This is a genomic window from Ruegeria sp. BHSA191 (genome assembly GCF_059613325.1).
On sequence record NZ_JBXWSH010000001.1, the window covers coordinates 55467 to 168255 of the forward strand.

General features: G+C 63.2%; 104 protein-coding genes and 6 tRNA genes (2 of these 110 only partly in view). 59 read left to right on the plus strand and 51 right to left on the minus strand.

Going from position 1 to position 112789, the window contains the following annotated elements:
* Together AC2FNS_RS00275 and AC2FNS_RS00280 are read right to left on the minus strand one after the other, a co-directional pair.
* Nucleotides 1-149 carry the 5' portion of a c-type cytochrome gene (locus AC2FNS_RS00275; protein ID WP_496712042.1) on the minus strand. Its footprint begins 745 nt before the window's first position, so the window shows 149 of its 894 coding nt (coding positions 1-149); it begins with the start codon at nucleotides 147-149; its stop codon lies beyond the left edge, outside the window.
* 7 nt (nucleotides 150-156) lie between these two features.
* Nucleotides 157-624, minus strand: coding sequence for a c-type cytochrome (locus AC2FNS_RS00280; RefSeq protein WP_496712040.1), 468 nt, complete (start codon nucleotides 622-624; stop codon nucleotides 157-159).
* 86 nt (nucleotides 625-710) lie between these two features.
* Between AC2FNS_RS00280 and AC2FNS_RS00285 the strand changes: the two genes are divergently transcribed.
* Nucleotides 711-1565 carry a LysR family transcriptional regulator gene (locus AC2FNS_RS00285; RefSeq protein WP_496712039.1) on the plus strand — a complete coding sequence of 285 codons (855 nt, stop codon included), beginning with the start codon at nucleotides 711-713 and terminating at the stop codon, nucleotides 1563-1565.
* A gap of 41 nt (nucleotides 1566-1606) precedes the next feature.
* On the opposite strand, the gene AC2FNS_RS00290 is transcribed toward AC2FNS_RS00285, so the two are convergent.
* The 4 genes from AC2FNS_RS00290 to AC2FNS_RS00305 all read right to left on the minus strand — a co-directional run bounded on the left by AC2FNS_RS00290 (nucleotide 1607) and on the right by AC2FNS_RS00305 (nucleotide 4128).
* Nucleotides 1607-1680: transfer RNA gene (locus AC2FNS_RS00290), tRNA-Gly, on the minus strand.
* A 124-nt stretch (nucleotides 1681-1804) separates the two neighbouring features.
* On the minus strand, nucleotides 1805-2869 hold the full coding sequence (locus tag AC2FNS_RS00295) for a methyltetrahydrofolate cobalamin methyltransferase (protein ID WP_496712037.1): 1065 nt from the start codon (nucleotides 2867-2869) through the stop codon (nucleotides 1805-1807).
* A gap of 9 nt (nucleotides 2870-2878) precedes the next feature.
* Nucleotides 2879-3805: a methylenetetrahydrofolate reductase gene (locus tag AC2FNS_RS00300; RefSeq protein ID WP_496712035.1), complete on the minus strand. Its 927-nt coding sequence runs from the start codon at nucleotides 3803-3805 to the stop codon at nucleotides 2879-2881.
* A 26-nt stretch (nucleotides 3806-3831) separates the two neighbouring features.
* Complete coding sequence (locus tag AC2FNS_RS00305; protein ID WP_490360414.1) at nucleotides 3832-4128, minus strand: virulence factor; 297 nt, start codon at nucleotides 4126-4128, stop codon at nucleotides 3832-3834.
* Between the two features lie 239 nt (nucleotides 4129-4367).
* Here AC2FNS_RS00305 and AC2FNS_RS00310 point away from each other — a divergent pair, with 239 nt between their 5' ends.
* Complete coding sequence (locus tag AC2FNS_RS00310; RefSeq protein WP_149774380.1) at nucleotides 4368-5480, plus strand: Ppx/GppA phosphatase family protein; 1113 nt, start codon at nucleotides 4368-4370, stop codon at nucleotides 5478-5480.
* Nucleotides 5480-6196 (plus strand): RlmE family RNA methyltransferase, encoded by a 717-nt coding sequence (locus AC2FNS_RS00315; protein ID WP_149774381.1) that lies wholly within the window; start codon nucleotides 5480-5482, stop codon nucleotides 6194-6196. Before AC2FNS_RS00310 ends, AC2FNS_RS00315 begins: the two co-directional genes overlap by 1 nt.
* A 2-nt stretch (nucleotides 6197-6198) precedes the next feature.
* Here the strand turns inward: AC2FNS_RS00315 and AC2FNS_RS00320 are convergent, their stop codons facing one another.
* From AC2FNS_RS00320 to AC2FNS_RS00330, 3 genes are all read right to left on the minus strand, one after another.
* Nucleotides 6199-6402 (minus strand): hypothetical protein, encoded by a 204-nt coding sequence (locus tag AC2FNS_RS00320; protein ID WP_496678283.1) that lies wholly within the window; start codon nucleotides 6400-6402, stop codon nucleotides 6199-6201.
* 97 nt (nucleotides 6403-6499) lie between these two features.
* On the minus strand, nucleotides 6500-8419 hold the full coding sequence (locus AC2FNS_RS00325; RefSeq protein WP_496797476.1) for a multiheme c-type cytochrome: 1920 nt from the start codon (nucleotides 8417-8419) through the stop codon (nucleotides 6500-6502).
* Nucleotides 8416-9282 carry a YihY/virulence factor BrkB family protein gene (locus AC2FNS_RS00330; protein ID WP_496712031.1) on the minus strand — a complete coding sequence of 289 codons (867 nt, stop codon included), beginning with the start codon at nucleotides 9280-9282 and terminating at the stop codon, nucleotides 8416-8418. Before AC2FNS_RS00330 ends, AC2FNS_RS00325 begins: the two co-directional genes overlap by 4 nt.
* 170 nt (nucleotides 9283-9452) lie before the next feature.
* Between AC2FNS_RS00330 and AC2FNS_RS00335 the strand changes: the two genes are divergently transcribed.
* From AC2FNS_RS00335 to cls, 12 genes are all read left to right on the plus strand, one after another.
* A complete protein-coding gene (locus tag AC2FNS_RS00335) occupies nucleotides 9453-10526 on the plus strand; it encodes an AI-2E family transporter (RefSeq protein ID WP_496712029.1) in 1074 nt (357 codons plus the stop codon).
* 130 nt (nucleotides 10527-10656) lie between these two features.
* Nucleotides 10657-11634: an AAA family ATPase gene (locus AC2FNS_RS00340; RefSeq protein WP_496712028.1), complete on the plus strand. Its 978-nt coding sequence runs from the start codon at nucleotides 10657-10659 to the stop codon at nucleotides 11632-11634.
* Between the two features lie 20 nt (nucleotides 11635-11654).
* Nucleotides 11655-12602, plus strand: coding sequence for a DUF58 domain-containing protein (locus tag AC2FNS_RS00345; protein WP_496712027.1), 948 nt, complete (start codon nucleotides 11655-11657; stop codon nucleotides 12600-12602).
* On the plus strand, nucleotides 12599-13072 hold the full coding sequence (locus tag AC2FNS_RS00350) for a DUF4381 domain-containing protein (RefSeq protein WP_496712025.1): 474 nt from the start codon (nucleotides 12599-12601) through the stop codon (nucleotides 13070-13072). Before AC2FNS_RS00345 ends, AC2FNS_RS00350 begins: the two co-directional genes overlap by 4 nt.
* A complete protein-coding gene (locus AC2FNS_RS00355; RefSeq protein ID WP_496712024.1) occupies nucleotides 13072-14055 on the plus strand; it encodes a vWA domain-containing protein in 984 nt (327 codons plus the stop codon). Before AC2FNS_RS00350 ends, AC2FNS_RS00355 begins: the two co-directional genes overlap by 1 nt.
* Entirely contained in the window at nucleotides 14052-15554 is a 1503-nt protein-coding gene (locus tag AC2FNS_RS00360) for a vWA domain-containing protein (RefSeq protein ID WP_496712022.1), read from the plus strand. Before AC2FNS_RS00355 ends, AC2FNS_RS00360 begins: the two co-directional genes overlap by 4 nt.
* Nucleotides 15551-16777 (plus strand): hypothetical protein, encoded by a 1227-nt coding sequence (locus AC2FNS_RS00365; protein WP_496797477.1) that lies wholly within the window; start codon nucleotides 15551-15553, stop codon nucleotides 16775-16777. The genes AC2FNS_RS00360 and AC2FNS_RS00365 overlap by 4 nt, the downstream gene beginning before the upstream one ends.
* A 257-nt stretch (nucleotides 16778-17034) precedes the next feature.
* The gene (locus AC2FNS_RS00370) at nucleotides 17035-18645 is read left to right on the plus strand and encodes an arylsulfatase (RefSeq protein WP_496712020.1); all 1611 of its coding nucleotides are present in this window, start codon (nucleotides 17035-17037) and stop codon (nucleotides 18643-18645) included.
* 75 nt (nucleotides 18646-18720) lie between these two features.
* Entirely contained in the window at nucleotides 18721-18864 is a 144-nt protein-coding gene (locus AC2FNS_RS00375; protein ID WP_496712018.1) for a hypothetical protein, read from the plus strand.
* Nucleotides 18865-18891: 27 nt separating this feature from the next.
* The gene (locus tag AC2FNS_RS00380) at nucleotides 18892-19341 is read left to right on the plus strand and encodes a haloacid dehalogenase-like hydrolase (protein WP_496712016.1); all 450 of its coding nucleotides are present in this window, start codon (nucleotides 18892-18894) and stop codon (nucleotides 19339-19341) included.
* Nucleotides 19342-19494: 153 nt separating this feature from the next.
* Nucleotides 19495-19641, plus strand: coding sequence for a hypothetical protein (locus tag AC2FNS_RS00385; RefSeq protein WP_496689024.1), 147 nt, complete (start codon nucleotides 19495-19497; stop codon nucleotides 19639-19641).
* 75 nt (nucleotides 19642-19716) lie between these two features.
* Complete coding sequence (cls, locus tag AC2FNS_RS00390) at nucleotides 19717-21129, plus strand: cardiolipin synthase (protein ID WP_496712014.1); 1413 nt, start codon at nucleotides 19717-19719, stop codon at nucleotides 21127-21129.
* Here cls and AC2FNS_RS00395 read toward each other — a convergent pair.
* Nucleotides 21126-21560 carry a potassium channel family protein gene (locus AC2FNS_RS00395; RefSeq protein ID WP_496712013.1) on the minus strand — a complete coding sequence of 145 codons (435 nt, stop codon included), beginning with the start codon at nucleotides 21558-21560 and terminating at the stop codon, nucleotides 21126-21128. The two genes, cls and AC2FNS_RS00395, sit on opposite strands and share 4 nt — an antisense overlap.
* A 163-nt stretch (nucleotides 21561-21723) precedes the next feature.
* On the opposite strand from AC2FNS_RS00395, the gene AC2FNS_RS00400 reads away from it, so the two are divergent.
* From AC2FNS_RS00400 to AC2FNS_RS00410, 3 genes are read left to right on the plus strand one after another with little or no spacing between them, the layout of a single operon-like run.
* Entirely contained in the window at nucleotides 21724-22371 is a 648-nt protein-coding gene (locus AC2FNS_RS00400; protein ID WP_496712065.1) for an ABC transporter ATP-binding protein, read from the plus strand.
* On the plus strand, nucleotides 22368-24773 hold the full coding sequence (locus tag AC2FNS_RS00405) for an ABC transporter permease (protein ID WP_496803742.1): 2406 nt from the start codon (nucleotides 22368-22370) through the stop codon (nucleotides 24771-24773). The genes AC2FNS_RS00400 and AC2FNS_RS00405 overlap by 4 nt, the downstream gene beginning before the upstream one ends.
* Entirely contained in the window at nucleotides 24763-25809 is a 1047-nt protein-coding gene (locus tag AC2FNS_RS00410; RefSeq protein WP_496712010.1) for a lipocalin-like domain-containing protein, read from the plus strand. The genes AC2FNS_RS00405 and AC2FNS_RS00410 overlap by 11 nt, the downstream gene beginning before the upstream one ends.
* Here AC2FNS_RS00410 and AC2FNS_RS00415 read toward each other — a convergent pair.
* The 4 genes from AC2FNS_RS00415 to AC2FNS_RS00430 form a co-directional block, all read right to left on the minus strand.
* The gene (locus AC2FNS_RS00415) at nucleotides 25806-26237 is read right to left on the minus strand and encodes a universal stress protein (protein ID WP_496678252.1); all 432 of its coding nucleotides are present in this window, start codon (nucleotides 26235-26237) and stop codon (nucleotides 25806-25808) included. The two genes, AC2FNS_RS00410 and AC2FNS_RS00415, sit on opposite strands and share 4 nt — an antisense overlap.
* A complete protein-coding gene (locus tag AC2FNS_RS00420) occupies nucleotides 26234-28843 on the minus strand; it encodes a TRAP transporter permease (RefSeq protein WP_496712009.1) in 2610 nt (869 codons plus the stop codon). The genes AC2FNS_RS00415 and AC2FNS_RS00420 overlap by 4 nt, the downstream gene beginning before the upstream one ends.
* Nucleotides 28844-28956: 113 nt before the next feature.
* On the minus strand, nucleotides 28957-29925 hold the full coding sequence (locus tag AC2FNS_RS00425) for a TAXI family TRAP transporter solute-binding subunit (RefSeq protein WP_496678249.1): 969 nt from the start codon (nucleotides 29923-29925) through the stop codon (nucleotides 28957-28959).
* Between the two features lie 425 nt (nucleotides 29926-30350).
* Nucleotides 30351-30436, minus strand: a tRNA-Leu gene (locus AC2FNS_RS00430).
* 145 nt (nucleotides 30437-30581) lie between these two features.
* On the opposite strand from AC2FNS_RS00430, the gene AC2FNS_RS00435 reads away from it, so the two are divergent.
* Together AC2FNS_RS00435 and AC2FNS_RS00440 are read left to right on the plus strand one after the other, a co-directional pair.
* Nucleotides 30582-31160, plus strand: a complete 579-nt coding sequence (locus tag AC2FNS_RS00435; RefSeq protein WP_496689143.1) for a YqaA family protein — start codon at nucleotides 30582-30584, stop codon at nucleotides 31158-31160.
* Nucleotides 31157-31621 (plus strand): disulfide bond formation protein B, encoded by a 465-nt coding sequence (locus AC2FNS_RS00440; protein WP_496727627.1) that lies wholly within the window; start codon nucleotides 31157-31159, stop codon nucleotides 31619-31621. The genes AC2FNS_RS00435 and AC2FNS_RS00440 overlap by 4 nt, the downstream gene beginning before the upstream one ends.
* A 2-nt stretch (nucleotides 31622-31623) precedes the next feature.
* Here AC2FNS_RS00440 and AC2FNS_RS00445 read toward each other — a convergent pair whose 3' ends face one another.
* A complete protein-coding gene (locus AC2FNS_RS00445; protein ID WP_496678242.1) occupies nucleotides 31624-32211 on the minus strand; it encodes an HNH endonuclease in 588 nt (195 codons plus the stop codon).
* A gap of 212 nt (nucleotides 32212-32423) precedes the next feature.
* On the opposite strand from AC2FNS_RS00445, the gene AC2FNS_RS00450 reads away from it, so the two are divergent.
* Together AC2FNS_RS00450 and AC2FNS_RS00455 are read left to right on the plus strand one after the other, a co-directional pair.
* A complete protein-coding gene (locus AC2FNS_RS00450; RefSeq protein WP_496711369.1) occupies nucleotides 32424-33029 on the plus strand; it encodes a pseudouridine synthase in 606 nt (201 codons plus the stop codon).
* A 31-nt stretch (nucleotides 33030-33060) separates the two neighbouring features.
* Nucleotides 33061-33486: a VOC family protein gene (locus AC2FNS_RS00455; RefSeq protein WP_496689035.1), complete on the plus strand. Its 426-nt coding sequence runs from the start codon at nucleotides 33061-33063 to the stop codon at nucleotides 33484-33486.
* A 10-nt stretch (nucleotides 33487-33496) separates the two neighbouring features.
* On the opposite strand, the gene AC2FNS_RS00460 is transcribed toward AC2FNS_RS00455, so the two are convergent.
* Together AC2FNS_RS00460 and AC2FNS_RS00465 are read right to left on the minus strand one after the other, a co-directional pair.
* Nucleotides 33497-34162 (minus strand): alpha/beta hydrolase, encoded by a 666-nt coding sequence (locus tag AC2FNS_RS00460; protein ID WP_496711370.1) that lies wholly within the window; start codon nucleotides 34160-34162, stop codon nucleotides 33497-33499.
* Entirely contained in the window at nucleotides 34159-34791 is a 633-nt protein-coding gene (locus AC2FNS_RS00465) for a DNA-3-methyladenine glycosylase family protein (protein WP_496711371.1), read from the minus strand. Before AC2FNS_RS00465 ends, AC2FNS_RS00460 begins: the two co-directional genes overlap by 4 nt.
* A 97-nt stretch (nucleotides 34792-34888) precedes the next feature.
* Here AC2FNS_RS00465 and AC2FNS_RS00470 point away from each other — a divergent pair, with 97 nt between their 5' ends.
* Nucleotides 34889-36115, plus strand: coding sequence for an MFS transporter (locus AC2FNS_RS00470; RefSeq protein ID WP_496711372.1), 1227 nt, complete (start codon nucleotides 34889-34891; stop codon nucleotides 36113-36115).
* Here the strand turns inward: AC2FNS_RS00470 and AC2FNS_RS00475 are convergent, their stop codons facing one another.
* From AC2FNS_RS00475 to cysS, 3 genes are read right to left on the minus strand one after another with little or no spacing between them, the layout of a single operon-like run.
* A complete protein-coding gene (locus AC2FNS_RS00475) occupies nucleotides 36116-36892 on the minus strand; it encodes a squalene/phytoene synthase family protein (RefSeq protein WP_496711426.1) in 777 nt (258 codons plus the stop codon).
* 2 nt (nucleotides 36893-36894) lie between these two features.
* A complete protein-coding gene (gene cimA / locus AC2FNS_RS00480) occupies nucleotides 36895-38529 on the minus strand; it encodes a citramalate synthase (RefSeq protein WP_496711373.1) in 1635 nt (544 codons plus the stop codon).
* Nucleotides 38526-39926, minus strand: a complete 1401-nt coding sequence (gene cysS, locus AC2FNS_RS00485) for a cysteine--tRNA ligase (protein WP_496711374.1) — start codon at nucleotides 39924-39926, stop codon at nucleotides 38526-38528. Before cysS ends, cimA begins: the two co-directional genes overlap by 4 nt.
* 265 nt (nucleotides 39927-40191) lie before the next feature.
* Here cysS and AC2FNS_RS00490 point away from each other — a divergent pair, with 265 nt between their 5' ends.
* A complete protein-coding gene (locus AC2FNS_RS00490) occupies nucleotides 40192-41379 on the plus strand; it encodes a pyridoxal phosphate-dependent aminotransferase (protein WP_496803743.1) in 1188 nt (395 codons plus the stop codon).
* A 16-nt stretch (nucleotides 41380-41395) separates the two neighbouring features.
* On the opposite strand, the gene AC2FNS_RS00495 is transcribed toward AC2FNS_RS00490, so the two are convergent.
* Entirely contained in the window at nucleotides 41396-41914 is a 519-nt protein-coding gene (locus tag AC2FNS_RS00495; protein ID WP_496689047.1) for an outer membrane protein, read from the minus strand.
* 415 nt (nucleotides 41915-42329) lie between these two features.
* On the opposite strand from AC2FNS_RS00495, the gene AC2FNS_RS00500 reads away from it, so the two are divergent.
* Nucleotides 42330-43874 (plus strand): trimethylamine methyltransferase family protein, encoded by a 1545-nt coding sequence (locus AC2FNS_RS00500; protein ID WP_496711376.1) that lies wholly within the window; start codon nucleotides 42330-42332, stop codon nucleotides 43872-43874.
* A gap of 52 nt (nucleotides 43875-43926) precedes the next feature.
* On the opposite strand, the gene AC2FNS_RS00505 is transcribed toward AC2FNS_RS00500, so the two are convergent.
* The 3 genes from AC2FNS_RS00505 to AC2FNS_RS00515 all read right to left on the minus strand — a co-directional run bounded on the left by AC2FNS_RS00505 (nucleotide 43927) and on the right by AC2FNS_RS00515 (nucleotide 48776).
* Nucleotides 43927-44172 (minus strand): EF-hand domain-containing protein, encoded by a 246-nt coding sequence (locus tag AC2FNS_RS00505; RefSeq protein ID WP_496689051.1) that lies wholly within the window; start codon nucleotides 44170-44172, stop codon nucleotides 43927-43929.
* A gap of 520 nt (nucleotides 44173-44692) precedes the next feature.
* On the minus strand, nucleotides 44693-48322 hold the full coding sequence (locus tag AC2FNS_RS00510) for a vitamin B12-dependent ribonucleotide reductase (RefSeq protein ID WP_496711377.1): 3630 nt from the start codon (nucleotides 48320-48322) through the stop codon (nucleotides 44693-44695).
* Between the two features lie 265 nt (nucleotides 48323-48587).
* A complete protein-coding gene (locus tag AC2FNS_RS00515; protein ID WP_496711378.1) occupies nucleotides 48588-48776 on the minus strand; it encodes a hypothetical protein in 189 nt (62 codons plus the stop codon).
* A 74-nt stretch (nucleotides 48777-48850) separates the two neighbouring features.
* Between AC2FNS_RS00515 and AC2FNS_RS00520 the strand changes: the two genes are divergently transcribed.
* The gene (locus AC2FNS_RS00520; RefSeq protein ID WP_496797478.1) at nucleotides 48851-49291 is read left to right on the plus strand and encodes a hypothetical protein; all 441 of its coding nucleotides are present in this window, start codon (nucleotides 48851-48853) and stop codon (nucleotides 49289-49291) included.
* 8 nt (nucleotides 49292-49299) lie between these two features.
* Here the strand turns inward: AC2FNS_RS00520 and AC2FNS_RS00525 are convergent.
* The 4 genes from AC2FNS_RS00525 to pdxH form a co-directional block, all read right to left on the minus strand.
* A tRNA-Pro gene (locus tag AC2FNS_RS00525) sits at nucleotides 49300-49376 on the minus strand.
* A gap of 43 nt (nucleotides 49377-49419) precedes the next feature.
* On the minus strand, nucleotides 49420-49884 hold the full coding sequence (locus tag AC2FNS_RS00530; RefSeq protein WP_496711379.1) for a DUF192 domain-containing protein: 465 nt from the start codon (nucleotides 49882-49884) through the stop codon (nucleotides 49420-49422).
* Nucleotides 49885-49891: 7 nt separating this feature from the next.
* On the minus strand, nucleotides 49892-50398 hold the full coding sequence (locus AC2FNS_RS00535) for a cold-shock protein (protein ID WP_496678206.1): 507 nt from the start codon (nucleotides 50396-50398) through the stop codon (nucleotides 49892-49894).
* A gap of 142 nt (nucleotides 50399-50540) precedes the next feature.
* Nucleotides 50541-51146 (minus strand): pyridoxamine 5'-phosphate oxidase, encoded by a 606-nt coding sequence (gene pdxH, locus AC2FNS_RS00540; RefSeq protein WP_496711380.1) that lies wholly within the window; start codon nucleotides 51144-51146, stop codon nucleotides 50541-50543.
* A 135-nt stretch (nucleotides 51147-51281) separates the two neighbouring features.
* Here pdxH and fabI point away from each other — a divergent pair, with 135 nt between their 5' ends.
* From fabI to trpE, 5 genes are all read left to right on the plus strand, one after another.
* Nucleotides 51282-52088 carry an enoyl-ACP reductase FabI gene (fabI, locus tag AC2FNS_RS00545; RefSeq protein WP_496689059.1) on the plus strand — a complete coding sequence of 269 codons (807 nt, stop codon included), beginning with the start codon at nucleotides 51282-51284 and terminating at the stop codon, nucleotides 52086-52088.
* A 4-nt stretch (nucleotides 52089-52092) separates the two neighbouring features.
* Nucleotides 52093-52602, plus strand: coding sequence for a xanthine phosphoribosyltransferase (gene gpt / locus AC2FNS_RS00550; RefSeq protein ID WP_093962173.1), 510 nt, complete (start codon nucleotides 52093-52095; stop codon nucleotides 52600-52602).
* Nucleotides 52603-52642: 40 nt separating this feature from the next.
* Nucleotides 52643-53818 (plus strand): aminotransferase, encoded by a 1176-nt coding sequence (locus tag AC2FNS_RS00555; protein ID WP_496711381.1) that lies wholly within the window; start codon nucleotides 52643-52645, stop codon nucleotides 53816-53818.
* Between the two features lie 81 nt (nucleotides 53819-53899).
* Complete coding sequence (locus AC2FNS_RS00560) at nucleotides 53900-55741, plus strand: peptidyl-prolyl cis-trans isomerase (RefSeq protein ID WP_496711382.1); 1842 nt, start codon at nucleotides 53900-53902, stop codon at nucleotides 55739-55741.
* A 12-nt stretch (nucleotides 55742-55753) separates the two neighbouring features.
* Entirely contained in the window at nucleotides 55754-57265 is a 1512-nt protein-coding gene (trpE, locus tag AC2FNS_RS00565; protein WP_496711383.1) for an anthranilate synthase component I, read from the plus strand.
* Between the two features lie 53 nt (nucleotides 57266-57318).
* Here trpE and AC2FNS_RS00570 read toward each other — a convergent pair whose 3' ends face one another.
* Nucleotides 57319-58794: a divergent polysaccharide deacetylase family protein gene (locus tag AC2FNS_RS00570; RefSeq protein ID WP_496711384.1), complete on the minus strand. Its 1476-nt coding sequence runs from the start codon at nucleotides 58792-58794 to the stop codon at nucleotides 57319-57321.
* Between the two features lie 194 nt (nucleotides 58795-58988).
* Between AC2FNS_RS00570 and AC2FNS_RS00575 the strand changes: the two genes are divergently transcribed.
* From AC2FNS_RS00575 to lexA, 6 genes are all read left to right on the plus strand, one after another.
* Nucleotides 58989-59570, plus strand: a complete 582-nt coding sequence (locus AC2FNS_RS00575) for an anthranilate synthase component II (protein WP_496711385.1) — start codon at nucleotides 58989-58991, stop codon at nucleotides 59568-59570.
* Nucleotides 59567-60586, plus strand: coding sequence for an anthranilate phosphoribosyltransferase (gene trpD / locus AC2FNS_RS00580; protein WP_496711386.1), 1020 nt, complete (start codon nucleotides 59567-59569; stop codon nucleotides 60584-60586). The genes AC2FNS_RS00575 and trpD overlap by 4 nt, the downstream gene beginning before the upstream one ends.
* A complete protein-coding gene (gene trpC, locus AC2FNS_RS00585) occupies nucleotides 60583-61395 on the plus strand; it encodes an indole-3-glycerol phosphate synthase TrpC (RefSeq protein WP_496797480.1) in 813 nt (270 codons plus the stop codon). Before trpD ends, trpC begins: the two co-directional genes overlap by 4 nt.
* On the plus strand, nucleotides 61395-61868 hold the full coding sequence (gene moaC / locus AC2FNS_RS00590; RefSeq protein WP_496796658.1) for a cyclic pyranopterin monophosphate synthase MoaC: 474 nt from the start codon (nucleotides 61395-61397) through the stop codon (nucleotides 61866-61868). The genes trpC and moaC overlap by 1 nt, the downstream gene beginning before the upstream one ends.
* On the plus strand, nucleotides 61865-63037 hold the full coding sequence (locus tag AC2FNS_RS00595) for a molybdopterin molybdotransferase MoeA (RefSeq protein ID WP_496711389.1): 1173 nt from the start codon (nucleotides 61865-61867) through the stop codon (nucleotides 63035-63037). Before moaC ends, AC2FNS_RS00595 begins: the two co-directional genes overlap by 4 nt.
* 80 nt (nucleotides 63038-63117) lie before the next feature.
* Nucleotides 63118-63816, plus strand: coding sequence for a transcriptional repressor LexA (gene lexA, locus AC2FNS_RS00600; protein ID WP_490361103.1), 699 nt, complete (start codon nucleotides 63118-63120; stop codon nucleotides 63814-63816).
* On the opposite strand, the gene AC2FNS_RS00605 is transcribed toward lexA, so the two are convergent.
* Nucleotides 63810-65846 (minus strand): ComEC/Rec2 family competence protein, encoded by a 2037-nt coding sequence (locus AC2FNS_RS00605; protein ID WP_496803744.1) that lies wholly within the window; start codon nucleotides 65844-65846, stop codon nucleotides 63810-63812. The genes lexA and AC2FNS_RS00605 overlap by 7 nt on opposite strands.
* Before the next feature lie 78 nt (nucleotides 65847-65924).
* On the opposite strand from AC2FNS_RS00605, the gene gltX reads away from it, so the two are divergent.
* Together gltX and gltA are read left to right on the plus strand one after the other, a co-directional pair.
* Nucleotides 65925-67331, plus strand: a complete 1407-nt coding sequence (gene gltX / locus AC2FNS_RS00610) for a glutamate--tRNA ligase (protein WP_496711391.1) — start codon at nucleotides 65925-65927, stop codon at nucleotides 67329-67331.
* A gap of 101 nt (nucleotides 67332-67432) precedes the next feature.
* A complete protein-coding gene (gene gltA, locus AC2FNS_RS00615; protein ID WP_496678179.1) occupies nucleotides 67433-68728 on the plus strand; it encodes a citrate synthase in 1296 nt (431 codons plus the stop codon).
* Nucleotides 68729-68762: 34 nt separating this feature from the next.
* Here the strand turns inward: gltA and AC2FNS_RS00620 are convergent, their stop codons facing one another.
* The gene (locus AC2FNS_RS00620; protein WP_496711392.1) at nucleotides 68763-69833 is read right to left on the minus strand and encodes a PA0069 family radical SAM protein; all 1071 of its coding nucleotides are present in this window, start codon (nucleotides 69831-69833) and stop codon (nucleotides 68763-68765) included.
* 290 nt (nucleotides 69834-70123) lie between these two features.
* Between AC2FNS_RS00620 and AC2FNS_RS00625 the strand changes: the two genes are divergently transcribed.
* The 3 genes from AC2FNS_RS00625 to AC2FNS_RS00635 all read left to right on the plus strand — a co-directional run bounded on the left by AC2FNS_RS00625 (nucleotide 70124) and on the right by AC2FNS_RS00635 (nucleotide 72749).
* Complete coding sequence (locus AC2FNS_RS00625; RefSeq protein ID WP_149774433.1) at nucleotides 70124-70822, plus strand: corrinoid protein; 699 nt, start codon at nucleotides 70124-70126, stop codon at nucleotides 70820-70822.
* 146 nt (nucleotides 70823-70968) lie between these two features.
* Nucleotides 70969-72003 (plus strand): Hint domain-containing protein, encoded by a 1035-nt coding sequence (locus tag AC2FNS_RS00630; protein ID WP_496711393.1) that lies wholly within the window; start codon nucleotides 70969-70971, stop codon nucleotides 72001-72003.
* Between the two features lie 77 nt (nucleotides 72004-72080).
* On the plus strand, nucleotides 72081-72749 hold the full coding sequence (locus AC2FNS_RS00635) for a DUF1638 domain-containing protein (RefSeq protein ID WP_496689085.1): 669 nt from the start codon (nucleotides 72081-72083) through the stop codon (nucleotides 72747-72749).
* A 9-nt stretch (nucleotides 72750-72758) separates the two neighbouring features.
* Here the strand turns inward: AC2FNS_RS00635 and AC2FNS_RS00640 are convergent, their stop codons facing one another.
* Nucleotides 72759-73169 (minus strand): SufE family protein, encoded by a 411-nt coding sequence (locus AC2FNS_RS00640; RefSeq protein WP_496711394.1) that lies wholly within the window; start codon nucleotides 73167-73169, stop codon nucleotides 72759-72761.
* Between the two features lie 212 nt (nucleotides 73170-73381).
* Between AC2FNS_RS00640 and AC2FNS_RS00645 the strand changes: the two genes are divergently transcribed.
* Nucleotides 73382-73834 (plus strand): hypothetical protein, encoded by a 453-nt coding sequence (locus tag AC2FNS_RS00645; protein ID WP_496678171.1) that lies wholly within the window; start codon nucleotides 73382-73384, stop codon nucleotides 73832-73834.
* Between the two features lie 6 nt (nucleotides 73835-73840).
* On the opposite strand, the gene rnd is transcribed toward AC2FNS_RS00645, so the two are convergent.
* The 3 genes from rnd to purM form a co-directional block, all read right to left on the minus strand.
* A complete protein-coding gene (rnd, locus tag AC2FNS_RS00650; protein WP_496678169.1) occupies nucleotides 73841-74998 on the minus strand; it encodes a ribonuclease D in 1158 nt (385 codons plus the stop codon).
* Nucleotides 74999-75112: 114 nt separating this feature from the next.
* Complete coding sequence (purN, locus tag AC2FNS_RS00655) at nucleotides 75113-75709, minus strand: phosphoribosylglycinamide formyltransferase (protein ID WP_496678167.1); 597 nt, start codon at nucleotides 75707-75709, stop codon at nucleotides 75113-75115.
* Nucleotides 75706-76752: a phosphoribosylformylglycinamidine cyclo-ligase gene (gene purM / locus AC2FNS_RS00660; protein WP_496689089.1), complete on the minus strand. Its 1047-nt coding sequence runs from the start codon at nucleotides 76750-76752 to the stop codon at nucleotides 75706-75708. Before purM ends, purN begins: the two co-directional genes overlap by 4 nt.
* Nucleotides 76753-76858: 106 nt before the next feature.
* On the opposite strand from purM, the gene AC2FNS_RS00665 reads away from it, so the two are divergent.
* A tRNA-Ile gene (locus AC2FNS_RS00665) sits at nucleotides 76859-76935 on the plus strand.
* 9 nt (nucleotides 76936-76944) lie between these two features.
* Here AC2FNS_RS00665 and AC2FNS_RS00670 read toward each other — a convergent pair.
* Nucleotides 76945-78264, minus strand: coding sequence for an ATP-binding protein (locus tag AC2FNS_RS00670; RefSeq protein ID WP_496711396.1), 1320 nt, complete (start codon nucleotides 78262-78264; stop codon nucleotides 76945-76947).
* Nucleotides 78265-78312: 48 nt separating this feature from the next.
* Here AC2FNS_RS00670 and AC2FNS_RS00675 point away from each other — a divergent pair, with 48 nt between their 5' ends.
* The 3 genes from AC2FNS_RS00675 (at nucleotide 78313) to AC2FNS_RS00685 (ending at nucleotide 79586) form a co-directional block, all read left to right on the plus strand.
* Nucleotides 78313-79224 (plus strand): MBL fold metallo-hydrolase, encoded by a 912-nt coding sequence (locus tag AC2FNS_RS00675; protein ID WP_496711397.1) that lies wholly within the window; start codon nucleotides 78313-78315, stop codon nucleotides 79222-79224.
* 73 nt (nucleotides 79225-79297) lie between these two features.
* Nucleotides 79298-79372 (plus strand) — tRNA-Asn (locus tag AC2FNS_RS00680).
* Nucleotides 79373-79511: 139 nt separating this feature from the next.
* A tRNA-Asn gene (locus AC2FNS_RS00685) sits at nucleotides 79512-79586 on the plus strand.
* A 21-nt stretch (nucleotides 79587-79607) separates the two neighbouring features.
* Here AC2FNS_RS00685 and AC2FNS_RS00690 read toward each other — a convergent pair.
* From AC2FNS_RS00690 to AC2FNS_RS00710, 5 genes are all read right to left on the minus strand, one after another.
* The gene (locus AC2FNS_RS00690) at nucleotides 79608-81227 is read right to left on the minus strand and encodes a long-chain-fatty-acid--CoA ligase (RefSeq protein ID WP_496711398.1); all 1620 of its coding nucleotides are present in this window, start codon (nucleotides 81225-81227) and stop codon (nucleotides 79608-79610) included.
* 175 nt (nucleotides 81228-81402) lie between these two features.
* Nucleotides 81403-83013: a glucose-6-phosphate isomerase gene (pgi, locus tag AC2FNS_RS00695; protein ID WP_496711399.1), complete on the minus strand. Its 1611-nt coding sequence runs from the start codon at nucleotides 83011-83013 to the stop codon at nucleotides 81403-81405.
* A 3-nt stretch (nucleotides 83014-83016) separates the two neighbouring features.
* Nucleotides 83017-83688: a 6-phosphogluconolactonase gene (gene pgl, locus AC2FNS_RS00700; protein ID WP_496711400.1), complete on the minus strand. Its 672-nt coding sequence runs from the start codon at nucleotides 83686-83688 to the stop codon at nucleotides 83017-83019.
* Nucleotides 83685-85139, minus strand: a complete 1455-nt coding sequence (gene zwf, locus AC2FNS_RS00705) for a glucose-6-phosphate dehydrogenase (protein WP_496711401.1) — start codon at nucleotides 85137-85139, stop codon at nucleotides 83685-83687. The genes pgl and zwf overlap by 4 nt, the downstream gene beginning before the upstream one ends.
* Nucleotides 85140-85457: 318 nt before the next feature.
* A complete protein-coding gene (locus AC2FNS_RS00710) occupies nucleotides 85458-85727 on the minus strand; it encodes an usg protein (RefSeq protein ID WP_149774447.1) in 270 nt (89 codons plus the stop codon).
* Nucleotides 85728-85950: 223 nt separating this feature from the next.
* Between AC2FNS_RS00710 and gyrA the strand changes: the two genes are divergently transcribed.
* Nucleotides 85951-88650, plus strand: a complete 2700-nt coding sequence (gene gyrA / locus AC2FNS_RS00715; RefSeq protein WP_496711427.1) for a DNA gyrase subunit A — start codon at nucleotides 85951-85953, stop codon at nucleotides 88648-88650.
* Between the two features lie 39 nt (nucleotides 88651-88689).
* On the opposite strand, the gene yghX is transcribed toward gyrA, so the two are convergent.
* The 4 genes from yghX to AC2FNS_RS00735 form a co-directional block, all read right to left on the minus strand.
* Entirely contained in the window at nucleotides 88690-89586 is an 897-nt protein-coding gene (gene yghX / locus AC2FNS_RS00720) for a YghX family hydrolase (RefSeq protein ID WP_496711402.1), read from the minus strand.
* A gap of 63 nt (nucleotides 89587-89649) precedes the next feature.
* A complete protein-coding gene (locus AC2FNS_RS00725) occupies nucleotides 89650-91119 on the minus strand; it encodes a carboxypeptidase M32 (RefSeq protein ID WP_496740595.1) in 1470 nt (489 codons plus the stop codon).
* A gap of 4 nt (nucleotides 91120-91123) precedes the next feature.
* Nucleotides 91124-92269: a heme A synthase gene (gene ctaA, locus AC2FNS_RS00730; RefSeq protein ID WP_496711404.1), complete on the minus strand. Its 1146-nt coding sequence runs from the start codon at nucleotides 92267-92269 to the stop codon at nucleotides 91124-91126.
* A 60-nt stretch (nucleotides 92270-92329) separates the two neighbouring features.
* Nucleotides 92330-93073 carry an RNA methyltransferase gene (locus AC2FNS_RS00735; RefSeq protein ID WP_496678147.1) on the minus strand — a complete coding sequence of 248 codons (744 nt, stop codon included), beginning with the start codon at nucleotides 93071-93073 and terminating at the stop codon, nucleotides 92330-92332.
* Between the two features lie 162 nt (nucleotides 93074-93235).
* Here AC2FNS_RS00735 and AC2FNS_RS00740 point away from each other — a divergent pair, with 162 nt between their 5' ends.
* The gene (locus AC2FNS_RS00740) at nucleotides 93236-93856 is read left to right on the plus strand and encodes a thiamine phosphate synthase (protein ID WP_496711405.1); all 621 of its coding nucleotides are present in this window, start codon (nucleotides 93236-93238) and stop codon (nucleotides 93854-93856) included.
* Here AC2FNS_RS00740 and AC2FNS_RS00745 read toward each other — a convergent pair.
* Nucleotides 93853-94875 carry a HupE/UreJ family protein gene (locus tag AC2FNS_RS00745; RefSeq protein ID WP_496803745.1) on the minus strand — a complete coding sequence of 341 codons (1023 nt, stop codon included), beginning with the start codon at nucleotides 94873-94875 and terminating at the stop codon, nucleotides 93853-93855. The two genes, AC2FNS_RS00740 and AC2FNS_RS00745, sit on opposite strands and share 4 nt — an antisense overlap.
* A gap of 263 nt (nucleotides 94876-95138) precedes the next feature.
* Here AC2FNS_RS00745 and AC2FNS_RS00750 point away from each other — a divergent pair, with 263 nt between their 5' ends.
* The 3 genes from AC2FNS_RS00750 to AC2FNS_RS00760 all read left to right on the plus strand — a co-directional run bounded on the left by AC2FNS_RS00750 (nucleotide 95139) and on the right by AC2FNS_RS00760 (nucleotide 97691).
* Nucleotides 95139-96032, plus strand: a complete 894-nt coding sequence (locus AC2FNS_RS00750) for a PfkB family carbohydrate kinase (RefSeq protein WP_496711407.1) — start codon at nucleotides 95139-95141, stop codon at nucleotides 96030-96032.
* Nucleotides 96029-96943 (plus strand): pseudouridine-5'-phosphate glycosidase, encoded by a 915-nt coding sequence (locus tag AC2FNS_RS00755; protein ID WP_496689111.1) that lies wholly within the window; start codon nucleotides 96029-96031, stop codon nucleotides 96941-96943. Before AC2FNS_RS00750 ends, AC2FNS_RS00755 begins: the two co-directional genes overlap by 4 nt.
* A 70-nt stretch (nucleotides 96944-97013) precedes the next feature.
* Complete coding sequence (locus AC2FNS_RS00760) at nucleotides 97014-97691, plus strand: DUF502 domain-containing protein (protein ID WP_496711408.1); 678 nt, start codon at nucleotides 97014-97016, stop codon at nucleotides 97689-97691.
* Here the strand turns inward: AC2FNS_RS00760 and AC2FNS_RS00765 are convergent, their stop codons facing one another.
* Nucleotides 97692-98720, minus strand: a complete 1029-nt coding sequence (locus AC2FNS_RS00765) for a patatin-like phospholipase family protein (protein WP_496711409.1) — start codon at nucleotides 98718-98720, stop codon at nucleotides 97692-97694.
* 28 nt (nucleotides 98721-98748) lie between these two features.
* A complete protein-coding gene (locus AC2FNS_RS00770) occupies nucleotides 98749-99522 on the minus strand; it encodes a 3-hydroxybutyrate dehydrogenase (RefSeq protein ID WP_496678138.1) in 774 nt (257 codons plus the stop codon).
* 314 nt (nucleotides 99523-99836) lie between these two features.
* On the opposite strand from AC2FNS_RS00770, the gene AC2FNS_RS00775 reads away from it, so the two are divergent.
* Nucleotides 99837-101663: an extracellular solute-binding protein gene (locus AC2FNS_RS00775; protein ID WP_496711410.1), complete on the plus strand. Its 1827-nt coding sequence runs from the start codon at nucleotides 99837-99839 to the stop codon at nucleotides 101661-101663.
* Between the two features lie 457 nt (nucleotides 101664-102120).
* On the plus strand, nucleotides 102121-102348 hold the full coding sequence (locus AC2FNS_RS00780) for a hypothetical protein (protein WP_496678133.1): 228 nt from the start codon (nucleotides 102121-102123) through the stop codon (nucleotides 102346-102348).
* On the opposite strand, the gene AC2FNS_RS00785 is transcribed toward AC2FNS_RS00780, so the two are convergent.
* On the minus strand, nucleotides 102345-102968 hold the full coding sequence (locus AC2FNS_RS00785) for a helix-turn-helix domain-containing protein (RefSeq protein ID WP_496678132.1): 624 nt from the start codon (nucleotides 102966-102968) through the stop codon (nucleotides 102345-102347). The genes AC2FNS_RS00780 and AC2FNS_RS00785 overlap by 4 nt on opposite strands.
* A 65-nt stretch (nucleotides 102969-103033) precedes the next feature.
* Here AC2FNS_RS00785 and AC2FNS_RS00790 point away from each other — a divergent pair, with 65 nt between their 5' ends.
* The 5 genes from AC2FNS_RS00790 to AC2FNS_RS00810 all read left to right on the plus strand — a co-directional run bounded on the left by AC2FNS_RS00790 (nucleotide 103034) and on the right by AC2FNS_RS00810 (nucleotide 108886).
* Nucleotides 103034-104551, plus strand: coding sequence for a class I adenylate-forming enzyme family protein (locus AC2FNS_RS00790; RefSeq protein WP_496803746.1), 1518 nt, complete (start codon nucleotides 103034-103036; stop codon nucleotides 104549-104551).
* Nucleotides 104548-105207 carry a DsbA family oxidoreductase gene (locus AC2FNS_RS00795; protein WP_496803747.1) on the plus strand — a complete coding sequence of 220 codons (660 nt, stop codon included), beginning with the start codon at nucleotides 104548-104550 and terminating at the stop codon, nucleotides 105205-105207. Before AC2FNS_RS00790 ends, AC2FNS_RS00795 begins: the two co-directional genes overlap by 4 nt.
* 76 nt (nucleotides 105208-105283) lie before the next feature.
* Nucleotides 105284-106492 carry a multidrug effflux MFS transporter gene (locus tag AC2FNS_RS00800; RefSeq protein ID WP_496678126.1) on the plus strand — a complete coding sequence of 403 codons (1209 nt, stop codon included), beginning with the start codon at nucleotides 105284-105286 and terminating at the stop codon, nucleotides 106490-106492.
* Between the two features lie 55 nt (nucleotides 106493-106547).
* Nucleotides 106548-108212 carry a tetratricopeptide repeat protein gene (locus AC2FNS_RS00805; protein WP_496803748.1) on the plus strand — a complete coding sequence of 555 codons (1665 nt, stop codon included), beginning with the start codon at nucleotides 106548-106550 and terminating at the stop codon, nucleotides 108210-108212.
* Nucleotides 108209-108886 carry an SH3 domain-containing protein gene (locus AC2FNS_RS00810; RefSeq protein ID WP_496711414.1) on the plus strand — a complete coding sequence of 226 codons (678 nt, stop codon included), beginning with the start codon at nucleotides 108209-108211 and terminating at the stop codon, nucleotides 108884-108886. Before AC2FNS_RS00805 ends, AC2FNS_RS00810 begins: the two co-directional genes overlap by 4 nt.
* Nucleotides 108887-108895: 9 nt before the next feature.
* Here AC2FNS_RS00810 and mfd read toward each other — a convergent pair whose 3' ends face one another.
* The gene (gene mfd / locus AC2FNS_RS00815) at nucleotides 108896-112354 is read right to left on the minus strand and encodes a transcription-repair coupling factor (protein WP_496803749.1); all 3459 of its coding nucleotides are present in this window, start codon (nucleotides 112352-112354) and stop codon (nucleotides 108896-108898) included.
* A gap of 21 nt (nucleotides 112355-112375) precedes the next feature.
* A protein-coding gene (locus tag AC2FNS_RS00820; protein WP_496711416.1) for a component of SufBCD complex crosses the window boundary here: on the minus strand, nucleotides 112376-112789 show its 3' portion. The gene runs 111 nt beyond the window's last position; 414 of the gene's 525 nt are visible here — the last part of the coding sequence; its start codon lies off the right edge, out of view — the gene reads right to left on this strand; its stop codon occupies nucleotides 112376-112378.

The window sequence follows — 112789 nt, forward strand, 5'->3', positions numbered from 1 at the left end:
GCGGCATGAAACGCCTGTTCACCCTGCGAAATGTCGGGAGCCAGACCGCTCAACCTCGCCGGATCAGCCAAACGCGGGCGGGTCACGAATAGTCCCGCGCCCACGATCACGGCCGCGCAGGCGGCGGCCGTGAATCCCCATTTTCGCATTCCACCGTTACTCCTTGGGGGCGCGATAGGCCTTGTGGCACGCCGAACACGCCCCGCCCAGAGGCCCCATCGCGGCCTTCAGGGCATCAAGATCCTGCCCGGCGGCCGACTGCATGGCAACAGCGGCTTCGGCCAGGGCCTGCCCCTTGGCGCTGACATCAGGAAAATTCTGCCAGATCGCCGGCAAAGCACGCGAAGACGGATCGCCCGCATTGTCGGTTCCGGCCGGCCACATCGCCGACTGATCGACTTGGGTCAGCGTGGCCAGATTGTTCGCCGCAGCCGCCGCGAGCTTGGCATCGTATTCCGCCTCACCCTTGGCCATGGCGCCCAACTGACCGATGTTGAACGCATAAAGCGACATCAGAGACTGCCGCGCCTTAACTGCGGGGTTCTTCGCCTCTTGCGCCATGCTGGTACCTACGATCGCAACCGACAGAAGACCGGCCGCCGCAAAAGAAAGATATTTGGTCATAATTCTGCTCCCTTGTTGAACACACAAAGACTAGCTTGAATAATTTTTCTTGTAATTGTTTGATATTTTGCTGAGCCTGTTCATTTATGAACAAGACAAATTGGGATGACATCCGCTTCGTGCTGGCCGTCCGTCGCCATGGTTCATTGAACGCTGCCGCGACGGCCCTGAACGTTACGCATGCCACGGTCCTGCGCCGGGTCGCTGCGTTCGAGCAGCGCCACGGTTGCCATCTGTTCGGCAAAGCCACGTCCGGCTATGTACCCCGCCCCGAGGCACAGCAGATCTTCGCCGCAATGGAGGATGTCGAAAACGCGGTTCTGGCGCTGGATCGTACAATTGCAGGGGCCGACCGGTCCCCGGTCGGAAAAGTGCGGATCGCTTCGACGGACAGCCTGTGCCAGATCGTGCTGCCATGTATCTTGCGCCGAATCTCGGAACGGTTTCCGGGGCTTGAATTCACTTTGCTCAGCAACAATACGCATCACGACCTGACCCGCCTGACGGCGGACATTGTGGTGCGCCCGTCCCCCGGATTGGATGGCGGCCTGACCGGCCAGATGGCCGGTACACTGCGCTTTGCCGTCTATCACGATGGCACGCCCAGCCAGAAATGGCTGGCCCTGCAAGGCGCGCTGGGCAAGTCGATGCCCGCGCAGTGGATGGCGGACAACATCGCGCCCGCGGCCATCATCAGCGGTGCCGACAGCTTCTTGGTCCTGCGGCAGATGGCTGCCGAAGGAGCGGGCAGGACGTTCCTGCCGACCTTCGTCGGAGACGCTGACCCCAGACTAAAGCGCGACCCCGAAGTGCCCCCCGGGATGGCCGTGCCCCTTTGGGTCGCCATGCTGGAAGAGATTGCCCACACTCCCCGGTTCGCGCTGGTGCGTGACCAACTGCTGGCACGGCTTAGACCGCTGTTTGCAGCAGAGGACGCCTGACGCTCAAACGAGCGCAACACATTGCCAAAGCGGGAAAAATCTGGAGCGGGTAGCGGGAATCGAACCCGCGCGTTCAGCTTGGGAAGCTGACAGGCTACCATTACATCATACCCGCCGCAGGAGCTGAAATAGCACCGGATGCGCACCGGGATCAAGCGGCGATCTGCTGGAAAGACGCGTTATTGCCACAGAAAAAGGCCGGGCTGAACACCCGGCCCCGGAACAGCGTCAAACCCACATCAGGCCCGGCGGCGGCGGCCGCCACCCCGACGGCCACGCGCGCCCTCGCTTTCGGCGCCTGCGGCATCGGCCGGCTTGTTGAACTTGATCCATTCGCCGCCATGCGGGTCGTTGTTGGTCAGCAGGTTGGCGGCGCGGATGGCCTCCATTTCCTTGCCGGCGCGCGGCTTGGTCGAGCCCAGACCGAACATCTGAACGAAGGTTTCGTCGTCCATGCCCTCGGGCAGGATGATGCCCGCCGCCGCAACCTCGGCCCTTTTCTCAGCAATCTTCTTCTGCGTCACCGGCAGCGCCACCGGGTTCATGATGGCCGAGGTCATGCCCGCGCCCATCGCCATCGGCAGGAAGGCGTTGTTGATGCCGTGACGGTTCGGCAGACCGAACGAGATGTTGGACGCACCGCAGGTGGTGTTCACGCCCAGCTCTTCGCGCAGGCGGCGCACCAGGGCAAAGACCTGAAGCCCCGCAGTTGCCATCGCACCGATCGGCATCACCAGCGGGTCCACAACGATGTCGTGGGCCGGAATGCCATAGTCGGCGGCGCGCTGGACGATCTTCTTGGCAACCTCAAAGCGCACGTCGGGGTCTTCGGAAATGCCCGTATCGTCGTTCGAGATCGCAACGACCGGCACGTTGTATTTCTTGACCAGCGGCAGCACCAGTTCCAGGCGATCCTCTTCACCGGTGACCGAGTTCAGCAACGGGCGGCCTTCGGCAGCCTCGAGCCCGGCCTCCAACGCGCCCGGAACCGAACTGTCGATGCACAGCGGCACATCGACCAGACCCTGCACCAGTTCGACGATCTGTCTCATCAGCGGCGGTTCGGTCTCGTTCGGGTTGGGGTTCGAGTTGTAGACCACACCCGCGTTGATATCGAGCACGGTCGCCCCGGCCGCCACCTGCGCCAGCGCGTCCTGCTCGACGGTCGAGAAATCGCCCGCTTCCAGCTCGGCCGCCAGCTTCTTGCGGCCGGTGGGGTTGATCCGCTCGCCGATCACGCAGAACGGCTGATCGAAGCCGATGATCGCGGTTTTGGTCTTTGATTCTACGACTGTACGGGTCATGTCCGGTCCTTAAGCGTTTGCAGGCTTCGTCGAGGCGCCGCCGTTTTCGATGGCCCAGTTGGCATTGGTCTTGATGCCGCCAAGCGGGAAGAAGTGCACGTTGGTGATGTTGAAGTCGGGGTTGGCCGCCTTGTGTTCGGCCAGCGCGGTGATCACGTCGGTCGGCTCGTAGGGCAGCAGCAGCTTGGACACGTCCATGGCGCGCTTCTGCAGCACCTTCAGCGACGGGCCCACGCCGCAGGCGATCGCGAACTTGATCAGGGTCTGCAGCTTGGCCGGACCGGCGATGCCGATGTGGATCGGCAGGTCGATCCCGGCCGCCTTCAGGCCGTCGGCCCATGCGATGATCGGCTTGGCGTCAAAGGCAAACTGGGTGGCCAGCGCCATTTCGGCGTCGGTGGTTTCGCTGAATTTCTGCTTCCAGCGCAACGCCTCGTCCACGTTTTTGGTCGAGCCGTCCGGGTCGATATCCTTGTTGCCCTCGGGGTGACCTGCGACGTGCAGACGCTTGAAGCCCGCCTTGTCGAACAGTCCCGTCTCAAGCAACTGCATCGAGCTGTCGAACTCGCCATGCGGCTTGTCCACGCCCCCGGCCAGCAGCAGCGCCTGATCGACGCCGGCCTCGCCCTGATACATGGCGATCCAGTTCTCCAGCGTCGCCGCGTCCTTGATAATGCGGGCCGGGAAATGCGGCATGACCGGATAGCCCTCGGCCGAGATCCGCTTGGCGGTCTTGACCATGTCCTCGATCGGCGTGCCCTCGATATGGGCGATGTAGACGCGCGTGCCTTCGGGCAACAGATCGCGAAAATCTTCGACCTTCTCGGCGGTGCGCGGCATCACCTCGATCGAATACCCTTTCAGAAAGGCTTCGACGGCAGGGTTCACCGGGGCCTTTTCGGCCGCATCACGTTTTTTGAAGTTCAGCAAAGCCATCGCGGCCTCCCATAAAGATCTGGGGCTCATGCCCAACCGTCATTTCCGATCAGGGCCTTGAGGCGATCCTGATCGTATTCCGTTTCCAGGCGCAGCGCCTGGGCCTCGGCGATCTCGGCCGGGTCGCCCTCAACCTCGAACGGCTCGGCCTTGCGCCACTCGGCCAGGTAGGCGTCGCTGTCCTTGGCGTTCACCTTCATGGCGGCGCGGTCGATGGCCTGTTCGAACCGTTCCGACAATTGCCGCTTGGCCCCGCGCCGGCCCTTGCCGACGATGACCTGAGCGGGAATGTCGCGCCAGTATACGATGGTGACGTCAGGCATTGATCGTGATTCCTCCTAACCAGATGGTCCGGTTCTAAACGGCAATGTGGGGCCGGGTCGGTCGGATTTCGACACCCGGCGCTGTTCCAGCGACCTTTTCGCCCCCTTGGGATACAGCGCCTCGGGTCGTCTCTCCAGTGCCGAGGGGCATCAAAATCCTCATGACCTTAATGAGCATCTTGCACGTCGGACGCCCGCAACCTAATGTCGGGGTAACTCGTAAATCGGAGGGCGTGACGATGGCGCCCAAGCGTCCCAAAGGTGCGGGCGCGTTCCCGAAAGTGGTCGAAAGCCCCGCGCCGGCAAGACCCGATCCAGATGCGCTGTATGCGGCGCTGGATCTGGGAACAAATAGCTGCCGCATGTTGATCGCCCAGCCCAAGGGCAGCGGGTTCCATGTGGTGGACAGCTTCTCGAAGTCCGTGCAACTGGGCTCGGGGCTTGAACGGACCGGACGTCTGTCGCGGTCCTCTATGGCGCGCACCATTCAAGCCTTGCGCATCTGCCAGCAGAAGCTGAAGCGCAACAAGGTCAAGCGCATGCGGCTGGTGGCGACCGAAGCCTGCCGTCGCGCCCGAAACGCGCGCGACTTCATCCGGCAGGTGAAACGCGAAACCGGCCTGACCTTGGAGATCATCCAACCCGAGGAAGAGGCGCGCCTGGCCGTGATTTCATGCGCGCCGCTGGTCAGCACCAAGACCGAGCAGCTGCTGGTGGTCGATATCGGCGGCGGCTCGACCGAGCTGGTCTGGATCGACCTGTCCTCGGTGCCGCGGCGCGACCGGCCATCGGCGATCATGCGGTTGCACAACGGGTTCCACACCGCCGACAGCCCCTTTCCTGCGGCCAAGGTGGTGGACTGGATCAGCGTGCCGCTGGGCGTGGCCACCCTGCGCGACCAATTCCACGATGTCGAGGACGACGCCGCCCGGTTCGCGCTGATGAGCTGGTTCTTCGAAGAAAACCTGGCCGATTTCGCCCCCTACAAGGATGAACAGGCCCGCGAGGGGTTCCAGATCGTCGGCACCAGCGGCACAGTCACGACTGTAGCGGCCTCGCATCTGGGGTTGAAGCGTTATGACCGCACCAAGGTGGACGGGCTGCGCATGACCAGTGATCAGATTGACAAGGTGATACGCGGCTATCTAGAACTCGGCCCTCAGGGTCGGCGCCGCGATCCGCGCATCGGCGAGGACCGGCAGGCCCTGATCATGTCCGGCTCGGCCATTTTGCAGGCGCTGCTGCGCTGCTGGCCCACCGACCGCCTTTCGGTTGCGGATCGGGGGCTGCGCGAGGGTCTGCTCTATGCCCAGATGAGCGCGGACGGGGTATTGGAAGACGGACCGTTCTGATGGCGAAGACACCAACCGGCAAAAACACCTCGGGGCGCGGGCAGCGTGACCTGAAGGTCAAGGTCAAGACCGCACGCGGGCGCAAGCTCAGCTCGACCCGTTGGTTGCAGCGGCAGCTGAACGACCCCTATGTGAAACGGGCGCAGGCCGAGGGGTATCGCGGGCGCGCGGCCTACAAGATCATGGAGCTAGACGACAAATACCGGTTCCTGGTGCCGGGCGCGCGGGTCGTCGATCTGGGCTGTGCGCCGGGGGGCTGGTGCCAGGTCGCGGTCAAACGCGTGAACGCGCTGGGCGAGAAATCGGGCAAGCGGATCGGCACCGTTCTGGGCATCGACCTGCAAGAGGTCGAACCCATCGCCGGTGCCGAGATCCATCAGTTGGACTTCATGGAAGACGACGCTGACGAGAAGGTCAAAGCCTGGCTGGGCGGCAAGGCCGACGTGGTCATGTCGGACATGGCCGCTGCGTCGTCGGGGCACAAGCAAACCGACCACCTGCGCATTATCGCCCTGTGTGAAACCGCCGCCTATTTCGCCTTCGACGTTCTGGAACAGGGCGGCACCTTTGTCGCCAAGGTTCTGGCAGGCGGGGCCGAGGGCGACCTGCAGAAACTGCTGAAACAGAAGTTCGAGAAGGTCGCGAACGTCAAGCCGCCGGCGTCTCGGTCGGACAGTTCCGAGAAATTCGTGGTCGCCACCGGGTTCCGGGGCTGAGCTTAAATGTCTTCCGCGGTTTTTGCGCCCGCGAACTGCTGTTCCCGCAGGGATGCGGTAGCCAACCCCAGCAGCATCAACGCGTCGCCATGTCCGAGATAGACGACGGGACGGCTGCGCAGGGATTCGATCCGTTGAACCAGCGCCGGGTCGCGTGGCATCGCGGCTTTCTCGGACCTCGTGGGCGGGAATGTCGAATGCAGCATGGTACACCCATCACCAAACGGGCCTTTTGCCCTCGGCGAAGGGATAGGTCGGAAATCTGCCGTCAAGATGGCAGGATCGGGGAAGTTCGGTGCCGGGTCAGCGGCCCAGTTGATCGGCCAGCGCCCCAAGCGCCGCGCTGTCGGGCAGAACCTTCAGCCCCTCGCGCAGAACGGCGCGCGCGGCCTCGACGCCGCGATTGATCTGCGCCAGTTGGACCAGCATCGGCCAGGCCTCTTCGCGCTGGGGATCCAGGGTCACCACCTGACGAAAGGCCTGTTCGGCCGCCGGCGCGTTGCGCAGCGTCAGCGCCATGCCACCCAGGACCAGATGCGTTTCGGGGAAGTCCAGCCGGTTCGACAAAGTGCGCCGCCAATCAGCCATGGATTCGCGCGCGTTGGTGCGCTGCAACGGGGTCAGCGCCTGCCCGGGTACGGTCAGGAATTCCTTGGCGGCCGACAGCCGGACGGACCGGACCGAGTCGGACAGCAACGGGGACAGCCGGTCGATCCGGTCTGGCAGGTCGGCGGACCGTTGCAGCGGAACCGCATTGGCCCGCACCAGCGGGTCGGCATCCGCCAGCAGACCGGCAGTGGTCGCCGCCAGATCCGCAGACCCATGCTGTTGCAGCAGATAGGCCGCGGTGGCCCGCACGATGCCCGGCTGATCCACGTCCAGCGCGATCGCCATCAGAGCTTTGGGGTCGGCGCCCTGACCGGAAAAGGCCGGCGCGAAGACCGTGCCGAAATGCGGCCGGCGGTGGGCCGGGTCCGGGTACCACGCGTCGATCGTGGCCGCGGCCCAAGGTTGATCCCGATCGCTGTGGCAATCGGTACAGGCGTCCGCGCCCAGGCCCAGATCGGGGCGCGGCACACGGAAACTGTGGTCGCGCCTGCCATCGACACCCATGTAGACCCGCTCGATCATGTGGCAGCTTTTGCATTGCGCCCCCTCGCCCCCAGGCGTGTGGCGATGGTGCGCGGGATCGTCGTACAGCGCCTTGCGCAGGGTCGGAAAATCGGGATTGCCCACCGGGGAATGGCACTGCGTGCAGACGGCGTTGCCCTCGGCCTTCAAGGTTGCGCCGTGCGCCTCGTGGCAATTCAGACAGCCAACGCCCTTCGCGTACATCTTTGATTGCAGAAACGAGCCGTAGACATAGACCTCGTCCATGATCTGGCCATCGGGCTGGTAAAGACCGGGACGCAGAAGGGCCAGATTGTAGGCATCGTGGAACGGTATGCCCGGCAGCGGATTTCCATCCGCGAACGCCTCGCGGCGGGAATGGCAGGAGGCGCATTGCTGAATCTCGGCCTCGGTGTCCCCCCTGCCCCAGCGCATCGAAAACCCGAACGCGTCCAGCCCAGCAGGCATGGTCTGGCCACGGGCCCACTCCAGATGGGCCGAGCCCGGACCGTGGCAGGCCTCGCACCCCACGCCGATCTCGGACTGAGTCGAGGCATAGCTCTGCGTCTGCACGTCAAAGTTCTTCTTGAACTCGGTCGCGTGACATTCAGCGCAGCGGGCGTTCCAGGTCTTGTAGGAGCCCGTCCAGTGCAACCCGTCGTCCGGGGGCAGATCCTGATCCGGGTAGAGGTGGTACCAGCGTTTTTCCACCGTGTCCCAGACCACGTCGAAGCTCTGCAAACGGCCGGGTTCGGTTTCGAACAGATATTGCTGCAACGGCTCGATGCCCACGACGGAGTGGACCCTGTATGTCCGCGTTTGGCCGTCCTGCTCGGTCACGTCTGCGATGTAGACGCCATCTTCCTGTCGGAACTCGACTGCCATGCCGTTGTCCGCGAATGTCGTGCCGTCGAAATCGGCCACCACGTTTTCAGGCGTGGGCGCGGTCCAGGCCTTGGCGTGATGGGACCCGATCCACGCTCGCACTTGTTCGTCATGGCAATCCCGGCAGGCTTCCGAGCCGACATAGTCCTGCGCCACCGTTGGCCCGGCAAGCAGGATGCTTGCCAAGGAGATTGCGGATGCCCATGCGGCGTGCGGCCAAATCGTCATACGTTTCCGACCTCGTCCTGATTGTCGATATCCATCAGCGCACCGTTGAATTCGGCGCCAAAGATCATGATGGCCGCGCTCAGATACAGAAAGATCAATGCGGCCATGGCGCCGGCCAGCCCCGCATAGGTGGCGCTGTAGCTTGCGAACTGACCGATATAGAGCGAGAACGCCAGCCCGCCGGCCAGCCACAAACCCAGCGTCAACAGCACGCCAGGAAGGATCTGGCGCAGCGAATGCCGGCCGACCGGCAGAACCAGATGGGCCAGCAGCACCGTCAGTGCCGGGACCGCCACGGCGAAGGTCCACCGCAGGCGTTCGACCGACAACCAGTCAGCGACATTCACTGACGTCTTCTCGGACATCAGGCGGGAATAGATCGGCAACAGCAGTTCAACCGCCGCAACGATCAAAATCGCGGCGCCACCGAGAATGACCAGCCCCAGACAGAACAGGCGCGTTTTCCAGAACGGCCAGCTGTCGGTGTCGTGATAGGCCTGATTGATGGCCGCCCGAACGGCTACTACTCCGTTCGACGCGAAATAGACGGCAAGCACTGCACCCAAGGTGATCGTTCCCGACCCTGCCCCGTTCAAAACCGCGCGAAGTTCGGCCACGATCGGCTCGGCCACGTCCTTGGGCCAGACGCCGAAAATCAGGCCGATCATCTCGTCGGTGACATAGTCCTGCGACAGCAGGCCGGCCAGAGACACGGTGAACAGGGCAAAGGGAAACAGCGCCAGCATCAGAGACATGGCGACATGGCTGCTCATGACGAACCCGTTCTTGTCGTCGAAGCGCCGGACGGCCAGCCAAAGCGCCCGAACGAAACGGCCCAAAACGGGAATCAGGACATGTGTCATTTGGAAACCCTAGCCTGCAACTCACGACGAAAGAACCGGCCAATGCGTCAATTGCACGAGAATTTTCCGAATAACTGTCTGGCCCGATTGCACAAAGCCTGCCGTCCGTGCAGGATCGCCATTGGACAATACCGTTGCACCCAGCTCGCGCTGGAACAGCCGAGGCCCGAATGACGAAATCCGCTCCGCCGACCCGCACACCGCTGAGGTTGAGTGTCGTTCGCGACGTCACCATCGTGCTGACCCTAGTGGTGCTGGGGCTTTACGCAGGTGCAAGTTTTCTGGTTCCGCTGACCATGGCACTGTTGATCAACGTGCTGATCATAGCGCTCAGCGACCGTGTGATCGCTCTGACCCGCGCGCCGGTGTGGCTGGCAAATCTGGCTGCCGTCACGGTGGTTCTGGCCGGCCTGTTCATGATCACCTACATCCTGGGCAGTCAGGCCACGCAGTTCGCACGGACCGCGGGCGACTACGAAAACCAGCTCGACGGCGTTATCAACCGCGTGACCGGCCTGGTCGGGAACGATGTGACCGCCTTTGTGCGCGACAATCTGATCAGCATGGACATGGCCTCGGTCGCGCGGGTTCTGCTGGGCAGCGCCACCTCGATGCTGAACCAGTTTTTCCTGATCAGCCTGTATGTCGCCTTCCTGATGGCCGAGCGGCTGGCCTTCCGCAAAAAGCTGAAGATCGCGGCCGGAAATCCCGTCACCGGGGGCGACCTTTCCACGGTTCTGGATGCGATAACCTTCAGTCTGCAGCGCTATGTCGGGGTCAAGACCTTCATCAGCCTTGTCACGGCCGGGATCAGCTATGCCATCTTTCGGGCTCTGGGGCTGGAATACGCGGAAACCTGGGCCGTTCTGACCTTTGCGCTGAACTTCATCCCGTCGATCGGCTCGATCATCGCGGTTGTCTTTCCGGCGATGATCGCCCTGGTTCAGTTCGAAACGCTCGGCCCCTTCCTGGTGATCGTGTTCGGGTGCGGCACGATCCAATTCCTGATCGGCAACTTCCTGGATCCGGCCCTGCTGGGCCGTTCGCTGAACATGTCAACCTTTTTGGTGATTCTGGCGCTGACCTTCTGGACCACGGTCTGGGGGCTGATCGGCGCGTTTCTCAGCGTTCCGTTGACTGTGTGCATTCTGATCATCTTCAGCCACATACCGGCCCTGCGCCCCGTAGCCGTTTTGATGTCGCTGGATGGACGTCTGGCCGACGACGTCAATGATCACGGCTGAACGCCCTGAAATCGGGGGTGGATCGGCCATCAATGCGCTGTTAGCGTTCAAATATTGCAATGGCTTGGCCGAATGATCCACCGGGTCCGGCGCAAACGCATGATTGACCGTTTCTGACGATTGGACCGCCATGACACCGCTTGACCAAATCAACGATCTGAAAGCCCGGATGGCCCGATCGATCATCGGACAGACACAGGTCATCGACCGCCTTCTGATCGGCCTGCTGGCCAACGGGAACCTGCTGATCGAAGGTTTGCCCGGCCTCGCTAAAACTCGTGCAGTAAAGGCGATGGCCCGCAATCTTGATGCCGAATTCAGCCGCATCCAGTTCACGCCCGACCTGTTGCCGTCCGACGTCACAGGGACCGAGGTCTATACCCAGACCGAAGCAGGCGGCACCTTCCGGTTCGAGCCCGGCCCGATCTTCGCCAATATCGTCCTGGCGGACGAGATCAACCGCGCTCCGGCCAAGGTTCAGGCCGCGCTGCTTGAGGCGATGGAGGAACGGCAGGTCACCGTGTCCGGCACCACCCACAAGATGGAGCCGCTGTTCATCGTGATGGCCACCCAGAACCCGATCGAACAGGAAGGAACCTATCCGCTGCCCGAGGCGCAGATGGACCGGTTCCTGATGCATGTAAAGATCACCTACCCCCCGGTCGAGGACGAGGTGCTGGTGATCCGTCTGGTCCGCGGCGAGGACACCGCCGCCAATTCCGGGACCACTGCCGAGAAACCGTCACCAATCCCGCAAGATGCCGTTTTTGCCGCCCGGCAGCAGATCGGGCAAATCCATGTCTCGGATGCGATGGATCGGTACATGGCCGATCTTGTTCAGGCGACCCGGACGCCGTCCGCGCTCAGCGATGACTTCGCCGCGTGGATCGAGATCGGCGCCAGTCCGCGGGCATCGCTGGCGCTGGACAAGTGCGGCCGGGCCCATGCCTGGATGAACGGGCGCGATTATGTCGACCCGGCCGACATCCGTGCCATTGCCCATGACGTGTTCCGCCACCGTATCACGCTGAGTTTCGAAGCGCAGGGCGACGCCAAGACCGCCGATGACGTGATCGACGAGATCCTGAAGCTCGTCGCCCTGCCCTGATCGTAACAAAGGAGAGCCGCGTGTCCCCGACCGCAGCGACATCCCGCGACCCACGCATCCACGTCGATGCCCGCCACCTGCTGAGCCTCGGCGGGCGCACCGGCGCGCTCAGCCTTCTGCCCCGGCAGCCGGCCCGTTCGGTGCTGAACGGCCGCCATGCCTCACGCCTGCGCGGGCGCGGCCTGAATTTCGAGGAACTGCGCACCTATCTGCCCGGAGACGACATCCGCACGATCGACTGGAAAGTGACGGCCCGAACGGGCGAGCCACATGTGCGCGTCTACACCGAAGAGCGTGACCGCCCGGCGCTGCTGCTAGTGGATCAGCGGGTTTCGATGTTCTTCGGCGCAAAAGTCTACATGAAATCGGTGGTGGCGGCCGAGGCCGCGGCCATCGCCGCCCATCGGGTTTTGGCACAGGGCGATCGCGTCGGCGGTATCGTGTTCGGTGATACCGACCTGGCCGAACATCGACCGCAGCGCCGCCCGGCGGCTTTGCGGCGGTTTCTGTCCTCGCTCGGCGCACTCAATTGCAGCCTGAATGCCGGGCTGCGCCCACAGACCACGGTCTCGCTGAACCAGGTGCTGCAACAGGCTGCGCGCATCGCACAAACCAATGCCTTGGTCTGTGTGTTCTCGGACTTTGACGGCCTGACCGATGGGTCCGAACGGCTGCTGCGCCGCCTGGCCCATTCCAATGATCTGATCCTGTTCGACATTTCCGACCCGATCTCGCGCCACATGCCGCCCGAGCTGCGGCTGACGGTCTCGGACGGCGACCAGCAGATCGAACTGGACGCGTCTGACAGACAAATGTCGGACCGCGTGACAAGGGCGATGGAGCAGAGGTTGGCACAGCTGCAATCCTGGTCGCGCCGATACGGGTTTCCGATCGTCCCGCTGACCACGGCCGAGCCCGCATTGGCCCAGATACTCCGGCTGTTCGGCCACCAAGGGGGGCGGTCATGACCCCGGACACCGAAGGCAAATCGCTGGTCGAACTGCTGGACATGCTGAAACCGGCGCCCGAGCCGGCTCCGATTTCTATGGTGCCGCAGACCTGGGGCTGGGTTGTTCTGGCGGTGGCGCTGTTGCTCGTGGTTGGTCTGATCCTCGTGACGATCTGGCGGCACCGGCGGGCAAATGCCTATCGGCGGCTTGCGCTAAAGGAATTGGACCGGTGTCAGAATGACCCGGCCAAAGCCGCCGAGATCGTTCGCCGTGCCGCCCTTGCCGCCTTTCCCCGGTCTCAGGTCGCCGGTTTGACCGGTGAAAACTGGATGAATTTTCTGGGCCAAACCGCTGACCTGTCGGGGTTTTCAGCCTCTGCCCTCGGCAACCTGGCAGCCGCCCCCTACCGCAAGGGGATCTCAGAGCCGGATGCCGCTGAACTGGCGCGGCACTGGATCAAGTCGCATCGGTCCAAGGGGGCGGCGTGATGTTCAGTTTCGCCGCGCCTTGGGTGTTTCTTCTGCTGCCACTGCCGGCACTGGTCTATTTCCTTGCTCCGCCGCACCGGCAACGGGTCGATGCCATTCGCATCCCGTTCTTTCGCCACGTCGCCCAGGCTGCCGGGGCCGAGCCGCAGTCTGGCTCGGTAACCCTGAGACGCACGCGGATGCAATCCGGGCTGGTGATCCTGATATGGGTGCTGCTGGTTCTGGCAATGGCCCGGCCCGAACGGTTGGGCGACCCGATCGTCGTCGAGAAATCCGCCCGTGACGTGGTGCTGGCGGTGGACATCTCGGGTTCGATGGACCAGCGCGATTTCAAGGCAGAAGACGGCACGCCCAAGCAGCGGCTGGAGGCCGTAAAGGACGTTCTGCGTGCCTTCATCGCCGGGCGCAACGGCGACCGGATGGCGCTGATTATCTTCGGCACCCGCGCTTTCGTTCAGGCTCCGTTCACCGAGGATTTGCAAAGCCTCAACGGTTTTCTGGACCAGACCGCCGTCGGCATGGCGGGTCCGAACACGGCGCTGGGCGATGCGATCGGGCTGGGCATCCGCACCTTCGAGTCGAGCGAGGTGGACCAACGCCTGATGATCGTGCTGTCGGACGGTGCCGACACCTCAAGCCGCATGACGCCGGTCAATGCCTCGTCGATTGCGGCGGACAAGGGTGTCGTGATCTATACGATCGGCGTCGGCGACCCGGCTGCCACGGGCGAAGACCGGGTCGATCTGGACGCGCTGAAGGACATCGCCAACAAAACCCAAGGCCAGTATTTCTTTGCTGATGATGAGGCCGCCCTGACAGAGGTCTACCAGCAGATCGACGCCCAGAACCCCCGCGTGGTGGAAACCCAAAGCTACCGCCCGAGGATCAGCCTTGCACATTATCCGCTGGCGGCAGCGCTCCTCCTCATCCTCGCCAGCACCCTGGGCTTTCGCCTTTCACAGGGTCGGAGGCGCGCGGCATGATCGACGCTCTGGCCCAGTTTCATTTCCTGCGCCCCTACTGGCTGTTGCTGTTGCTGCCTATTGCCGCTGTCTGGTGGCTGACCCGGCCGCGCAGATCCGGCAGTTCGGAACTGCCTGCGGGCATCGCGCCCCACTTGGCGAAGGCACTACGTCTGGGGGCCGAGGATCAACGTCGGGTCGGTCCGCTGGACCTCGCAATGCTCGCCGCCAGTCTTCTGACCCTTGCCGTAGCAGGGCCGACATGGTCACGGGCGCCGAACCCTCTGATTGCGGACACCGCGCCGCTGGTGATCGCGCTCAAAGTCACCGACAGCATGGAGTCGGCCGACCTCGCGCCGTCAAGGCTGGACCGTGCCAAGTTGAAGATTACCGATCTGATCAACACCCGCGCAGGTGCGCCCACCGCCCTGATCGCCTATGCCGGATCCGCACACCGGGTCGCGCCGCTGACCGAAGACGCCAACATCCTGCGCCCCTTGCTCGAAGGGTTAACCCCGGCGGTCATGCCGGTCGCGGGCGATGCCGCCGGTGACGCGCTGACGCTGGCGCAGGACATTCTGGGCGATCAGATGGGCACAAGTGCGGTTCTCTTTGTACTCGACGATGTCGATCCGCAGCAGGTTTCCGCATTGGGACAATCTGATATCCCATTGTTTTTCCTGACGATGCTTCCGAATGGTCGCCAGATTCCGCAACTGGACGGCCTGCGCAATGCCACGATCGTTCCGTTCTCGGGAGATGACCGCGACATCACCCGGCTGAACCGCGGTATCACCCGCAGTTTTTCCGCGGCCCTGGGCGAGGACGATCGCGTTGACTGGCAGGACCGTGCTTGGATTTTAGCCTGGCCCGTCGCCTTGATCACACTGCTGTGGTTCAGACGTGGCTGGGTCATTCGCTGGGGATTTGTGGCATTGCTGTTTCTGCCGCCGACCGGCGCGCGCGCAGACGGTTGGCGGGACTGGTTCCTGACCCCGGACCAGCAGGGCCAGATCGCCATGAACCGGAAGAACTACGCCACCGCCAGCATGCTGTTTCAGGGTCCGTATCACCGAGGCTACGCCCAGTTGAAAGCCGGGCAATATGCGGAAGCGTCTGAGACCTTTACCCAGCTTTCCACGCCCGAAGCGGCGTTTGCCGAAGGCATGGCCCGCATCCGAAATCGACAGTATCGTCCGGCCATCGCGGCCTTTGAAACCACGCTGGAGCGCCGCCCGGATTGGCCAGAGGCCGCGTACAACCTGGCCGTCGCCAAAGCCATTCTGGCCGAGGTCGAATCCACCCGTGAGCAATCCGACACCGGCGAAGCGTCGGGCATCGGGGCTGACGACATAGTGTTCGACAACGAAGCCGGTCTGGGCGCAGACACCACGCAACCGGCCGAGACCGGGGACGCCGCGACCCTGTCGGCCGACCAGTGGATCAGTGCCATCGACACCGACATGCAGGACTTCCTGCGCAGCCGGTTTGTTCTAGAAATTCAGGAGCGTTCCCAATGAAGTACCTCGCGTTCTTGATGCTTCTTCTGTGCCCCGCCCAGGCTTTGGCGCAAGCAACAGACATCCAGCCCCGCGTCACGATCGAAGTGCCTCCGGATCCGACAATCGTCGGCCAACCCGCCATCGTTCGCCTGAAGGTGCTGGTGCCGACCTACATGCCAAATCCACCGGTCTTTCCATCGCTTGAACAGGAAAATCTTCTGGTGCGCTTGCCCGATCGCGCTTCGGGGCCGGTCAGCGAGAGCGTTGAGGGCGAGACATGGTCTGGGGTTCAGCGCAGCTATCGGCTGTATCCGTTGGTCTCCGGTACGTATGAATTTGCAGCGGCCGCGGTTCAGGTGACCTATGCCGATCCCGAAACCAACGATCCCGTTCAGGTCTCAGTTCCCCTGCCCGCCGTTCGCCTGACAGTCGAGGTTCCTGACGCAGCCCGAGGACTGGATCCCCTGATAATCGCTGACGGGTTCGAACTGTCTCAGGAGATTGAGGGCGATACCAGCCTTCAAACCGGAGACGCACTGACCCGCACCATCACGGCCAAAATCACCGGAACGACCCCGATCATGATCCCGCCTTTGTTACCCGAGATCGAGGACCCGTTGTTGCGAGCCTATCCCAATGAACCCCGATTGTCGGAAACCGAAGACCGGGGCGTCCTGTCCGGCCAACGTACCGACCGCGTGACCTATGTGGCCCAGGACGGCGGACAGACCCAATTGCCGGCTGTCGAGATCGATTGGTTCAACCTCAAGACCAACAAGATCGAAACTGCGCGCGCCGATCCCGTCGACCTCGTTCTTGCGCCGCCGCCGTGGCAACCTCCGGACCGGGAAACGGTGATACGTCTGATCGGCTATTTCACCATTGGGGCCGCAATATTATGGCTTGTTTTCCGCAAACTATATCCGGTTTTCAATGTACATTTGGAAGCCGCCAGACAAAGCAGGCTGGCCTCAGCCGCGCATGCATTTTCGGAACTCAAAAAAGCTGTGCGCCAACAAGACATCGCCCGCGTTTATCAGACGTTGGAAGACTGGAAACGGCGGCTGGCCGACCCACCAGACACTGCTGAATTCGAGGCGTCTCTGGCCGAAATCGGAGCGTCCAGATATGGAAGAGGTAATCTCCAACCGGAAAACTGGCGCAAGGTCCGCGATTGTCTTGACCGTATCGCCCGCCCGCGGCGTCACTCTCAATCCGGCTTGCCTCAGCTCAATCCCTGACGCGGTTGCCACCCTCTTACCCTACGTCAACCTTATTGGAGCCGAAACCTTGGGAACTATCTTCTAACATAAGTATTTTTGGATTGGTCTTTGTGATAGTTTTCAATTGCCTAGAGGGGCTTGTCTTGATTCCCCTTTTTGCCGAACCGCCTGACCTGGAAAGGGCGTGTTGAATGATTGACGGATCGGGGGGCGTATTTTCCCCCTTTTGACTTTCCTGCAAGGCCGTTTTTGCCTGACCACATAAGGAGAAAAAGATGTCATCACAAGGAAATTTAACGCATTTATGGCGCAGAGGGTTGCGGCGACTGGCCGTGGCCACGGTGTCCCTCGCGCTGGCCGCACCGGCTTGGGCACAGGATCAGAAACCGAACATTCTGGTCATCTGGGGCGACGACATCGGTCAGTCGAACATCTCGGCCTATACCATGGGTATGATGGGGTATCGCACGCCGAATATTGACCGGGTTGCGAATGAAGGCATGATCTTCACTGATTATTATGGCGAGCAATCCTGTACCGCAGGCCGGTCGTCCTACATCATGGGTCAGTCAGTGTTCCGCACAGGGCTGTCGAAGGTCGGCCTGCCGGGTGCGGATCTTGGTATGCAGGTCGAAGATCCGACCATTGCTGGTCTGTTGAAGGACCACGGCTATGCCACCGGTCAATTCGGCAAGAACCACTTGGGCGACAAAGATGAACATCTTCCGACAAACCACGGATTTGACGAATTTTTCGGCAACCTGTACCACCTGAACGCGGAAGAGGAACCCGAGAACGAGGACTATCCGGGCGATGCGGTTCTACCCGATGGCCGGACCTTCCGCGAAGCCTTTGGCCCGCGTGGCGTCATAAAGTCCAAGGCCGACGGAACCATCGAAGATACCGGACCGCTGACCAAGAAGCGGATGGAAACCGTGGATGACGAAACCGTGGCTGCGGCGATCGACTTCATCAAGCGTGCCCACGAACAGGGCCAGCCCTTCTATGTCTGGTGGAACGGAACGCGCATGCACTTCCGCACTCACGTCAAAGACGAGATGCGCCAGCAGGCCAATGACATGACCGGTCGTGTGATGGACGAATACTCGGCCGGCATGATCGAACATGACATTCATGTGGGCCAGCTGCTCGACCTGCTTGACGAGTTGGGCATCGCAGACAACACGATCGTCCACTACTCGACGGACAACGGACCGCACTACAACACCTGGCCTGATGCCGCGTCCACGCCCTTCTGGGGTGAAAAGAACACCAACTGGGAAGGCGGCTGGCGCGTACCCTCGATGGTGCGTTGGCCCGGCAAGATCGAACCCGGCTCGGTCACCAACGAGATCGTGCATCACATGGACTGGCTGCCCACCTACCTGGCGGCGGCCGGAGATCCCGAGATCAAGGAAAAACTGAAGCAGGGCTACAGTTCGCCGGCCATGGGTCGCGACTATAAGGTACATCTGGACGGCTACAACATCCTGCCGCTGTTGACCGGTGAAACCACCGAAAGCCCGCGCAAGGAAATCTTCTATTTCTCGGATGACGGCGACCTGACCGCCCTGCGCTACGGCGACTGGAAGTTGATCTTTCTGGAGCAGAAGGCCTGGGCCACCCTGCGCGCCTGGATGGAACCCTGGACCGAACTGCGGGTGCCGATCATCGTGAACCTGCGGCGCGATCCCTATGAGCGCGGATACCGGACCTCGAACACCTATTACGACTGGATGATCGACCGCGTGTATCTGCTGGTGCCGGCTCAGCAATATGTGGCGAATTTCCTGGCGACCTTCCGGGAATTCCCGCCGCGGCAGGAAGCAGCTAGCTTCAGCTTGGACCAGGTGATCGAGACGATGCTGACGCCGACCAACAACTGATAAAGGTCGGTTCTACTCTCGAGGGTCGCCGGCCTGAGCGGCGACCCTCATTATTTTGCAATAAAAGGATATTTCGTGTTTCGACAGCTTGTTTCAGTCGCCCTTCTTGCGCTGCCGGCAGGGCTTGCGGCCGACCCCTTGCTCAGTTGGACCGATAGCCCCAGCAAAGAGCGGATCATCGCCTTCGTCGATACGGTGACTACGCCGGGCACCAAGTAATACGTCATCCCCGCCGACCGTGTGGCCGTGTTAGACAATGACGGTACGCTGTGGGCGGAACAGCCCGTCTATTTCCAGTTAATCTATGTCATGGATAAACTGGCTGAAAAGGCGCACGACGACCCGTCGATTCTGAGCACGCCGACGTTGGAAGCCGCCGCCAGGGGCGACGCCGAGACCGCATTGAGGGGCGGAGAGGACGCCCTGATCGAAGTCGTCAGCGCCACGCATTCGCGCCTGAGCGTCGAGGCGTTCCAGCCAGCCGTCGCCGAATGGTTCCAGACCGTGCGCCATCCCCAAACGGGGCTGGCTTATGACCAGATGACCTATCAGCCCATGGTCGAGCTGCTCAGAGACCTGCGCGACGAAGGGTTCACGACCTATATCGTCTCGGGTGGCGGGGTACATTTCATGCGCGTCTTTACCCAGGATGCCTACGGGATACCCCCCAACCAGGTTCTGGGAACTTATGCCTAACGCGTTTACGAACTGGTGGATGGCGCGCCCACGATCATGAAGACGCCCGCGCTGGCGTTCATCGACGACAACGAGGGCAAGCCCATCAACACCGAGCGCACGATTGGCAAACGCCCCATCATGGCTGTCGGAAACTCGTAAGGTGATTTCGCAATGCTCGAATGGACCACCGCCGGCGACGGGCCGCGGATGGGGGTTCTGATCCACCACACCGACGCCGAACGGGAATGGGCATATGACCGCGACAGCCACATCGGGCGCCTTGTCGACGGTCTGGACAAAGGCCCGGAAATGGGCTGAGTTATCGTGGACATGGCCAAGGACTGGTCCCGGGTTTTCACCGGATCGAACTGAAGCGCGGAAGGGTTGCCCCCAATGTGGACATTCATCGCCTCGCTATCGGTCTTTGCCGTCTATTGCGTCGCGGTGTTTTTCTCGGTGCGGGCGGCGCAGACGGCGCGCACGCCGCAAGGGGCCGTCGGGTGGGCGGTGTTTCTGCTTTCGGCGCCCTTTCTGGCGGTTCCGCTGTACCTGTTTCTCGGCCATCACCGGTTTCGCGGTTATCACATCGCACGCAAGGAAAGCGAACGCGTGGTCGAAGGCATTCGCGCCTTTTCCGACGCCGCCAAACCCGACCCCACCGGCCTTTCGATCAACCCCAGGCCGTTCGAGGCCCTAGCCCACCTGCCCGTCTGCCGTGGCAACAGCATGGACCTGCTGGTAGATGGCCAGGCGACGTTTGAGGCGATCTTCGCCGCGATCGATCGGGCGCAAAAATACGTTCTGATCCAGTTCTATATCGTGCGCGACGATGCGCTTGGGATCGAACTTCAGGAAAAGCTGATCGACGCGGCCAGCCGTGGCGTGCATGTACGCTTCATGACCGACGCGGTCGGCAGCTATGGCCTGCCATCGGCCTATCTGGAAGAGCTGCGCCGGGCCGGGGTGGACGTAGCCGACCCACGGGACCAGCGCGGACCGAATTTCAGGTTCCAACTGAATTACCGCAACCACCGCAAGACCGTGATCGTCGATGGCGAGATCGGATTCATCGGCGGCCACAATGTCGGCATCGAATACCTTGGCCAGGATCCCGAATTCGGCCGCTGGCGCGACACCCACATCCGGATGACTGGCCATATCGTGCGCCAGTTGCAGTTGATCTTCACCGAGGACTGGCACTGGGCCCGCGGCGAAGACCTGATCGATCTGCTGGACTGGGCCGGCAGCGAATCCGACCGGAACATGAACGCGCTGCTGGTGGCGACCGGTCCCGGCGACGACACGGAAACCGGGGCGATGATGTTCTTCGCCGCGATTGCCGCGGCGACCGACCGCGTGTGGATTGCCTCGCCCTATTTCGTGCCCGACATCGACATCATGTCCGCGCTGAAGAATGCCGCCCTGCGGGGCGTGGACGTGCGCATCCTGTTGCCCGACGCGATCGACCATCGTCTGCCCTGGCTGGCGGCCTTCGCCTATTTCGACGAGATTCGCGACTGCGGCGTGCGCGTCCTGCGCTATACCGACGGGTTCATGCATCAAAAGGCCTTCGTGGTCGATGACACGCTGGCGGCCGTCGGTACCACAAATCTCGACAACCGCTCGTTCCGGCTGAACTTCGAGGCGATGGCCCTGTTCTTCGACAAACGCGCGGCCGAGGCAGTGGCCGACATGCTGCGCACCGATTTCGAGAACAGCTATGAGTTGACGCGCCGGCTGATCCAACAGCCGCCGCATATCCGCCATGGGGCCCCGCTGGCCCGCCTGTTCGCCCCTATCCTCTAGGGGTTCACGTGTTCTTCGAACATCCGGGTCATCAACGCGACCAGAAAGGCCGTGGACAGGCCAAAGGCCAGCAGCCCGGTCACGGATGCAAAAGCGCCGAAGATGCGTAACCCTTCCCCCAGAACGATGTCGCCGTAGCCCAGCGTGGTGAAGGTCACCAACGAAAAATACAGCGCCGAGTTCCAGTCGGGCAACACGTCACCCAGAACCCAGACCACCGCCCAGATCCAGACCTGAACCGTGTGCGCCGCGACGATCACACCGAGGGAAAAGGCGATGGGTCCGGCGGTACGCAGGATGCGGCTGCGGCTCTGCCAGTTCTGGTCCAGCCGGCGCAGTACCAAAACGCACCAGGTCAGCAACCCGAGCTCGATCAGGAAACACAGCCCCAGATAGAAGCTGCCCCAAAGGATCTGTTGCAGCAATGTCATGTCTCACTCCGGCAATTGTCCAACCCCGAACTCGAAGAATGACGGCATCAAGAGCCCGGCACAAGGGACGTCCACGTGCGGCGAAATGAACGCGTGGAGTTCGGGCACTGGACACCGGCGCCGCGTGCCGCACATTCTGGGGTGGAGTATGACAGGCCCTGACATGTTGCTGGAGTTTCACGATATCCACAAAACCTATCCCGGCGGGCGCCCGGTTCTGAACGGTGTTTCGCTGTCTCTGGATCAGGGGCAGACCCTCGCCCTGACCGGCGAAAGCGGCAGCGGCAAGAGCACGCTGCTGAACCTCGCGGCCACCCTAGACCGGTTCGACAGCGGTGAAATCCTTCTGGATGGCACCGCCTTGTCACGGCTCGGCGACGCCGACCGCGCGGCGCTGCGCCGGACGCATGTGGCGCTGGTGTTCCAGCAGTTCAACCTGATCCCGTCGCTGACAGTCGCGCAGAACCTGTCGTTCCATGCGCGGCTGGCAGCCCGGCACGATCCCGAGTGGGAGGCGCATCTGATCCGGCGGTTGGGGCTGTCCGATCTGACCGAGCGTTATCCTGAAGGCCTCTCGGGCGGACAGCAGCAACGGGTGGCCATCGGGCGCGCCCTGGCGGTTCGGCCTCGGCTGCTGCTGGCTGATGAGCCCACCGGCAACCTGGACGAAACCGCCAGCGCCGCGGTGCTGGATCTGATGCTGGCGCTGGTTGCGGAAACCGGCGCCGCGTTGCTGCTCGTCACGCATTCCCAGGCCATCGCGGCTCGCTTGGACAGGCAGGCCCATCTGACCAACGGCCGGATCGCATGATCGGCACCGCCCTACAGGCGCTGTGGTCGCATTGGCGCTGGCACCGGGTGCAATTGGCCACCCTGCTGACCGGAATCGCCCTGGCGACCGGGTTGTGGTCGGCCGTTCAGGCCATAAACGCCGAGGCGCGCGCCAGCTATGACCGGGCCAATACGCAACTAGGGCTGGGGCAACTGGACGAGTTGATCCATCCCTCGGGGCGCATCCCGTTGGAAACCTACGTCGCGCTGCGCCGTTCGGGCTGGCAGGTCGCCGCGGTTCTGGACGGCCGGATCGACACAGGCGGACGATCCGTGCGCCTGATGGGGGTCGACATGGTCTCCTACCCGGCCCTGCCTGCACTGGCTGATCCGCAGGGGAACCCACCCGCCCCCGAAACCGTACTGACCGCGCCCGGTCGGCTGTTTGCCACACCCGATCTGGCTGCGCAGCTTTCTGAGCGGCCGGATCTGCCTCCGATCCTGACCAGCACGTCGCTGCCGCCGGATCTGGTACTGACGGATATCGGCACCGCCGAAACCCTTCTGGGTCAGTCGGGCATTCTGACGCGCCTGGTGGTGCTGCCCGACCAGCCCCGTGCGCGATCGCCGCTGGATCAGGTTGCGCCCAACCTGCGCCGCCGGGGCCCGGACAGCCGAGTCGACACGGCGCGCCTGACCGACAGTTTTCACCTGAACCTCTCGGCCTTCGGGCTGTTGTCCTTTGCGGTGGGGCTGTTCATCGTTCATGGCACGGTCGGGCTGGCCTTCGCGCAGCGGCGCGGCATGGTTCGGACCCTGCGCGCGCTTGGGGTGCCGCTGGCTACACTGTCGCGGCTGATGCTGGCCGAACTGGTCGTCATCGCCCTGATCGGCGGAACGCTGGGTCTGATTCTGGGGCATCTGCTGGCTGGCGCGTTGTTGCCCGACGTTGCCGCCACCCTGCGCGGTCTGTACGGCGCACCGGTCCAGGGGCAGTTGCACCTGCGGCCGGAATGGGCCGCCGCCGGGCTGGCGATGGCCGTGGGCGGCACGATTCTGGCCAGCGGACAGGCGTTGTGGCGGCTGGCCAAGCTGCCTCTGCTGGCCGCGCCCGGCGTACAGGCGTGGCGCGGCGGAACCGGCCACCGCGCCAGCGCCTTGACCGGGCTGATTGTCTGTGTGGCAGGAATTGCCGCGTATTCCCTGTTCGACGGGCTGGTGGCGGGCTTTGTCCTGTTGGGCGGCATCCTGACCGGCAGCGCGCTGCTGCTGCCGATACTTGTGTCGACCGCCCTGCGCGTCTTTGGCAGGCGCGCAAGAAAGCCGGTGGCGCAATGGGTCTGGGCGGACATGCAGACGCAGTTACCGGGGCTGTCTCTGGCGTTGATGGCGTTGCTACTGGCGCTGGCGGCGAGTATCGGCGTGGGCACGATGGTATCCAGCTTTCGGCTGACCTTTCTTGGCTGGCTCGATCAGCGGTTGGTGTCGGAACTGTACGTGACGGCCGAGGACTCGGATCAAGGCCGGCAGATCCAAGCCTGGCTTGAGCCGCGCGCCGAGGCGGTTCTGCCGATCCGCAACGTCGAGCTGTCCCACGAAACTGGGCCGTTGTTCCTGTATGGCATCGTCGATCACCCGACCTATCGCGAACACTGGCCGCTGGTCGCCGGCGACCCCGATGTCTGGGACACGCTGTTTCAAGGCGGGGGTATTCTGATCAACGAACAACTGGCCCGCCGCGCCGATCTGTGGCCCGGCAACCGCTTGCCCCTTGCGCCCGGCAAGACATTGACGATTACGGGGGTCTATTCCGACTATGGCAATCCGACTGGGCAGGCCATTGTGGCCATGGACCTGTTCGATCAGATCGCGCCCGAGGCCGAAAACCGCCGGTTCGGCGTACGGATCGACCCGACTCAGGCTGCCCCTCTGGCCGATGCCTTGCGCGCGCGGTTCGACCTGGGCCCGGGTGCCGTGGTGCCGCAAGCGACCGTCAAGGCGCAGTCGCGTGCGATCTTCGAAAAGACGTTCGTCGTGACCTCGGCGTTGAACGTGCTGACGCTGGGCGTCGCCGGATTCGCCATATTCACCAGCCTGCTGACACTGTGGACACAGCGTTTGCCGCAGATCGCTCCGGTCTGGGCGCTTGGGCTGACCCGGCCTCGGCTGGCTGCATTGGAACTGTTGCGCAGCGTGCTGCTGGCCGCCCTGACCGCCTGCCTTGCCTTGCCCTTGGGGCTGGTGCTTGCCTGGATCCTGCTGTCGGTCATCAACGTTCAGGCGTTTGGCTGGCGTCTGCCCATGTTCCTGTTTCCCTGGGCCTGGGTGCAGCTTTTCGTACTGACGGCCATCGCCGCCCTGCTGGCCGCCGCCCTGCCCGCGTGGCGATTGCGCCGCGTTCCACCCGCCGACCTGCTGAGGGTTTTTGCCAATGAACGTTAAGGCGCTTGTCTTTCTGCTGCTGGCCCCTTTTGCGGCATCTGCCCAAGGCTTTGCCGGTCTGGGCAGCAGCGCCGAAGGCTTTGAAATCCCGCAGCCGGGCTATCGCTTCGACTTCCCGGCCGATCACGGCCCGCACCCGACCTTCCGCATCGAATGGTGGTACCTGACCGCCAACCTGACCGGCGCGGACGGGCAGGAGTATGGCATCCAGTGGACCCTGTTCCGCTCGGCGCTGCGGCCATTCGAGGAGAGCGGCTGGCAGAGTCCACAGCTGTGGATGGGTCATGCCGGCCTGACGACACCGGACACCCACTTCTTTGCCGAACGCCTGGCGCGTGGCGGCATCGGGCAGGCCGGGGTCACAGCCAACCCGTTCGAGGCCTGGATCGACGAATGGCACATGCGCGGCGACACCATCGACGCGCTGACACTGCGCGCCAACGGGGCCAATTTCGGCTATGACCTGACCCTAGCGGCGGAAGGCCCCCTGGTGTTCCATGGCGACGGTGGGTATTCGGTCAAATCCGGTGAGGGGCAAGCCAGCTATTACTATTCGCAACCCAGATACGCGGTTTCAGGGATACTGCACCTGCCCGACCGCGATGTGCAAGTCACCGGCGAAGGCTGGCTGGATCGCGAGTGGTCCTCGCAACCGCTGGCTGCTGATCAGTCCGGGTGGGACTGGTTCTCGCTGACATTCGACACGGGCGACAAGATGATGGCCTTTCGGCTGCGCGGCGGTCGGGGCGATTTCACGGCCGCGACCTGGATCGATGCCGAAGGCACCAGCCAGTCCCTGCCCGATGGTCAGATCCGATTCACGCCCGTGCAGACCAGTTTGGTGGACGGGCGCGACATCCCGACCGAATGGGCGATAGCGCTGCCGGCCAAGGGGGTCGATATTCGCGTCAATGCCCTGAACTCCGGCGCCTGGATGGGCACCCGATTTGCCTATTGGGAGGGGCCGGTCACCGTGTCAGGCAGCCACGTCGGGCGCGGCTACCTTGAAATGACGGGGTATGGATCGCCGCCCTAGCGTACGACGTAGACCGAAACATCCGAATGCCGCACGACCCGCGCGGCGTTCGGCCCCAGCAGGTAGTCCTTGAAATCCGGCTTGTGCGCACCGATCACGATCAAATCGCTGCCGGCGCTTTCGGCGGTTTTTAGAATCTCTTGATAGGCCGTGCCGGTGGCCACCACATGCCGGATCGAGGCATTGCGCTCGGCGCCCAGCACATCCTCGCACAGGGCGACCAACTGGTCATGGGCCTCTTGCGTGGCTTTTTCGTGGAAATCCGGCTTGAAGAATCCTGACACCCAGCTTTCACCGAAATCCGGTAATACGGTCACCACGTCCAGTTGCGCTCCGTCCAGATCGGCAAGTTTGACCGCTTCTTTCAGGACCGGGGCGTCGATCTTGCCGTTGCTGATGTCTACGGCGCACAGAACCGATTTGCTCATGCGGGTACCTCTTGTCTGGCGGCACGGCCGCGTTGCAGGAAGGCGATCAACCCCAGCAGCAACATGGCCGGGATGTAGATCAGCTGTTTCGGCGGCTGGCTGACCGGCAGATCGGCGGATGCGATGCGCACCGGCTCGTCGCCGTAATAGTCGAAATTGGCCAGACTGTCGGCGATGGGCGCGCCGAACATCGGTTCGTCCATCTTAACCAGTCCGTCCTCTTCGATCAGCAGAAAGCCCATGGCCTCGACCCGCGCCGCGCCATCGGCTTCGGACCCGACGGTGACGACGACCGTGGTCTCGGTCGAGTTGCCGGTGTCGAAATCCGGCCCGCTGACCACCACCCGCACCTCCGTGCCGGGCTCCGCCTCGCCCACGGCCTGCACGAACCCGGCCGGCTCGACCTCGAGATGCGAGGGCGAGATTCGATCCATGAAGAAATCCGGGCGGAACAGCGCGAAGGCGATCGCGATCAGGGCGACGCTTTCATAAATGCGATTGTGGGTCAGGAAATATCCCATCGTGCCAGCTGTGAACACGAGGATGGCAATCGTGGCGAATACGGCCACTATGATCCCTTCGACCCAGGTGACGTCGATCAGCAGCAGGTCGGTGTTGAAGATGAACACGAAAGGCAGCGCAACGGTGCGCAGGCTGTAAAAGAAGGCGATGAACCCGGTCCTGATCGCGTCGCCCCCCGACACGGCTGCCGCGGCAAAGCTGGCCAAGCCCACGGGCGGCGTTACGTCGGCCATGATACCGAAGTAGAACACGAACAGATGCACGGCGATCAACGGCACGATTAGGCCGCTTTGCGCGCCCAGTTCCACCACAACGCCCGCCATCAGCGAGCTGACGACGATATAGTTCGCGGTGGTCGGCAGCCCCATGCCCAAGATCAGGCTCAGCAGCCCGACCATGACCAACATCAGGATCAGGTTGCCGCCGGACAGGAACTCGACCAAATCGGCCATCACCTGCCCCACGCCAGTCAGGGTCACGGTGCCGACGATCACGCCCGCGGTGGCCGTGGCCAGCGCGATGCCGATCATGTTGCGCGCACCGTCGATCAGGCCTTGCCACAGATCGGCGACCCCATCGACAAAGGCATTCGCCAGATCGCTTTGCCCGCGGAAAATCGCCTTGAGCGGTTTCTGTGTCAGCAGGATCACGAACAGCAGCGCCGTCGCCCAGAAGGCCGACAGACCCGGCGATTTCTGTTCGATCATCAGGAAATACACCAGAACGACGATCGGCAGGAGGTAATGCAGGCCGGCCTTGTAGATCTCGGAGATCACCGGCAGCTTCACTTCGGTCGCGTTCGGGTCGTCGGGCTCAAGGTCAGGCACCTGCGCGGCCAGATAGACCAAGGCCACATAGATCGCGCATACGATTAGGCTGAGGATCAGCCCCGCGCTGGACGGCGCCCAAGCGGTGACCGCTTCGACCGGGTATTGCGAGCCATAACACAGCCCCGCAAACACTAGGAAGAACATCAGCATCCCCACGACCGTGCGCGCCAGATGTACGTCGCGGTCGCCCAGGGTGGGCATGTTTCGCTTCACGGCCTCGAGATGCACGATATAGACCAGCGCTATGTAGGAAATCGCCGCCGGCAGGAAGGCGTGAGTGATCACCTCGACATACGAGATGCCCACGTATTCCACCATCAGGAAGGCGGCCGCCCCCATGACGGGCGGCATGATCTGGCCGTTGACCGAACTGGCAACCTCGACCGAGCCGGCCTGTTCGCTCGAAAACCCCACGCGTTTCATCAGCGGGATGGTAAAGGTGCCAGTGGTGACGACGTTGGCGATGGACGAGCCTGAAATCAGGCCGGTTGCGGCCGAGCCGACGACGGCGGCCTTGGCCGGCCCTCCGCGCAGGTGGCCCAACGCGCCAAACGCCATCTTAATGAAGTAGTTCCCCGCCCCGGCTTTGTCCAGCAGCGCGCCGAACAGAACGAACAGGAACACGAATTTGGTCGAAACACCCAAGGCGATGCCGAACACGCCTTCGGACGTGATCCACATGTGGCTCATGGCTTTTTTCAGGCTGGCACCTTTCCAGCGGATCACTTCGGGAACCCATTCGGACGAGCCGAAGAACACATAGGCCAAGAATATCGTCGCGATGATCGCCATTGCCGGGCCGAGCGCACGTCGCGCGGCCTCGAACAGCAGCAGCAGACCACCCAGGGCGACCCATTTGTCCACGTCGTCAGCCAGGCCGCCGGCATTCACGATCTTGTCGTAGAAGAAATATCCATAAAGCGCCACGCCAGCGCCAAGAACGCCCATGATCCAGTCCTGGATCGGAATGTAGTTGCGCGGGCTGGATTTCAGCGCGGGATAGGCCGCAAAGGCCAGAAACAACGCGAAAGCCAGGTGGAACTGACGCGCGTTATTGACGATGCTGCCGGGCAGGATGACGTTCGACAGGGGCGAGGCCAGAATGACCTGGAAAATCGACCAGATCGCCGCGACGATGGCCAAGAACAGCCCGACGTTGCCCGCTGGATCACGCGCACCCGCATCTGAGGATGCGACCAGTTCCTGCAGTTCTTCTTCGGATAGCGGACGATTGCCCTGAGGGTCAGCGCTCATTTAAAATCTCCCGTCCCGCGGCCGGTTCTTGGCCTGCTTTGTTTTTTGTCCGGCCTCCCGCCGGCGGAAACGAGGCGCCGTTGGGCGCCTCGCGGTCTTGGGTCAAAGCCGGATTACTGGATCCAGCCCTTTTCGCGATAGTATTTCTCGGCACCCGGGTGCAGCGGAGCAGACAGGCCGTCCTTGATCATTTCCTCAGGCTTGAGGTTGGCGAAGGCCGGGTGCAGCTTTTTGAAGTCTTCGAAGTTCTCGAAGACCGAGCTGACGACGGCATAGACCGCATCTTCCGACACATCGGCCGAGGTCACGAAGGTCGCGCCCACGCCAAAGGTCTGCACGTCCTCGTCGGTGCCGCGATACATGCCGCCGGGGATGGAGGCCTTGCGGTAGAACGAGTTGTCCTCGACCAGCTTGTCGACCGCCGGGCCGGTCACGTTGACCAGAACGGAGTCACATGCGGTGGTCGCTTCCTGGATCGAACCCGAGGGGTGGCCGACGGTATAGACCATCGCGTCGATCTGGTTGTCGCACAGGGCGGCCGACTGTTCGGCGGCTTTCAGCTCGGTGGCCAGTTCGAAATCATCCGTCGTCCAGCCCACCGCTTCCATCAGCACTTCCATGGTGCCGCGCTGACCGGAACCGGGGTTGCCGATGTTGACGCGCTTACCCTTCAGGTCTTCGAAGTTCTTGATGCCGGAATCGGCGCGGGCCACTACTGTGAACGGTTCAGGGTGCACCGAGAACACGGCGCGCAGGCCCTCGAACGGGCCGGCTTCTTCGAATTTCGAAGTGCCGTTATAGGCATGGTACTGCCAGTCCGACTGGGCCACACCGAACTCCAGCTCGCCTTCGCGGATGGTGTTGATGTTGTAGACCGACCCACCCGTCGATTCGACCGAGCAGCGCACGCCATGTTCCTTGCGGCCCTTGTTCACCAGACGGCAGATCGCGCCACCGGTCGGGTAGTACACGCCGGTCACGCCGCCGGTGCCGATGGTGATGAATTCTTCGGCATAGGCCGCGGGGGCCATCAGCGCGGCAGTGACGACCGCACCCAGGCTCAGCTTGCTTTTCTTGATCATTTGAGGACTCCCAAGATTTTTTGCTTTCTGACGGAAGACGGGTCAAGAACCCGGTCCGGGGATCGAGCGGATAGGGCAATCCGACGCGTCATGCAACGGATGCAACCATCTGTATTCCCAATTTCTCCCAACAGGTTCGAGGTTTGTGTCACCTTGGCGCTTTGTCAAGCCTTCTGACCTTGGGGCACCCTACCCGCCGCAGATGTGACGATGGGCCGGAATAATTCCCCCCTGCCACACGACTCGGCACGCCGGCCTTTCGCGGCAAGTGGGCGCAGCAACCGCCTGTTAACCCTGCCGACCCGGCGCACCGCTATGTCACGGCCGTTCGTACCATGCCCGTCGCCACAACTGTCGTTGCAAGGAACGGCGGGCCGAACGCCGCTCTGGGCAACGCATTTTCGTGTTTTCGTGAAAATTCAGCGTGGTGCCCAAGGTGAGACTCGAACTCACACGGTATTGCTACCGGGGGATTTTGAATCCCCTGCGTCTACCATTCCGCCACTTGGGCCACGCGAATTGAATTACCGCCCAAGCGTGCGAAGGTCCAGAGGCAAAAATCACCAAAGACAAGGAAGCGCGATAGCGCAAGAGGTTGACGCTGGGGCGTGCACATGATTTGCCTCGTCAGACTTGAACAGTGGAATTTGGTGCAAATGCTGCGATCGCTGTATGACTGGACCATCCGTCTGGCCGATCACCCGCATGCCCTGTGGGCGCTGGCCGTCGTGGCATTCATCGAAAGCTCGTTCTTTCCGATCCCGCCCGATGTTCTGATGATCCCGATGATTCTTGCGCGCCCGTCGCGCGCCTGGCTGATCGCCACCGTGGCCCTGGTTGCCTCGGTGCTGGGTGGGATGCTCGGCTATGCCATCGGGGCCTTCTTCTACGAAAGCGTGGGCCAGCCTATCCTCGAGGCCATGGGCAAGGCCCACGCCATGGAAGAATTCAACCAGCGGTTCAACGATTTCGGGTTCTGGGCAGTTCTGACCGCCGGCGTCACGCCCTTCCCCTACAAGGTCATCACGATCATGTCCGGCTGGACGGGCATGCCGCTGGGCACCTTCATCGCGACATCCATTTTGGCGCGTGCGCTGCGGTTCTTCATGGTTGCCGGGCTGCTTTGGGGCTTTGGGGAACCGATCCGCGATTTCATCGAAAAACGTCTGGGGTTAATGTTCACCCTTTTCATCTTTCTGCTGATCGGCGGATTTTTGGTGGTGAAATACGTATGACGCGCAAACGCACACTCATTCTTCTGGCCGCCACCGGATCCCTGGGATTGCTGCTGGGGGCCTGGGCCTTTCAATACATCGGCGGAATGGCACCTTGCAAAATGTGCTTCTGGCAACGCTATCCACATGGCGCGGCGATCGCGATCGGCGCCTTGGCCTTCGCCCTGCCGGGCGTACGCCTCCTGCCGCTTCTCGGCGCGGCAGCCGCCGCTACCACCTCGGGCATCGGCATCTATCACGCCGGGGTCGAGCGCGGGCTATGGGAAGGCCCGTCCAGCTGCACCTCGGGCAGCATCAGCGGCCTGTCGGCGGAAGAATTGATGGAACAGATCATGGCCGCCCCGCTGGTGCGCTGCGACGAAATCCCGTGGGAGATGTTCGGCCTGTCCATGGCCGGTTGGAATGCACTGCTGTCCGCAGGTTTGGCTCTGGTCTGGCTGGCCGCCTGGCGCGCGCGCTGACCCTACTGGGCGTCCAGTTCCGCATCCCAATACAGAAAGTCGATCCAGCTTTCGTGCAGGTGGTTGGGCGGAAACTTCCGCCCGATGTTCTGCAGCATCTCGGCATCGGGCTGGCGCGGCGGCTTGCGCAGGCTCATCCCGGCTTGGCGCAACGATTTCGACCCCTTGCGCAGATTACACGGGCTGCAGGCGGCGACCACGTTCTGCCAACTGGTGACGCCTCCGGCCGCGCGCGGCACCACATGGTCAAAAGTCAACTCGCCCCGGCTGCCGCAATACTGACAGCGGAACTCATCCCTCAGAAACAAATTAAAGCGCGTGAAGGCCACGCGCTTTCTGGGTTTCACGTAGTCTTTCAGGACAACCACCGACGGTATTCGGATCACCGTGCTGGGGCTGCGGACCACCTCGTCATATTCGGCGATGATATCGACCCGATCCAGCCAGGCGGCCTTTATCGCCTCCTGCCAGGGCCACAGCGACAGCGGATAGTAGGACAGCGGGCGGTAATCGGCGTTCAAAACCAAGGCCGGATGGTGCTTCAGCGCACCCGGCTCCCTGACAAATTCGGTCCTGAAATCTCCGTCCATCGCAGAATCGCTCCTCGCTCTCGGCTGCCTGTATGGGACACCAGAGCGGGGAGCACCCGCCCCGGTCTTGATTCAACTATATATCGTGGCAAAGCTCTGGCAAGCCCTGAGTTTCCACAATATCTCGAGAGCATGATAGGCAGCGGCCGTAACAAGCGCGTGACAGTTATCCACAGCTTGCGCTGGCGATGAACCGCGGGTATGCGAGCCCCATGTCCTGGTTCATCCGTTTCAACAAGCCGTTCGACGTGCTGCCGCAATTCACCGACCGGCAAAACGCCGACTCGCCGCGCCGCACCCTGTCGGATTTCATAGACCTGCCAGGTGTATATCCGGCCGGGCGGCTGGACCGCGACAGCGAGGGGCTGATGCTGCTGACCGACAATGGGCGGCTGCAATCCCATATCGCGGACCCCAAGCACAAGATTCCCAAAACCTATTGGGTCCAGGTCGAGGGCATCCCGGATGCGGCGGCCATTCGGGCCCTGCGCGACGGGGTGGAGTTGAATGACGGCATGACCCGCCCAGCCAAGGCGCGGCTGATCGACGAACCCCAAGGCCTGTGGCCGCGCACCCCACCGATCCGCGACCGCAAGACGGTACCGGATTGCTGGCTGGAACTGACCCTGCGCGAAGGGCGCAACCGTCAGGTGCGTCGCATGACGGCCGCCGTAGGCCATCCCACCCTGCGCCTGATCCGCGCCAAGATCGGGGACTGGACCCTGGACGACCTCGCCCCCGGCAGCTGGGACAGTCTGCCGATGCCCGTTCTGGAAACCGCCCCCCAACGCAAGCGGGACAGGCGTCCGCGGCGGTGACTTTTTCGGCGATGTCCGATATCATGTCGCCATGAAAGTGGCAGCCGGAATCCCGTCGCCTTCGGGCATTCTCGAGGCCGCGCTGTATGTCGATGATCTGGATGCCGCCGAACGGTTCTATGGCGAGGTTCTGGGCTTGGAACGCATTCAGCGCGTGGAGGGCCGGCACGTGTTCTTCCGGGTCGGCGCCTCGGTGTTGCTTTTGTTCAACGCTGACCAGACAGAACGGCCTCCGACCAACCCGGACCTGCCGGTGCCGCCGCATGGCGCTCGCGGTTCGGGGCATGTGTGCCTTATCCTGACGCGCGACCAGATCGCGTCGATGCGCAAGCATTTGTTGGACTGGAACGTCCCTGTCGAGGCCGAATTCGACTGGCCGAACGGGGCCCGGTCGCTCTATGTGCGCGACCCGGCCGGAAATTCGGTGGAATTTGCCGAGGGTCACCTGTGGGGGTGACTCTACCCAGTCACAGGCTCAGCTTGTCGCGCATGAAGGCCAGCGCGACGCCCAGCCCGTCGGGTGCGATTCCATGGCCGGTGCCCTTCATGATGTGGGCATAGACCTCCTTGAAGCCCGCGCGCTGCAGGGCCTCGGCGGCCTCGGGTAGCGATTGCGGCGGCACCATGTCATCGGCATCGCCATGCACCAGCAGCACGGGCATCCGGCTGACCACCTCGTCGGCCAGCAGGTCAGGCTCCAACAGGCGGCCGGAAAACGCGATCACGCCAGCCACCGGGTCTTCGCGGCGCGGGGCCACGTGCAGGCTCATCATCGTGCCTTGGGAAAAGCCGAACAGCACCACCTGCTCGGGCAGCACGTCCTCGTCCACCATCAGGGCGTCGAGAAAGGCGTTGAAATCCTCGACCGCCATTTCCATGCCGCGCCGGGCCTCCTCCTCGGACGAACCGTCGATCCACGGGATCGGAAACCACTGGAAGCCGTTGGGCATGCTGGGGATCTGCTCGGGTGCGTCGGGGGCCACGAACAGCGTGTCGGGCAGGTGTTCGCCCAGAACATCCGCAAGCCCCAGCAGATCGGCCCCGTTGGCGCCATAGCCATGCACGAACACCACGACCGAGCGCGTGTCGCCCGAAACCGGCTCTTTGCGGAGCGCGTTCAAAACCCTTGTCATCTGATCCCTTCCCTATCCTTGGCCACGCGGTAATAGGCCCACAGAACCCGGGCTGCAACCGACCGCCACGGCGACCACGCCTCGGCCATCTGCCGCAGCGCCTTGTCGGTCGGCCGATCTGGCAGGTCGTACAGCATCCGCGCAGCCTCCTGCAGGGCCAGATCACCCGGCGCGATCACATCCGCCCGCCCCAGCGAGAACATGGCATAAATCTCGGCCGTCCAGACCCCGATGCCCGGCACTTGGGTCAGCGTCGCAATGACCACGTTATCGGGCACCTCGCGCAGGGCTTTGTAGTCGATCCGCGCCTCGGCCAGCGCACGGGCATAGCGGATCTTCTGACGGCTCAGCCCGACTGCGCGCAGGTCATCATCGGTGGCCCACTTGATCTTGCGCGGCCCGGTCAGGCCGGCCTGCTGCATCCGCCCCCAAATCGCGTTGGCCGAGGCCACGCTGACCTGCTGGCTGACGATGGCGCTGAGCAGTTGCGCGAAACCGTCGGGCCGGCGGCGCAGGGGCAACGGGCGGGTCAGTTCGATCGCGTGCGCCATGCGCGGACAGGTGTCAGACAGCCACTCGGCCCCTTCCGCAACGCATTCTGGTGTCTCGATAATTCGACCAACGGTCATGGCGGCTCCGGGTGGCGGTTCAGGGCGCAGGTTAGGCTGCTTTGTCGCATATGCAACCCGCTTGTATGTCCGCCGGTTCGCCGATACCCATTTGCGCATGTCGATGACCAGCACAGCCCCCGACGATACCCGCGCCAAGCGCAACGTTGCCGTTCTGGTGGCGGCGCAGGCGATTCTGGGCGCACAGATGCCGATGATCTTCATCGTTGGCGGATTGGCGGGCCAGTCGCTGGCCAGCAACGCCTGCCTGGCCACGCTGCCGATTTCGCTGATCGTTCTGGGCTCGATGCTGGCGGCAACGCCGGTCTCGGCCATCATGCAGCGCTGGGGCCGCCGCGCCGGATTTCTGGTCGGTGCCACCGCCGGAGCGGTGGGCGGCGGCGTAGGAGCCTATGGCCTGTACCTGGGGTCGTTCCCTGTCTTTCTTGTCGGCAGCCTGCTGACCGGCATCTACATGAGCGCACATGGCTTCTATCGCTTTGCCGCCGCTGATACTGCTTCAGACGCATTCCGGCCCAAGGCGATCTCTTATGTCATGGCCGGCGGTCTGGCTGCCGCCATCATCGGGCCGCAGATCGTCAAGCTGACCTCGCAGGCCTATGTCATTCCGTTCCTGGGCACCTATTTCGCAGTGATCGCAGTGAACGTCATAGGGTCGGTCCTATTCCTGTTTCTGGACATTCCGACCCCCGACCGTCCGTCACAGTATGCGCCCAAAGGCCGGTCGCGGCTGGAGTTGCTGAAAACCCCACGTATTGCCGTGGCCATCATCTGTGCCATGGTCTCGTACGCGCTGATGAACCTTGTGATGACCTCAACGCCGCTGGCCGTCGTCGGCTGTGGCTTCTCCGAAGGTGATGCGGCGGATGTGGTCACCAGCCACGTTCTGGCGATGTATGTTCCCAGTTTCTTCACCGGCCACCTGATCGCCCGGTTCGGGGCCGAGAAAATGGTCGCGATCGGTTTGGCGATTTTGGGCGGCGCGGGCGTTGTGGCCCTACAAGGCGTTGAGATCGGGAACTTCTTTCTGGCCCTCGTTCTGCTTGGCATTGGCTGGAACTTCGGTTTCATCGGTGCCACCAGCATGCTGGCGGCCCAGCACGATGTGCATGAACGCGGCCGCGTGCAGGGACTGAATGACCTGCTGGTGTTTGGAGGCGTGACGATTGCGTCGCTGGCCTCGGGCGGATTGATGAACTGTTCGGGCGGCTCCCCGGTCGAGGGATGGACGGCCGTCAACCTGGCGATGGTACCATTGCTGACCTTGGCGGGCGGCGCGCTGCTGTGGCTGGTGCTGAAACCCGATGCCACGGATACGGCCTGATCACCACCGACCTGTGGTCGCGGTCCAGATCAGGGATGCCCGCCGACGAAACTCGCTTTGTTTCAAAGCGCCCGTGCTGACCGCTGTCGGGTCAGCGACCACGCGGCGCAACACCCATTCGGCCTGCCAACCGGCCACAAGCGCCGGGCGCGCCTGAGCGGAAACATCGACGCGCCGTGCTCGGGCCGCGGCCATCCGTTGCAGCGCCCGCTCGGCCAATTGACGCACCCCGTCCGGCGTTCCGTCCAACAGGGGAATGCGCCCGCGGGCTTCAAGCTCGGGGATGGCGCGGAACCAGTTCGCCACACCGACCGCGTAGCCAAAATCGCGCAGAACCGTTTCGTCAGCGGCACCCAGGGCTTGCGCCGAAGCGACCATCAGCGACCCGGCGCTGTGCGTCAGATAGGCCTCGAAGTGTTCCTCATCCTCGAACGGATCCCTGTAGATATCCCAACGCCTTACGGCCACGAATTCATCCAGCATCGCCGCCAGATGCGGGGACAGGACACGCGACAGGGGCGTGACCACCTCGTGCCGCCGCACGGAGGGCCCTTCGGCGATCTCCTGCAGCGCGTCGCGCCACCATTGCAGGCGCATTTCCGCGATCATCGGCTCTTGGGTGACCCACGGCGCGCGAGCGACCTCGATATTCATCGCATAGATCGGAAACAGCACGGCCCGCGCCTGAACCGGCGCCGCCATCGCGGCCATGAACCGGTCCGGGTCGGCCCGGTGGACCAGCGCCGCGCAGGCCTTGACGTCTTCGTCGAAGGGCACGCTCACTCGGCCACCACCGATTGCGGGCTGCAATCGCGCACCAGCTTCCACTGGATCGCCTCCAGCAGCGCCTCGAACGAGGCGTCGACGATGTTCGCGCTGACCCCCACCGTGGACCAGCGCCGCCCCTGCCCGTCTTCGCTGTCGATGATGACGCGGGTCACCGCCTCGGTCCCGCCCTGGGTGATGCGCACCTTGAAGTCCACCAGATGCATATCGTCCAGGATGGGCGAGTACTGCCCCAGATCCTTGGCCAAAGCTTTGGCCAGCGCGTTCACCGGGCCACGGTCGCTGCCGTTTTCGTCCATCGACTCGCTGACCGAAAGCTTCTTCTCACCATCCACCTTCACCACGACGACCGCCTCGGACAGGCTGACCATCTGGTTGTACTTGTTCTTGCGCCGCTCGACCGTGACCTTGTAGCGCTTGACCTCGAAGAACTGCGGCAGCTGGCCCAGTTCATCGCGGGCCAGCAGCTCGAAACTGGCCTGCGCGGTGTCATAGGAATAGCCTTCGGCTTCGCGTGCCTTGATCCGTTCCAGGATGCGCCCCAGCGCCGGGTCGCCCGGCTCGACCTGCAATCCGGCCTCGGTCAGGCGTTTGCGCAAGTTCGACTGGCCCGCCTGGTTCGACATCGGAATGATCCGCGCATTGCCCACGGTCGCCGGATCGACATGTTCATAGGTCGAAGGGTCCTTGAGAATCGCGCTGGCATGCAGCCCTGCCTTGTGCGCAAAGGCCGAGGCGCCGACATAGGCCGCCTGTTTGCTGGGCACCCGGTTCAGAACGTCGTCGAGCATTCGGCTAATGCGGGTTAGACCGGTCAGCGCGTCGCGACTGACGCCGATCTCGAAGGCCGAGGCATAGGGCTCCTTCAACAGCAGCGTCGGGATCAGGGCTGTCAGGTTGGCATTGCCGCAGCGCTCGCCCAGCCCGTTCAACGTTCCCTGAATCTGGCGCGCGCCGGCATCCACAGCGGCCAAGGAACAGGCCACGGCATTTTCGGTGTCGTTGTGGGTGTGAATGCCCAGCCGGTCGCCGGGGAAGCCCGCGGCGACCAGGTCGGACACGATCCGCCCAACTTCGGCCGGCAGCGCGCCGCCATTGGTGTCGCACAACACCACCCAGCGGGCACCGGCCTCCAGCGCCGCTTGGCAGACCTGCATGGCATAGGCAGGGTTGTCTTTGTAGCCGTCAAAGAAATGCTCGGCATCGAACAGCGCCTCGCGCCCCTGTGCCACGATATGCGCGACCGAGGCGCGGACGTTCTCGACATTTTCCTCCAGCGAGATCCCCAGCGCGTCGGTCACGTGATAGTCATGCGACTTGCCCACCAGACAGACCGCCCGCGTGCCGGCGTTCATGACGGCGGCCAACACGTCGTCATTCTCGGCCGAGCGCCCGGCCCGTTTGGTCATGCCAAAGGCGGTCAGGCAGGCGCGCGTCTTGGGCGCGGCGTCGAAAAATGCGCTGTCGGTGGGGTTCGCACCGGGCCAGCCGCCTTCGATATAGTCCACCCCCAAAGCATCCAGCGCCTGCGCGATCTGGACCTTTTCGGCGGTCGAGAACTGAACGCCCTGCGTCTGCTGGCCGTCGCGCAACGTGGTGTCATAGAGGTACAGGCGCTCTTTGCTCATTCCACGCCCTCCAGCCTGCTGGCATCAAAGCCCGCGCCTGGCACCAGTTCGACCCCGTCCTTGCTCATCCGCACTTCCAGACCAGCCGACAGATAGGCGGCCTTCAACCGATCCACTTCCGAGAAATCCTTGGTCTGCATCGCCTCGGCCCGAACACGGGCCAGCCGGTCGGCATGGGCCGACAGATCCACGCCGTCGGTCTCGGCCCAGCCCCCCATCTCGGGTTCCAACAGGCCCAGCACCTGCGCACTGGCCAGCAAAGTGGCGGCATCGCCGTCCGAGGCCAGACGATGCAGCTCGGCAAGGGCACCCGCCGTGTTGAGGTCATCGGAAAGCGCCTCGATCACCGCGGGCGCCGCGCTGGCTGCGGGTTCGATGCCCGCAGTCAGCGCCCGCCACTTTCGCAACGTGGCCTCGGCCTCGCGAGCCTTCTTTTCTGTCCAGTCCATCGGCTTGCGATAGTGGGTCTGCAGGAAGACGAACCGGATCACCTCACCCGGCACGCCCTGATCCAGCAGGTCATGCACGGTGAAGAAATTGCCCAGCGATTTGGACATCTTCTTTCCCTCGACCTGCAGCATCTCGTTGTGCAGCCAGTACCGCGCGAATTCGCCATGGGGGTGGGCGCATTTGCTCTGGGCGATCTCGTTTTCGTGGTGCGGAAACATCAGGTCATTTCCGCCGCCATGGATGTCGAAACTTTCGCCCAGCAACTCATAGCTCATGGCCGAGCATTCGATGTGCCAGCCCGGACGCCCCCGGCCCCAGGGCGACTCCCAACCGGGCAGTTCATCGTCCGAGGGCTTCCACAGCACGAAATCCATCGGGTTCTTCTTGTAGGGCGCCACCTCGACCCGAGCGCCTGCGATCATGTCATCGACCGACCGGCCCGACAGCTTGCCATACTCGTCGCGCCAGCTGTCCACCGCGAACAGAACATGCCCCTCGGCCTCATAGGCGTGACCCTTGGCGATCAGGTCCTCGATCATCGCGATCATCTGGTCGATATACCGCGTGGCCCGCGGCATCTGGTCGGGCTCCAGCGCCCCCAGCGCGCCCATGTCGTGCAGGTACCAGCCGATCGTCTCGTCCGACCGCTCCTGCACCAACTGCTCGAGCGTTCCTTCGGCCCCGGCCTGCTTGCGCGCCAGGGCCGTCGCGTTGATCTTGTCATCGACGTCGGTGAAGTTGCGTACATAGGTCACATGCTCGGGCCCGTAAACGTGACGCAGCAGGCGGTATAGCACGTCAAACACTACCACGGGTCGCGCGTTGCCCAGATGCGCCCGGTCATACACGGTGGGTCCGCAGACATACATCCGCACGTTGTCGGGATCGATCGGAACGAAATCTTCCTTCGTCCGGGTCCGCGTGTTGTGCAGTTTGATCGTCGTCATGCGTCTGGCTCCTGGATACAGCAATAGCGTCCGCGTTGATGCGGGCTTAGCAACTTGTCTCAGGGAAGAAAACGAAAGAAACCAGCCCGCGTGAAAGTTCAGCAGGGAATGCAGCAGATAATGATGCAGGTCATCCGATTCATGGCCCACCGCGTAGCACGCCCGGTCCCGCGCGCCAAGACTTCTGTTGCCGGCGGGGGAAGCTGATTGACAAATCACCCCGGCTCTGACCCATTCGGCGGACTTGCCGCAACGGAGGCGCGCCATGAAACTTTCGCACCGCATCACGCATCTGACCGGAGGCGGTTCGGACGGGTGGGACGTGTTCTATCGCGCGCGCCGCATGATCGCCGAAGGCCAGGCCGTGACCGAGCTGACCATAGGCGAACATGACATCCGAACCCACCCCTCGATCCTGGCCGAGATGTACCGGTCGGCGCGCGCGGGCCATACCGGATACGCTATGGTGCCGGGCACCGATCTGCTGCGCGATACCGTGGCCGCGCGGGTGCAGACCCGCACGGGCGTTCCGACCACGCGCCACAACGTGCTGATCACCCCGGGCGGACAGGCCGCGCTGTTCGCCGCGCATATGGCAGCGTGCGACCCGGGCGATGTGGGCCTCTATCTCGACCCGTTCTACGCCACCTACCCCGGTACGATCCGCGGGGCTGGCGCGATCGCGCGCGCGGTTCAGACCCGGGCCGAGGACGCCTTTCAGCCCAACGCAGCCACGATAGCAGAACAGGCCGAGGGTGCCGCATCATTGCTGATCAACACGCCGAACAACCCGACCGGGGTCGTCTATTCCCGCGAGACCCTGACCGAGATTGCCGATCTGTGCCGCGAGCGCGACATCTGGCTGATCTCGGACGAGGTTTATGACACGCAAGTCTGGGAAGGCGCGCACCTGTCGCCCCGCGCCCTGCCCGGTATGGCCGACCGCACCCTGGTCGTGGGCTCGATGTCGAAGTCCCACGCCATGACCGGGTCGCGCTGCGGTTGGATCGTTGGCCCCGAAGAGGCCATCGAACATCTGATCAACCTTGCCACGCACACCACCTATGGGGTTCCGGGATTCATTCAGGACGCTGCCAGCTATGCGCTGACCGCGGGGGACGAACTGGAAGAAGAGGTTGCGACCCCTTTCCGCCGCCGCCGCGCCCTGGCGATGCAGGTTCTGGCCCGACAGAACACGGTGGGCCTGATCCCCGCACAAGGCGCAATGTACCTGATGCTGGACATCCGCGCGACAGGGCAAAGCGGCGAAGACTTCGCCAATGCACTGCTGGACACCCACGCCATCGCGGTCATGCCCGGAGAAAGCTTCGGCCAAGCCGCCGCAGGGCATGTGCGCGTGGCCATGACCATCGATGATGACCGGTTCGCCGCTGCCCTTCAGACCCTATGCGAATTCGCAGCCCGGCTTGCGGGTCAGACAGCGGCAGAGTGACCGAGACGGGTTTCGTTCAGAACCGGAACGTCGTGCGCAGGTTAAAGGTGTTGGTATCCAGATCGCCCCGCGACCGTGTGACATCGTTAAAATTCTGCCGCAACGCTTCGCCACTGATGATCAGCCGTTCGCCCAGAGGATAGGCTACGCCGATTCCGTAGACCGCTGCTGTGTCGCTGTCGCCCGAAGTATTCGCCCGCGCGGCACCTACCACGACGTAGCCCAAAGCGGGCCCGAACTCATATCCGCCGCGCAGTTTCACGCGGGACACGCTGTCCAAACTGCCCTCCGAGGCGCCCAGGTCGAGATTCAGCCGGTCATATTCCAGTTCACCCCCGACGACGAAGCTGCCAAGATCCAGATCGTATCCGATATTTGCGCCGATGCTGCCCGAATTGCTTCCACTGCCGCCGGGTCCGTCCGCGTCGGTATAACCGAAGGTGAACCCGGCGTAAGCGCCCGTCCAATCCTCGGCCAACGCCACCTGCGCCGCTGGAATCAGCAGGGCCGACAGCAAGGCGCGGATCAGTTTCATGCAAGCCTCCGGTTTTCGTTCAGCACCCCTTGCAATTCAAACAGATGCGGTGATGTGCACCTCTACTAAACATGTGCTTTGGTGCAGTCAGATCAATTCAAGTCACGCAAATCTTAACAATAAGTAATGGAAGCATAACATATTTCGCCATCTGCGTGAGGATTTCCTGCCGCGTTCATCAACGTTCCGAGTTTTTGAGGCCAAAAGCGACATCGGTCGCAAACGGGACAGATTACTTGCTCGGACCCTGACACCATTCGTCGCAGGAGTTGAGGGCCACATGCCAAACGATATCTGGAAGATTTGCCTGATTAGCCGCACCATTGGTGCCGATCGGGGGCGTGCGGCACGAGGACGGCCGTAACGGGTTGAAGCTTCCCCCCTTTGACCTGACATTCAATTTGGAGTCCTCACCATGAATGACCAATCCCGCTCAACGTCCCGCAGTGGCGGCCGCGCCGCCCGTCGCGCCGCCCGTGCTGCAGCCCTGCCCGAACATCTTCGCCCCGTTCGTCCGGGGCTTGAGGGCGGCACGTACAAACCGCTCAGCCAGCAGGACATGGAGCGTATTCACGCCGCCGCGCTGGACGCGCTGGAAACCATCGGTTTGGCCGACGCGCCGCCCAGCGGCATCGACTATCTTGTGGGCGCCGGCTGTACGCTGGGCGATGACGGGCGTATCCGCTTTCCCCGCGCGCTGGTCGAGGACACGATCGCCCGTGCCAACCGCTCGGTGACGCTTTACAGCCGCGACGGCAAGACCGATCTCGAACTTTCGGGTAACCGCGTGCACTACGGCACCGCCGGGGCGGCAGTCAGCATGGTCGATGCCCAGGGCCGCAACTATCGCGATTCGACCGTGCGGGACCTGCACGACGCGGCCCGGATCTGCGAGCAGTTGGACAATATTCATTTCGTGCAGCGCCCCATGGTCTGCCGCGACATCGCCGACAACCGCGAAATGGACCTGAACACGATCTATGCCTGCTGTTCCGGCACCTACAAACATATCGGCACCTCGTTCACCGACCCAAGCTATGTGGCGCCGGCGATGGAGATGCTGCACATGATCGCCGGCGGCGAGGACAAATGGCGCGAGCGGCCCTTCGTGTCGAATTCGAACTGTTTCGTCGTGCCGCCGATGAAATTCGCCACCGAAAGCTGCCAGGTGATGGAGGAATGCATCAAGGCAGGTATGCCGGTGCTGCTGCTGTCAGCGGGCATGGCAGGCGCGACGGCGCCTTCGACCATCGCGGGCGCGATCGTCCAGGCCACCGCCGAATGCCTGGCCGGGTTGGTTTATGTCAATGCCGTAAGCCCCGGTGCTCCGGCGGTTTTTGGCACGTGGCCCTTTGGGCTGGACCTGCGCACGGGCGCGATGTCGGTCGGCTCGGGCGAGCAGGCGCTGCTGAGCGCGGGCTGCGCCCAGATGCACAAGTTCTACGACCTGCCGGGCGGCGCCGCGGCCGGTGCTTCGGATGCGAAACTGCCCGACATGCAGGCCGGGTGGGAGCAGATGTGCTCGAACGTCATGGCCGGACTTTCGGGTTTGAACATGGTCTACGAAGCCGCGGGAATGCACGCCTCGTTGCTGGGCTTCTGCTTCGAGAGCCTGATTCTGGGCGATGACTTGATCGGGCAGGCCCTGCGTTGCGTCCGCGGGATCGAGGTGAATGAAGACACCCTGGCCGTCGACCAGATTGCCGAGGTCTGTCTGGGCGGGCCGGGCCATTATCTGGGCACCGATGCCACGCTCAGCCGGATGCAGGCCGATTATGTATATCCCATCCTGGGGGATCGGACCTCGCCCAAGGAATGGGCCGAGCTGGGCAAGCCCGACCTGATTGCCAAGGCCACCGCCCGGAAGGAAGAGATTCTAGGCCAGCCGTCACCAGCCCGGTTCGATCCGGTGCTGGACGCCGAGATCCGCAGCAAGTTCAACATTCACTTACCCGCATAACCTATTGTAAAGCGGCCAGGGTTTCCCTGGGGCCGCGCTCCGCCGACAGGTGTCAGCCGTTGCTTGGGGGAAGCAACCCTGCCTCCTGCGCGACGGCGATTTCGGCCTGATCCAACGCGCCGTCACCATTTGCATCCATCGCCGAGAACGTGTCTGCATCCATGTCCGGCAGAACGGCCTGCACCTCTTCGATGGTCAGAACGCCGTCGCCGTTGGCATCGGCGCTGCATTGGGCCAGAATAACTGCCGGAACGCTCAGGGCCACGGTGGCCAGAAGAGCCAGATTGCGAGGTTTCATTGTCAAATCTCCAAATAAGGGGTGTGTGGTAGTTTGTCCGGACACCGGCACCAAACACCCCTGAGCGGCCCATCTCACCGCCGCCGAATCGCACAGCCCGATTCGCGCCGATCCCCGCCCCTTTTGCGAACCTGGCGCGCGATCTTTTGCCGTGCAAAATTCCGCCGGGACGTTGCGCCATGACTCCCCTCATGCGGGCGGCCCGATCCGGCAGAACGTCGCCCAAAAAGAAAGGGGGCCGAAGCCCCCTGTCAGTTTTGCCGTCCAGGCTCATTCTCATTGACCGCCCGGTGTTTTTTGCCTGCGGCCTGGACTGCACATGGGACGAGCGCACCCGCCCCGTGAAAGAGTGGGAAGGAGCAAATATTCCGCCCCACCCTGTTCGTGGCCGACACGGGCATGTCGGCCGGGCGGAGAAAGGCCAGATGGTAAGCCTTGCGACCTGTCTCCGTATTCGTCGGGACCGGCACCGTATTGGCAGCGTCCGGCCCCTGCGCCCCGGGTTGCCGGGGCGTTTAGCTCAGCTACACCCGCTGGTTGCGCCGCAGGTGTTGCATTTCATGCAGGTCCCGTTGCGCACCAGCGTGTAGTTCCCGCATTCCCCGCAGGGATCGCCCTCGTAGCCCTGCATCTTGGCCTTGGTTCGGGCATCCATCTCGGTGGCTGTCTCGGCAACGACGGTGGTCTCGCTTTTGGTCTCGAAGGTGACGGACGCCTCGGACATGCCGGTCGCGGCCGCCTGCCCTCCGTTGAACACCACCAGATCCTGCGGAAGACGCTTGCGCAGATAGCCGGTCGAGCTGATCTGTTTCAGCACCTCCAGCGATTTCGACGCCGCGCTGTCGCTGACCTCCGAGACGTTCGACACGCCCTCTTCCTCGCCGCGGCCCAGATCGTCGAAGGTTGCGCCTTGCGGCTTCACATGCGCCAGGTCGGTACGATCCAGATACGACACCGCAAGCTCGCGGAAGATGTAGTCGAGGATAGACGTGGCGTTCTTGATCGAGTCGTTGCCCTGCACCATCCCGGCCGGTTCGAACTTGGTGAAGGTGAAGGCGTCGACGAACTCTTCCAGCGGCACACCGTATTGCAGGCCGACCGAGACCGCGATGGCAAAGTTGTTCATCATCGCGCGGAAGCCGGCGCCTTCCTTGTGCATGTCGATGAAGATCTCGCCCAGTTTGCCGTCCTCAAACTCGCCGGTACGCAGGTAGACCTTGTGCCCGCCCACGATCGCCTTCTGGGTATAGCCCTTGCGGCGATGCGGGAGCTTTTCGCGGTGGCTGCGGATGACCTCCTTGACCACGACCTTCTCGATGACCTTTTCGGCCAGAGTCACGGCCTTTTCCCGCGCCGATCCGCTTTCGAGGATTTCCGCCGCCTCATCGTCATCCTCGACCAGCGCAGCTGCCAGCGGCTGGCTGAGCTTGGACCCGTCGCGATACAGCGCGTTTGCCTTGACGCCCAGGCTCCAGGACAGCTCGTAGGCCTTCTGGCAATCCTCGATGGTGGCATCATTGGGCATGTTGATCGTCTTGCTGATCGCGCCCGAAATGAAGCTTTGCGCCGCCGCCATCATCTTGATGTGGCTGTCGACACCCAGGAACCGCTTGCCCTTCTTGCCGCACGGGTTGGCGCAGTCGAAGATCGCGTAATGCTCAGGCTTCAGATGCGGGGCCCCTTCCAGGGTCATGGTGCCGCAGACATGGTCGTTGGCCGCGTCGATATCCGCCTTGCTGAAGCCCAAATGGCGCAGCATGTCAAAGGTCGGATCGTTCAGCTTGCTGGCCGGGATGCCCAGAACACCGGTGCAGAAATCTTCACCCAGCGTCCACTGGTTGAAGACGAACCGGATGTCGAACGCGCTTTCCAGCGCGGCGTCGATCTTGGCCAGCTCGTTCGGGCCGAACCCGTGACCGGTCAGCGAGGTGTGGTTGATCCCCGGCGCGTTGCCCAAGGTGCCGTGACCCACCGCGTAGGACACAATCTCTTCGATCTGGGCCGAAGAATAGCCCAGCTTCTCGAGCGCCGCGGGGACCGAGCGGTTGATGATCTTGAAGTAGCCGCCTCCGGCCAGCTTCTTGAACTTGACCAGCGCGAAGTCGGGCTCGATCCCGGTGGTGTCGCAGTCCATCACCAGACCGATCGTGCCGGTCGGTGCGATCACGGTGGCCTGCGCGTTGCGGTAGCCGTTCTTCTCACCCAGGCTCAGCGCCTCGTCCCAGGCGCTCATGGCCAGATCGATCAGGCGCTTGTCCGGACAATTGGCGTGATCCAGCGGCACCGGCTTGACCGAGAGTTTCTCGTACCCCTCGGTCACGCCCTGCGCAGCGCGGCGGTGGTTGCGGATGACCCGCAGCATATGCTCGGCGTTGCGCTTGTAGCCGGCGAACGGCCCCAGCTCGCCGGCGATCTCGGCCGAGGTGGCATAGGCCACGCCGGTCATGATCGCAGTCAGTGCGCCACAGATCGCGCGACCCTCGTCCGAGTCGTAGCCATAGCCCATATTCATCAGCAGGCCGCCGATGTTGGCATAGCCTAGACCCAGCGTACGGAAGTCATAAGACAACTGCGCGATCTCTTTCGACGGGAACTGCGCCATCGTCACCGAGATCTCGAGCGTCAGCGTCCAGAGACGGGCCGCGTGCATATAGTCGGCCGCCTGAAACTCGCCATCTTTCAGGAAGGTCAGCAGGTTCATCGACGCCAGGTTGCAGGCCGTGTCATCCAGGAACATGTACTCTGAGCACGGGTTCGAGCCGCGGATCTCGCCGTCTTCGGGGCAGGTGTGCCATTCGTTGACCGTGTCGTGGAATTGAATGCCCGGATCGGCGCAGGCCCAGGCCGCATGGCCGACCTTTTCCCACAGGTCGCGCGCCTTGACCACCTTGGCCACCCTGCCGTCGGTGCGGTTGATCAGTTCCCAGTCGGCATCCTTTTCAACCGCCTTGAGGAAGGCGTTGGTCACGCGGATCGAGTTGTTGGAGTTCTGACCCGAGACCGAATTGTAGGCTTCCGAATCCCAGTCGGTGTCGTAGGTCGGAAACTCGATGCTGTCGTGGCCCTGCTTGGCGTAATCCAGCACGCGCTTGATGTAAGTCTCGGGGATCGCGACCTTTTTCGCCTCGCGGATCGCTGTTTTCAGCCCGTCGTTCTTCTTGGGATCATAGGCGTCGTCCTGTGCGCCGTCCCACGTGCGGATGGCCTCGAAAATGCCGTTCAACATCTTCTCGTGCATCTTCGATCCGGCAACGATCGAGGCCACCTTCTGCTCTTCGATCACCTTCCATTCGATGAATTGCTCGATGTCAGGGTGATCTGCATCGACGATCACCATCTTTGCTGCTCGACGGGTTGTCCCGCCTGATTTGATCGCGCCAGCGGCGCGGTCGCCGATCTTGAGAAAGCCCATCAGGCCCGAGGACTTACCGCCACCCGACAGCGCTTCGCCTTCTGCGCGCAGATGGCTGAAGTTGGTCCCGGTGCCCGAGCCGTATTTGAACAGGCGCGCCTCGCGCACCCACAGATCCATGATGCCGCCTTCGTTCACCAGATCGTCATCGACGGACTGGATGAAGCACGCATGCGGCTGCGGATGTTCATAGGCCGATTTCGACTTGGTCAGCTTACCGGTTTTGTAGTCGACATAGTAGTGACCCTGCGCCGGGCCATCGATCCCGTAGGCCCAGTGCAGACCGGTGTTGAACCATTGCGGGCTGTTTGGTGCGGCGCGCTGGGTCGCCAGCATATAGCGCATCTCGTCGAAGTATGCGCGCGCGTCCTCCTCGGTCGAGAAATAGCCGCCCTTCCAGCCCCAATAGGCCCAGGCACCGGCCAGACGGTCGAACACCTGTTTCGAGGACGTCTCCCCGCCGAACTCGGCATCCTCGGCTGGAACCGAGCGCCATAGAAATTCGGGCACGTCCTTCTCGCGCACTTTCTTCAGCTTGCTGGGAACGCCGGCCTTGCGGAAATATTTCTGTGCGATCACGTCGCTGGCGACCTGACTCCAGGTCGAGGGCACCTCGATGCCTTCCAGCCGGAACACGATGGTGCCGTCGGGGTTGCGGATTTCCGAGGTGACGGACACGAAGTCCAGATCGGCATAAGCGTCCTGCCCAGGTTTTGTAAACTTTCTTTCAATCTTCATGTCCGCAGCCCCAGATCATCAAACAGTGCTATTCATGTCCTCGGCACCCAATTCACATTCGGCGGGGTGCCGCCCGCCGTGCCTGCAAGAAACCTCTGGACGTACTGGCCCGGCGCCGCCAAAGCGGCGTGAACCCGACTGAGCGGTACACGTCAGTTTGAGTTTGTTTCCGACCCTCGCCCGTTGCCCTCTGACTGGCTTTTTATACCAGATTTAGTGGCTATTGCTCCGGCCCATACAATCTGGCGTATCTACCCATAGTTGGTCAACGGCATTTTTTGCTCGAAACGCAGAACTTTTCAGTTGACCCCACCGTGTCCAGAAGGCGCCCGCGCACCGAAACCGATTCATCCACAGGGCGATCGGTTTTTTTCTGGCCCGATGCCCATTCGGTTTTTCCGCCTTTTTTCAGACCGGTTGCAGCATAATGGTCAAGCAAGCGCTTCTGCCCCATACTGAATCAGGAATCACGGATCCGGGCCCGATAAGGTTCACGAGTCTCGCGCCCATGAGTTGACAGGAATCGTTGTGAAAAAAGCACTCATCGCTTTCGCCCTCGCACCGCCCTTTCTGTGGGGGTGTGCGTCGTCGCCCCCGGAACCGACCTCGCGCAGCGCCCAGTTCAGCGACTATCCTGGGCAATTGCTTGAAACATTCGAGATCAGCTGTGACGGCCCCGGCGAGCAATTCCGCAAAACAAAGTCGACACAGTTCGAGTGCCTCTCGGCCCTACCACCGGACACCACCGCCTTTTTGATTCTGAACTATGACGGGTCGACGAAGGACTTGCCCAAGGGAATCCGGCGGATGTCCACCCAACGCAACCCGGCAGGCTATCGCGTAGATGCCGAATTGTTCTTCCTTGTCCCTCAGAAAGACGGCGCACCGGTCAAGGTCCCCATAGAAAGCGCGACCCTGGATCAGGAACTCACGACTCTGTACCGATATTTCGGTGGAATGCCGCTGTGAGTGAAAAGTGGTCGGGGCGGCGAGATTCGAACTCACGACCCCCTGTACCCAAAACAGGTGCGCTACCAGACTGCGCCACGCCCCGGACCGTGCGTCTTCCTAACCGCGACTTATTGATTTGAAAACCCCTAACAGGGCCAGATCGCAGGGCCGTCCGCAAAAATTTCGTGACGCAGTTGCGTGCCAGGGCCAATCCCGTATCGAGCCGCCAGCCCTGCATTGATTTCAAGAACCGCAAAGACCGCATCACCCCCGTCGATCGGGGTCAGATCACCCGGTATGGCACCGCGATGCACACGGGTTACGACGCCCTTGCGGTCGACAAAGATCATGTCGAGCGGGATCAGGGTGTTCTTCATCCAGAACGCCACAGGCTGCGGGGGGTCGAAAACGAACAGCATCCCGGACTGACGCGGCAGCGACTCTCGGAACATCAACCCACGCGCGCGGTCCTGCGGCGTGACGGCCAGTTCGACATCGAACCGCACCTGCGCCACCGCATTGCGCAGAAAGACATGATCGGGGCGACAGCTGGCCATGGCAGCCTGCGCCCAGAAAAAGGTCAAAGCTGCCAGAACCAGAGCTCGTATCATTCCCTCATCAATTCTTCAGTGCGGATTCCCAGGCCAGGACCTGCACTGCCATCCGGCCGCGCTTGCCGTCAATGACCCGCATGGCCAGCGCCTCGCCGGGTTGCAGATCCGCAAACCCCGACCGGCGCAATACCTCGATATGCAGGAAGACGTCCTCGTCCCGGCCAAACACATTGGCAAAGCCGAACCCCTTGGCCTTGTCGAACCATTTCACGCGCGCGGCTTCCATCGGCATCTGGGCGATCTGCGCGGGATCCATCTCGGCAAAATCGGCAAGCATCGTCGAGTCGCCCCGCTCGGGCGGGTCGATGCCGAGCACCTCGACCGCCTGAACGCCACGGTCGGTACGGTGGGTCATGATCTCGATCCCGGCCCCGTCCGCGATCGAACTCTGACCGAAATTCCGCAACACGTTCACATGCAGCAAGATATCGGGACCACCCTCGTCGGACACGACGAAGCCGTACCCCTTGGCGGGGTCGAACCATTTTACGTGACCGCGAACGCGGTACATTGTGTTCTGGTCTTCTGACACGGTGCTTCCATCACGAATTATTGCTGCTTGTCCGAGGCTCGTAGATCCCGCAAATCGTTAACTAGTTCAAGGTTAAAAACCGCTGTCTTTTCCGAGTGTTGTATTTCACGTCGCACGGATATCACGGATTCAACCTCTGGATTGTCCAATTCTGACCGGGACTCTCACGCCGCCACTGAAACCTGTCATGCAGCCGGAACGCTCCATCAGCCCAAAATTCGATTTCCACCGGGGTCAGCCGATACCCGCCCCAGAACTCGGGGCGCGGCGGATTGGAGCCCAGCCTTGCTGTGACCTTGGCAACTTCGGCCATCAAGGCCGCGCGGCTGCTCAGCGGTTCCGACTGCCGCGAGGCCCAAGCGCCCAAACGGCTTTTCAGTGACCGTGACGCATAATATTCGTCGGCCTTCGCCCCATCTTCCTTGGTGATTGTACCACGAACCCGGATCTGACGCCGCAGTGATTTCCAGTGCATCACAAAGGCGGCTTTGCCTGCCGAGTCCAGCTCTTGGGCCTTGGCGCTGTGATAGTTGGTATAGAAAACGAAGGAGTCGGCCTCGATATCTTTCAGCAACACCATCCGCGCGTTCGGCATACCATCTGTGTCCACGGTCGCTAGGGCAATCGCGTTCGGATCGTTCGGTTCCGTCTTTTCGGCCTCGGCCAACCAACGGGCCGCGATCACGAACGGATCTTCACCGGCAAAGATGCCGTTTCGCTCACTCATGTCCATCCCCTGGAACAAATTGAACATGAGCCTAGGGCGAGAACCCGCCGCGGGCAAGGACAGATAGCCTTGATGCAGCGCAATCAATGGCCTAAACCAACGCAACGCAACGCGACGACAGGCGGAGAACCGAACATGTCAAATCAGTTGATGGCCGGCAAGCGCGGCCTCATCATGGGACTGGCCAATGACAAATCAATCGCATGGGGAATCGCCCGCGCCTTGTCCGAAGCCGGAGCCGAACTGGCTTTCTCTTATCAGGGGGATGCACTGAAAAAACGGGTCGACCCGTTGGCGGCCCAATTGGGTAGCGAGATTGTCCTGCCCTGTGACGTCAGCAACGAAGAATCGATTGACGAGCTGTTCGCGGCGCTGAAAGACAAATGGGGCAAGCTGGATTTCGTCGTCCACGCCATTGGTTTCTCGGACAAGAACGAACTTCGCGGCCGCTACGTCGACACGTCGCGCGCAAATTTCAAGCTGACGATGGACGTGTCGGTCTACTCTTTCACGGCGGTGATGCAACGCGCCGAAAAGCTGATGACGGACGGCGGCAGCGCCATCACTCTGACTTATTATGGTGCTGAGCAGGTCATGCCACATTACAATGTCATGGGTGTGGCCAAGGCCGCGCTCGAGGCGTCGGTGAAATACCTGGCCGAGGACTTGGGCAAGGACAACATCCGCATCAACGCGATCTCGGCCGGGCCGATCAAGACCCTCGCCGCTAGCGGCATCGGCGACTTCCGCTACATCATGAAGTGGAACGAGTACAATTCGCCCCTGCGTCGCAACGTGACCATCGACGACGTGGGCAAATCGGCGCTGTATCTGCTGTCGGATCTCAGCAGCGGCGTGACCGGTGAAAACCTGCACGTGGATTCTGGTTATCACATCGTCGGCATGAAAGCCGTCGACGCGCCGGATGTGGAAAAGGGATAAGACCATGAGCGCAAAGGACCGCCTGCCCCACGAGAAAGGCTTTCACATCAGCTGGGACCAGATCCACCGCGACTCGCGCGCGCTGGCCTGGCGGCTGGACGGTCAGGGCCCCGATGACGGTGCCTGGCGCGCCGTCGTCGCGATCACGCGCGGCGGCATGGCACCGGCGATGATCGTCAGCCGCGAGCTGGACATCCGCACCGTCGATACGATCAGCGTCAAATCCTATCACCATCAGGAACGCGGCGAGGCCGAGGTGCTCAAGGCCCCCGATGCCGATTTGATGGGGGATGGTGAAGGCGTGCTGATCATCGACGACCTGGTCGACAGCGGCAAGACGCTGGAACTGGTGCGCAAGATGTACCCCAAGGCCCATTTTGCCACGGTTTATGCCAAGCCCAAGGGCCGCCCGATGGTTGACACGTATATCACCGAGGTCAGCCAGGACACCTGGATCTTCTTCCCCTGGGATATGGCCCTGCAATATGTCGAGCCCTATCGCGGCACCGACTGATCCCACTTTTCCACCACAAATCAGCAAGACCGGACACCCGATGACATTGACCCGCACCGCCGCCACCTTCGCCCCTCCGGTGATGGAGGCGCGGCGCTGGCTCGAGGGGGTCACGTTCTCGGAAGATCGCCCACTGATCAATGTCAGCCAGGCGGCGCCGGTCGATCCACCGCCGCTGGCTCTGCGGCAGGCGATGGCCGATTTTGCGGTCAATCAAGACGCGGCGCATCTCTACGGCCCGGTTCTAGGTAACCCCGATCTGCGCGCAGAACTCGCGCGTGAGATTGGTGACCACTACGGCGCCGAGGTTCGGCCGGAACAGACAGCCATCACCTCGGGCTGCAATCAGGCTTTCGCCTCAGTCATCTCGGCGATCACCGACCAGGGGGATGAGGTCATCCTGCCAACACCATGGTATTTCAACCACAAAATGTGGCTGGACATGGCCGGTGTTCGGGCGGTTGATCTGCCGACCGGGGCGGACCTGCTGCCCGATCCCGAACAGGCGCGCGCGCTGATCACCGACCGCACGCGCGCCATCGCGCTGGTCACGCCCAACAATCCGGGTGGAGTCGAATACCCGGCAGATTTGGTCCGTGCTTTCTATGATCTGGCGCAACAGCATGGCTTGCGCCTGCTGGTCGATGAAACCTATCGTGATTTCGACAGCCGCGGCGGCCCGCCGCACGCTTTGTTCCAGCAGCCCGACTGGGACCGAACGCTGGTGCATCTCTATTCCTTCTCGAAAGCCTACCGCCTGACCGGGCACCGCGTGGGCGCGATCGCCACCGGTGCGCCGCTGCTGGCCGAGGTCGAAAAATTCCTCGATACCGTCGCCATCTGCCCCGGCCAGATGGGTCAGTTCGCGGCGCTGTGGGGGATGCAGAACCTGTCTCAATGGCTGGCCGGGGAACGCGCCGAGATTCTGGATCGCCGCGCTGCAATCACCGAGAACATGCCCCGCCTGACCGACAAAGGCTGGCGGCTGTTGGGTCTGGGCGCCTATTTCGCCTATCTCGAACATCCGTTCGAGATGCCGTCGGACGAACTGGCGCGCAGATTGGTCTCCGAGGCCGGTATTCTGCTGCTGCCGGGTACGATGTTCATGCCCGATCACGACCCCGCCGGGAAACGCCAGGTGCGCATTGCTTTTGCCAATCTGGACCGTGCTGGAATCGGGCAATTGTTCGACCGCTTGCAGGCTCTGTCCTTCTGAGCTTGCCCCCCGGCATCCCGCGTCGTATTCAGGGCCGCAACACAGACGGCAGAACCCTGCCGCAAGATCCAAGAGGGCACTATGGCCGCAGGCATGAAGAACCTTTCCAAAACCTTTGTTTGGATCCTGATGGGTCTGTTGATGTTGGGGCTTGCCGGGTTCGGCGCCGTCAACCTCAGTGGCACCGTGCGCACGGTCGCGCAGGTCGGGGACGAGGTCATCACCGTCGATGCCTATGCCCGCGAGCTTCAGCGCGAAATCCGCGCGGTCGAGGCGCAGACGGGCCAGCCGTTGCAGATGTCTCAGGCCCGCGACCGGGGACTGGACCAGCGCGCCCTGTCGCGGCTGGTCGCGCTGGCCGCGCTGGACAACGAGGTGGCGCAGCTGGGCATCTCGGTCGGCGATGAAAACCTGCAAAAGGAGATCCTGCGCATTCAGGCCTTCCAAGGCGCCGACGGATCGTTCGACCGCGAGGCCTATAGGTTCCAGTTGGAACAGATCGGCATGACCGAAGCGGAATTTGAGGAAGACCTGCGCAAGGAAACCGCCCGCACCCTGGTGCAAGGCGCCATCATGAACGGCATCGAAATGCCCGCAGTTCTGACCGACACGCTGGCCGATTATGTGCTGGCGCGCCGCAGCTTTACCGTGGCCACCCTGTCGGAAGACGCGCTGGACGCACCGGCGCCCGAGCCGACCGACGCGGACATCCAGGCCTTCTATGACGCCAACACAGACCGCTTTACCCTGCCCCGCACGAAAAAGATCACCTATGCCGTTCTGTCGCCCGCGATGCTGCAGGACACGGTCGAGGTGGACGAGGACGCCCTGCGCCGCCTCTACGAGCAGCGCAAGGACCAGTATCAGCAGCCTGAGCGGCGTCTGGTCGAACGGCTGGTCTACCCGTCAGAAGCCGAGGCGACCGAAGCCAAGGCGCAGCTTGAAGTTGGCGGGTTGGATTTCGAACAGTTGGTGCGCGCGCGCGAACTGGAGCTCAGCGATGTCGATCTGGGCGATGTCACCCGCGACGATCTGGGCGAAGCGGCGGATGCCGTCTTTGCCGCCGAGGTCGGCGATGTGATCGGCCCGCTGCCGTCGGCCTTCGGCCCGGCGCTGTTCCGCGTGAACGGCACGCTGGCCGAACACAATGTCAGCTTTGACGAGGCCGAACCCGAACTGCGCGAGGAACTGGCCGCCGAACGCGCCCGCCGCGTGATCGAGTCGCAGGCCGAAGAGTTCAACGACATGCTGGCCGGCGGCGCGACGCTCGAGGAACTGGTCGCCGAGACCGAGATGGAACTGGGCCAGATCGACTGGACGACCCAGAGCGACGAGGCCCTTGCCGCCTATGACGCGTTCCGCAGCGCGGCCCAAGCCGTCGGCGAGGGCGACTTCCCCGAGATCGGCTTTCTCGAGGATGGCTCGGTCTTTGCCCTGCGTCTGGACGAGGAATTGCCGCCGCGCCCCGAGCCGCTGGCACAAGCGCGCGAGCGTGTGATCGAGGCATGGAAACAGGAAGAAATCGGCAAGGCTCTGCTGGAAAAGGCCAATACGGTCGTGACCGGTCTGGCCGTTGACGGGGATTTCACCGCCACGGGCCTGCCGTTCCGGGTGGAAAACGCCCTGACCCGCACCGCTTTCCTGGATGACGTTCCCGCCGATTTCATGAACCAGGTGTTCGAGATGGAGCCCGGCGAATTGCGGGTCATTCCCGGTCAGGGCGCGGTTTTCATCGTGCGTCTCGACGAGGTTCTTCCCCCGGCGGAAACCGACGAGCAACGCCAGATGAAAGACGCAGTTGCGGCGCAGCTGAACCAGGCGCTGGCGCAGAACATCTTTGACGCCTATGTGCGCGACGCGCAGACCCGCGCCCGGCCTACGTTGGACCAACGCGCGCTGAACGCCGTTCAGGCCAATTTCTGACCGGATCGACAAATGGCTCTGACCCCCGATTTCGACAGCTTCGCCCGCGCCTATGACGTGGGTGAAAACCAAGTGGTCTATACCCGCCTGGCTGCAGATCTGGATACGCCGGTGTCGCTGATGCTCAAGCTGACCGGCGCGCAGAAAAACGCCTTTGTGCTGGAATCCGTGACCGGTGGCGAGGTGCGCGGGCGTTATTCGATCATCGGTATGAAGCCCGACCTGATCTGGCGCTGCCGGGGCGAGACATCCGAACTGAACCGCTCGGCCAGGTTCGACGAGGATGATTTTGCCGCTCAGGACGGCAACCCTATGGACAATCTGCGCGCGCTGCTGGCCGAGAGTCGCATCGCGCTGCCCGACGACTTGCCGCAGGCGGCGGCGGGGCTGTTCGGCTATCTGGGCTATGACATGGTGCGGCTGGTGGAATACCTGCCCGACGTCAACCCCGACCCGCTGGGCCTGCCTGACGCTATCCTGCTGCGGCCCTCGGTCGTGGCGGTTCTGGACGGTGTCAAGGGCGAGGTCACCATCGTCTCGCCCGCCTGGGTCACCGAGGGGCAATCGGCCAAGGCAGCCTATGCTCAGGCGGCGGAGCGGGTGATGGACGCGGTGCGCGATCTGGAACGCGCCATGCCCGCCGAGACCCGCGATCTGGGCGAGGCGCACGAGGTCGCGCCGCCGGTGTCGAATTTCACCAAGTCGGGCTATATGGAGGCGGTCGAAAAGGCCAAGGAATACATCCGTGCCGGCGACATCTTTCAGGTGGTGCCCGCTCAGCGCTGGACGCAGGATTTTCCGCTGCCGCCTTTTGCCCTGTACCGGTCGCTGCGGCGCACGAATCCGTCGCCATTCATGTTCTATTTCAATTTCGGCGGGTTCCAGGTGGTGGGCGCCAGCCCGGAAATCCTGGTGCGGGTCTTCGGCAACCAGGTGACGATCCGCCCGATCGCCGGCACCCGGCCACGCGGCGCCACCCCCGAGGAGGACAAGGCCAACGAGGCGGAGCTGCTGGCCGACCAGAAGGAACTGGCCGAGCATCTTATGCTACTGGATCTGGGCCGCAACGATGCGGGGCGTGTGTCCAAAATTGGAACCGTGCGCCCGACCGAGGAATTCATCATCGAGCGCTACAGCCACGTGATGCACATCGTGTCGAACGTGGTCGGTGAACTGGCCGAGGACAAGGACGCGCTTGACGCCTTCTTTGCCGGGATGCCCGCGGGTACGGTTTCAGGCGCGCCCAAGGTGCGTGCAATGGAGATCATCGACGAGTTGGAGCCCGAAAAGCGCGGCATCTATGGCGGCGGGGTCGGCTATTTCAGCGCCGGCGGTGACATGGACATGTGCATCGCGCTGCGCACGGCCATCGTGAAGGACAAGAAACTGTACATCCAGGCCGGCGGCGGCGTCGTCTATGACAGTGACCCCGATGCCGAGTACATGGAGACGGTTCACAAATCCAACGCGATCAGGCGAGCTGCAGCGGATGCGGCTCGGTTCACCGGCTCGAATAACGGCTGAACGGAAAGCGGGTGGCCCCACGACCACCCATTTTTCATTCCGACAGCGCCAGCCTACTGGATCTGGCTTTTCATGACCGCCGAGATCGGCGCCAGCGCGACCCTGCTGCTGCGATCTTCGAGCCCCCACAACAGCAGGGCCGAGATCGTCTCGGGCCGCAGACGTCCCAGCATCACCACCGCTCCTTCCTGACCGGCGCGGAACGCGGCCTGGTCCAAGAACCTGCGCATCACGTCGGAGTCCTGCCGCGCCCCATCGATGTCGCGAAACACCACGCTGGAAGGAACCCCGTTGCGCGCGGCCAGTTTGAACGCCGTGTTCAACCCGTTGTCCTGCAACACCAGCCCGCGCCCGGTCCCGTCCGCAATCGCGGCCACTTGATCGGCCAGTTTGCGGTTGCCCTGGATGCCGGTCTGAACGCCTTCGAGGATCCCGACCGTTTCGGGCAACGCGTCCAGCCAGACCGACAGCGAAACCTCGGCATCCTGCGCGCTGGCCGCGGTGGGCAGGTCGGCGATGGCCAGAACCTCGAACCCCGCTTCACGATACCGCTTCATCTTGTCAGCGGCCTCGGGGTCGGACGGGCTGACCGCGAATGTCAGCGGGTAGGGAAAATCCTGCAAGGCCTCTGCGCCGAATGCTCCTGCGTCGTCGATCAGGATGATCGACATCAACGGCTTGCCTTCCGGGTTTTCGAACGGCGCGGCATAGGCGTCGATGGGATCGGCGGGTGCCTTTTCAGCGACTTGAACCACGTCTTCCGCCGGGTCGTCGCGTTCGGTCAGGGGGATCACCCGCCGCCCGATGGTCGGAGAAGCCGAGGCAATCTGTTGTCCGCCGATCTGAGGCAAGGTGGCGATCCGCGCGCGCTTGCGCGGCTGGGTGTTCTCTTCGCCCTCGACGGCGATCGGGTTCGGAGCGGCAGCCTCGGGTTCAGTGACCGCGGCCTGCTGTTCCGGCAGGTCTGCGTCCGGCTCGGCGGCATCAGCCTCGGCCTCCGGGGATGCCGCGGCCTGGTCAGAGTCCGCACGCGGCGACGGCTGCGGCTCGGCAAGCGCGGTGGCTTCGGGCGGCTGGGGCGCGGCTGGCGGTGTCGGATCTACCGAAACCGGCTCGGCGCCTTGATCCTGCGTCACCGGAGCGGTCAACGGTGCAGGGGGTGCGGCCGGTGCAACGCGCGCAATCTCTACCGTCGCCGCAGCACCGGTGGTCGGCTTTTCGACCGGTCCGATCTGCCGTTTGACATCGGGGCGCGCATCGGGCTCGGCCGCGATGCCGATTGGGGCCTCCGCCTGACCTGTCGCGTCGTCCAGAGCATTCAACCCCCGCGGCGCCAATTCGACCAGATCGGCATCAGGTCCGGGCTCGGACAGATCCGTTGCCACGGCCTGCGGTGCGACGCCCTTGGCCTCGGGGGCGGTGGTCAGTAGTTCGGGCTTGCTGCCCAAGGGTGTGTTCAGAGAAAACACGGCCCCCAAAACCACGACGACAACCGCGCCGGTCACGACCCCGCCGAAAAATCCGCCCATCTCTCTTGCCTCTCGCCCTGCAATCTGCCTCGGTGAAACCGGCGCCATCTGTGCGGCGCTTGCCCGCGACCCGTCATCGGCAGCTTGTCCCCTTGACGCTGCCCTGCAAGCCTGAGCATGTATGTGCCAACACTATACCTTGGCACGCGGCTGGATCGCCAGTCCGAATTGCCCAAACACAAGACACGTGCAAAATGCTGCTGCTGATCGACAACTATGACTCGTTTACCTACAACCTCGTTCACTATCTGGGCGAGCTTGGCGCCGAAATGGTGGTGCGCCGCAACGACGCGCTGAACGTGCAGGAGGCCATGGCGATGAACCCCGCCGGCATCCTGCTCAGCCCCGGCCCCTGCGACCCGGACCAAGCCGGCATCTGCCTTGCGCTGACCCAGGCCGCGGCCGAGACCGGAACGCCGCTGATGGGCGTCTGCTTGGGCCACCAGACCATCGGGCAGGCCTTTGGCGGCAAGGTCGTGCGCTGCCACGAGATCGTGCACGGCAAGATGGGCACGATGCACCACACCGGCAAAGGGGTGTTCGCGGGCCTGCCCTCGCCTTTCGAGGCGACGCGCTATCACTCGCTGGTGGTTGACCGGGACAGCCTGCCCGATTGCCTTGAAATCACGGCCGAGCTTGAGGATGGCACGATCATGGGCCTGCAGCACAGGACGCTGCCCATCCACGGTGTGCAATTCCACCCGGAATCGATCGCATCCGAGCATGGTCATGCCCTGCTCAAGAATTTCCTGAACGAGATGAAAGTCCCCGCATGAGCGACGCACTGAAACCGCTGATCGGGGCCGCAGCCGATCGCGCCCTGACCCGCGACGAGGCCGAACAAGCCTTTGAGATCCTGTTCGAGGGCGAAGCGACACCCAGCCAGATCGGCGGTCTGCTGATGGCCATGCGTACCCGCGGCGAAACGGTCGAGGAATACGCCGCGGCGGCGGCGGTGATGCGCGCAAAATGCAATGCGGTCAAGGCCCCGGAAGGCGCCATGGATATCGTCGGCACTGGCGGCGACGGCAAGGGCACACTGAACATTTCCACCGCCACCGCCTTCGTCGTGGCAGGGGCCGGTGTGACCGTGGCCAAGCACGGCAACCGCAATCTGAGTTCAAAATCGGGTGCGGCGGATGCACTGGGGCAAATGGGCATCAACGTGATGGTTGGCCCGCAAGTGGTTGAAAAGGCTTTGCAACAGGTCGGAATTGGGTTCATGATGGCACCCATGCATCACCCAGCCATCGCCCATGTCATGCCCACACGCCAGGAACTGGGCACCCGCACCATCTTCAACATCCTCGGGCCGCTGACCAACCCGGCCGGGGTGAAACGCCAACTGACCGGCGCCTTCAGTCGCGACCTGATCTGCCCGATGGCCGAAACGCTTGGCCTGCTGGGATCGGATCGCGCCTGGCTGGTGCATGGCTCGGACGGCACCGACGAACTGACGATCACCGGCATCAGCTGGGTCGCCGCGCTGGAAGACGGGCGCGTCAAAGAGGTCGAGCTGCACCCTGAAGATGCCGGGCTGCCCGTGCATCCGTTCGAAGAGATCGTTGGCGGCACGCCTGAAGACAATGCCGCGGCCTTCCGCGCCCTGCTTGAGGGCGCACCGTCGGCCTATCGCGACGCCGTGTTGCTGAACGCGGCCGCCGCGCTGGTCGTGGCGGACGCTGCGGATGACCTGCGGGACGGCGTCGCCATGGCCGCCGAAAGCATCGACAGCGGCAAGGCCAAGGAAAAAATCGCCGCTCTGGCACGACTGACACAGGAAGCTGCATGACCGAAACCGTTCTCGACAGGATCAAGGCCTACAAGCTAGAGGAAATCGCCGCCGACAAGGCGCGCAAGCCGCTGGAGGCCGTCGAACAAGACGCCCGCGAGGCGCCTGAAATCCGCGGTTTCGCCGAGGCGCTGCAACGGGCCAGCCGCCAAGGATACGGGCTCATCGCAGAAATCAAGAAGGCAAGCCCCTCCAAGGGCCTGATCCGCGCGGACTTCGACCCGCCCGCATTGGCGCAAGCCTATGAAGAAGGCGGCGCGGCCTGCCTGTCGGTGCTGACCGACACACCCAGCTTTCAGGGCGCGAAGGAATACCTGACCGCCGCGCGCGCCGCCTGCAGCCTGCCAGCTCTGCGCAAGGATTTCATGTACGACCCCTATCAGGTGGTCGAGGCTCGGGCATTGGGGGCGGACTGCATCCTGATCATCATGGCCTCGGTCGAAGACGCGCAGGCGGCCGAACTGGAACAGACGGCCTTTGACTGGGGCATGGATGTTTTGATCGAGGTGCATGACGAGGCCGAACTGGAACGCGCGACCGCGCTGAAAAGCCCGCTGATCGGCATAAACAACCGCAATCTCAAGACCTTCGAAACCTCGCTTGATACGACGCACCGGCTGTCCAAGCTGGTCCCAGCCGACCGTACGATCGTGTGCGAAAGCGGTCTGAACACCCCCGAGGACCTGGCCGATATCGCCCGCTATGGCGCGCGGTGTTTCCTGATCGGCGAAAGCCTGATGCGCCAGCAGGACGTGGCCGCCGCAACCCGCCGCCTGTTGGCGAGCCCGCTGGTGCCGGGGGTGATGTGATGCCGCTGACCCATTTCGACAGCGACGGCCAGGCGCATATGGTCGATGTCTCGGACAAGCGCGTGACCAATCGCATCGCGGTGGCAGGCGGGTACGTCAAGATGGCCCGTGAAACCTTTGATATCATTTCGGAAGGTCGCGCTAAAAAGGGCGATGTGCTGGGGGTGGCCCGGCTGGCCGGGATCATGGGCGCCAAGAAGACCGCAGACCTGATCCCGTTGTGCCATCCGCTGCCGATCACCAAGGTCTCGGTTGACCTGTCCTTGGACCCAAAGCTGCCCGGTGTTCGGATCGAGGCCACCGTCAAGACGACCGGCCAGACCGGTGTCGAAATGGAGGCGCTGACCGCGGTATCGACCGCGGCGTTGACCGTCTATGACATGGCCAAGGCCGTGGACAAGGCAATGGAAATCGGCGGAATCCGCGTAACCTTGAAAGATGGCGGAAAATCGGGACGTTACGAAGCGTCATGATCACGGTGGCCGAGGCGCGCGCTCTGGTTCTGGACCTGGCGCCGGACATGGAGACCGAACAGGTTCCGCTGGCCGAGGCGGCGGGGCGCGTCCTGGCCGCCGATGTCACTGCGAATCGTGACCAACCGCCCTTTGCGGCGTCTTCGATGGATGGCTACGCGGTCAAGGCGGCCGAGGTCGAACTGCACGCGATGTTCAAAGTCATCGGCGAAGCGACTGCAGGCCAGCGTTTTGACGGAACCGTCGGCCCCGGACAGGCGGTTCGGATCTTCACTGGCGCCCCGGTACCGGATGGCGCCGATTTCATCGTCATTCAGGAAGATACGAAGCGACGTGGCGAACTTCTGACAATCACGAATGATCCGGGACCCAAAAGCAATATCCGCCCGGCGGGCGTGGATTTCCGGGTTGGGTCCGCGCTCAGCGCACCCCGGAGGCTGAACGCCAAGGATCTGGCCCTGCTGGCCGCGATGAACGTTCCTGCGGTCCCGGTGGCCCGCAAGCCCCAGATCGCACTGATCGCCACTGGGAACGAACTGGTGATGCCCGGCGACACCCCGGGGCCGGACCAGATCATCGCGTCGAACTCCTTTGGCCTCAAGGCTTTGCTGGAAGACGCGGGCGCGCATGTGCGGATGCTGCCGATCGCGCGCGACACGATCAAGTCACTCGAGACCGCGCTGAATCTGGCGCAAGGTGCGGACGTCATCGTGACGATCGGCGGCGCCTCGGTCGGCGACTATGATCTGGTCGGCGAAGCCTCGGACAAGTTGGGCCTGCGGCAATCGTTCTACAAGGTCCGCATGCGCCCCGGGAAACCGCTGATGGCCGGGCGGCTGGGCGACGCCGCAATGGTCGGCTTGCCTGGAAACCCGGTCAGCGCCATGGTCTGCGGTTACGTGTTTCTTGTACCGATGGTGCGCCGGATGCTGGGCCTGACCCCAGCCGAACCTGAGATGAAGCAGGCGCGACTGGCTAAGCCCCTGCGCGCCAACGGCCCGCGCGAGCACTACATGCGTGCCTGGCTGGGCGATGAGGGGCTGAGCGCCTTCGACGATCAGGACAGTTCTCTGCTCAGCGTTCTGGCGCGATCCAACGCCTTGATCGTGCGCCCGCCCCACGACCCGGAACGCGCCAGCGGAGAATTCGTGCAATATCTGCCCATCTGACGTCAGCCACCGCCACCGTTGACACAAAAGGTGAACATGCGTAGAACAAAAGAAAACGCATGAGCGGCGAGGTTTGAGCGATGCTGACCAAGAAGCAGTTGGATTTGCTGGAATTCATCCACAAGCGGGTGCAGGCGGATGGTGTTCCGCCCAGCTTCGACGAAATGAAGACTGCGCTGGACCTGCGATCCAAATCGGGCATTCACCGCCTGATCACCGCGCTCGAGGAACGGGGCTTCATCCGTCGCCTTGCCCACCGTGCCCGCGCGATCGAAATCGTCAAACTGCCGGAAAGCCTGGGTGGCGAACCCACCGTCGGCTTCAAGCCCAAGGTGATTGAAGGCGACAGGCCAGACGGCCCCCGCCCTGCCAATTTCGAGCCCGTTTCCGTGGACGCGACCGAGCTTCCCGTCATGGGGCGGATCGCGGCCGGCGTGCCAATCGAAGCCATCAGCCATGTCTCGCATCATGTGGCCGTGCCCGGAACCATGGTGTCCGGTCGCGGCGAGCACTACGCGCTCGAGGTGCGCGGAGATTCGATGATTGATGCCGGGATCAACGACGGGGATGTCGTGGTGATCCGCGAAACCTCGACCGCCGACAATGGCGATATCGTCGTCGCCCTGGTCGAGGATCAGGAAGCCACTCTGAAGCGATTCTTTCGCAAGGGAAACGCCATCGCGCTGGAAGCGGCCAACCCGGCCTATGAAACTCGCGTGCTGCCCGAGGACAAGGTCAAGGTCCAAGGGCGTCTTGTCGGCCTGATCCGCACCTACTGAATTTTATCATCGCGCGGCACAACCGCAGACCACAGCCGGTTTCCGCCGATTTTGGCGCTGCTGACTAGCTGCCCGCCCTTCAGCGCAAGGCTGCCGCTGCGCCGCAGTTCCTTGGGTCCGAAAACCGCGCATCCACCGGTCAGTTCCAGCGGTACCGGGCTGACGACGATTTGGCCCTCGCTACAGCCGGTCAACGTTTTCGCCGCGCGTTTGCCGGTGACATGCACCAATTCGGTTTCTCCGACAACAATCCGGCGCACCAGCCCGCCATCGTCGGGCCAACGCCGGGCAGCCTGTTCCTGGGCCGCGCCGTCCCCGTCATTCTCCAGCCAGACAGAGGCGATGAATCCGCCGCCCTTTTCCTTGCTGAGCGCCCGCCCCTGATCGGTCATCACGCCGACCAGACCTCCGGTATCGGCAATCAGAACTTCGGGTCGGCTGGCCTGGTTCCACGCAAGGAACACCCACAAGGCCGGCACGGCACCCAGCCATCGCGCCGCGCCGCGCCACAACACGACCCACAGCGCCCCCAGGGCAAAGACCGGCAGCACATAGCCCGGAGGGCTGGGCACGAAACCGCGTGCCCCGTCCAACCCCGCCACCCAATCCGAAACTGTCAGGATCCAACCGAGCCCCAGACCCATCACCTGAATCCCCACGGCCTCGAACCCCAGTGGCGCAAGGATCGCTGCCGCCACCGCAGCCGGCACGACGACCGAGCCCATGACGGGGACCGACAGGACATTCGCCAACAAGCCATAATGCGAGACGCCGTTGAAATGCGCAGCCCCGATCGGAGCGGTGGCAAGACCCGCCACGGCGGACGACGCCACGAGTCCGCCGACCGCCTTCACCCATCGTGGCGCCTCTGTCAGGCGGAGATCTCGAAAGGCTCCGAACACGGCGACCAGCGCTGTCGTTGCCGCGAAGGACATCTGAAAACCGGGGCTGAGCAGCGTTTCGGGCCGCAGCACCAATACGATCAGCGCGGCAACCGCAACTGCCCGCAGCGATATGGCGCGGCGGTCGATCAGCACAGCGCAGAACATCACGCCGACCATGACAAAAGCGCGCTCGGTCGCGACGTTGCCGCCGGACATCAACAGATAGAATGTGGCGGCCGCCAGTGCGCACACCGCCGCGACTTTGCGCACCGGAAGCCGCAGCGCAACTGGCGGGATCGCGGACAGTGCGATCCGGCAGGCCAGAAAGACGAACCCCGTCAGCAACCCCATGTGCAACCCGGAAATCGCCAGCAGATGCGCCAGGTTCGACGCCCGCAACCCTTCGAGCGTGGCACGCGACATGCCGCTTCGGTCGCCGGTCGTGACGGCGGCGGCAAAACCTCCGACATCGCCGGGCAGGATCGACTGGACATGCCGCGATATGGCCATACGCCAACCGGCGATGCGCACGCCCTCGGCACGCGGCGGCGCAACCGTCAGAACCGGCACGCGCGAATAGCCGACCGCCCCGAGCCGCTTGAACCAGACATGGCGGCGAAAGTCGAACCCGCCAGGTTCGACCGCGCCTTGCGGCGGGCTCAGATGCGCGGTGGTCATGATCCGCTGGCCCGGAACCTTCGGCACATGATCCCCGTGCAGCGAAAGCCGGACGCGCCGCGGTGTCTGGTCCGGCGGTACGTCCCCGATCCGCACCTGGTCCAATGTCACCCGCAGCGCGCCCGACGCAGACCGGTCCAGCGCCACGACCCTCCCCTCGACCGGGCCATAGAAACGCCATTGCAGAACCGGCTCTGCGACCATGTGGGCGCGCGCACCGGCCAGGAGGAACCCGGCGGCGATCAACGCCCCCCCAATTGCCAACGGCGCCCAGGCTTCGCGCATCCGCCATCCCGCCCACGTGGCGAGCAGAGCCAGGGCGGACAGACCGAGATACAGGCTCGGACCGGGTTCGAACCGCAGTCCGAAATACAGGCCGATGCCGATTGCCAGACAGACCGGAGACCACGCAAAAAGATGCCCACGCTGGTTCAGCAGCGCGTCTTCGACCCGTGCCAGAACACGCATGGTTGCCCCCGTCCTTGAGGCTCGTTAGACAGGCGCCAGATTACGCCCACCACGGTTACCAAAAGGTTAATCACGCCCATGTCCGAACAGGTCGTCACACGTTTCGCCCCCTCGCCCACCGGTTTCTTGCATATCGGCGGTGCCCGCACCGCGCTGTTCAACTGGCTGTATGCGCGCGGCCGAGGCGGCAAGTTCCTGCTGCGGATCGAAGACACCGACCGTGAACGCTCGACCCCCGAGGCGACCGAGGCCATCCTGAAGGGTATGGCTTGGCTGGGGCTGGACCATGACGGCGAGGTCATCAGCCAGTTCGCCCGCGCCGACCGGCACGCCGAGGTTGCGAACCAGTTGCTGGCCGAGGGCAAGGCGTACAAGTGTTTCTCGACCCAGGAAGAAATTGCGGCTTTCCGCGAACAGGCCCGGGCTGAGGGGAAATCGACCCTGTTCCGCAGCCCCTGGCGCGAGGCCGATCCCAGCACCCATCCCGACCGCCCGTTCGTGGTGCGCATCAAAGCGCCGCAAGACGGCGTTACGGTGATCCGCGACAAGGTGCAGGGGGACGTAACCATCCGCAACGACCAGTTGGACGACATGGTGCTGCTGCGCTCGGACGGGACACCGGTCTACATGTTGGCGGTGGTGGTCGATGACCATGACATGGGCGTCACCCATGTGATCCGCGGCGACGACCACCTGAACAACGCTGCGCGCCAGATGATGATATATCAGGCCATGGGCTGGGACGTTCCGGTCTGGGCGCATATCCCGCTGATTCACGGCCCCGACGGCAAGAAGCTCAGCAAGCGGCACGGCGCGCTGGGAGCGCAGGAATATCAGGCGATGGGATATCCCGCCGCCGGCATGCGCAACTATCTGGCGCGGCTGGGCTGGAGTCACGGGGACGATGAATTTTTCACCGACGAACAGGCACGGGAATGGTTCGATCTGGATGGAATCGGCAAAAGCCCGGCGCGTTTCGACCTGAAAAAGCTGGAAAACCTGTGCGGTCAGCACATCGCGATCTCGGGCGATGCTGCATTGCGGCAAGAAATTCAGGCTTATCTGGAGGCTGCGAATTTGCCGCAGCTGACTGAAGCGCAAGCGGCCGACTTGGATCGCGCGATGTATTGTCTCAAGGACCGGGCGCGCATTTTTCCGGAACTGCTTGAAAAAGCGCGGTTTGTTCTGGCCTCACGCCCGATCGACATGGATGAGAAGGCGCAAAAGGCGCTTGCTTCTGTATCCGATGGTATACTGGAGCAATTGACGCCGCACCTGCAAAGTGCTAGCTGGTCGCGTGATACGCTGGAGGAGGTTCTCAATTCGTTCGCCGAGGCGAACGGGCTGAAGTTCGGAAAGCTGGCCGGTCCGCTGCGTGCGGCCCTGGCAGGACGGGCGGTGACCCCTTCGGTTTTTGACATGATGCTCGTGCTGGGGCGGGAAGAGACCTTGGCGCGGATATCCGACGCAGCGAACCGATCCTGACTTCATGTTCGGGTAACGCTGCTCGGCTAGGACCAACGACGCAAGGGCTGTGGCACCATCGGTGCGGGCTCCGCCATACGCATGATTGAGGAAGGGATACCATGACAGAGAGCAACAAAACCGCCACGCTGACCGTCCACGGCGACACTTACGAACTGCCGGTGCTCTCGCCGACCGCCGGGCCGGACGTCATCGACATTCGCAAACTGTACAGCCATGCGGGCGTGTTCACCTATGACCCCGGCTTTACCTCGACCGCCAGCTGCGACAGCACCATCACCTATATCGACGGTGAAAAGGGTGAACTGTTGCACCGCGGCTATCCGATCGACCAACTGGCCGAGAAATCGCACTTCCTCGAGGTGTGCTTCCTGCTGCTGTATGGATATCTGCCCAAGGCCGACGAACTGGAACAGTTCGAAACGACCATCACCCACCACACGATGCTGCACGAGCAGATGCAGTATTTCTATCGCGGGTTCCGCCGCGACGCGCACCCGATGGCGATCATGGTGGGTGTCGTGGGCGCGATGTCGGCCTTCTATCATGACTCGACCGACATCTCGGATCCGCGCCAGCGCGAGATCGCGTCGCACCGCTTGATCGCCAAGATGCCCACCATCGCGGCCTGGGCCTACAAGTACCATATCGGTCAGCCCTTCGTTTATCCGCGGAACGATCTGGACTATGCGTCGAACTTCCTGCGCATGTGCTTTGCTGTTCCGGCCGAGGATTACGAGGTCAACCCGATCCTCAGCCGCGCCATGGACCGCATCTTTACCCTGCACGCAGATCACGAGCAGAACGCCTCGACCTCGACCGTGCGTCTGGCGTCGTCCTCGGGCGCTAACCCGTTCGCCTGCATCGCTGCCGGCATCGCCTGTCTGTGGGGCCCGGCCCATGGCGGCGCCAACCAGGCCTGCCTGGAGATGCTGGAAGAGATCGGCAGCGTCGACCGTATCCCCGAATACATCGCCCGCGCCAAGGACAAGAATGACCCGTTCCGCCTGATGGGCTTTGGCCACCGCGTGTACAAGAACTTCGACCCGCGGGCCAAGGTGATGAAGCAATCGGCCGACGAGGTTCTGGACCTGCTGGGCATTGAGAACAACCCGAAACTGCAGGTCGCCAAGGCGCTTGAGAAACAGGCGCTGGAAGATCCGTATTTCGCCGAGAAGAAGCTGTTCCCGAACGTCGATTTCTACTCGGGCATCATCCTCGAGGCGATGGGCTTCCCGACCTCGATGTTCACCCCGATCTTTGCCCTGTCGCGGACCGTCGGCTGGGTCAGCCAGTGGAAAGAGATGATCGCCGATCCGCAGAATAAGATCGGCCGTCCGCGCCAGCTGTACCTGGGCGAGACCATGCGCGACTATGTCGACATCGAAAACCGCTGAAGAACCCGACCCCGCCACAGAGCGGGGTCTTTTTCTATTGGAACAATGACAGCTGGTCGCCGGGCAGCGGCGGCCGCGCGAACAGGTCGCAACGCAGATCGGGCGTTCGCACTGCTAGTCCCAACCGGGCCACGGCTGCGTTGAACCGATTGGCGATCAGCTCGGCAAAGACGCCCTCGCCCCGCATCCGATGCCCCCAGCGCGGGTCATAGTCCTTGCCGCCATGCATCTCGCGCAGCCGCGCCATCACCTTTTCGGCGCGGCCCGGTTCGTGATCCGCCAGCCATTCCCGCCACAGGTCTGAAACCTCGCGCGGCAGGCGCAGCATGATCCAGCTGGCCGCATCCGCCCCCGCATCTCGGCCTGCCTCCAGCAGGGCCTCAAGCTCGTGGTCGGTCAGGCCGGGAATGACGGGCGAGGTCATCACCCGCACCGGGATCCCGGCCTCGGTCAGCGCCCGAATGGTCTGCAACCGCCGTTGCGGCGACGGCGCGCGCGGCTCCATCCGCCGCGACAGGCTGCCATCCAGCGTGGTCAGCGAAATGCCGACCCGCACCAGCCCCTTGGCCGCCATGGGGGCAAGCAAGTCCAGGTCCCGTTCGATCATCGTTCCCTTTGTCACGATGGCCACCGGGTGGTTGAAGTCATGCAATACCGCGAGGCAACGTCTTGTTATCTCATGCGTCTTTTCGATCGGCTGGTACGGGTCTGTGTTGGTTCCCAACGCGATCGGCGCCACTTTGTAGCGGCGCGCCGAAAGCTCGGCCCGCAGGATCTCGGGCGCGTTCGGCCGGGCGATCAGGCGGGTTTCGAAATCCAGCCCCGGCGACAGGCCCAAATAGGCGTGGGTCGGCCGGGCAAAACAATAGACACACCCATGTTCACACCCCCGATACGGGTTGATCGACCGGTCGAACGGCAGGTCCGGCGACCTGTTGTGGGTAATGAGTGACCGCGCGGTTTCGTACCGGACATCCGTGCGTAAGGGCGGCAGAACCTCGGGGATATCCCAGCCATCATCGAAGTCTTCATACGCGAACTGCTCGTACCGGCCGGCTTGGTTGGACCGGGCGCCCCGCGCACGTTTTTCCTGCTGAACACGCATGTTTGTTCACCTATTGTTCTCACTGCACAGTGATAACGACGGGACGATCTCGGCGCAAGCCGAACCGCGTTCTTGCATACCTCGGTTAAACTCTGAGGATGGAATCCACGTGAAATTTCTACAGAATGATCATGTGAAATTTTCGTTCGTTGGACGCAAGATTTTCGCCTATAGGTCGGTCCCGGAACCGCCGAGGTCGCAATCGTCACAGTCCGACTGCGACGTTTTGGCCAAAACGGAAAAAACAGCCACCACGGGCCCATGGCCCCAACAGCTCAGGGATTTGCCCCATGTCCGATGAAGAAGACATCGTCCTGTCGGAACTGAATGACGACGAACTCGTCGAACAGATGTTTGATGACCTGTATGACGGCCTGAAGGAAGAGATCGAGGAAGGCGTCAACATTCTGCTGGAACGCGGCTGGGCCCCTTACGACATTCTGACCAAGGCTCTGGTCGGCGGCATGACCATCGTGGGGCATGACTTCCGCGACGGCATCCTGTTCGTACCCGAGGTTCTGCTGGCCGCCAACGCGATGAAGGGCGGCATGGCGATTCTCAAGCCTCTGCTGGCCGAAACCGGCGCGCCGCGGGTCGGCAAGATGGTGATTGGAACCGTCAAAGGCGACATCCACGACATCGGCAAGAACCTCGTATCCATGATGATGGAAGGCGCCGGGTTCGAGGTGGTGGACATCGGCATCAACAACCCCGTCGAGAACTATCTGGAAGCACTGGAGACCGAACAGCCGGACATTCTGGGCATGTCGGCCCTGCTGACCACGACCATGCCCTATATGAAGGTCGTCATCGACACGCTGGTCGAACAGGGCAAGCGCGACGACTATATCGTGCTGGTGGGCGGCGCCCCCCTGAACGAAGAATTCGGCAAGGCAATCGGTGCCGATGCCTATTGTCGCGACGCCGCGGTGGCAGTTGAAACGGCCAAGGAATTCGTGTCGCGCAAGCACAATCAGCTGGCCGGCTGAACGCAACGCCCGACCCGATCAACAAACCGCCTCTCTGGGGGCGGTTTTTTTATTTCTTGACAACAGGTTGAGTGTTTTGATTTCCGGCTTAACCTTCCGGTAATCTTTGGCTAGTAGAGCACCGTTAACGAGCATACGAGGTTCCTGTGCCAACGACGTTCACGGCCATCTATCTCGGCAATCTAGCCGACATCGACACCTTCGAAGGAAACAACCGCGCCGAAAACGCACAAGCCCTTGTTGGGTCTCAATTCGGCGGACCGGGCAATGCTCTTCTCAACAACGCCGTCACCTGGAACCCCGCAGGCAATCCCGGCCAAGTGTACGAGATGAACAACGCCAACGACGATCAGTTCTCGATCGACGGCGGCCCGCCCCAGACTTTCGATGGCACGTCGATCTACAACGCGACGATCACTTATATCGATGGGACGACGGCCAATATCACCGCAGTCGTCGCGCAGGATATCGACGGCAACACCTATCTTATGCCCGAGTTCTCTCCAAACCCCGATCAGACGGCCCTGTCGGCTGGGCCGATCCAGTCCATCCGTCTGGACAGTCTGGCGGGGCGCGACTTTCGCGGCCTGACTGCGGATCGTCAAACCTGGGACTTGGTCACCTGTTTCACGCAGGGCACCCGAATCCGTACCGAAAGCGGTGATCGCCCTGTCGAAACTCTGAAACCCGGCGACATGGTGGCCACGGTCGATCACGGCCTGCAGCCGCTGCGCTGGATCGGGCGTTGCACGGTACCCGCGCGGGGCGCTTTCGCTCCGGTCCTGTTTCGGCGTGGGGCAATCGGCAACGATCGTGACCTTTTGGTCTCGCAGCAGCATCGCATGTTGGTGCGCAACTGGCGGGTCGAGTTGAACACCGGTCACCCCGAAGCGCTGGCCCCCGCAAAACATCTGGTGAACGGCCACTCGATCGTGCTGCGCCCCGGCGGCAATGTCACCTATCTGCATTTGCTGTTCGACCGCCACGAACTTGTCTGGTCCGAGGGATGCATCAGCGAAAGCTTCCACCCCGGCGCCCTGGGGTGGACCAGTTTGGACGAGGCCTCCCGCACAGAAGTTCTGAGCCTCTTCCCCGAGCTTGCGCACCGCGGGCTGCAGGCCTTTGGCCCAACGGCACGCCCTGCCCTGCGCGCGTACGAGACCCAGGGGTCGGTCGCCTGACCGACCATGTCGGAACCGAGCTTGCATCGCCGGCCCGGACGGTATCTGCTGTGTATGGCACCAAAGGAAACCCGCACATGCACTGCAACGATCTTCCGGATGACGAAAGCCTGACGATCCGCGGATATACGGACGCGGGCGCGCGGCAGAACGTTCTTCTGATCGCTTGCGGCGCGTTGGCGCGCGAAATCCTCGATCTGAAACGGCGCAACGGATGGGACCATCTGGCCCTGACCTGCCTGCCGGCGATCCTGCATGTTCACCCTGAACGGATCACCCAGGCGGTCGAGGACGCAGTGGCTAGGCACCGCAACGACTTCGACCGCATCTTCGTGGTCTATGCCGACTGCGGCACCGGTGGCCTCTTGGAGCAGGCCTGCGAACGGCTGGGCGTCGAGATGGTGAAGGGACCACACTGCTATTCGTTTTTCGAGGGCAACGACCGGTTTGCCCAACATGGCGACGAAGAGGCCACGGCCTTCTATCTGACCGATTTCCTGGCGCGTCAGTTCGATGCCTTCGTCTGGAAACCTCTGGGGCTCGACCGTCATCCGCAGCTACGCGACATGTATTTCGGGAACTACACCAAGCTGGTCTATCAGGCACAGACCGACGACCCTGAGTTGACAAAGCGAGCCAAGGAATGCGCCGACCGTATGGGCTTGGCTTTCGAACGCCGCTTCACCGGGTATGGCGATCTGGAGCGAACTCTGTCGGACTGGGCCAGCCGCGCGCCCAGCAAGTGACGCCCCGGATCAGGCGTGTTCGCTGGCGACGCTTCGAATGCGCTGCACCATCGCCCGCAACCCGTTGGACCGCTGCGAAGACAGATGCTCGTTCAGCCCCAGCCGCGCCAGTTCGGCTGCCGCATCCACCCTGGGCACCTCGGAGACCGGCAGGCCGTTGTACAACGCCCGCAACACCGCAATCAGTCCGCGCACGATCAGGGCGTCGCTGTCTCCGTCGAACCGGAAAACTCCGTTTTCGACAACCGGGTGCAGCCAGACCTGGCTGGCGCAGCCGTCCACCTTGGTGGCCGGAACCTTCAGCGCGTCGTCCAGGGGCGGCATGGCCTTGCCCTGCTCAATCACATAGCGATAGCGATCTTCCCAGTCCTCCAGGAATTCAAAATCCTCTACGATGTCTTCGAACGCGGGGGTTGCCATGGGCACAGATCCTCTGGTTTCCATCTAAGGCCTGACCTAAGCCGCCAAACCGGGCCTGTCCACCCCAAGCGCGCCTTTTCAAACCACTGGAATTAGGCTAATCGGTATCGGGTAACTTTGTGCAAAGCGTTGGGTCCATGCAAAAAACTCTGTCCGTTCTCATGATCGCGTCCTTGACCCTTTCGGCTTGCAGTGGTTGGCGGGATTCGCGGGTGAATCCGTCGAATTGGTTCGGCCGCAGCACTCCCGCCGCCCCGGTCGAAACGCCCGCAGATGACGCCAACGCTTTGGTCCCCGATCAGGGTTCCGGACGAGGATTCTTCGCCCGGCCCGAAGCCGAGGACATCAGCGTTCTGGTCACCACGATCGACGAGTTGCGGATCGACCGCAAGCCCTCGGGCGCGATCGTTCTGGCCAGCGGTACGGCCTTTCGTCAGGGCGCCTATGACGCCCAACTGCGTCCGGTTGAGTCGGAGGAAAACCGCAAGAACGGCGTGCTTGAACTCGAATTCCGCGTGAACTATCCGCCCTATGCCACTCCGCAGGGACCCGAGCGGACGCGCGAAGTAACCGACGCGATCGACATCAGCCAGGATGACCTGGACGGCATCCGCCTTATCCGCGTCAGGGGCCAACAGAATGCGCTGGAATCGCGGCGGCGCTGAGCTGCCCTACAGCGGCACGACTTTGACGTTCTGCCCCTTGGCGGCCAGTGCGATCTTTCCCTCGCACAGTTTCAGAGCGTCCTCGCCGAACACCTCGTAGCGCCAGCCCGACATGGCCGGCACGTCGCGCTGACCCGCCGCGATCTGGTCCAGTTCCGAGCTGTTGGCGATCAGCTTTGCGGCCACGCCGGCGCTTTCGGTCTTGGATTTGAGCAGCACCCGCAGCAGATCGGCCAGGGCGGGGTTGACCTTTAGCTTGTCACGGCTGTTGTCAACCTTGGGCATGTCCTCGGGCGGGCAGTTGACGCCCCGTTTGACTGCTTCGAGGATACCATCTGCGATCGCACCCTTGCGGGCCTCGCGTAGCAACAGGCGCGACCCACCCAGATCCGCATGGGTGCGGGGCTTGGTCGAGGCCAGTTCGATCAGCGCGTCATCCTTGAACACCCGGTTTCTGGGAATGTTGTTCTCTTGCGCATAGGTTTCTCGGAACTTGGCCAATTCACGCACCACGGCCAGAAACTTGCCAGAATTGGTGCGGGTCTTGACCCGTCGCCAGGCCTCTTCGGGGCGGATGTCATAGGTGTCGGGATTGGTCAGAACCTGCAGTTCTTCCGCAACCCAGCGGCTGCGGCCGGTCTTTTCAAGTTCGGCGGCGAGGTGTTCGTAGATCTGGCGCAAATGGGTCACATCGGCCAGCGCATAGGTCTTTTGCGCTTCGCTCAGCGGACGGCGCGACCAGTCGGTAAAGCGCGAGGTCTTGTCCAGACCCTGCTTGCAGATCTTGCGCACCAGCGTTTCATAGCCCACTTGCTCGCCAAAGCCGCAGACCATTGCGGCGACTTGGGTATCGAACAGCGGCTTGGGAAAGACCCCGGCTTCGACCCAGAAGATCTCAAGATCCTGCCGCGCGGCGTGGAACACCTTGACGACATTTTCGTCCCGGAAAAGGTCATACAGCGGGTCGAGCGAGATCCCCTCGGACAGAGGATCGACCAGAACCGCACTGTCATCGTCGTCCGACGGCACAGCGAGCTGCACGAGGCAGAGTTTCGAGTAATAGGTCCGTTCGCGCAGAAACTCGGTATCGACGGTCACATAGGGAAACTTGGCCGCAGCCGTGCAGAAGTCGGCCAGGTCTTGCGTGGTCTTCAGGGTCTTCATGCGCGCGCTGTTCTTGCTCTTTCTGTGGTCAATGCCCGTTGGTCTTTCACCGCCACGAGCGCTTCGGCAGACCATAAGCCGATTGCGCGCCACATGTAAATCTCCGGCGGGATATCAAGGCAACATGACCGGTGCCTTGTCGCCACGGGCAAATCGCTCCAAAACCGCCGGGTACAGTTTGTGTTCCCACGCCAGAACCTTCCGCGCCAAGGTCTCGGGCGTGTCATCCGGCGCGATCTTGACCCGAGCCTGACCCAGGATCGGGCCGTCATCCAACGCCGCTGTGACCTCGTGCACCGTGCAGCCATGTTCGGCATCTCCGGCGGCGATAGCCCGGGCGTGGGTGTTGAGTCCCTTGTATTTAGGCAGCAGCGAAGGGTGAATATTCAACATCCGCCCCTGAAACCGGGACACGAAATCGCCCGTCAGCACGCGCATGAACCCGGCCAGGCAGATGATGTCGGGCTTGGCCTCGAGCAACGGCTTGCATAGCTCGGCCTCAAACGCGGCACGGTCGCCGCCGAACGGCCGGTGATCGACCACGGCGGTGGCGATCCCGCGATCCGCCGCCTTGGCCAGTCCGCCCGCATCTGCATTGTTCGACAGAACCAGACAGGGGCGCGCCGGGTGGTCGCCGGTCATGCTGTCGACCAGCGACACCATGTTCGACCCGCCCCCGGAAATCAGGATGGCGACGCGCTTGTGGCTCACAGCAGCTTGCCTGCGTAGGAAACGCCCGCCCCTTCGGTGACCGATCCGATGCGCGCGACGGTCTCGCCGGCATCCGACAGCAGGGCGGCCAGGTCATCGGCGCGGTCGGCGGCGCAGACGACGATCATGCCGATCCCGCAGTTGAAGGTCTTGAGCATCTCCGCCTCGGCGATGCCCCCGGTTTCCGCCATCCAGCGGAACACCGGCGGCAGATCCCAAGCGTTCAGGTCGATCTGAGCCCCCAGATCGTCGGGCAGCACGCGCGGCAGGTTCTCGGTCAACCCACCGCCGGTGATGTGCGCCAGCGCATGTACACCACCCGCCCGGATCGCGGCGAGGGCGGGTTTGACGTAAAGCCGCGTGGGCGTCAGCAGCGCTTCTCCCAAAGGCCCGTCACAGAACGGCGAATCCGCATCCCATCCCAGCCCCGAGATCTCGACCAGCTTGCGTACCAGCGAATAGCCGTTGGAATGCACCCCGTCCGAGGCTAGCCCCAGCAGAACATCCCCGGCCTGCACACCGGCGGGCAGATCGCTGCCGCGCTCCATCGCGCCGACGGCAAACCCGGCCAGGTCGAAATCGCCATCGGGGTACATCCCCGGCATCTCGGCGGTCTCACCCCCGATCAAGGCACAGCCCGAGCGGACACACCCCTCGGCGATACCCTCGATGATTCGCGCGGCGGTGCTGGTGTCCAGCTTGCCCGTGGCGAAATAGTCCAGGAAGAACAGCGGTTCGGCGCCTTGGCAAATCAGATCGTTCACGCACATGGCCACCAGGTCGATGCCCACGCCGTCGACCACGCCCGTGTCGATCGCGATCCGTAGCTTGGTACCCACGCCGTCGGTTGCGCCCACCAGGATCGGGTCGGAATACCCCGCCCCTTTCAGATCGAACAACGCGCCAAACCCGCCAAGGCCGCTCATGACGCCGGGGCGGTTCGTCCGCTTGGCGGCGGGCTTGATCCGGTCGACCAGCGCGTTGCCCGCATCGATATCCACGCCCGCATCTGCATAGGTGATGCCGTTCTTGCCCGCTGTCATGGCCGTTCCCTCATGAATGCTTTCAGCGCGGGTTAGTCGATTGTGCGCCGCGTTGCAACGGTCAGGCTTGACGCGGCCGTTCTGCGTGATACCCAAGCGGTCGGGCGGGCCTGTAGCTCAATTGGTTAGAGCAGAGCGCTCATAACGCTTTGGTTGGGGGTTCGAGTCCCTCCGGGCCTACCATTTCCCTGTTCATCGCCCGATGATGATATCGGCACACAATCCGCCCAGGCTTTCGCTTTTGCCCAAGCGCAGCACGCCGCCATGGGCGCGGGCCACATCGGCCACGATCGCCAGCCCGAGCCCGACGCCGCTGCCCCGATTCTGGTTGCGCGCCGGATCAAGACGGCTGAACGGGCGCACCGCCTCGGTGCGCTGGTCCGGCGGAATGCCCGGCCCGTCATCTTCGACCCGGATCCGCAGCGACTTACCGGTCAGGGCGACGCTGACCACGGCCCGCGTCCCATAGCGGACGGCGTTGCCGATCAGGTTCTCGACCGCGCGCCGGATGGCAACCGGGCGCAGTTTGACCGCGCCTTCGCCCTCGATGGTCCCAAGGGCGGCATTCTGGCCGGCCCTCTGGGCATCGTCGACGATCTGCCGCACCAGCGCGGCCGGATCGACATCGACGGGGTCGCCCTCGGACACACCCTGCGAGAACTGAAGGAACGCATCCACTAACGACTGCATCTCGGCCACGTCCTGCAAAAGAGGCGCGGCGTCTTCCTCGGGTAGCAGCGACAGGCCCAGCCTGAGCCGCGTCAGAGGCGTGCGCAGGTCATGGCTGACACCGGACAGGATCAAGGTCCGCTGTTCGATCTGACGTTCGATGCGAGCGCGCATGTCCAAAAACGCATTGCCCGCGGCGCGCACTTCGACCGCGCCGCCCGGCGAGAACGGCACGACCCGACCCCGCCCGAAGGCCTGCGCGGCCTCGGCCAGCCGGGTAATCGGCCGCAGCTGGTTGCGCATGTACAGAAACGACACCGACGTCATCAGCACCGCGAAGAACACCATCGTCACGATCAACTGATGCGGCGCCACGGTCGAAAGACGCCGCCGGTCGAATCGCAATTCGAGCAACCCCAGATCGGTCTGCAGATATAGGGTGGCGGTCTGGCTGTTGGGCAATGAAACCGCCGATAGCTCAGGCAGTTCAAAGCGCAGATCCGATTCGACCTGCGGCGCGATAAAATCATACCAACGGCGCGCCTCGATCGTCGGAGACTCACTTGGCCCCAGAAACCGGGCCTGCATAGCCAGCCCCTTCAGAAGCGGACGTACCTTGGCCAGGCCTTCGTTCTGTGTTTCCGAGCCCGCCATCGTGTCGAGGACCAGTTGCACCTCGCGCGACGCGGCACGGGTCATCTGTTGCGTCACGTCCTTGAGATGCTCGCGTACGAAGGCGATGGACACGACCAGCAGGACGACCACCACCGGCACCACCAGAATCAGCGCCGCGCGCGCGTACAGGCTGCGCGGCATATAGGGTTTGAGCCAGCGTGCGTTCATGCGCTAAACCTAGCGGGCCGTTCAGACATGCGAAAGAGGCGACGACGGATGACGGACCACGAATTCGACGCGCAGCCCGGACTTCCCGTCCAGCTGCAACCGGGCTTAAGGCGCATCCTGGCCCCGAATCCGTCGCCCATGACCCATCGCGGCACGAACACCTACCTTCTCGGCACCCGCGACGTCGCCGTGATCGACCCCGGCCCACTCGACGAGTCCCATCTTCTGGCCATTCTGGCCGCTTTGTCCCCGGTTCAGCGCATCAGCCACATCATCGTGACGCACAGCCATCTGGACCACTCCCCGCTTGCCGCGCCTCTGGCCAAGCGGACCGGCGCGCCCATTCTGGCCTTCGGAGGCCCCGAGGCCGGGCGCAGCGCGGTCATGGCCCGACTGGCCGCGCAGGGGATGGCCGGCGGCGGCGAAGGCATCGACGCCACGTTCCGCCCCGACATCGAACTGGCCGACCAAGACCGGGTCGAAGGGGACGGCTGGTCGCTGGAGGTGATCCACACGCCGGGCCATCTGGGCAATCACGTCGCCCTGGGATGGGGTGATGTCTGCTTCACCGCCGATCATGTGATGGGATGGGCCAGTTCGCTGGTGTCTCCACCCGACGGAGACCTGACCGACTTCATGGCCTCCTGCCACAAGTTACGAGCCCGGACCTGGTCGGTGTTCCATGCCGGTCACGGTGCGCCGATCACCGATCCCGCAGGCCGGCTGGATTGGCTGATCGGGCACCGGCAATCGCGCGAGGCACAGATACTTGACGCCCTGTCACAGGCACCGGGAACAGCGCGGGAGCTGGCGCGACGAATTTATTCCGACACGCCCCCTGCCCTGCTGCCCGCGGCCGAGCGCAACGTGTTTGCCCATCTGGTCGACCTAACCGGGAAACGGCGCGTTGCCCCGAACGGCGCGCTTGGCATTCAGGCTGAATTCGCCCGGGTCGCCTGACGTCGAAAAAATTCGCATCGACGGCTTTTCCCCTCTGGACCTCGAAAATTCGGGTTGCTATATCCGCCTCAGTTCCGGCGTAGCTCAGCGGTAGAGCAGTTGACTGTTAATCAATTGGTCGTAGGTTCGATCCCTACCGCCGGAGCCAAAATCTCCCCGAAAACGCTTCTAAAATCCGCGTCGTGGCGCGCTTTTGTCGGCGTTCGCGCAACCTGAAAATCGATCAAAAAAAACTTGCTTCGACCTCTGGACGCCGCCGGACCGGGTTGCTATACGGCGCGCACCGTTCCGGCGTAGCTCAGCGGTAGAGCAGTTGACTGTTAATCAATTGGTCGTAGGTTCGATCCCTACCGCCGGAGCCATTTCTCAAAGACCCGCACAAGTCACCCCTTCAGGGCGTCCTTGAACTCGTCCCGCAGTTTGCGTTTCAAAACCTTGCCAGTCGCATTGAGTGGCAGCGCATCGACGAAGACCACTTTGTCCGGCACCTGCCACTTGGCGATCTTGCCGTCGAAAAACTCCAGCAGTTCGGCCTCGGACGGGTCCTCGCCCTCAGCCTTGACGGCCACCAGCAGCGGGCGTTCGTCCCATTTGGGATGCGGCACGCCAATCACCGCCGCAGTGGCCAGTTTCGGGTGCGCTACGGCGATGTTTTCCAGCTCGACCGAGCTGATCCATTCACCGCCCGACTTGATAATGTCCTTGGATCGGTCGCGGATGGTCATGTAGCCATCCGGGTCCAGCGTCGCCACATCGCCCGTAGCGAACCAGCCATCCTGCAGAAGCTCTTGGTCCTGCAGCTGGAAATAGCTGTCCAGCACCCAGTGTCCGCGCACCATCAGGTCGCCCTGCGTGACTCCGTCATGCGGCAGGTCGTTGCCATCGTCATCGACGATCTTCAGCTCGACCCCAAAGGGCGGACGGCCCTGATTCTCGCGCAGTTTGTGCTGTTCCTCGATCGGCAGCTTTCGGTGCTTGGCCAGCGGGATGTTGGCGGTGCCCAGCGGGCTCATCTCGCTCATCCCCCAGGCGTGCACGGTGTCGACGCCGTATTTTTCCCGGAAGGTTTCGATCATCGAGGGCGGGCAAGCCGCGCCGCCGATTACCGTACGTTCGAGGCTTTCCAGCCTGGTGCCGCATTTGGCGGCATGCGCCAGCAGGCCCTGCCAGATCGTGGGAACCCCCATCGCCAGCGTCACGCCATAGGTGTCGATCAGGTTTACCAGCGCCTCGCCATGCAGGTCCGGCCCGGGCAGCACCATCTGCGAACCGGACATGGCGCAGCCATAGGGTGAGCCCCAGGCGTTGACATGGAACATCGGCACCACCGGCATCACCACGTCCATCGCCGAATACCCAATCACGTCGCGGGTGTTCGACGCAAAGCTGTGCAGCACGGTCGAACGGTGCGAATACAGAACGCCCTTGGGGTGGCCGGTCGTGCCCGAGGTGTAGCACAGGCTCGAGGCTGTGTTTTCATCGAAGACGGGCCATTCGAAATCGGCGTCGCCGGTCTCGATTAACTCGTCATAGAACTCCAGGCCGGGGATCTGCTGCAGCGCGTCCTCGTTGCGCGGCCCCATCAGGACAAAATGCTTCACCTCGGTCAGTTGATCGCGGATCGCGGCAACCAGCGGGAGAAAGGTGGCGTCGAAGAACAGCACCCTGTCTTGCGCGTGGTTGATGATGTAAACCAGCTGTTCGGGGAACAGGCGCGGGTTGATCGTGTGGCAGACGAATCCTGCGCCCGAGGCCGCATAGTAGATCTCAAGATGCCGGCGGTTGTTCCAGGCCAGGGTGCCGATCCGATCCTGCGACTGCAGGCCCAGCTTGGTCAGCGCCGACCCCATGCGCCGGGCATTGGCAGCGATCTCACCCCAGTTCGTCCGGGTGACGGTTCCATCGGTTTCGACCGACACGATCTCGGTCTGACCATGATAGCGCGCAGCATGATCGATCAGTGACGAAATCAACAGCGGCTGCGTCATCATCTGTCCCAGCATGGACATCCTCCCATTCATCGCGCCGGCTTGATGCGGCGTCTGTTGCGGCCCGGCGGCACGGCGGCGTGGCCGGCCCCGGGGCTTCTCCTCGGGGCCGATCCTGCCAATCATTCAATTGTCTGACAATAAGGAAATGCGACCTGCCGCTGCGGCAGGTCGTCAGATTTGCTGGGCTTCAGCCCCGGTGCCGCAGCGCATAGGCCACAAGTGCGGCGGTCGAGCCGTCCTTGCCCTCGGTGCCCGCATCGCCATCGACGATCGGCCCCAGCGAGGTTGCCAGTTCCTTGCCCAACTCAACCCCCCACTGGTCGAACGAGTTGATGCCCAACAGCACGCCTTCGACGAACACCCGGTGCTCATAGAGCGCAATGATCTGGCCCAGAACGAAGGGCGTCAGCTGCGGATAGATCAGCGTGGTCGAGGGCCGGTTGCCCGGAAACACGCGATGCCGGGCCTGACGCTCCAAGTCGTCACCCTGCAGTCCCTTCTCGGCCATGCGCGCCCGCGCTTCCTCCAGCGACCGGCCGCGCATCAACGCCTCGGACTGGGCCAGGCAATTGGCCAGCAGCAGACGGTGATGATGGGCTAGCTCGGGCTCGTGCCCTTCGGCGGCCACCATGAATTCGCAAGGGATCACGTCGGTGCCCTGGTGGATCAACTGATAAAACGCGTGCTGCCCATTGGTGCCGGGCTCACCCCAGACCACCGGCCCCGAAGGCACGCTCAGCGCCGAGCCGTCCATGGCCACCGATTTGCCGTTCGATTCCATCTCGAGCTGCTGGAAATAGGCCGGCAACCGCAGCAGCCGTTGGTCATAGGGCAACACCGCGCGGCTGACATGGCCCAGCACCTGACGGTGCCAGATGCCCACCAGCGCCAGCATCACCGGCATGTTCTCGACCCAGTCCGCGGCGCGGAAATGCACGTCCATCGCCTGTCCGCCGCGCAGGAACGCGTCAAAGGCGTTCGAGCCCACCGCGATCATCACCGGCAGCCCAACCGGCCCCCAGACCGAATAGCGCCCGCCGACCCAATCTGCAAAGCCGAACACGCGGTCAGACGGGATGCCGAAATCCGCTGTCTTGTCCACGGCGCTGGACACGGCCGCAAACTGCCGCGCCGGGTCGCCCCCGCCGTCCAGCATCCAGGCCCGCGCCGTCCGCGCGTTGGTCATGGTTTCGATGGTTGTAAAGGTCTTGGACGCCACGATCACCAGCGTCCGCGTCGGGTCCAGTTCTCGCAGAGTGTCGGCGATGTGCGCGCCATCCACGTTCGAGACGTAGTGCAGGCGCGGCCCATCGTGATAGGGCGCCAGCGCCAGCGTCGCCATCACCGGCCCAAGGTCCGAGCCACCGATGCCGATATTCACCACGTCGGTAAAGCTCCCCCCTGCCCCCTGGGCCGTTCCGCCCCGGACCTCTTCGGCGAACACGCGCATGCGCTGCAGGGTGTCCAAAACGTCGGGCATAACGTCTTGGCCATCAACCTCGACTGGGCCGCCGTCCAGATTGCGCAGCGCCGTATGCAGCACCGCACGGCCCTCGGTTTCGTTGATCTTGTCGCCCCGGAACATCGCGTCGCGCCGCTCGGCCAGACCAGCCTGATCGCACAGGACGATCAGCGCCGCGCGGATATCCGCGTCGATCAGGGTTTTCGAATAGTCGAACAGCAAATCGCCGGTCGAGGCCGAGAATTTCTGCGCCCGGTCGGGATCCTGCGCGAACAGATCGAGGATTCGGGTGTCTTCCGCCTGCGCGGCAAGGGTTCTGAGTTTGTCGAGCTGCATGTCCTACTCCGCCCAATGTACCGTAATGCCGTCCAGCACCGCCGCAATCGGAGCTTCTTCGGGCGGCAGAGACATGGCCCGCTCCAACGCGTCGCGCTTTTTCGATCCGAAAATTACAAGATGCTTGGACAACGCCCCGTTCAGCACAGGCGCAGTCAGCGTGATGCGCGCCTCGGGCTGCGATTGCGGCCGGGCGACCGCCAGCGGGGGCGCATCCCCGTCCAACGCCGCGTCCAGCCCGGCCATCCCCGGGAACAGCGAGGCCGTGTGCATGTCGTCGCCCATGCCCAGCACCAGAACCGACAGCGGCAGAACCGGGACAATCAGCGCCTCGATCTCGGGCAGGATGTCTTCGGGTGCCTTGCCGGGAATGAACAGCGGCACGAACTCGGCCGCAGCGGCGCGGTTGGTCAACAGACGCTCGCGGATCAGCCGTTCGTTCGACCGGTCGCTGTCGGCCGGAACGCAGCGTTCGTCGGTGGGCAGAACCCGCACGCGGTCCCAGTCCAGGTCGGCCGCACACAGGTTGTCGAAGATCGGCCCGGGCGTGGTACCGCCGGGCACGGCAAAGGCCACGACGTCATTGTGCAGCAGTGCGGCCTCTAGCTCTCCGGCCAACGCATTGGCCACGTCAATGGCCAGCATGTCGCGGTCAGCGTATTCCTGAATGTTCATGGCTTGATCCCCTGCCATTGGCGACCGTCGCGTTTCATCAGCAGCTCGGCGTCGCCGGGGCCGGTGCTGCCGCTGTCATAAGGTTTGGGAACGTCGCCGCGCGCCTGCCATCCGGCGATGATCGGGTCGGTCCAAGCCCAGGCGGCCTCGACCTCGTCGCCGCGCATGAACAGGGTCTGGTTGCCGCGGATCACGTCCATCACCAGGCGCTCATAGGCGTCGGGGGCCTGATGGTTCTCAGGCCCCAGTGCCTCGGCAAAGCTCATGTCCAATGGGACGTCGATCAGGCGCATGCCACCCTGTCCCGGCTCTTTGATCGTGACCTTCAGCGTGATGCCTTCGTTCGGTTGCAGGCGGATCGACAGCGTGTTGGCATGCCGCCCGGCCGCAGCCCCGAAGATTGAGTGCGGGGCGTCCTTGAAGATCACGTTGATCACCGAGGACCGCGCCACCAGCCGCTTGCCGGTGCGCAAATAGAACGGTGTGCCCGCCCACCGCCAATTGCTGACATGCGCCCGCAGCGCCACATAGCTTTCGGTCGTCGAACGCGGATTGCCCACCGCCTCACGATAGCCCGGCCCGTCGGGGCCACCGATATACTGCCCGCGAACGATGTGATGCGGCTGCACTGGGTCCAGCGCGCGGATCACCTTGAGCTTTTCGTCCCGGACAGCGTCCGAATCGAACTTGGCGGGCGGCTCCATCGCGATCAGGCACAGAAGCTGCATCAGGTGGTTCTGCACCATGTCGCGCATGGCGCCGGCACGCTCATAGTACTCCTCGCGCCCGTCCACGCCCACGGTTTCGGCGACGGTGATCTGGATGTGGTCGACATACTGGCTGTTCCACAGCGGTTCAAACAGCATGTTTCCGAACCGGACGGCCATCAGGTTCTGGACCGTCTCCTTTCCCAGGTAATGGTCGATCCGATAGATCTGATTCTCGTTGAAATAGGCAGCCAGCGTGGCGTTCAGCGTGCGTGCGCTGTCCAGATCGTGACCGAACGGCTTTTCCACCACAATGCGCGTCTGCGGGGTGGCCAGCCCATGCTGCCGGATCCGCTCGGCCAGCGGTCCGAACAGGCTGGGCCCGACAGAGAAATAAAAAGCCCGGATCCGATCGTCGGTCAGCTTACGCGCCAGAACGTCCCAACCGGAATCGGCCCCGGCGTCCAGTTGCACATAGTCCACGCGTTGCAGGAACCCGCTGCGCAGGTCGACCTGCCCTGCGTGTTCTGGCACGAATTCGGCCAGTGACCGCGCGACGATCGCACGAAAAGCGTCGGAATCATAATCCGACCGCGCCGCCGCGATGATGCGGACGCTTTCATGCCATTGCCCGGCACAGTAGCGGCGGAACAAGGCCGGCAGGATCTTGCGCTGTGCAAGGTCGCCGGTGCCACCGAAGATGACCAGATCGAACGGATCGACAGGTATGACGCGTGAAACCATGAAGCGTCCTTAACCCGCCCACACGCACATGTCCAATGTTAGCGCAATCATTTCCCCGACCGTTCTGAAACGTCCGGATGAAAATCCGTGTTCAATCAAACTTCTGTCGGAATCGCAGTGTTGCAGAGGCGCGTGAAGCCAAAAAACGCTGAAATTGCAGGTTCCGCCAGAATTGAAATCGCCTTTTCCGAGCAGGCCAAGGAAAACAATCAATACCGCTATAAGCCGTCGAAACGTAAGGCAAGTCCCGGTCAGCCCCGTTGGATCGGGGGCCAGTCCCCAAGAGCGCCAAGGCACAGGCTCTTGCAGCGACCGCGCCTAGTTCAGCCGGTATTCACCTACGACATTCTGCCACTCGCCGGGGGCAATCATCTTGCGGTGGGTGAAGCGGACCGAATGCAGCGGCCCCTCGATCTCGCGCTGCCAGAATTCGATGAACTTGAACAGCTTGGGATGATCCGGCGCCAGGTCGTAGTCCTGCCAGATGAACGTGTTCAGGACATGGATATAGTCGGGCATGCGATAGAAGAATTCCGCCGTCGTCAGGCCGTACCCTTTCAGCATCAGTTCGGTTTCGGTTTGCTTCATTCAGACCTCCAATTTCTCAAAAGGTCTCTTCAGCCTAGCATGATTCTCATTCAAATTTCATTAAAACAACATGTTAAGAGATCCGAGCCCGAGATTCGCGCGGCATCTGCGCTGCTTGCTTGCACCTTATGTGCCGGGTCTGATAAGATGCATCCACAAGATATAGACCCAGCACAAAAAACGGGCAGTTTACGTGAGCGATACGCCAGAAATCCCCGAAAACATGGATGAAACCCCGCACGAGCGTCCGGTTTACGACGGCCCGACGGTATCCATCGAATCCGAGATGCGTACGTCCTATCTGGACTATGCCATGTCGGTCATCGTGTCCCGTGCGATCCCCGATCTGCGCGACGGTTTGAAACCGGTGCATCGGCGCATCCTCTACGCGATGCACGAGACCGGGAACACCCATGACAAACCCTATCGCAAGTCGGCTCGTCCAGTGGGCGATGTGATGGGTAAGTACCACCCGCACGGTGACAGCGCGATCTATGACGCTTTGGTGCGGATGGCGCAGGATTTCTCAATGTCGCTGCCGCTGCTGGACGGCCAAGGCAACTTCGGCTCGATGGACGGCGACAACCCGGCGGCCATGCGCTACACCGAGGTCCGCATGGACAAGCCCGCCGCCGCCCTGCTGGCGGATATCGAGAAAGAGACGGTCGATTTCCAGGACAACTACGACGGCAAGGACAAGGAACCCACCGTCCTGCCCGCGCGGTTCCCGAACATGCTGGTCAACGGCGCCGGCGGCATCGCGGTGGGGATGGCGACGAACATCCCGCCGCACAACCTGGGCGAAGTGGTCGACGCGACGCTGGCGCTGATCGAAGACCCGGACCTGACCAGCGAACAGCTGATCGAGTACATTCCCGGCCCCGACTTCCCCACCGGCGGCGTGATGCTGGGCCGGTCCGGCGCGCGCAAGGCGTATCTGGAGGGCCGCGGCAGCGTCATCATCCGCGCCAAGACCCGCGTCGAGGAGTTGCGCAAGGATCGCTATGCCATCATCGTGGACGAGATCCCCTATCAGGTGAACAAGGCCTCGATGATCGAGAAAATCGCCGAAGCCGTGCGCGAAAAGCGCATCGAAGGTGTCAGCCACGTTCAGGACGAATCCGACCGCAACGGCGTGCGGGTGGTGGTCGAGCTGAAACGCGACGCAACACCCGAGGTCGTGCTGAACCAACTTTACCGGTTCACGCCGATGCAGACCTCGTTCGGCTGCAACATGCTGGCGCTGAACGGCGGCCGCCCCGAGCAGCTGACCCTGCGCCGTTTCCTGACCAGCTTCATCGACTTCCGCGAAGATGTCGTTGCCCGCCGCACCGCCTACGACCTGCGCAAGGCGCGGGAACGCAGCCATATCCTGTGCGGTCTGGCCGTGGCGGTCTCGAACGTGGACGAGGTCGTTGCCACGATCCGGTCCTCGGCCGATGCGGCCGAGGCGCGCGAAAAGCTGATGACCCGCCGCTGGCCCGCAGCCGAGATCGAGAGCTATCTGCGGCTGATCGACGATCCGCTGTCCAAGATGAACGACGACGGCACCTACAACCTGACCGAAGTTCAGGCCCGCGCCATCCTTGATCTACGCCTGCAACGCCTGACCCAGATCGGCGTCAAAGAGGTGACGGACGAGCTGGAAGACCTGGCCGCCAAGATCAAGGAATACCTGGATATCCTGTCCTCGCGCGAACGCATCATGGGCATCATCGCCGACGAATTGCGCGAAGTGAAAGAGAACTTTGCCGTTCCGCGCCGCACCGAGATCGTCGACTGGTCGGGCGACATGGAGGACGAAGACCTGATCGAACGCGAAGACATGGTCGTAACCGTGACTTCGGGTGGCTATATCAAGCGCACCCCGCTGGCCGATTTCCGCGCGCAAAAGCGCGGCGGCAAGGGGCTGTCGGGCATGCAGACGAAGGAAGAGGACGTGGTCACCACCCTCTTCGTGGCCAACACGCATACCCAGCTGTTGTTCTTCACCACCGACGGGATGGTCTACAAGCTCAAGACCTGGCGCCTGCCCCAGTCGGGGCGCACCGGCAAGGGTAAGGCGATCGTCAACATCCTGCCGATTCCCACTGGCGTTTCGATTGCGGCGATCATGCCGGTCGACGTGCCGGATGAAGAATGGGAAAACCTCCAGATCGTCTTCGCCACCAGCGCCGGCGATGTGCGCCGCAACGCGCTGAGCGACTTCACCAACGTCAAGCGCAACGGCAAGATCGCGATGGACCTGCCCGAAGGCGTGGAACTGGTCAACGCGCGCATCTGCTCGGACGAGGACGATGTGATGCTGGTCACCAATTCCGGCCGGGCGATCCGTTTCCCCACCACTGACGTGCGGGTGTTCAAGGGGCGAAAATCGACCGGCGTGCGCGGCATCCGGCTGAACGCGGGCGACCGCGTGGTTTCGATGTCGGTTATCCGCCATTTCGAGGCCACCCCGGACGAGCGCGCCGCCTATCTGAAGATGCGTCGCCTGATGGCCGGCGTGACCGACGATACTGAGACCGACGAGGATGGCGGCAATGCTGACAGCATCCTGCCGCAGGAACGCTATGCCGAGATGTCGGCGGCCGAGAACCTGATTCTGACCATCACGGCCAAGGGATCGGGCAAGCTCAGCTCGTCGCATGACTATCCGGTGCGCGGCCGTGGCGGCATGGGCGTGACGGCGATGGACAAGGCGATGCGGGGCGGCCCGCTGGTGGCCTCGTTCCCGGTCGAAATCGACGACCAGATCATGCTGGCCACCTCCAAGGGGCAGTCGATCCGGGTCCCGGTCGACGGCATCTCGTTCCGGTCCCGCAGCGCCGGAGGGGTCAAGGTGTTCAACACCGGCAAGGGTGAAGAGGTCGTCAGTGTCGCCCGGATCGCCGATCAGGGTGATGACGAAGGCTCCGCAGAATGAACAACAAAGTCCCGGCTCCAATCGGAGTCGGGTTTTTTGTTAACTAAGGTAGTTTTCAAAAAACACCAGCGTCCGCTTCCAGGCGAGGGTCGCAGCCGCGTCGTCGTAGCGCGGCGTCGTGTCGTTGTGGAAGCCGTGGTTCACGTTCGGATAGAAATGGACGCTGAACTTTTTCTGATTGGCTTTCAAGGCCTCGGAATAGGCGGGCCAGCCTGCGTTGATCCTGTCATCCAACCCGGCGTAGTGGATCATCAGCGGTGCTTGAATCGCCGGAACATCCTCGGCCGGTGGTTGGCGACCATAGAAGGGAACCGACGCCGCCAAATCGGGATACGCAACAGCCAAAGCGTTGCACACGCCTCCGCCATAGCAGAACCCAACCGCCCCGACCTTTCCGGTTGATCCCGGGTGATCCCGCAAAAATTCGAACGCCGCAAAAAAATCCGACATCAGCTTTCCCGCATCCATCGACTTTTGCATCTCCCGCCCTTGTTCATCCGTACCGGGATAACCGCCCAAAGGCCTCAGCCCGTCGGGTGCGAAGGCTAGGAACCCGGATTTCCCAAGGCGGCGCGCAACATCTTCGATATAAGGATTTAGCCCGCGGTTTTCATGCACGACCAGCACCGCTGGCAATGGACCTTCCGCGGCGGAGGGGCGCACCATGAGTCCGCCTGTTCCCTCATGTCCGTCAGGGCTTTCGAATTCGACAATTGCGGTTTCGAAATCGGGATCGTCCGGCGCAACCTGCTGCGCCCAGGCATAGTTGGGCTGCAACTGCTCCAGGATCATCGCTCCTGTGACCCCGGCGGCCGTGTACCGCCCGGCTTTCGCGATGAATTCCCGTTTTGTCATCTTGCCGTGAACATAACCGTCGAAGATCTCTAGGATTCGAGGGTCAAAATCACTGGCTTTCTTTCGGGCAGTTCCTGTCATTGGCTGGTCCTCCGCGATGGCAACGCCAATACCAGCTTAACCGTTCACCCCGGATCAAGAAACTTACAAGTCGTAGAGTTCGCCGAATTTCTCTTCGAGATAGTCCAGCAGTGGCTCGGGGCTCGGCTCCTGACCGCTGGCCCGCCGGATCACCTCGCGGGGTGCGTACAGACCGCCATGCTGCTGAACATGCTCGCGCAGCCAGCCGGTCGCAGCAGTGGTATCGCCCTGCGCCAGTTGATCACCCAGACCTGGAACTGCCGCCCGCAGGGTCTGGTACAGACAGCCTGCGTACACATTTCCCAGCGAATAGGTCGGGAAGTAGCCAAACAGGCCGACCGACCAATGCACGTCCTGCAGGCACCCGTTCGACGGCTTGTCGACCGCATAGCCGAAATCAGCATGGAAGCGGTCGTTCCACGCGGCTTCGAGGTCCTGAACCTGCAGATCGCCCGACATCAAGGCGCGTTCCAGATCGAACCGCAGCATGACGTGCAAATTGTACTGAACCTCGTCCGCTTCGGTGCGGATGTATCCGTTGTGCACCCGGTTTACGGCGGCATAGAAGGAATCTTCATCCGCGATGCCGAAATCACCGAAGGTGTCCGTCATCTGCCGGAACAACCAGCCAGTGAAGGCGCGCGAGCGGCCCAGCTGATTTTCATAGATGCGGCTCTGGCTTTCATGAACGCCCATCGACACGCCCTGGCCGAGCGGTGTCAGAGCGTAAGCCGGGTCGATGCCCTGCTCATAGCAGGCGTGCCCGACCTCGTGAATGGTCGAGTAGAAGCAGTTGAAAGGGTCGGTTTCGCTGGTACGGGTGGTGACGCGCACGTCGTCGCCGCTGCCCGAACAGAACGGGTGTACGGCCTTGTCCACCCGCCCCCGTTTCAGGTCGTACCCGAAAGTGACCGCCAGCTTTTGCGTCAGCTTCATCTGGGCCGCTTCGTCGAACGTTCCGGTCACGCCCGCAGGGGACGGCCGGTCCAGCACAGCCGCGCGCAGCGCAACCAGACGCGGGCGCATGGCGTCGAAGATGTCGGCGATCTGGGCGGCTGTCGTGTACGGCTCATAGTCCTCGACCAGCGCGTCATAGACATCGCCGCCCTGGGCCAGAGCCGCGCCTTCTTCGCGTTTCAGCGCCACGACCTCCTCGAGAACCGGCAGAAACGCGGGCACGTCCTCGTCGGCGCGGGCCTGTGCCCACTTGCCCTGCGCGGCCGAGGTCACGCGGGCGATGGCCGTGGCCAGATCAGCAGGCACTTTTATCGTGCGCTCGTAAGTGCGGCGGATTTCGCGCAGCTGCGCCTGGCCGACCTCGGTGTCGGCATGGGCGTTCTCCAGCCACTCGGCCACACGCGGATCCGAACGGCGCGCGTGCAGGACGGCTTCGATCGCAGCCATTTCCTCGGCACGCTGGTTGACGGCGCCACGCGGCATGACAGTCTCCTGATCCCAGCCCAGGCGGCCTGAAATCTGCGCCAGCGCCTCGGTCTCGCGCTGAAAGGCCATCAGGTCATTGAATGCACTCATTGGGTCAAGCTCCGCGCAGCGAGGTTGCGATGGGATAAGTGGTCAGGAACCGGGCGCGCAGGATCAGGGTCCAGACGATCACGGCCATAAACTGGTGGAAGATGGCGATCTGCCAGGGCGCGCCGTAGACCACGGTGAGGATGCCCACGACCACCTGCAGCGAAAGCGCCGCGAACATGGCGTTGAAGGCGAACCGCGTCTGCGGGTGGGCGCTGCTGCTGCCGCGCCGCCAGACGAAAATGGCGAAGGCGAACAGTGCATAGCCTACGCAGCGGTGGATGAACTGCACCAGTCCCGGACTTTCGAAGAAATTGCGCCACAGCGGTTCAAGCGCGGTGGCGTCCGGCGGCAGCAGTTGCCCGCCGATCAGCGGCCAGTCGGTATAGGACCGGCCGGCGTCGATGCCAGCCACCAATGCGCCGATCAGGATCTGCAGAAAGGCAAAGTGCAGCAGCCCGGTCGACAGGGAGGACAGCCGCGCCTCTTTAGCGCGGCGGGCTTGCATCAGGTCGCGTTCCTCGCGCCCCAGCATGAAGATGTACCAGGCCAGAAAGCCCAGGATCACGAACGCAAGGCCAAGATGGGTGGCCAGACGATAACTGGCAACCGCGGTCATCCCCTCGCCCTGCGTCACACCCGAGGCCACCATCCACCAACCGACAGCGCCTTGAACGCCGCCCAGCAGTCCTGGGATCACAAGGCGCCCGGTCCAGCCTGCGGGGATCTTGCGCAGCACCAGAAAGCCAAAGAAACCAAGCGCCCAGACAAGACCGATCACCCGGCCCAGCTGCCGGTGGCCCCATTCCCACCAGTAGATGGTCTTGAAGTCATCCAGCTCCATCCACTGGTTCATGATCCGCCACTGGTCGATCTGTTTGTACTTGTCGAACTCGGCCTGCCAGTCCGCCTCGGACATCGGCGGGATCGCCCCAGTGACTGGGCGCCATTCGGTGATCGACAGGCCGCTGTCGGTCAGGCGGGTCAACCCGCCCACTGCGATCATCACGACGACAAGTGCGAACAGGATCATAAGCCAAGTACGGATGGCCTTGCGCGCGCCACCCCGGCCGCGGTCGATCATGCCGGGCTGGACCGTTTCCTGCTTTTGTTCACCCGAGACTTCTTCGAAGATGCTGCGCTTGCCGCTCATGCCGTCCTCATGTCCTTGATTTTCCCGCAAGCTAGGGCCAGTGCCCGGGAAGGTCCAGCCTCAGCCCTTGTCCTTCCAGCGGACCATCTGACGCATGATCCCGTGCAGCATCTGCACATCGGCCCGCGTCATGCGCATGCGCGACCACAGGTTGCGCAGGTTCACCTTCATCCCTTCGGCCTTTTCCGGCGGGTAGAAGAACCCGGCCTCCTCCAGCCGCTGCTCGTAATGCTCGGCCAGTTTCTCGACCTCGATGCCGGTGGCCCAGTCGCCTTTGCCCAGATCGGTGGCCTCGTGCACCACGTCGCCGGTCTGGCGCATCCACTCATAGGCGGTCAGCAACACGCACTGCCCCAGGTTCAGCGAGGCATATTCGGGGTTCACAGGCACCGAGATGATCGCATTGGCCTTGGCGATGTCTTCATTCTCCAAACCGGCCCGCTCAGGCCCGAACAGCACGGCCACCTTTTCGCCCGCCGCCACCTTCTGGGCCGCGATCTGCATGGCGCGCTCGGGGCTGTAGACGGGTTTGGTCAGGCCGCGCTGACGGGCGGTGGTGGCAAACACAAATGTGCGGTCGCCCAAAGCGCCGGCCAGATCGTCGAACAGCTGCGCCTCGTCCAGCAGCCGCCCGGCACCGCTCGACATGGCCACGGCTTTGGGGTTGGGCCAGCCGTCGCGCGGGGCAACGATGCGCATCCGGTCCAGGCCGAAATTCCACATCGCCCGGGCAGCGGCGCCGATGTTTTCGCCCATCTGCGGGCGCACAAGCACGAATGAGGGCTGGGGTCTGTCGCTAGGCATCCTGATCTCCGAAAGTTGCGCCTGCCATACTGCCGCCTTTGCCACAGGGCAAGCCCGGCCGCCCTGCCCGATTGCAAATCGGCCGGTCTGCGGGCAATAAAGTTTGCTTCCCCGCCGCAATCGGCTAAACCGCGCCAAAGACCAACCGCGAAGGATCCGCCAATGGACACCCCCGAGCAGCCTCAGATCTATCTGATCACCCCGCCGACCATCGACCCGGCCACCTTCCCCGACCGGCTGGCCCGCGTTCTGGACGGGACCGAGATCGCCTGCATCCGGCTGGCGCTGGCCGGCAGCGACGAGGACGCCATCGCCCGCGCGGCCGACGCCTGCCGCGAGGCGGCCCATGCGCGCGACGTGGCGCTGGTGATCTCGAACCATGTCCTGCTGGCGCAACGGCTGGGGCTGGACGGGGTGCATCTGGACGATGCGGCCCGCTCGGTCCGGGCCGCGCGCAAGGAGTTGGGGGCGGATGCCATCGTAGGCAGCTTCTGCGGAACCTCGCGCCATGACGGGATGACCGCGGGCGAAGCCGGGGCCGACTATGTGGCCTTCGGACCCGTGGGAGATATGTCTCTGGGCAAAGGAGCCCGCGCGGAACGCGACCTGTTCCAATGGTGGTCCGAGATGATCGAGGTTCCGGTGGTCGCCGAAGGCGGCCTGACGCCCGAGTTGGTGGCCGACCTCGCGCCCTGCACCGATTTTTTCGGGGTCGGTGACGAGATCTGGGGCGACGACGACCCGCTGCGCGCGCTCGACACCCTGCTGGCGCCGATGCGCTAGAGCGGCAGGACCGGCAGCGCGACCCAGTAGAGACCCAGACCCGCCAGCATCAGCGATGCGACAGTCGAAATGCGTCCCCGCAACCGGGGTACATCGGGCAGCAACACGGTCACTGCGGCATATGCAAGTCCGGCGACACCCGCGATTCCCAGCAAAACCCCGCCCGAATAACCCAGCAGGGCCGGCACGACGTGAAGGGGTGGAACCCCCAACCGGATCAGTTCGTGCGACAGGCCCAAGCCAAGTATCGCGCCGGTCAGGAAAACCGCCCCCAACCGCAACGCACCGGCCCGCGACCCGATCAGATTCCATATCGCCAGAATGACGATGGCCCCGGCGACCGCCAGCCAATACGCCTCGTCCCCGAACCGAAGCAGGCGGGACAATCCCAGCGGCTGCGCCAGCAGAACACCCAGCGCCAGGGCGGCGAATTGCGCCAGAAGGGGGCGCACCCGCAGGTTTAGAAAAACCAGCACCAAGGCCAATGCCAGAAGCTGCCCCTCATCTTGCCAAATCCGTGCCACGCCTTGCCGAAAGAAGGTCTCGGCAGTCTGTCGTGGCCCCATCCCTGCTCCGCCGCGCAAGGGAATGGCGGGGCTGGTCTCGCCCCCCTCCAGCAACCCGGTATAGGGTGCGTCGACGCCCGTCTGCCTGAGAACTACCGGGCCGAACCCGGCAGGCCAGGTCAGGCGCACCTCGGTCGCCCCGGGCGGCAATGTACCGACCAGCAACACCCGAGACAGCCTGGGTTTGTCGGAATCGCCCACCACAGGAATACGCGCACCCTCGTAGGACAGTTCGACCGGGCCGTTCGCATCGATCGTCAGAGCGTTTTTCCACACCGCCACACGCGCGTGCAGCAAAGGTTCCAATTCCGAGGAAGGCAAGCGGCGTAACCGTGCATAGTCGGCGCTGCCGCCCCCCTGCGCCACGGTCTGCGGGTCAAGCCCGGCCAGCAACGCCTCGGCATTCAGGGTGATTTCCACAAGCACCCGGTCGCCTTTGACCTGAAACTCCACGACGGACCGGCCTGCGCCTTGCGCCGCAACCGGCCCGGCCAGAACAAGAAAAGCACAAAGGTAACGGATAGGCCGAAAATGATGCCAAAGAACCGCCAGCAAGCGAATGACCAAAACCATCCCGAAGGATCCAGAAATAAATCTAAGCACTGGCCCCGAGTGTTTCCGGGATACAGGCGTTTGACAAGCCCGATTGGTCAGGGCGGCCCGTTTCCGCACCCTTCCGGCTTGCGCCCATGGCGACCCTGCGGCATGACGAGGACATGACTCGGAATTCTGACATCCTGTGTATCGGGTCCGTCCTGTGGGACGTGATCGGACGATCCGCCAGCCACATGCGGCAGGGTTCGGATGTGCCCGGCCGCATCACGCGCCTGCCCGGTGGCGTGGCGATGAACATCGCCATGACGCTTGTGCGCTTCGGCATGACACCGACCCTTTTGACCGCCATCGGCAGCGACCCCGAGGGCGACGAGCTGGTTCACGCCTGCAAGCGGCTGGGCATGGACACGACCCATGTCTACCGCTCGCAAGACCTGCCCACCGACCGTTACATGGCGGTCGAAGGCGCAAACGGCCTGATCGCCGCCATCGCCGACGCCCATTCGCTCGAGGCCGCCGGCGCCAAGATCCTGCGCCCGCTGATTCATGGCCCGCTGGGGTATGAAAACACCCCGTTCGAGGGCCAGATCGCGCTGGACGGCAACCTGACGCTGGACCTTCTGGAAGAAATCGCCGTCAGCCCGGCCTTCGCCCGTGCCGACCTGCGCGTGGCCCCGGCGTCGCCCGGCAAGGCCGAGCGGCTGCTGCCTTTCCTCAAGCACGGCCGGGCCACGCTGTATGTGAACCTCGAGGAAGCCGGGCTACTGTGCCAGCGCGAGTTCGACGATTCCGAAACCGCCGCCCGCGCGCTGCTGGACAGGGGCGCGCTGCGTGCGCTGGTGACCGACGGGGGCAACTCGGCCACCGTGGCCAGTGCCGAAGCGGTGATCACCCAGAAACCCCCGTCGGTTCTGGTCACGCGCGTGACCGGCGCAGGCGACACGTTCATGGCGGCCCATATCGCCGCCGAAGCCAATGGCGCGAGCATCGACGAGGCGCTGACCCGCGCCTTGCATGCCGCCGCAACCTATGTATCCGGAGAGACCCCCCTGTGATCGACATCCAGTATTCCGCCGAAGTGCGCGCGGCCAAGGACGACGAAACCCCCATCGTTGCCCTGGAAAGCACCATCATCACCCACGGCATGCCCTACCCGCAGAACATCGAGGTGGCGGCCCAGGTCGAGCAGGACATCCGCGACGCGGGTGCCGTTCCTGCCACGATCGCAGTGATTGACGGCCGGCTGCATGTGGGGCTGGAACCCGATCAGCTGAAGGATCTGGGACAGGCGCAGGGTGTGGCCAAGATCTCGCGCGCGGACATGGCGGCCTGCATCGCTTCGGGCGGCACCGGGGCCACCACCGTGGCCGCCACGATGATCGCCGCCCATTTTGCGGGGATCGAGGTCTTTGCCACCGGCGGCATCGGCGGGGTGCACCGTGGTGCGGAAACCAGCTTTGACATCTCGGCCGACCTGCACGAATTGGCGCAGACCCCGGTCACGGTCGTGGCCGCCGGGGCCAAGGCGATCCTTGATCTGGCTAAAACGCTCGAGGTACTGGAAACGCTGGGCGTGCCGGTCATCGCCCATGGGCAGGATGAATTCCCGGCTTTTTGGTCGGCCAAGTCGCCCTTTGCCGCGCCCCTGCGGATGGATACGGCCGAGCAGATCGCCAAGGCCCATGCGACGCGCCGCGCGCTGGGTCTGCCCGGCGGGCAACTGGTGGCTAACCCGATCCCGCAGGCCGATCAGATCCCATCCGAGGAACTGGACCCGATTATCGCCTCGGCGCAGCAGGACGCTGAAGCACACCGCATCACCGGCAAAGCCGTCACGCCCTATCTGCTGCAGCGCATCTACGAGCGGACCGAGGGCCGATCCCTGATCGCCAATATAGCCCTGGTGCGCAACAATGCGCGCCTTGCGGCTGGCATCGCCAAGGCTTTGAAGGCTCAGGCGGACTGAACGCCAATCGGACCTATTGTACCAAGGCGCCGGACTGATTAACTAATCCGGCAAACCGCTCGGAACCGCGATGAACACACCGTTTGATGAAGAACCCCACCGCCGCCCCGGCCTGCTGTCGCGGCTACGCGCGTCGTTTCTGACGGGTATCGTCGTCATCGCACCAGTCTGGCTGACGCTGTGGTTGATCCTGTCGGTGGTCGGCTGGATCGACAGCGCGGTTCTGCCCCTGATCCCGCACCAGTTCCGCCCTGAACAATATGTAGGCATCAACCTGCGCGGCGTAGGCGTACTGTTCTTCCTGATCTTCACGGTTCTGGTCGGCTGGATCGCCAAAGGTATTTTGGGTCGGTCACTGATCCATTTTGCCGAAAGCCTGGTCAACCGGATGCCCGTCGTCCGGTCGATCTATTCCGGGATCAAGCAGATCTCGGAAACCGTCTTTGCCCAGACCGAGCGGTCATTCGAGAATGCCTGCCTGGTGCAGTATCCCCGCCGGGGCATCTGGGCCATCGGCTTCGTCTCGACCGAGGCCAAGGGCGAGATCAACAAACGAGCCGAAACCGGCGGCGGCCTGCTGAGCGTGTTCATCCCGACCACGCCGAACCCGACTTCGGGTTTTCTGCTGTTCTTCCCCGAGGAAGACGTGATCCTGCTGGACATGACGATCGAGGATGCCGCCAAGCTGGTGATCTCGGCCGGGTTGGTCTATCCGAACCAGAAAGACCCCTCACAGCCGCCCGAGTGATCAGCCGAACATCGCGGGCAGATCGACGGTGCTGCGCGCACCCAGATCGGGTTCGTGATCGGCCAGAAACCGGTCGGCCGCGGCCCGTCCCGCCTGTTTCAGGCTGTGCAGAACCACCGGGTTTGGCACCGTCTTGGTCGCAACCGACAGGCTGTTCATAAGGGCGTCATCTGCAATCATGTGCACGAAGACACGGCTCATCTCGCCCGCTTTCAACTTGCCCTCGGCCAGCAGGCGCTGCACGAAGTTGATCGCCCGCAATTCGCGCAGAAGGGACGAGTTGAAGCTGATCTCGTTGATCCGGTTCTGGATCTGCTGCGGGGTCTTCGGAACCTCGTCGCGCTCCAGCGGGTTGATGTTCACGATCACCACATCCTTGGGCAGACCCGCGTTGAACAGAGGGAACAGCGCCGGGTTGCCGGTATAGCCGCCATCCCAATAGGCTTCGGTTCGGTCGGTTTCGGGGTCGTGAATTTCAACGGCCTGGAAAAGGTTCGGCAGGCAGGCCGAGGCGAGGATCGCTTCGGTCGTCACCTCATCACCCGTGAACACCCGGATCTTGCCGCTGCGCACGCAGGTGGCGCAGACGAACAGACGCGGCCCCTGATCGGCGCAGACCTCGCCAAAATCAAAGGCCTCGACCACTGGGGCCAGCGGATTGCGGTAGAACGGCCCATAAGCATAGGGCGACACCATCCGCGACCAGGTATCGGCTATTGAGAACGGCACGGAATACTCCATCGCCTGCGCGATCTGGGCGGGCTCCATCCCGGCCAGCCAGTTGGCGATGCGCATGTCGCCCACCGCGCCCATCCGCTCCCACAGGGCGTTCAAGGTCTCGCGCGCGCCATCGCGACCGGCATGAACCATGCCGGCCTTGAAGGCAGCCCCGTTTAGCGCCCCGGCCGAGGTTCCGGTGATCGCCGCAACCTCGATGTCTTCGTCGTCCAGCAGACGGTCCAGCACGCCCCAAGTAAAGGCGCCATGCGCGCCGCCACCCTGCAGGGCGAGGTTGATGCGCTTTACCATATCCGCCGGCCCCAGCGCGCGCCGCGGATCACAGCGCGGTCCAGCCGCCGTCGACCGAGATCGTGGTGCCGGTGATTTGGGCCGCCGCGTCCGAGCACAGGAACACGGTGGTTCCACCAAGTTGTTCGACGGTCGCGAACTCTTTCGAGGGTTGCCGTTCGAGCATGACGTTCTTGATTACGTCCTCGCGGCTCATGTTGTATTCCTTCATCGTGTCGGGGATCTGCGCCTCGACCAGCGGCGTCAGCACATAGCCCGGACAGATGGCGTTGCAGGTGATCGGCTCCTGCGCGGTTTCAAGCGCAACGGTCTTGGTCATGCCCACGACCCCATGCTTGGCCGCCACATAAGCCGCCTTGTAGGGCGACGCCGTCAGCCCATGCGCCGAGGCGATGTTGACGATCCGCCCCCACCCGGCCTTGCGCATCATCGGCAGCGCCGCCGCCGTCGTGTGAAAGGCCGAGTTCATGTTGATGGCGATGATCGCGTCCCATTTCTCGACCGGAAACTGGTCGATCGGTGCCACGTGCTGAATGCCTGCGTTGTTGACCAGTATATCGCAGGCTCCGGCCTGTTCGACCAACGCCCGGCATTCCTCGCCCTTGGACATGTCGGCCTTAATGTAGCGCGCCGTGGTTCCGGTTTCCTTGCTGATCTCGGCGGCCAGTGCGTGATCTTCATCGCGGTCGGTGAACGAGTTCAGAACCACGTCGGCCCCCGCCTTGGCCAATTCGCGCGCGATGCCCAACCCGATGCCCGAATTCGATCCGGTAATGATTGCAGTTTTTCCCGACAGGTTCATTTGGGGTCTCCCACAGATTCATGATTTGGAGACACAGTGCCATGCTGCACCTGCAAAATAAACGGGGAAAGACCCGTTTGCGGATACGGTCGATTTATGGGCGGGAAACTCGGAGCTCGAGGCAGAAAAAAACGCCCGCACGAAGCGGGCGTTAAGTTATTGAGGCAGGTTTCATACAGGCAAGAAACCTATCGAGCAGTGCAACCTTTATAAGCAATTCCGCGCCGTCATCCAAGCTAAAAGTTTGAAAATAAGAAAAATCATCGGTACGGTGAATCCCAACAAAATAAGGCCAGAGCAGGATTGTTTCCAAAATGAGCCCCGATTTTCTTCGCCCGCTTCGCCCTGTGATCGCGGGAATCACCGCCGCGCTTTCCGTGACGTCAGCGCTCGCAGATTCGGCCCATGGCATAGCTATGTATGGCGACCCTGCCCTACCACCGGATTTTGTGTCTCTGCCCTATGCCAACCCGGATGCGCCCAAGGGCGGCAAGGTCGTGTTCGGCAACACCGGCGGCTTTAACAGTTTGAACCCGTTCGTGCAAAAAGGCACCGCCCCCTGGCAGCTGAGATTTTGGACGCACGAGGGGTTGATGGGCCGGTCCTGGGACGAACCATTCACGCTTTACGGTCTTCTGGCCGAATCAATCGACACCGCGCCCGACCGATCCTGGGTCGAATTCACCCTGCGCGAGAATGCCCGCTTCTCGGACGGATCCCCGGTCACGGTCGAGGACGTGATCTGGTCCCACGAGACGCTCGGCACCCAGGGGCACCTGCGCTATCGCGGTCTTTGGTCCAAGATCGACAGCATCGACCAGACCGGACCGCGCTCGGTGCGGATCACCTTCAACGAACCCGACCGCGAACTGGCCCTCATCGCGGGCCTGCGTCCGATCCTGAAAAAGGCCCAGTGGGAGGGCAAGGATTTCGCCGAGGCACCCCTGCAGGACATTCCCATCGGCACCGGCCCTTACGTGATCGACGACTACGAAGCCGGGCGTTTCGTGAATTTCAAGCGCAACCCCGACTATTGGGGCAAGGATGTCCCCTTCCGGCGCGGCACGATGAATTTCGACGAGATGCGGATCGAATTCTACGGCGATCAGACCGTTCTGTTCGAGGCTTTCAAGGCCGGCAAGTTGTCAGCCATCCGCGAATTCAACGCCGACAAATGGGCCACGCAGTACGATTTCCCTGCCGTCCAGCGGGGCGACATCGTCACAACCGAGATCCCGCACAAGAAACCGTCGGGGATGACCGGGCTGGTCATGAATACCCGACGCGCGCCGTTCGACGACTGGCGTGTGCGCGAGGCGCTGATCCTCGCCTTCAACTTCGAATACATCAACGGCACCTTCACCGGCGGGGCACAGCCGCGGATCACCTCGTATTTCTCGGGGTCCGACCTGGCCATGCAGCCCGGGCCGGCCAAAGGGCGCGTGGCCGAGTTGTTGCAGCCCTATGCCGATGATCTGCCCCCCGGTGCGCTGGAAGGGTACGATCTGCCCAAGGGCGACGCCTCGGTCCGCAACCGAAGGGACATCCGCAAGGCGGCCGGCCTGCTGGAACAGGCCGGCTGGACCATCCAGGATGGGGTGCTCCGCAACGCCGAAGGCCAGCCGTTCAAGGTGAACCTGATCATCAGCCAAGGCGGCCTGAACGTGGTGCAGAACGTCGACGCCATCGCCGAGATCTATGCCCGAGCGCTGGAACGGCTGGGGATCGAGCTGACCGTCGACAAGGTGGATGACGCCCAATACACCCAACGCATTTCCGAGTTGGATTTCGACATGACCCCGTTTCGCCGCGCGCTGTCGCTGTCGCCGGGCAATGAACAGCGCCTGTACTGGGGCAGCGAAGGCGCCGACACGCCGGGCACACGCAACCTGATGGGCGTAGCCTCGCCCGCCGTCGACGGGCTAATTGACGCGATGCTGGCCTCGGAGAGCCGCGAGGATTTCGTGGCCGCCACCCGCGCGCTGGACCGGGTTCTGACGGCGGGCCGCTACGTCATTCCGATCTGGAGCTTTGACGTGGGCCGTATCGCCCATGTCAAGCAGATGCGGCACCCTGAAATTCTGCCGATCTATGGCGACGGCCCGCAATTCATGCCCGACGTCTGGTGGTACGAGGACTGACTCACGGCCCGCGGGGGCGGTTGACCCTGCGGGCGGATTCAGACTTGAGTGCGCCAGCGGAAGATCGGCGAAAAACGGCACATCGCCCAACCACAAGATAATGACCCGGCCCGGGCACGTCCGACCGCATACCGGGTTGGACGGCAGATCAAGCGGCTGCGATCGAACGCACCCCCAAATATTGGAACAGCTTGCACGAAAGCCCGGTTAGTTATCGCAGCTTCTTTTAGGAAAATGCACGACATGAAAAGAGTTTGGAGGCGCGGGCCGACGATTGAGGCCGATCGTTTCAGACGGGGTCGATGCCGTGCCCAAGCTCCGTTGTCTTGCTCACGCCCGGCTGTACAGAGCGCGAGACGAACTGCGACATTTTGTCATGTCTTACATAGCATCACCTCCTCCTTACGCTGATCTGGGGAAGAGCAGTCCTGAAACCCGAACCGCGGGAGGCTCACAGATGTTGAACTGGACTGATTTGACACAAGACTGGAGCGCGACCTATGCCCGCGCCAAGCGCCGTTTTCCGAACCTGCGCGACCAGGATATGGCGCGCGTCAGGGCCGACAGAAAACGGTTCGAGGCCTATCTGGCCGAACGTCATCACCTGACGATGACCGAGGCCCATGAAGAAGTCGAAGACTTCCTGTTCACCGAAGGACTGAACCGAGAGCTGGCCCGCAGCTAGGCCAGCGACGTGACCCACAGGATGGTCGCGTCTTCCTCGCTGACCGAGATCACGTTGTGACCCATGCTGCCGTCGTAATATGCGCTGTCGCCTCGGCGCATTTCGACGGGCTCGTAGAACTCGGTATACAGGCGGATTACGCCGGTGAGCACATACAGGAACTCTTCGCCGTCGTGACGCACCCAGCCATCGAACTCGTCCATCGACCGCGCCCGCACGCGCGCACGATAGGGCAGCATCTGCTTTTTCGTCAGCGTCTCGGCCAGCAGCTCGTGTTCATAGGTCGTGGTGGCATGGGCGGTGCCCTGCCCGTTTCGCGTCACCGCCATGCGGCCGATGACCTGATCGCGCTCAGGCGGGGTGAACAGCTGCGGCACCGAAATCTCAAGTCCTGTCGCCAGCTTTTTCAGCGCATCATAGGTGGGCGACATCTGGCCGTTTTCGATCTTGGACAGGGTCGAGCGCGCCAGCCCGGCCTGATTGGCCGCCTGTTCCAGCGTCCAGTTGCGCGCTTTGCGCAGCTCGCGCACGCGTGCGCCCAGATCGACCGGCTCGGGCTCGGACTGGGTGCCGTTGTCGCGGGCGATGCGTACGATGGATTTGTGGTCTTTGCTCGTCATGCGTCATTCTATAGGGCCAGCGCCGCGCGCTTGCAACGCGTGACAAACGGCAATAGCCAAGGCGCATGTTGTCAATCTTTGATCAAGGGCCACCGCCGCCCTGTCCTACGCCATTCAACCTGGCCGCCCACGTGTTGCGGCGCGCCGATGCCACGCCGGACAAGGTAGCTCTGTCCGTGCTGCGCGCCGACGGTTCGGACGATTGGTCCTATGCGCTGCTGAAATCCGCAGTTCTGGGCACCGGAACCGGGCTGCTGCGCGCGGGCCTTGTGCCCGGAGACATCGTGCTGATGCGCCTGGGCAATACGGTCGATTTTCCCATCGCCTATCTGGGGGCAATCGCAGTCGGTCTGATCCCGGTGCCGACATCCTCGCAACTGACCGAGCCAGAAACGGAACGGATGATCCGGGAACTGTCCCCAGCCGCCATTCTGCGCGATCCGTCCGTGGCCTGTGCCGCGCATCCCCAGCAGATCGGCCTGACCGACCTTGCCGCCATGCGCGACCTGCCGCTCGCGTCGTTCGACATGGGCGACCCGGAACGCATGGCCTATATCGTCTATACCTCAGGCACCTCGGGCAAGCCACGCGCCGTGGCCCATGCGCATCGCGCGATCTGGGCGCGGCAGATGATGGTCGATGGCTGGTACGGTCTGCGCGAGGCCGACCGCCTGTGCCACGCGGGCGCGTTCAACTGGACCTACACGCTGGGCACCGGCCTGATGGACCCGTGGACCATCGGCGCCACTGCGCTGATCCCCGAACCCGGAACCGACCCGGCAGCCCTGCCCGGGTTGCTGCGCCGCCACCGCGCCTCGATCTTTGCGGCCGCCCCGGGCGTGTACCGCAAGATGCTGAACGCGGCAGACATGCTGCCCCTGCCCGATCTGCGCCACGGCCTGAGCGCCGGCGAGAAACTGTCGCGCGCCCTCCACGAACGCTGGGTTCAGGCCACCGGGACAGAGCTGTACGAGGCTTACGGCATGTCGGAATGCTCGACCTTCATCTCATCGAGCCCATCCCACCCTGCGCGCGGAGACTCTCTGGGCCAGCCGCAACCGGGGCGCCGCGTGGCGATCCTGGGGCCTGACGGACCGGTTCCGCAGGGACAGGAAGGCACCATCGCCATTCACCGCTCGGACCCGGGGCTGATGCTGACTTACCTCAACGCCCCGGACGAGGCCCGCGCGCGCATGCAGGGCGACTGGTTCCTGACCGGCGATCAAGGGGCGATGGCCGTGGATGGGCAGATCACCTATCTGGGGCGCGACGACGACATGATGAACGCCGGCGGCTACCGGGTATCTCCGGTCGAGGTCGAATCCGTCCTGTCACGCTTTCCCGGAATCTCGCAGGTCGGCGCGGCGGCGGTCGAGGTCAAACCGGACACCTTCGTGATCGCTGCCTTTTATTCCGGGCCGGAAAAACTGGAAGAAACCGCCCTGCGCGCTTATGTCGAGGCCAACCTGGCGCGCTACAAGCAACCCCGCGCCTTCATCCATCTTCCCGAACTGCCCACCGGGGGCAACGGAAAACTCCTGCGCCGCGCACTGCCGGCCTATTTCAAGGCACCCTCCGAATGACCCAGACCGTCAAGCTTGATATCCTGTCCGACCCGATCTGCCCGTGGTGCTATATCGGCAAGACCAACCTGGACAAGGCCCTGGCCTCGGTCCCGGACCATCCGTTCGTGATCGAATGGCATCCGTTCCAGTTGAACCCCGACATGCCCGAAGGCGGCATGGACCGGCGCGAATACCTGGAACGCAAGTTCGGTGGCAACGAAGGTGCGGTCAAAGCTTATGCGCCGGTGGTGGAGCATGCCGAAAAGGCCGGCCTGAACATCAATTTCGAGGCCATGAAGCGCACCCCGAACACGCTGGACGCCCATCGCCTGATCCACTGGGCCGGGATCGAAGGCAAGCAGAACGAGGTGGTGGATGCGCTGTTCGACGCCTATTTCGTGCAGGGCCGCGACATCGGCGACCACGAGGTGTTGGCCGACATCGCCGACAGCGTGGGCATGGACGCCGCTGTGGTTCTGAAACTGTTGAAATCCGACGCCGACCGGGACGACATCCGCAAACGCGACGCCCATTCACGCGAGATGGGGGTGAACTCGGTGCCGACCTTTATCGTCGCCAACCAGCACGCAGTACCTGGCGCCCAGCCGCCCGAGCTATGGAAGCAGGTCATCGATGAAATCATGTCTCAGTTTGAGCCCTCCTCTGCAGAATAGCACAGAGTTCTGTGCGCGGTTGCACCTAGCCCACCTTGCCCTGTCGTGTTAGCGCGTTGGGGCAAGGAGTCCCCGCATGGCTGACCGTATTTCCAGGGCCGAATTCATCGCGCTGATCGCGATGATGTTTGCCACCATCGCATTTTCGATTGATTCAATGCTGCCTGCCCTGCCCGAGATCGGCGCGCAGCTCAGCCCTGATGACGTGAACCGGGCGCAGCTGATCCTGACCAGCTTTGTTCTGGGCATGGGGATCGGCACGTTCTTCACCGGTCCGATCTCGGATGCGGTCGGACGCCGGCCGGTGATCTTCGCCGGCGCGGCGCTCTATATTCTGGCATCGGCCGTGGCCTGGGCCAGTTCATCGCTGGAGCTGGTTCTGGCTGCCCGGGTGGCTCAGGGGCTGGGGGCCGCCGGTCCGCGTGTCGTGGCCATGGCCATCATCCGTGATCTGTTCTCGGGCCGGGAAATGGCGCGGATCGTGTCGATCGCGATGATGATCTTTACACTGGTGCCTGCCATCGCGCCCATGGCCGGTGCCGCCGTGATCGCCTTCGCCGGTTGGCGCGGTGTGTTCATGTCGTTCATCCTGTTCGCGCTGGTGATCATTGTCTGGATGGGGTTCCGACTGCCGGAGTCCCTCGCCCCGGAAAACCGCCGCCCGTTCCGCCTGCCGCTGATGGTCGGTGCGGTGAAAGAGATGTTCGCCCACCCCACCGTGCGCTTGTCGATCTTTGTTCAGACCCTTTGCATGGGCATGTTGTTCACGATGCTGACCATGGTGCAGCCGGTCTATGATGTGATCCACCACCGCGCCGACAGCTTCCCCTTCTGGTTCGGGTTCGTGGCGCTGATGTCCGGCTCGGCCAGCCTGCTGAACGCGGCCGTCGTGGTGCGCGTGGGGATGCGCCGCATGGTGACCTGGGCACTGGCCGGACAGATCCTGATCACCTCGCTGGTGATTGCCCTAAATATGTCGAACCTGTCGCCGCAGGCCTCGTTTGCGCTGTTCGTGTTCTGGCAGACCACTGTCTTTTTCATGGCCGGCGTCACGATGGGCAACCTGAATGCCATCGCGATGGAGCCGATGGGCCATATCGCCGGCATGGCGGCCTCGGTCATCGGGTCGATCTCGACCGTGCTGGCCGCCGCGATCGCCGCACCGGTTGGGCTGCTGTTCGACGGCACGCTGGGGCCGTTGACCATCGGCATCCTGACCATGTGCGTGCTGGCTTTCGGGCTGATGGTCCACATGGGCCGGATTGAAGACCGCGTTCCCGCCTGACCTGTGCAGCGCACCTGAACTGCGCTAGGCTCGCCCCATTCAGGGGGAATCCGGAATGAGCGACTATTACGATCTGGGCACGCATAGCTGCCCCGTCACCACGTCCTCGGATCAGGCGCAGCTGTGGTTCGACCGGGGCCTTGTCTGGACCTACGGCTACAATCACGAAGAGGCGGTCGTGTGTTTCCAGCGCGCGCTGGAGCATGACCCGGACTGCGCCATGGCCCATTGGGGCGTGGCCTATGCCGCCGGGCCGAACTACAACCTGCCCTGGGAGCTGCTGGACGATGCGGGCAAGGCCAAGGCGCTGGCCTGCGCCTATGACGCGACCCAGTGCGCACTGGCCCTGCTGGACCGCTGCACGCCTGTCGAACGCGAACTGATCCGCGCCCTGCCCGCCCGCTATCCCCAGCGTGACCCGGCGCCCGACATGCACCGCTGGGACCACGACTTCGCCGACGCCATGCGCGCCGCCTTCGCGGCCCGACCCGATCATCTGGACTTGCGCACCATCTATGTGGAGTCATTGCTGAACCTGACCCCCTGGCAGATGTGGGACCTGAGGACAGGCCAGCCCGCCGAGGGCGCCGCCACGGTTGAAGCGCAGGAGGCGTTGGAATGGGCCATGGCCCATGATCCGGCGGCGATGTCGCATCCGGGCCTGCTGCACCTCTACGTACACCTGATGGAGATGTCGTCCACGCCGGAAAAGGCACTGAAGGCCGGTGACGTGCTGCGCACGCTGGTGCCGGATGCCGGGCATCTGGTGCACATGCCAACCCATATCGACGTGCTGTGCGGCCACTATCAGAACGTCGTCCACTGGAACGAACAGGCGGTCACTGCCGATCTGAAATACTACCAGCGCGAAGGCGCTTTCAACATCTATACCGGCTATCGCCAGCACAATTACCACTTCGTCATCTATGGCGCGTTGTTCCTGGGTCAGATGGAGCCCGCCCTACGCGCCAATAAGGGCCTGTGGGACACCACGCCCGAGGAAATGCTGCGCATCGAAAGCCCGCCCATGGCGGATTACTTCGAAAGCTACATGGCCATGGGACCGCATATCCTGATCCGTTTCGGCCGGTGGGAGGAAGCCAAGGCTCTGCCCCTGCCCCCCGATCCCGACCTGTATCTGACGGTGACGGCCACCACGCATTATGCCCGCGCAGTCGCCCATGCCGCCACGGGCGACGTGGCCGAGGCCGAAGCCGAAGAACGGCTGTTCCTGGTCGCCAAGGACCGGGTGCCCGAAACCCGCCTGTTGCACAACAACCGCGTGATCGACCTGCTGGAGATCGCGCGCGAGATGCTGCGGGGCGAGATCGAGTACCGCAAAGGCAACTTCGACACGGCCTTCGCCCATCTGCGCCGCTCGGTCGAGTTGGACGACAACCTGCCCTATGACGAGCCCTGGGGCTGGATGCAGCCCACCCGCCACGCGCTGGGGGCGCTCCTGTTCGAACAGGGCCATGTGGCCGAGGCCGAAGCCGTCTATCGCGAGGATCTGGGCTTGGGCGGCACCCTCAGCCGGGCCTCGATCCATCCCGACAATGTCTGGAGCCTCAAGGGCTTGCACGATTGCCTCAAGGTGCGCGGCGCGCGAGAGGAATTGCAGCTGATCCGACAACGACTTGACCTGGCCCTGGCGCGGGCCGACCACAGCGTCGGCGCCTCATGCTTCTGCGCCCAGGCCGCGATGAGAGCCGCTGAATGAAACTGTTGAATGCTGCGCTGGTCGCACTGTTCTGCGGCCCCGCCTGGGCCGACCGTCAGACCTTTCCGCCTCTGGACGAGGCCAGCAACGACCCGGCGCTTGAAGCCTTTCGTGCGGACCTGCGCGCCAAGGTCGCCGCCCGCGACCTTGAGGGCGTGATGGCCGCCACCTGCCCCGAGATCTATACCAGCCACGGCGACCCGGACGGCCCCGAGACGTTCCGCGCCAACCTGACGGTCGATCCCGAGACCCTGCCCGAGTCCGATCGCCGCCACGCCGCCACCATCCGCGAGGACTACTGGCGCGACCTCGAGACCACGCTGGCCCAGCCCGGCTATTTCGACGAGGATGGCGAATTCTGGATGCCGCACCAGTGGCGCATCACCCTGCCGGCGGCGCTAGACCCGTTCACCGCCTATTTCGTGACCGGCCGGGATGTCACCCTGCGCCAGGCCCCCAACCGCGGCGCGCCCATTCTGGACCTGATCAGCCACGAGGTGGTGATCGTGCCGGAATATCTGGAAGAGACCGAATATCAGGGCGTCATCCTGACCGACGGAACGCGCGGCTATATCTATTCCGATTTCCTGTGGTCGATGGTCGGCTATCGCGCGGCCTTCGTGAAGTCGGACAGCGGTGACTGGCAGCTGTGTACATTCGTCGCCGGAGACTAGGCCGCGCCCTCAGGCGTTGGCCTTCTTCTTTTTCTCAGCCGCCACCTTCTCGGCCAGATCGCGGGCAATGGCAAAGGCGCCCTTGATCTTGTCGCTGTCCTTCTTCCAGTCGCGCCGCACCACGATCTTGTTGTCCTTGACCTTGGCCAGCCCGCGCTGGTTCTGGATGAACTCGACCAAACCTTGCGGTGAGGCGAACTTGTCGTTGTGGAACTGGATCGTGGCCCCTTTGGGTCCGCCGTCCAGCTTGGCAATGCCCGCGCGTTTGCACATCGCCTTGATCCGCACCACCAACAGCAGCGTGTTCACCTCTTTCGGCAGCGGGCCAAACCGGTCGATCAATTCGGCGGCAAAGCCCTCCAGCTCGACCTTGGTCGACAGCGACGACAGACGGCGATAGAGGCCCAGCCGCACGTCCAGATCGGGCACATAGTCTTCGGGGATCAGCACCGGAACGCCCAGGTTGATCTGCGGCGCCCACTGGTCGTCGGCTTCGCTCAGCCCCTCCATCTCGCCGACCTTGATCTTAGCAATCGCCTCTTCCAGCATCGATTGGTAGAGTTCATACCCCACGTCGCGCATCTGGCCCGACTGTTCCTCGCCCAGCAGGTTGCCCGCGCCGCGAATGTCCAGGTCCTGGCTGGCCAGCGTGAACCCGGCCCCCAGCGTATCGAGCGAGCCCAGAACCCGCAGGCGCTTTTCGGCGGCCGGGGTCAGACGTGCGCGCGGCTTGGTGGTCAGATAGGCGTAGGCGCGGGTCTTGGACCGCCCCACCCGGCCCCGGATCTGATAGAGCTGCGCCAGCCCGAACATGTCGGCCCGGTGCACCACCATCGTGTTTGCGGTGGGAATGTCCAGCCCGCTTTCCACGATCGTGGTGGCCAGCAGAATGTCATACTTGCCGTCGTAAAAGGCATTCATCCTGTCGTCCAGCTCACCCGCCGCCATCTGGCCATGGGCCACCACATAGGTCAGCTCCGGCAGCTGTTCTTTCAGAAACTCCTCGATCTCGGGCAGGTCCGAGATGCGCGGCACCACATAGAAACTCTGCCCGCCGCGATAGTGCTCGCGCAGCAGCGCCTCGCGGATGGTGACGGCATCGAACTCGCTGACATAGGTGCGGATCGCCAGGCGATCGACGGGCGGTGTGCCGATGATCGACAGGTCGCGCACCCCGGTCAGGCTCAGTTGCAGGGTGCGCGGGATCGGCGTCGCGGTCAGCGTCAGCACATGCACGTCCGAGCGCAGTTGCTTGAGCCTTTCCTTGTGGGCCACGCCGAAATGCTGCTCTTCGTCGATGATCAACAGCCCGAGGTTCTGGAACCGGATGCCCTTGGCCAGCAGCGCATGGGTGCCGATCACGATATCGACCGTCCCCTTGGCCAGCCCTTCGCGGGTCTGTTGCGCCTCTTTGGCCGAGACGAAACGTGACAATTGCCGGACTTCCAGCGGGAAGCCCCGGAACCGTTCCTTGAAGCTGGCGGCGTGCTGACGCGCCAGCAATGTTGTGGGCGCGATCACCGCCACCTGCAGCCCGGACATGGCCGCAACAAAGGCCGCGCGCATGGCGACCTCGGTCTTGCCAAAGCCCACGTCGCCGCAGATCAGGCGATCCATCGGCGTGCCCGAGTGCAGGTCCTCCATCACGTCGGCGATGGCGCGCAGCTGGTCCTCGGTTTCCTGGTAAGGAAAGCGGGCGCTGAACTCCTCCCACGCGTGGGGCGGCGGGTCCATGATCGGAGCCTTGCGCAGGGCGCGTTCGGCCGCGATGCGGATCAGCCGGTCGGCCATCTCGCGGATGCGTTCCTTGAGCTTGGCCTTCTTGGCCTGCCACGCACCACCGCCCAGCTTGTCGAGCAAGCCTTCCTCGTGCCCGTATTTCGACAGCAGCTCGATGTTTTCGACCGGAAGGTACAGCTTGGCGCCTTCAGCATATTCCAGCAGCAGGCATTCATGCGCGGCGCCCAGGGCGGTCACGACCTCCATGCCCATGTACCGGCCGATGCCGTGATCGACATGCACGACCAGATCGCCGGGGCTGAGCGATTGGGTCTCGGTCAGGAAATTCTCGGCCTTGCGGCGTTTCTTGGGCTGGCGGATCAGCCGGTCGCCCAGCACGTCCTGTTCCGAAATCACCGTCATGTCAGGCGTCTCGAAGCCGTGCTCCAACGCCCAGACCGCCAGGTGCAGGCCGCGCTTGCCGATGCGCGAGCCGTCGGTCACAAGAATTGCCTCGGCCAGGCCCTCATCCTCGATCAACCCGGTCAGGCGTTCGCGCGCGCCCTCGGAATAGGACGCGACCAGAACCGGCCCCTTCTCCAGCTTGTTCTTGATGTGGCTGGCCAGCGCGCCGAACAGGCTGATGCTTTCCTGCTGCCGCTCGGGGGCAAAGTTGCGCCCGATCCGACCGCCCGCGTCGATCACCCCGGGGCCGCTGGCCTGCGGCAGGGGGCTGAACTGCAGCACCCGCCGCTGCGCCACCGCCTGGGTCCAGGCGGCGTCGTCCAGATACAGCAGACCCGGCGGCGTGGGTTTATAGACCGAATCCATGCGCGAGCGGTTCTCGAGCGCCAGGCGCCGGGTTTCGTATTGATCGGCGATGCTGTCCCACCGGGCCAGACGCGCGGGCGTGACCTGATCGTCCAGCGTGATCGTCGCGCCCGGAAGGTAGTCGAACAACGTTTCCAGCTTTTCGTGGAACAGGGGCAGCCAGTGCTCCATGCCCTGATGCTTGCGTCCGGCGCTGACCGCTTCGTACAGCGGATCATCCGTACCGGCCGCACCGAATTCGATGCGATAGTTCTGACGGAACCGGGTGATGGCGGCTTCGTCCAGTATCACCTCGGAGACCGGGGCCAATTCGACCAGATCGAGCTTTTCTGTGGTGCGCTGGGTGGCCGGATCGAACCGGCGCGCGCCGTCCAGCACGTCACCGAACAGGTCCAGCCGCACTGGCCCTGCCTCGCCCGGCGGGAAGATGTCGATGATCCCGCCGCGCACGGCATAGTCGCCGGGCTCCATCACCGTGGGGCTTTGGCTGAACCCCATCCGCACCAGAAAGTCACGCAACGCGGCCTCGTCGATGCGTTGTCCGACCCGTGCGGTAAACGCCGCCTGCCGCAGCACGTCGCGCGCCGGCACGCGCTGGGTGGCAGCGTTCAGCGTGGTCAGCAGAACAAAGCGTTCGGGCATCTGGTGCACCAGCGCCGCCAGGGTCGCCACCCGCGCCGCCGCAATGTCGGGGTTGGGCGAAACCCGGTCATAGGGCAGGCAATCCCAACCGGGAAACAGGATCACGGGCATGTCGGGCGCAAAGAAACGCAACGCCGCGCGCATCGCCTCGGCACGTTTGTCGTCGCGCGCCACATGCAGAACCGGCCCGCCCGAGCGGGCGACCTCGTTCAGCACCAACTGCGCGTCGAACCCCTCGGGGGCGCCGCCGACTGTCACGTGGTTCGGAGCCTTCATCGCCTCGCCTTTCCGAATTTTCTATCCCAGAACGCCGATCGAAAAGTTCTGATACATGCCCCACATCGAAGTGACCAGTATCGCCAGCATACCGATGATCTGGGTTGCCAGCCGGCACCGGTGCAATGCCTTTGACACACCGGCGACCGTCAATTCCTGCCGCCGCAGGTTCCGGGCCACCCGCAGGCTGTTTGCGCCGACAAGAACCATCGGGAACAACAGCAGAAACACGGCCTGTGCGAACTCGACCTGATAGTAGAACCCCAGCGTGGCCAGCCCGGCGAACAGGAAGCAGCACAATGTCAGAAGAATGACGCCCGAAACTTCGGCCACATAGAGAATTCGGTTGGTGTTGATCCGCACGATGTCCAGCAGGTCAGCCTCGGCCTGGCCTCCGACGCGGCGGGCACGCACGACCAGATCATAGGGAACCCC

Excerpts from the sequence above, each read along its gene's own strand:
- AC2FNS_RS00280 (WP_496712040.1), bottom strand. The coding sequence starts at position 624 with ATGACCAAATATCTTTCTTTTGCGGCGGCCGGTCTTCTGTCGGTTGCG.
- AC2FNS_RS00285 (WP_496712039.1), top strand. The coding sequence starts at position 711 with ATGAACAAGACAAATTGGGATGACATCCGCTTCGTGCTGGCCGTCCGT.
- AC2FNS_RS00295 (WP_496712037.1), bottom strand. The coding sequence starts at position 2,869 with ATGACCCGTACAGTCGTAGAATCAAAGACCAAAACCGCGATCATCGGC.
- AC2FNS_RS00300 (WP_496712035.1), bottom strand. The coding sequence starts at position 3,805 with ATGGCTTTGCTGAACTTCAAAAAACGTGATGCGGCCGAAAAGGCCCCG.
- AC2FNS_RS00305 (WP_490360414.1), bottom strand. The coding sequence starts at position 4,128 with ATGCCTGACGTCACCATCGTATACTGGCGCGACATTCCCGCTCAGGTC.
- AC2FNS_RS00310 (WP_149774380.1), top strand. The coding sequence starts at position 4,368 with ATGGCGCCCAAGCGTCCCAAAGGTGCGGGCGCGTTCCCGAAAGTGGTC.
- AC2FNS_RS00315 (WP_149774381.1), top strand. The coding sequence starts at position 5,480 with ATGGCGAAGACACCAACCGGCAAAAACACCTCGGGGCGCGGGCAGCGT.
- AC2FNS_RS00320 (WP_496678283.1), bottom strand. The coding sequence starts at position 6,402 with ATGCTGCATTCGACATTCCCGCCCACGAGGTCCGAGAAAGCCGCGATG.
- AC2FNS_RS00325 (WP_496797476.1), bottom strand. The coding sequence starts at position 8,419 with ATGACGATTTGGCCGCACGCCGCATGGGCATCCGCAATCTCCTTGGCA.
- AC2FNS_RS00330 (WP_496712031.1), bottom strand. The coding sequence starts at position 9,282 with ATGACACATGTCCTGATTCCCGTTTTGGGCCGTTTCGTTCGGGCGCTT.
- AC2FNS_RS00335 (WP_496712029.1), top strand. The coding sequence starts at position 9,453 with ATGACGAAATCCGCTCCGCCGACCCGCACACCGCTGAGGTTGAGTGTC.
- AC2FNS_RS00340 (WP_496712028.1), top strand. The coding sequence starts at position 10,657 with ATGACACCGCTTGACCAAATCAACGATCTGAAAGCCCGGATGGCCCGA.
- AC2FNS_RS00350 (WP_496712025.1), top strand. The coding sequence starts at position 12,599 with ATGACCCCGGACACCGAAGGCAAATCGCTGGTCGAACTGCTGGACATG.
- AC2FNS_RS00355 (WP_496712024.1), top strand. The coding sequence starts at position 13,072 with ATGTTCAGTTTCGCCGCGCCTTGGGTGTTTCTTCTGCTGCCACTGCCG.
- AC2FNS_RS00360 (WP_496712022.1), top strand. The coding sequence starts at position 14,052 with ATGATCGACGCTCTGGCCCAGTTTCATTTCCTGCGCCCCTACTGGCTG.
- AC2FNS_RS00365 (WP_496797477.1), top strand. The coding sequence starts at position 15,551 with ATGAAGTACCTCGCGTTCTTGATGCTTCTTCTGTGCCCCGCCCAGGCT.
- AC2FNS_RS00370 (WP_496712020.1), top strand. The coding sequence starts at position 17,035 with ATGTCATCACAAGGAAATTTAACGCATTTATGGCGCAGAGGGTTGCGG.
- AC2FNS_RS00385 (WP_496689024.1), top strand. The coding sequence starts at position 19,495 with ATGCTCGAATGGACCACCGCCGGCGACGGGCCGCGGATGGGGGTTCTG.
- cls (WP_496712014.1), top strand. The coding sequence starts at position 19,717 with ATGTGGACATTCATCGCCTCGCTATCGGTCTTTGCCGTCTATTGCGTC.
- AC2FNS_RS00395 (WP_496712013.1), bottom strand. The coding sequence starts at position 21,560 with ATGACATTGCTGCAACAGATCCTTTGGGGCAGCTTCTATCTGGGGCTG.
- AC2FNS_RS00400 (WP_496712065.1), top strand. The coding sequence starts at position 21,724 with ATGTTGCTGGAGTTTCACGATATCCACAAAACCTATCCCGGCGGGCGC.
- AC2FNS_RS00405 (WP_496803742.1), top strand. The coding sequence starts at position 22,368 with ATGATCGGCACCGCCCTACAGGCGCTGTGGTCGCATTGGCGCTGGCAC.
- AC2FNS_RS00410 (WP_496712010.1), top strand. The coding sequence starts at position 24,763 with ATGAACGTTAAGGCGCTTGTCTTTCTGCTGCTGGCCCCTTTTGCGGCA.
- AC2FNS_RS00415 (WP_496678252.1), bottom strand. The coding sequence starts at position 26,237 with ATGAGCAAATCGGTTCTGTGCGCCGTAGACATCAGCAACGGCAAGATC.
- AC2FNS_RS00420 (WP_496712009.1), bottom strand. The coding sequence starts at position 28,843 with ATGAGCGCTGACCCTCAGGGCAATCGTCCGCTATCCGAAGAAGAACTG.
- AC2FNS_RS00425 (WP_496678249.1), bottom strand. The coding sequence starts at position 29,925 with ATGATCAAGAAAAGCAAGCTGAGCCTGGGTGCGGTCGTCACTGCCGCG.
- AC2FNS_RS00435 (WP_496689143.1), top strand. The coding sequence starts at position 30,582 with ATGCTGCGATCGCTGTATGACTGGACCATCCGTCTGGCCGATCACCCG.
- AC2FNS_RS00440 (WP_496727627.1), top strand. The coding sequence starts at position 31,157 with ATGACGCGCAAACGCACACTCATTCTTCTGGCCGCCACCGGATCCCTG.
- AC2FNS_RS00445 (WP_496678242.1), bottom strand. The coding sequence starts at position 32,211 with ATGGACGGAGATTTCAGGACCGAATTTGTCAGGGAGCCGGGTGCGCTG.
- AC2FNS_RS00450 (WP_496711369.1), top strand. The coding sequence starts at position 32,424 with ATGTCCTGGTTCATCCGTTTCAACAAGCCGTTCGACGTGCTGCCGCAA.
- AC2FNS_RS00455 (WP_496689035.1), top strand. The coding sequence starts at position 33,061 with ATGAAAGTGGCAGCCGGAATCCCGTCGCCTTCGGGCATTCTCGAGGCC.
- AC2FNS_RS00460 (WP_496711370.1), bottom strand. The coding sequence starts at position 34,162 with ATGACAAGGGTTTTGAACGCGCTCCGCAAAGAGCCGGTTTCGGGCGAC.
- AC2FNS_RS00465 (WP_496711371.1), bottom strand. The coding sequence starts at position 34,791 with ATGACCGTTGGTCGAATTATCGAGACACCAGAATGCGTTGCGGAAGGG.
- AC2FNS_RS00470 (WP_496711372.1), top strand. The coding sequence starts at position 34,889 with ATGTCGATGACCAGCACAGCCCCCGACGATACCCGCGCCAAGCGCAAC.
- cimA (WP_496711373.1), bottom strand. The coding sequence starts at position 38,529 with ATGAGCAAAGAGCGCCTGTACCTCTATGACACCACGTTGCGCGACGGC.
- cysS (WP_496711374.1), bottom strand. The coding sequence starts at position 39,926 with ATGACGACGATCAAACTGCACAACACGCGGACCCGGACGAAGGAAGAT.
- AC2FNS_RS00490 (WP_496803743.1), top strand. The coding sequence starts at position 40,192 with ATGAAACTTTCGCACCGCATCACGCATCTGACCGGAGGCGGTTCGGAC.
- AC2FNS_RS00495 (WP_496689047.1), bottom strand. The coding sequence starts at position 41,914 with ATGAAACTGATCCGCGCCTTGCTGTCGGCCCTGCTGATTCCAGCGGCG.
- AC2FNS_RS00500 (WP_496711376.1), top strand. The coding sequence starts at position 42,330 with ATGAATGACCAATCCCGCTCAACGTCCCGCAGTGGCGGCCGCGCCGCC.
- AC2FNS_RS00505 (WP_496689051.1), bottom strand. The coding sequence starts at position 44,172 with ATGAAACCTCGCAATCTGGCTCTTCTGGCCACCGTGGCCCTGAGCGTT.
- AC2FNS_RS00510 (WP_496711377.1), bottom strand. The coding sequence starts at position 48,322 with ATGAAGATTGAAAGAAAGTTTACAAAACCTGGGCAGGACGCTTATGCC.
- AC2FNS_RS00515 (WP_496711378.1), bottom strand. The coding sequence starts at position 48,776 with ATGGGGCAGAAGCGCTTGCTTGACCATTATGCTGCAACCGGTCTGAAA.
- AC2FNS_RS00530 (WP_496711379.1), bottom strand. The coding sequence starts at position 49,884 with ATGATACGAGCTCTGGTTCTGGCAGCTTTGACCTTTTTCTGGGCGCAG.
- AC2FNS_RS00535 (WP_496678206.1), bottom strand. The coding sequence starts at position 50,398 with ATGTACCGCGTTCGCGGTCACGTAAAATGGTTCGACCCCGCCAAGGGG.
- pdxH (WP_496711380.1), bottom strand. The coding sequence starts at position 51,146 with ATGAGTGAGCGAAACGGCATCTTTGCCGGTGAAGATCCGTTCGTGATC.
- fabI (WP_496689059.1), top strand. The coding sequence starts at position 51,282 with ATGTCAAATCAGTTGATGGCCGGCAAGCGCGGCCTCATCATGGGACTG.
- gpt (WP_093962173.1), top strand. The coding sequence starts at position 52,093 with ATGAGCGCAAAGGACCGCCTGCCCCACGAGAAAGGCTTTCACATCAGC.
- AC2FNS_RS00555 (WP_496711381.1), top strand. The coding sequence starts at position 52,643 with ATGACATTGACCCGCACCGCCGCCACCTTCGCCCCTCCGGTGATGGAG.
- AC2FNS_RS00560 (WP_496711382.1), top strand. The coding sequence starts at position 53,900 with ATGGCCGCAGGCATGAAGAACCTTTCCAAAACCTTTGTTTGGATCCTG.
- trpE (WP_496711383.1), top strand. The coding sequence starts at position 55,754 with ATGGCTCTGACCCCCGATTTCGACAGCTTCGCCCGCGCCTATGACGTG.
- AC2FNS_RS00570 (WP_496711384.1), bottom strand. The coding sequence starts at position 58,794 with ATGGGCGGATTTTTCGGCGGGGTCGTGACCGGCGCGGTTGTCGTCGTG.
- AC2FNS_RS00575 (WP_496711385.1), top strand. The coding sequence starts at position 58,989 with ATGCTGCTGCTGATCGACAACTATGACTCGTTTACCTACAACCTCGTT.
- trpD (WP_496711386.1), top strand. The coding sequence starts at position 59,567 with ATGAGCGACGCACTGAAACCGCTGATCGGGGCCGCAGCCGATCGCGCC.
- trpC (WP_496797480.1), top strand. The coding sequence starts at position 60,583 with ATGACCGAAACCGTTCTCGACAGGATCAAGGCCTACAAGCTAGAGGAA.
- moaC (WP_496796658.1), top strand. The coding sequence starts at position 61,395 with ATGCCGCTGACCCATTTCGACAGCGACGGCCAGGCGCATATGGTCGAT.
- AC2FNS_RS00595 (WP_496711389.1), top strand. The coding sequence starts at position 61,865 with ATGATCACGGTGGCCGAGGCGCGCGCTCTGGTTCTGGACCTGGCGCCG.
- lexA (WP_490361103.1), top strand. The coding sequence starts at position 63,118 with ATGCTGACCAAGAAGCAGTTGGATTTGCTGGAATTCATCCACAAGCGG.
- AC2FNS_RS00605 (WP_496803744.1), bottom strand. The coding sequence starts at position 65,846 with ATGCGTGTTCTGGCACGGGTCGAAGACGCGCTGCTGAACCAGCGTGGG.
- gltX (WP_496711391.1), top strand. The coding sequence starts at position 65,925 with ATGTCCGAACAGGTCGTCACACGTTTCGCCCCCTCGCCCACCGGTTTC.
- gltA (WP_496678179.1), top strand. The coding sequence starts at position 67,433 with ATGACAGAGAGCAACAAAACCGCCACGCTGACCGTCCACGGCGACACT.
- AC2FNS_RS00620 (WP_496711392.1), bottom strand. The coding sequence starts at position 69,833 with ATGCGTGTTCAGCAGGAAAAACGTGCGCGGGGCGCCCGGTCCAACCAA.
- AC2FNS_RS00625 (WP_149774433.1), top strand. The coding sequence starts at position 70,124 with ATGTCCGATGAAGAAGACATCGTCCTGTCGGAACTGAATGACGACGAA.
- AC2FNS_RS00635 (WP_496689085.1), top strand. The coding sequence starts at position 72,081 with ATGCACTGCAACGATCTTCCGGATGACGAAAGCCTGACGATCCGCGGA.
- AC2FNS_RS00640 (WP_496711394.1), bottom strand. The coding sequence starts at position 73,169 with ATGGCAACCCCCGCGTTCGAAGACATCGTAGAGGATTTTGAATTCCTG.
- rnd (WP_496678169.1), bottom strand. The coding sequence starts at position 74,998 with ATGAAGACCCTGAAGACCACGCAAGACCTGGCCGACTTCTGCACGGCT.
- purM (WP_496689089.1), bottom strand. The coding sequence starts at position 76,752 with ATGACAGCGGGCAAGAACGGCATCACCTATGCAGATGCGGGCGTGGAT.
- AC2FNS_RS00670 (WP_496711396.1), bottom strand. The coding sequence starts at position 78,264 with ATGAACGCACGCTGGCTCAAACCCTATATGCCGCGCAGCCTGTACGCG.
- AC2FNS_RS00675 (WP_496711397.1), top strand. The coding sequence starts at position 78,313 with ATGACGGACCACGAATTCGACGCGCAGCCCGGACTTCCCGTCCAGCTG.
- AC2FNS_RS00690 (WP_496711398.1), bottom strand. The coding sequence starts at position 81,227 with ATGCTGGGACAGATGATGACGCAGCCGCTGTTGATTTCGTCACTGATC.
- pgi (WP_496711399.1), bottom strand. The coding sequence starts at position 83,013 with ATGCAGCTCGACAAACTCAGAACCCTTGCCGCGCAGGCGGAAGACACC.
- pgl (WP_496711400.1), bottom strand. The coding sequence starts at position 83,688 with ATGAACATTCAGGAATACGCTGACCGCGACATGCTGGCCATTGACGTG.
- zwf (WP_496711401.1), bottom strand. The coding sequence starts at position 85,139 with ATGGTTTCACGCGTCATACCTGTCGATCCGTTCGATCTGGTCATCTTC.
- AC2FNS_RS00710 (WP_149774447.1), bottom strand. The coding sequence starts at position 85,727 with ATGAAGCAAACCGAAACCGAACTGATGCTGAAAGGGTACGGCCTGACG.
- gyrA (WP_496711427.1), top strand. The coding sequence starts at position 85,951 with ATGGATGAAACCCCGCACGAGCGTCCGGTTTACGACGGCCCGACGGTA.
- yghX (WP_496711402.1), bottom strand. The coding sequence starts at position 89,586 with ATGACAGGAACTGCCCGAAAGAAAGCCAGTGATTTTGACCCTCGAATC.
- AC2FNS_RS00725 (WP_496740595.1), bottom strand. The coding sequence starts at position 91,119 with ATGAGTGCATTCAATGACCTGATGGCCTTTCAGCGCGAGACCGAGGCG.
- ctaA (WP_496711404.1), bottom strand. The coding sequence starts at position 92,269 with ATGAGCGGCAAGCGCAGCATCTTCGAAGAAGTCTCGGGTGAACAAAAG.
- AC2FNS_RS00735 (WP_496678147.1), bottom strand. The coding sequence starts at position 93,073 with ATGCCTAGCGACAGACCCCAGCCCTCATTCGTGCTTGTGCGCCCGCAG.
- AC2FNS_RS00740 (WP_496711405.1), top strand. The coding sequence starts at position 93,236 with ATGGACACCCCCGAGCAGCCTCAGATCTATCTGATCACCCCGCCGACC.
- AC2FNS_RS00750 (WP_496711407.1), top strand. The coding sequence starts at position 95,139 with ATGACTCGGAATTCTGACATCCTGTGTATCGGGTCCGTCCTGTGGGAC.
- AC2FNS_RS00760 (WP_496711408.1), top strand. The coding sequence starts at position 97,014 with ATGAACACACCGTTTGATGAAGAACCCCACCGCCGCCCCGGCCTGCTG.
- AC2FNS_RS00765 (WP_496711409.1), bottom strand. The coding sequence starts at position 98,720 with ATGGTAAAGCGCATCAACCTCGCCCTGCAGGGTGGCGGCGCGCATGGC.
- AC2FNS_RS00770 (WP_496678138.1), bottom strand. The coding sequence starts at position 99,522 with ATGAACCTGTCGGGAAAAACTGCAATCATTACCGGATCGAATTCGGGC.
- AC2FNS_RS00775 (WP_496711410.1), top strand. The coding sequence starts at position 99,837 with ATGAGCCCCGATTTTCTTCGCCCGCTTCGCCCTGTGATCGCGGGAATC.
- AC2FNS_RS00780 (WP_496678133.1), top strand. The coding sequence starts at position 102,121 with ATGTTGAACTGGACTGATTTGACACAAGACTGGAGCGCGACCTATGCC.
- AC2FNS_RS00785 (WP_496678132.1), bottom strand. The coding sequence starts at position 102,968 with ATGACGAGCAAAGACCACAAATCCATCGTACGCATCGCCCGCGACAAC.
- AC2FNS_RS00790 (WP_496803746.1), top strand. The coding sequence starts at position 103,034 with ATGTTGTCAATCTTTGATCAAGGGCCACCGCCGCCCTGTCCTACGCCA.
- AC2FNS_RS00795 (WP_496803747.1), top strand. The coding sequence starts at position 104,548 with ATGACCCAGACCGTCAAGCTTGATATCCTGTCCGACCCGATCTGCCCG.
- AC2FNS_RS00800 (WP_496678126.1), top strand. The coding sequence starts at position 105,284 with ATGGCTGACCGTATTTCCAGGGCCGAATTCATCGCGCTGATCGCGATG.
- AC2FNS_RS00805 (WP_496803748.1), top strand. The coding sequence starts at position 106,548 with ATGAGCGACTATTACGATCTGGGCACGCATAGCTGCCCCGTCACCACG.
- AC2FNS_RS00810 (WP_496711414.1), top strand. The coding sequence starts at position 108,209 with ATGAAACTGTTGAATGCTGCGCTGGTCGCACTGTTCTGCGGCCCCGCC.
- mfd (WP_496803749.1), bottom strand. The coding sequence starts at position 112,354 with ATGAAGGCTCCGAACCACGTGACAGTCGGCGGCGCCCCCGAGGGGTTC.